Annotated in this window: 117 protein-coding genes, 11 tRNA genes and 1 other RNA gene (1 of these 129 only partly in view); 93 read left to right on the top strand and 36 right to left on the bottom strand. The window is 42.4% G+C overall.

Features of this window, described 5'->3' with window-relative positions; all coding sequences use genetic code 11:
• From PHG22_03760 to clpP, 3 genes are all read left to right on the top strand, one after another.
• Positions 1–70, top strand: partial view of a ribosome-binding factor A gene (locus PHG22_03760; protein MDD5490879.1) — the final stretch only. The gene continues 272 nt to the left of window position 1, outside the view; 70 of the gene's 342 nt are visible here — the last part of the coding sequence; the start codon falls outside the window, past its left edge; the stop codon is at positions 68–70.
• Positions 71–90: 20 nt separating this feature from the next.
• Entirely contained in the window at positions 91–1056 is a 966-nt protein-coding gene (locus PHG22_03755) for a bifunctional oligoribonuclease/PAP phosphatase NrnA (protein ID MDD5490878.1), read from the top strand.
• Positions 1057–1160: 104 nt separating this feature from the next.
• Positions 1161–1763 (top strand): ATP-dependent Clp endopeptidase proteolytic subunit ClpP, encoded by a 603-nt coding sequence (gene clpP / locus PHG22_03750; GenBank protein ID MDD5490877.1) that lies wholly within the window; start codon positions 1161–1163, stop codon positions 1761–1763.
• Between the two features lie 291 nt (positions 1764–2054).
• On the opposite strand, the gene PHG22_03745 is transcribed toward clpP, so the two are convergent.
• The 4 genes from PHG22_03745 to PHG22_03730 form a co-directional block, all read right to left on the bottom strand.
• Positions 2055–3929: a VanW family protein gene (locus tag PHG22_03745; protein ID MDD5490876.1), complete on the bottom strand. Its 1875-nt coding sequence runs from the start codon at positions 3927–3929 to the stop codon at positions 2055–2057.
• Positions 3904–4131: a hypothetical protein gene (locus PHG22_03740; protein ID MDD5490875.1), complete on the bottom strand. Its 228-nt coding sequence runs from the start codon at positions 4129–4131 to the stop codon at positions 3904–3906. Before PHG22_03740 ends, PHG22_03745 begins: the two co-directional genes overlap by 26 nt.
• Before the next feature lie 7 nt (positions 4132–4138).
• Positions 4139–4615, bottom strand: a complete 477-nt coding sequence (locus PHG22_03735; protein ID MDD5490874.1) for an Hsp20/alpha crystallin family protein — start codon at positions 4613–4615, stop codon at positions 4139–4141.
• A 133-nt stretch (positions 4616–4748) separates the two neighbouring features.
• Positions 4749–4820 (bottom strand) — tRNA-Glu (locus PHG22_03730).
• A gap of 149 nt (positions 4821–4969) precedes the next feature.
• On the opposite strand from PHG22_03730, the gene tsaD reads away from it, so the two are divergent.
• From tsaD to PHG22_03715, 3 genes are read left to right on the top strand one after another with little or no spacing between them, the layout of a single operon-like run.
• Positions 4970–5995, top strand: coding sequence for a tRNA (adenosine(37)-N6)-threonylcarbamoyltransferase complex transferase subunit TsaD (gene tsaD, locus PHG22_03725; protein ID MDD5490873.1), 1026 nt, complete (start codon positions 4970–4972; stop codon positions 5993–5995).
• Between the two features lie 3 nt (positions 5996–5998).
• Positions 5999–6475 carry a tRNA (adenosine(37)-N6)-threonylcarbamoyltransferase complex ATPase subunit type 1 TsaE gene (tsaE, locus tag PHG22_03720; protein MDD5490872.1) on the top strand — a complete coding sequence of 159 codons (477 nt, stop codon included), beginning with the start codon at positions 5999–6001 and terminating at the stop codon, positions 6473–6475.
• Complete coding sequence (locus PHG22_03715; protein ID MDD5490871.1) at positions 6457–7086, top strand: hypothetical protein; 630 nt, start codon at positions 6457–6459, stop codon at positions 7084–7086. Before tsaE ends, PHG22_03715 begins: the two co-directional genes overlap by 19 nt.
• A 25-nt stretch (positions 7087–7111) precedes the next feature.
• Here PHG22_03715 and PHG22_03710 read toward each other — a convergent pair whose 3' ends face one another.
• The 7 genes from PHG22_03710 to PHG22_03680 form a co-directional block, all read right to left on the bottom strand.
• Complete coding sequence (locus PHG22_03710) at positions 7112–7429, bottom strand: hypothetical protein (protein MDD5490870.1); 318 nt, start codon at positions 7427–7429, stop codon at positions 7112–7114.
• A 428-nt stretch (positions 7430–7857) separates the two neighbouring features.
• The gene (locus PHG22_03705) at positions 7858–8040 is read right to left on the bottom strand and encodes a hypothetical protein (protein ID MDD5490869.1); all 183 of its coding nucleotides are present in this window, start codon (positions 8038–8040) and stop codon (positions 7858–7860) included.
• Between the two features lie 411 nt (positions 8041–8451).
• Positions 8452–10164, bottom strand: a complete 1713-nt coding sequence (locus PHG22_03700) for a TROVE domain-containing protein (protein MDD5490868.1) — start codon at positions 10162–10164, stop codon at positions 8452–8454.
• A gap of 1318 nt (positions 10165–11482) precedes the next feature.
• Positions 11483–12241, bottom strand: a complete 759-nt coding sequence (locus PHG22_03695) for a helix-turn-helix domain-containing protein (GenBank protein ID MDD5490867.1) — start codon at positions 12239–12241, stop codon at positions 11483–11485.
• Positions 12242–12256: 15 nt separating this feature from the next.
• Positions 12257–13972 carry a GspE/PulE family protein gene (locus PHG22_03690; GenBank protein MDD5490866.1) on the bottom strand — a complete coding sequence of 572 codons (1716 nt, stop codon included), beginning with the start codon at positions 13970–13972 and terminating at the stop codon, positions 12257–12259.
• A gap of 3 nt (positions 13973–13975) precedes the next feature.
• A complete protein-coding gene (locus tag PHG22_03685) occupies positions 13976–14968 on the bottom strand; it encodes a hypothetical protein (GenBank protein MDD5490865.1) in 993 nt (330 codons plus the stop codon).
• 239 nt (positions 14969–15207) lie between these two features.
• Positions 15208–15732: a hypothetical protein gene (locus PHG22_03680; GenBank protein ID MDD5490864.1), complete on the bottom strand. Its 525-nt coding sequence runs from the start codon at positions 15730–15732 to the stop codon at positions 15208–15210.
• Positions 15733–15959: 227 nt separating this feature from the next.
• Between PHG22_03680 and PHG22_03675 the strand changes: the two genes are divergently transcribed.
• Positions 15960–17504, top strand: a complete 1545-nt coding sequence (locus tag PHG22_03675) for a helix-turn-helix domain-containing protein (GenBank protein ID MDD5490863.1) — start codon at positions 15960–15962, stop codon at positions 17502–17504.
• A gap of 85 nt (positions 17505–17589) precedes the next feature.
• Here PHG22_03675 and ftsH read toward each other — a convergent pair whose 3' ends face one another.
• Both ftsH and PHG22_03665 read right to left on the bottom strand, forming a co-directional pair.
• The gene (ftsH, locus tag PHG22_03670; GenBank protein ID MDD5490862.1) at positions 17590–19416 is read right to left on the bottom strand and encodes an ATP-dependent zinc metalloprotease FtsH; all 1827 of its coding nucleotides are present in this window, start codon (positions 19414–19416) and stop codon (positions 17590–17592) included.
• Between the two features lie 129 nt (positions 19417–19545).
• The gene (locus PHG22_03665) at positions 19546–20781 is read right to left on the bottom strand and encodes a S1 RNA-binding domain-containing protein (GenBank protein ID MDD5490861.1); all 1236 of its coding nucleotides are present in this window, start codon (positions 20779–20781) and stop codon (positions 19546–19548) included.
• Positions 20782–21052: 271 nt separating this feature from the next.
• Between PHG22_03665 and PHG22_03660 the strand changes: the two genes are divergently transcribed.
• The 14 genes from PHG22_03660 to PHG22_03595 all read left to right on the top strand — a co-directional run bounded on the left by PHG22_03660 (position 21053) and on the right by PHG22_03595 (position 31515).
• A complete protein-coding gene (locus PHG22_03660) occupies positions 21053–21736 on the top strand; it encodes a hypothetical protein (GenBank protein ID MDD5490860.1) in 684 nt (227 codons plus the stop codon).
• 333 nt (positions 21737–22069) lie between these two features.
• Entirely contained in the window at positions 22070–22699 is a 630-nt protein-coding gene (locus PHG22_03655; GenBank protein ID MDD5490859.1) for an MBL fold metallo-hydrolase, read from the top strand.
• Positions 22700–22705: 6 nt separating this feature from the next.
• Positions 22706–23038, top strand: a complete 333-nt coding sequence (locus PHG22_03650) for a hypothetical protein (protein ID MDD5490858.1) — start codon at positions 22706–22708, stop codon at positions 23036–23038.
• 7 nt (positions 23039–23045) lie between these two features.
• Complete coding sequence (gene gyrA, locus PHG22_03645) at positions 23046–25598, top strand: DNA gyrase subunit A (GenBank protein ID MDD5490857.1); 2553 nt, start codon at positions 23046–23048, stop codon at positions 25596–25598.
• Between the two features lie 134 nt (positions 25599–25732).
• Positions 25733–25942, top strand: a complete 210-nt coding sequence (gene rpmF, locus PHG22_03640; protein MDD5490856.1) for a 50S ribosomal protein L32 — start codon at positions 25733–25735, stop codon at positions 25940–25942.
• 124 nt (positions 25943–26066) lie between these two features.
• The gene (gene nusB / locus PHG22_03635; GenBank protein MDD5490855.1) at positions 26067–26576 is read left to right on the top strand and encodes a transcription antitermination factor NusB; all 510 of its coding nucleotides are present in this window, start codon (positions 26067–26069) and stop codon (positions 26574–26576) included.
• A 3-nt stretch (positions 26577–26579) separates the two neighbouring features.
• Complete coding sequence (gene rnc / locus PHG22_03630) at positions 26580–27269, top strand: ribonuclease III (protein ID MDD5490854.1); 690 nt, start codon at positions 26580–26582, stop codon at positions 27267–27269.
• A 146-nt stretch (positions 27270–27415) separates the two neighbouring features.
• Positions 27416–27490: transfer RNA gene (locus tag PHG22_03625), tRNA-Arg, on the top strand.
• A gap of 424 nt (positions 27491–27914) precedes the next feature.
• A complete protein-coding gene (locus PHG22_03620; protein ID MDD5490853.1) occupies positions 27915–29030 on the top strand; it encodes an AIR synthase-related protein in 1116 nt (371 codons plus the stop codon).
• Positions 29027–29188, top strand: a complete 162-nt coding sequence (locus tag PHG22_03615; protein ID MDD5490852.1) for a hypothetical protein — start codon at positions 29027–29029, stop codon at positions 29186–29188. Before PHG22_03620 ends, PHG22_03615 begins: the two co-directional genes overlap by 4 nt.
• A gap of 229 nt (positions 29189–29417) precedes the next feature.
• Positions 29418–29582, top strand: a complete 165-nt coding sequence (locus tag PHG22_03610; GenBank protein MDD5490851.1) for a hypothetical protein — start codon at positions 29418–29420, stop codon at positions 29580–29582.
• A 75-nt stretch (positions 29583–29657) separates the two neighbouring features.
• Positions 29658–30683, top strand: coding sequence for a Holliday junction branch migration DNA helicase RuvB (gene ruvB, locus PHG22_03605; protein ID MDD5490850.1), 1026 nt, complete (start codon positions 29658–29660; stop codon positions 30681–30683).
• 37 nt (positions 30684–30720) lie between these two features.
• On the top strand, positions 30721–30975 hold the full coding sequence (locus PHG22_03600; GenBank protein ID MDD5490849.1) for a hypothetical protein: 255 nt from the start codon (positions 30721–30723) through the stop codon (positions 30973–30975).
• Between the two features lie 6 nt (positions 30976–30981).
• Positions 30982–31515: a PH domain-containing protein gene (locus PHG22_03595; GenBank protein MDD5490848.1), complete on the top strand. Its 534-nt coding sequence runs from the start codon at positions 30982–30984 to the stop codon at positions 31513–31515.
• A 135-nt stretch (positions 31516–31650) separates the two neighbouring features.
• Here the strand turns inward: PHG22_03595 and PHG22_03590 are convergent, their stop codons facing one another.
• A complete protein-coding gene (locus tag PHG22_03590; protein ID MDD5490847.1) occupies positions 31651–33624 on the bottom strand; it encodes a SpoIID/LytB domain-containing protein in 1974 nt (657 codons plus the stop codon).
• A gap of 166 nt (positions 33625–33790) precedes the next feature.
• Between PHG22_03590 and PHG22_03585 the strand changes: the two genes are divergently transcribed.
• The 22 genes from PHG22_03585 (at position 33791) to PHG22_03480 (ending at position 52111) form a co-directional block, all read left to right on the top strand.
• Positions 33791–35212 carry a flippase gene (locus tag PHG22_03585; protein ID MDD5490846.1) on the top strand — a complete coding sequence of 474 codons (1422 nt, stop codon included), beginning with the start codon at positions 33791–33793 and terminating at the stop codon, positions 35210–35212.
• Positions 35213–35485: 273 nt separating this feature from the next.
• Entirely contained in the window at positions 35486–36619 is a 1134-nt protein-coding gene (locus PHG22_03580; protein ID MDD5490845.1) for a glycosyltransferase, read from the top strand.
• Between the two features lie 187 nt (positions 36620–36806).
• Positions 36807–38150: an O-antigen ligase family protein gene (locus PHG22_03575; GenBank protein MDD5490844.1), complete on the top strand. Its 1344-nt coding sequence runs from the start codon at positions 36807–36809 to the stop codon at positions 38148–38150.
• Positions 38151–38441: 291 nt separating this feature from the next.
• Positions 38442–38867: a CRISPR-associated protein gene (locus tag PHG22_03570; protein MDD5490843.1), complete on the top strand. Its 426-nt coding sequence runs from the start codon at positions 38442–38444 to the stop codon at positions 38865–38867.
• An 84-nt stretch (positions 38868–38951) separates the two neighbouring features.
• On the top strand, positions 38952–40307 hold the full coding sequence (locus PHG22_03565; GenBank protein MDD5490842.1) for an O-antigen ligase family protein: 1356 nt from the start codon (positions 38952–38954) through the stop codon (positions 40305–40307).
• A gap of 6 nt (positions 40308–40313) precedes the next feature.
• Entirely contained in the window at positions 40314–40823 is a 510-nt protein-coding gene (locus tag PHG22_03560) for a GNAT family protein (protein MDD5490841.1), read from the top strand.
• 10 nt (positions 40824–40833) lie between these two features.
• Positions 40834–40924, top strand: a tRNA-Ser gene (locus tag PHG22_03555).
• Between the two features lie 49 nt (positions 40925–40973).
• Positions 40974–42116 carry a hypothetical protein gene (locus PHG22_03550; protein ID MDD5490840.1) on the top strand — a complete coding sequence of 381 codons (1143 nt, stop codon included), beginning with the start codon at positions 40974–40976 and terminating at the stop codon, positions 42114–42116.
• A gap of 93 nt (positions 42117–42209) precedes the next feature.
• Complete coding sequence (locus PHG22_03545; GenBank protein MDD5490839.1) at positions 42210–42665, top strand: hypothetical protein; 456 nt, start codon at positions 42210–42212, stop codon at positions 42663–42665.
• Positions 42666–42738: 73 nt separating this feature from the next.
• The gene (locus PHG22_03540; protein ID MDD5490838.1) at positions 42739–43407 is read left to right on the top strand and encodes an HD domain-containing protein; all 669 of its coding nucleotides are present in this window, start codon (positions 42739–42741) and stop codon (positions 43405–43407) included.
• Between the two features lie 187 nt (positions 43408–43594).
• Entirely contained in the window at positions 43595–43882 is a 288-nt protein-coding gene (locus tag PHG22_03535) for an RNA-binding protein (protein ID MDD5490837.1), read from the top strand.
• A gap of 157 nt (positions 43883–44039) precedes the next feature.
• On the top strand, positions 44040–44906 hold the full coding sequence (gene galU / locus PHG22_03530; protein ID MDD5490836.1) for a UTP--glucose-1-phosphate uridylyltransferase GalU: 867 nt from the start codon (positions 44040–44042) through the stop codon (positions 44904–44906).
• 4 nt (positions 44907–44910) lie between these two features.
• On the top strand, positions 44911–46314 hold the full coding sequence (locus PHG22_03525) for an extracellular solute-binding protein (GenBank protein MDD5490835.1): 1404 nt from the start codon (positions 44911–44913) through the stop codon (positions 46312–46314).
• Positions 46315–46316: 2 nt separating this feature from the next.
• The gene (locus PHG22_03520) at positions 46317–46958 is read left to right on the top strand and encodes a pilin (GenBank protein MDD5490834.1); all 642 of its coding nucleotides are present in this window, start codon (positions 46317–46319) and stop codon (positions 46956–46958) included.
• Between the two features lie 10 nt (positions 46959–46968).
• A complete protein-coding gene (locus PHG22_03515; protein MDD5490833.1) occupies positions 46969–47307 on the top strand; it encodes a pilin in 339 nt (112 codons plus the stop codon).
• A gap of 40 nt (positions 47308–47347) precedes the next feature.
• Positions 47348–47725 (top strand): pilin, encoded by a 378-nt coding sequence (locus PHG22_03510; GenBank protein MDD5490832.1) that lies wholly within the window; start codon positions 47348–47350, stop codon positions 47723–47725.
• Positions 47726–47780: 55 nt separating this feature from the next.
• Complete coding sequence (locus PHG22_03505) at positions 47781–48212, top strand: hypothetical protein (GenBank protein ID MDD5490831.1); 432 nt, start codon at positions 47781–47783, stop codon at positions 48210–48212.
• A 58-nt stretch (positions 48213–48270) separates the two neighbouring features.
• Complete coding sequence (locus PHG22_03500) at positions 48271–48642, top strand: hypothetical protein (protein ID MDD5490830.1); 372 nt, start codon at positions 48271–48273, stop codon at positions 48640–48642.
• 3 nt (positions 48643–48645) lie between these two features.
• Entirely contained in the window at positions 48646–49044 is a 399-nt protein-coding gene (locus PHG22_03495) for a hypothetical protein (GenBank protein ID MDD5490829.1), read from the top strand.
• Between the two features lie 9 nt (positions 49045–49053).
• The gene (locus PHG22_03490) at positions 49054–49512 is read left to right on the top strand and encodes a hypothetical protein (GenBank protein ID MDD5490828.1); all 459 of its coding nucleotides are present in this window, start codon (positions 49054–49056) and stop codon (positions 49510–49512) included.
• Between the two features lie 8 nt (positions 49513–49520).
• Positions 49521–50066: a pilin gene (locus PHG22_03485; protein MDD5490827.1), complete on the top strand. Its 546-nt coding sequence runs from the start codon at positions 49521–49523 to the stop codon at positions 50064–50066.
• Positions 50067–50122: 56 nt separating this feature from the next.
• Positions 50123–52111 (top strand): DUF2079 domain-containing protein, encoded by a 1989-nt coding sequence (locus PHG22_03480; GenBank protein MDD5490826.1) that lies wholly within the window; start codon positions 50123–50125, stop codon positions 52109–52111.
• A gap of 142 nt (positions 52112–52253) precedes the next feature.
• Here the strand turns inward: PHG22_03480 and PHG22_03475 are convergent, their stop codons facing one another.
• A complete protein-coding gene (locus tag PHG22_03475; protein ID MDD5490825.1) occupies positions 52254–53324 on the bottom strand; it encodes an SIS domain-containing protein in 1071 nt (356 codons plus the stop codon).
• Positions 53325–53587: 263 nt separating this feature from the next.
• On the opposite strand from PHG22_03475, the gene PHG22_03470 reads away from it, so the two are divergent.
• Together PHG22_03470 and PHG22_03465 are read left to right on the top strand one after the other, a co-directional pair.
• Positions 53588–53905 (top strand): hypothetical protein, encoded by a 318-nt coding sequence (locus tag PHG22_03470; GenBank protein MDD5490824.1) that lies wholly within the window; start codon positions 53588–53590, stop codon positions 53903–53905.
• Positions 53906–54033: 128 nt separating this feature from the next.
• Complete coding sequence (locus PHG22_03465) at positions 54034–55029, top strand: NAD(P)H-dependent glycerol-3-phosphate dehydrogenase (GenBank protein MDD5490823.1); 996 nt, start codon at positions 54034–54036, stop codon at positions 55027–55029.
• 70 nt (positions 55030–55099) lie between these two features.
• Here PHG22_03465 and PHG22_03460 read toward each other — a convergent pair whose 3' ends face one another.
• From PHG22_03460 to PHG22_03430, 7 genes are all read right to left on the bottom strand, one after another.
• Positions 55100–56722: a hypothetical protein gene (locus PHG22_03460; protein ID MDD5490822.1), complete on the bottom strand. Its 1623-nt coding sequence runs from the start codon at positions 56720–56722 to the stop codon at positions 55100–55102.
• Positions 56723–56822: 100 nt separating this feature from the next.
• Positions 56823–58019 carry a hypothetical protein gene (locus tag PHG22_03455; protein MDD5490821.1) on the bottom strand — a complete coding sequence of 399 codons (1197 nt, stop codon included), beginning with the start codon at positions 58017–58019 and terminating at the stop codon, positions 56823–56825.
• A 36-nt stretch (positions 58020–58055) separates the two neighbouring features.
• Complete coding sequence (locus tag PHG22_03450; GenBank protein MDD5490820.1) at positions 58056–59051, bottom strand: C45 family autoproteolytic acyltransferase/hydrolase; 996 nt, start codon at positions 59049–59051, stop codon at positions 58056–58058.
• A gap of 43 nt (positions 59052–59094) precedes the next feature.
• Positions 59095–59168, bottom strand: a tRNA-His gene (locus PHG22_03445).
• Positions 59169–59186: 18 nt separating this feature from the next.
• Positions 59187–59261 (bottom strand) — tRNA-Arg (locus PHG22_03440).
• 69 nt (positions 59262–59330) lie between these two features.
• The gene (locus PHG22_03435) at positions 59331–59786 is read right to left on the bottom strand and encodes an MgtC/SapB family protein (protein MDD5490819.1); all 456 of its coding nucleotides are present in this window, start codon (positions 59784–59786) and stop codon (positions 59331–59333) included.
• Positions 59787–59800: 14 nt separating this feature from the next.
• A complete protein-coding gene (locus PHG22_03430) occupies positions 59801–60784 on the bottom strand; it encodes a tyrosine-type recombinase/integrase (GenBank protein ID MDD5490818.1) in 984 nt (327 codons plus the stop codon).
• Between the two features lie 71 nt (positions 60785–60855).
• Here PHG22_03430 and PHG22_03425 point away from each other — a divergent pair, with 71 nt between their 5' ends.
• The 10 genes from PHG22_03425 to PHG22_03380 all read left to right on the top strand — a co-directional run bounded on the left by PHG22_03425 (position 60856) and on the right by PHG22_03380 (position 71145).
• Positions 60856–61683 (top strand): phosphoglycerate mutase family protein, encoded by an 828-nt coding sequence (locus PHG22_03425; protein ID MDD5490817.1) that lies wholly within the window; start codon positions 60856–60858, stop codon positions 61681–61683.
• 159 nt (positions 61684–61842) lie between these two features.
• Positions 61843–62115, top strand: a complete 273-nt coding sequence (rpsO, locus tag PHG22_03420) for a 30S ribosomal protein S15 (GenBank protein MDD5490816.1) — start codon at positions 61843–61845, stop codon at positions 62113–62115.
• An 84-nt stretch (positions 62116–62199) separates the two neighbouring features.
• A complete protein-coding gene (locus PHG22_03415) occupies positions 62200–62715 on the top strand; it encodes an NYN domain-containing protein (GenBank protein MDD5490815.1) in 516 nt (171 codons plus the stop codon).
• A 109-nt stretch (positions 62716–62824) separates the two neighbouring features.
• Positions 62825–65023: a polyribonucleotide nucleotidyltransferase gene (gene pnp, locus PHG22_03410; protein MDD5490814.1), complete on the top strand. Its 2199-nt coding sequence runs from the start codon at positions 62825–62827 to the stop codon at positions 65021–65023.
• Entirely contained in the window at positions 65023–66405 is a 1383-nt protein-coding gene (locus PHG22_03405; GenBank protein MDD5490813.1) for a hypothetical protein, read from the top strand. Before pnp ends, PHG22_03405 begins: the two co-directional genes overlap by 1 nt.
• Before the next feature lie 575 nt (positions 66406–66980).
• Entirely contained in the window at positions 66981–67349 is a 369-nt protein-coding gene (locus tag PHG22_03400; protein ID MDD5490812.1) for a TraR/DksA C4-type zinc finger protein, read from the top strand.
• Position 67350: 1 nt separating this feature from the next.
• Positions 67351–67845: a signal peptidase II gene (locus tag PHG22_03395; GenBank protein ID MDD5490811.1), complete on the top strand. Its 495-nt coding sequence runs from the start codon at positions 67351–67353 to the stop codon at positions 67843–67845.
• Positions 67824–68960 (top strand): ABC transporter substrate-binding protein, encoded by a 1137-nt coding sequence (locus tag PHG22_03390; GenBank protein ID MDD5490810.1) that lies wholly within the window; start codon positions 67824–67826, stop codon positions 68958–68960. The genes PHG22_03395 and PHG22_03390 overlap by 22 nt, the downstream gene beginning before the upstream one ends.
• Before the next feature lie 54 nt (positions 68961–69014).
• On the top strand, positions 69015–70541 hold the full coding sequence (locus PHG22_03385; protein ID MDD5490809.1) for a YifB family Mg chelatase-like AAA ATPase: 1527 nt from the start codon (positions 69015–69017) through the stop codon (positions 70539–70541).
• 82 nt (positions 70542–70623) lie between these two features.
• Positions 70624–71145 carry a hypothetical protein gene (locus PHG22_03380; protein ID MDD5490808.1) on the top strand — a complete coding sequence of 174 codons (522 nt, stop codon included), beginning with the start codon at positions 70624–70626 and terminating at the stop codon, positions 71143–71145.
• Positions 71146–71233: 88 nt separating this feature from the next.
• Here the strand turns inward: PHG22_03380 and PHG22_03375 are convergent, their stop codons facing one another.
• Positions 71234–72094 carry a hypothetical protein gene (locus PHG22_03375; GenBank protein MDD5490807.1) on the bottom strand — a complete coding sequence of 287 codons (861 nt, stop codon included), beginning with the start codon at positions 72092–72094 and terminating at the stop codon, positions 71234–71236.
• A 157-nt stretch (positions 72095–72251) separates the two neighbouring features.
• The gene (locus tag PHG22_03370) at positions 72252–73055 is read right to left on the bottom strand and encodes a hypothetical protein (protein MDD5490806.1); all 804 of its coding nucleotides are present in this window, start codon (positions 73053–73055) and stop codon (positions 72252–72254) included.
• Positions 73056–73173: 118 nt separating this feature from the next.
• Here PHG22_03370 and PHG22_03365 point away from each other — a divergent pair, with 118 nt between their 5' ends.
• From PHG22_03365 to PHG22_03355, 3 genes are all read left to right on the top strand, one after another.
• Positions 73174–75186 (top strand): ATP-dependent helicase, encoded by a 2013-nt coding sequence (locus PHG22_03365; GenBank protein MDD5490805.1) that lies wholly within the window; start codon positions 73174–73176, stop codon positions 75184–75186.
• A gap of 138 nt (positions 75187–75324) precedes the next feature.
• Positions 75325–76077, top strand: coding sequence for a hypothetical protein (locus PHG22_03360; protein ID MDD5490804.1), 753 nt, complete (start codon positions 75325–75327; stop codon positions 76075–76077).
• Between the two features lie 144 nt (positions 76078–76221).
• Positions 76222–76298, top strand: a tRNA-Ile gene (locus PHG22_03355).
• Between the two features lie 38 nt (positions 76299–76336).
• Here the strand turns inward: PHG22_03355 and PHG22_03350 are convergent.
• The gene (locus PHG22_03350; GenBank protein MDD5490803.1) at positions 76337–76522 is read right to left on the bottom strand and encodes a hypothetical protein; all 186 of its coding nucleotides are present in this window, start codon (positions 76520–76522) and stop codon (positions 76337–76339) included.
• A 103-nt stretch (positions 76523–76625) separates the two neighbouring features.
• Here PHG22_03350 and PHG22_03345 point away from each other — a divergent pair, with 103 nt between their 5' ends.
• A complete protein-coding gene (locus PHG22_03345) occupies positions 76626–77153 on the top strand; it encodes a DJ-1/PfpI family protein (protein ID MDD5490802.1) in 528 nt (175 codons plus the stop codon).
• Positions 77154–77163: 10 nt separating this feature from the next.
• Positions 77164–78441 (top strand): TRAM domain-containing protein, encoded by a 1278-nt coding sequence (locus tag PHG22_03340; protein ID MDD5490801.1) that lies wholly within the window; start codon positions 77164–77166, stop codon positions 78439–78441.
• A 50-nt stretch (positions 78442–78491) separates the two neighbouring features.
• Here PHG22_03340 and PHG22_03335 read toward each other — a convergent pair whose 3' ends face one another.
• Together PHG22_03335 and PHG22_03330 are read right to left on the bottom strand one after the other, a co-directional pair.
• Complete coding sequence (locus tag PHG22_03335; GenBank protein MDD5490800.1) at positions 78492–79214, bottom strand: glycosyltransferase; 723 nt, start codon at positions 79212–79214, stop codon at positions 78492–78494.
• Between the two features lie 90 nt (positions 79215–79304).
• A complete protein-coding gene (locus PHG22_03330) occupies positions 79305–80435 on the bottom strand; it encodes a hypothetical protein (protein ID MDD5490799.1) in 1131 nt (376 codons plus the stop codon).
• A gap of 155 nt (positions 80436–80590) precedes the next feature.
• Between PHG22_03330 and PHG22_03325 the strand changes: the two genes are divergently transcribed.
• The 17 genes from PHG22_03325 to PHG22_03245 all read left to right on the top strand — a co-directional run bounded on the left by PHG22_03325 (position 80591) and on the right by PHG22_03245 (position 94007).
• Positions 80591–83323 carry a valine--tRNA ligase gene (locus PHG22_03325; protein MDD5490798.1) on the top strand — a complete coding sequence of 911 codons (2733 nt, stop codon included), beginning with the start codon at positions 80591–80593 and terminating at the stop codon, positions 83321–83323.
• A gap of 4 nt (positions 83324–83327) precedes the next feature.
• On the top strand, positions 83328–84674 hold the full coding sequence (gene tyrS / locus PHG22_03320) for a tyrosine--tRNA ligase (GenBank protein MDD5490797.1): 1347 nt from the start codon (positions 83328–83330) through the stop codon (positions 84672–84674).
• Positions 84675–84678: 4 nt separating this feature from the next.
• Positions 84679–86439 (top strand): arginine--tRNA ligase, encoded by a 1761-nt coding sequence (argS, locus tag PHG22_03315; protein ID MDD5490796.1) that lies wholly within the window; start codon positions 84679–84681, stop codon positions 86437–86439.
• Positions 86440–86588: 149 nt separating this feature from the next.
• Positions 86589–86675, top strand: a tRNA-Leu gene (locus tag PHG22_03310).
• Between the two features lie 582 nt (positions 86676–87257).
• Positions 87258–87866, top strand: coding sequence for a superoxide dismutase (locus PHG22_03305; GenBank protein MDD5490795.1), 609 nt, complete (start codon positions 87258–87260; stop codon positions 87864–87866).
• A 159-nt stretch (positions 87867–88025) separates the two neighbouring features.
• On the top strand, positions 88026–88802 hold the full coding sequence (locus PHG22_03300; GenBank protein MDD5490794.1) for a hypothetical protein: 777 nt from the start codon (positions 88026–88028) through the stop codon (positions 88800–88802).
• 125 nt (positions 88803–88927) lie between these two features.
• Positions 88928–89521, top strand: coding sequence for an alpha/beta fold hydrolase (locus PHG22_03295; protein ID MDD5490793.1), 594 nt, complete (start codon positions 88928–88930; stop codon positions 89519–89521).
• A gap of 106 nt (positions 89522–89627) precedes the next feature.
• On the top strand, positions 89628–90068 hold the full coding sequence (locus PHG22_03290; GenBank protein ID MDD5490792.1) for a hypothetical protein: 441 nt from the start codon (positions 89628–89630) through the stop codon (positions 90066–90068).
• A gap of 134 nt (positions 90069–90202) precedes the next feature.
• Positions 90203–90277, top strand: a tRNA-Arg gene (locus PHG22_03285).
• Between the two features lie 217 nt (positions 90278–90494).
• Positions 90495–90568: transfer RNA gene (locus PHG22_03280), tRNA-Val, on the top strand.
• A 24-nt stretch (positions 90569–90592) separates the two neighbouring features.
• A tRNA-Val gene (locus tag PHG22_03275) sits at positions 90593–90658 on the top strand.
• A gap of 19 nt (positions 90659–90677) precedes the next feature.
• Entirely contained in the window at positions 90678–91532 is an 855-nt protein-coding gene (locus tag PHG22_03270; protein ID MDD5490791.1) for a hypothetical protein, read from the top strand.
• A gap of 71 nt (positions 91533–91603) precedes the next feature.
• On the top strand, positions 91604–92428 hold the full coding sequence (locus PHG22_03265; GenBank protein ID MDD5490790.1) for an undecaprenyl-diphosphate phosphatase: 825 nt from the start codon (positions 91604–91606) through the stop codon (positions 92426–92428).
• The gene (locus tag PHG22_03260) at positions 92413–92643 is read left to right on the top strand and encodes a hypothetical protein (protein ID MDD5490789.1); all 231 of its coding nucleotides are present in this window, start codon (positions 92413–92415) and stop codon (positions 92641–92643) included. The genes PHG22_03265 and PHG22_03260 overlap by 16 nt, the downstream gene beginning before the upstream one ends.
• Before the next feature lie 20 nt (positions 92644–92663).
• Entirely contained in the window at positions 92664–93230 is a 567-nt protein-coding gene (locus PHG22_03255; protein MDD5490788.1) for a methyltransferase domain-containing protein, read from the top strand.
• A 1-nt stretch (position 93231) separates the two neighbouring features.
• Complete coding sequence (locus PHG22_03250) at positions 93232–93645, top strand: hypothetical protein (GenBank protein MDD5490787.1); 414 nt, start codon at positions 93232–93234, stop codon at positions 93643–93645.
• Positions 93645–94007 (top strand): YraN family protein, encoded by a 363-nt coding sequence (locus tag PHG22_03245; GenBank protein ID MDD5490786.1) that lies wholly within the window; start codon positions 93645–93647, stop codon positions 94005–94007. The genes PHG22_03250 and PHG22_03245 overlap by 1 nt, the downstream gene beginning before the upstream one ends.
• Positions 94008–94024: 17 nt before the next feature.
• On the opposite strand, the gene PHG22_03240 is transcribed toward PHG22_03245, so the two are convergent.
• Entirely contained in the window at positions 94025–94537 is a 513-nt protein-coding gene (locus PHG22_03240; GenBank protein ID MDD5490785.1) for a hypothetical protein, read from the bottom strand.
• Between the two features lie 206 nt (positions 94538–94743).
• Here PHG22_03240 and nusA point away from each other — a divergent pair, with 206 nt between their 5' ends.
• From nusA to groL, 8 genes are all read left to right on the top strand, one after another.
• A complete protein-coding gene (gene nusA, locus PHG22_03235) occupies positions 94744–96057 on the top strand; it encodes a transcription termination factor NusA (GenBank protein MDD5490784.1) in 1314 nt (437 codons plus the stop codon).
• A 12-nt stretch (positions 96058–96069) separates the two neighbouring features.
• Complete coding sequence (locus tag PHG22_03230) at positions 96070–96810, top strand: YidC/Oxa1 family membrane protein insertase (GenBank protein MDD5490783.1); 741 nt, start codon at positions 96070–96072, stop codon at positions 96808–96810.
• 25 nt (positions 96811–96835) lie between these two features.
• Complete coding sequence (locus PHG22_03225; protein ID MDD5490782.1) at positions 96836–97141, top strand: hypothetical protein; 306 nt, start codon at positions 96836–96838, stop codon at positions 97139–97141.
• Between the two features lie 117 nt (positions 97142–97258).
• The gene (locus tag PHG22_03220; GenBank protein MDD5490781.1) at positions 97259–98209 is read left to right on the top strand and encodes a hypothetical protein; all 951 of its coding nucleotides are present in this window, start codon (positions 97259–97261) and stop codon (positions 98207–98209) included.
• Complete coding sequence (locus PHG22_03215) at positions 98202–99599, top strand: O-antigen ligase family protein (protein MDD5490780.1); 1398 nt, start codon at positions 98202–98204, stop codon at positions 99597–99599. Before PHG22_03220 ends, PHG22_03215 begins: the two co-directional genes overlap by 8 nt.
• 67 nt (positions 99600–99666) lie before the next feature.
• Positions 99667–100041: a hypothetical protein gene (locus PHG22_03210; protein MDD5490779.1), complete on the top strand. Its 375-nt coding sequence runs from the start codon at positions 99667–99669 to the stop codon at positions 100039–100041.
• A 240-nt stretch (positions 100042–100281) separates the two neighbouring features.
• Positions 100282–100572, top strand: coding sequence for a co-chaperone GroES (locus PHG22_03205; protein MDD5490778.1), 291 nt, complete (start codon positions 100282–100284; stop codon positions 100570–100572).
• Positions 100573–100678: 106 nt separating this feature from the next.
• The gene (groL, locus tag PHG22_03200) at positions 100679–102343 is read left to right on the top strand and encodes a chaperonin GroEL (GenBank protein ID MDD5490777.1); all 1665 of its coding nucleotides are present in this window, start codon (positions 100679–100681) and stop codon (positions 102341–102343) included.
• 80 nt (positions 102344–102423) lie between these two features.
• On the opposite strand, the gene PHG22_03195 is transcribed toward groL, so the two are convergent.
• A complete protein-coding gene (locus PHG22_03195; protein ID MDD5490776.1) occupies positions 102424–103077 on the bottom strand; it encodes a slipin family protein in 654 nt (217 codons plus the stop codon).
• An 18-nt stretch (positions 103078–103095) separates the two neighbouring features.
• On the opposite strand from PHG22_03195, the gene PHG22_03190 reads away from it, so the two are divergent.
• The 7 genes from PHG22_03190 to PHG22_03160 all read left to right on the top strand — a co-directional run bounded on the left by PHG22_03190 (position 103096) and on the right by PHG22_03160 (position 108720).
• A complete protein-coding gene (locus PHG22_03190) occupies positions 103096–103551 on the top strand; it encodes a hypothetical protein (protein ID MDD5490775.1) in 456 nt (151 codons plus the stop codon).
• Between the two features lie 119 nt (positions 103552–103670).
• Positions 103671–103997 (top strand): DUF4870 domain-containing protein, encoded by a 327-nt coding sequence (locus tag PHG22_03185; protein ID MDD5490774.1) that lies wholly within the window; start codon positions 103671–103673, stop codon positions 103995–103997.
• Positions 103998–104006: 9 nt separating this feature from the next.
• On the top strand, positions 104007–105449 hold the full coding sequence (pyk, locus tag PHG22_03180; protein MDD5490773.1) for a pyruvate kinase: 1443 nt from the start codon (positions 104007–104009) through the stop codon (positions 105447–105449).
• Between the two features lie 120 nt (positions 105450–105569).
• Positions 105570–105851: a hypothetical protein gene (locus tag PHG22_03175; protein ID MDD5490772.1), complete on the top strand. Its 282-nt coding sequence runs from the start codon at positions 105570–105572 to the stop codon at positions 105849–105851.
• A gap of 90 nt (positions 105852–105941) precedes the next feature.
• Positions 105942–106175, top strand: coding sequence for a hypothetical protein (locus tag PHG22_03170; GenBank protein ID MDD5490771.1), 234 nt, complete (start codon positions 105942–105944; stop codon positions 106173–106175).
• 18 nt (positions 106176–106193) lie between these two features.
• Positions 106194–107768, top strand: coding sequence for a 2,3-bisphosphoglycerate-independent phosphoglycerate mutase (gpmI, locus tag PHG22_03165; GenBank protein ID MDD5490770.1), 1575 nt, complete (start codon positions 106194–106196; stop codon positions 107766–107768).
• 187 nt (positions 107769–107955) lie between these two features.
• On the top strand, positions 107956–108720 hold the full coding sequence (locus PHG22_03160; protein MDD5490769.1) for a hypothetical protein: 765 nt from the start codon (positions 107956–107958) through the stop codon (positions 108718–108720).
• Between the two features lie 79 nt (positions 108721–108799).
• On the opposite strand, the gene PHG22_03155 is transcribed toward PHG22_03160, so the two are convergent.
• Positions 108800–109681 carry a DUF2090 domain-containing protein gene (locus PHG22_03155; protein ID MDD5490768.1) on the bottom strand — a complete coding sequence of 294 codons (882 nt, stop codon included), beginning with the start codon at positions 109679–109681 and terminating at the stop codon, positions 108800–108802.
• Positions 109682–109877: 196 nt separating this feature from the next.
• Positions 109878–109953, bottom strand: a tRNA-Asp gene (locus tag PHG22_03150).
• Between the two features lie 274 nt (positions 109954–110227).
• Between PHG22_03150 and PHG22_03145 the strand changes: the two genes are divergently transcribed.
• Positions 110228–110956 carry a hypothetical protein gene (locus tag PHG22_03145; protein MDD5490767.1) on the top strand — a complete coding sequence of 243 codons (729 nt, stop codon included), beginning with the start codon at positions 110228–110230 and terminating at the stop codon, positions 110954–110956.
• A 52-nt stretch (positions 110957–111008) separates the two neighbouring features.
• Here PHG22_03145 and rplT read toward each other — a convergent pair whose 3' ends face one another.
• The 5 genes from rplT to ssrA all read right to left on the bottom strand — a co-directional run bounded on the left by rplT (position 111009) and on the right by ssrA (position 113215).
• Positions 111009–111353, bottom strand: coding sequence for a 50S ribosomal protein L20 (gene rplT / locus PHG22_03140; protein ID MDD5490766.1), 345 nt, complete (start codon positions 111351–111353; stop codon positions 111009–111011).
• A 23-nt stretch (positions 111354–111376) separates the two neighbouring features.
• Entirely contained in the window at positions 111377–111571 is a 195-nt protein-coding gene (locus PHG22_03135; GenBank protein ID MDD5490765.1) for a 50S ribosomal protein L35, read from the bottom strand.
• 53 nt (positions 111572–111624) lie between these two features.
• Complete coding sequence (gene infC, locus PHG22_03130) at positions 111625–112182, bottom strand: translation initiation factor IF-3 (protein ID MDD5490764.1); 558 nt, start codon at positions 112180–112182, stop codon at positions 111625–111627.
• Between the two features lie 44 nt (positions 112183–112226).
• Entirely contained in the window at positions 112227–112814 is a 588-nt protein-coding gene (locus tag PHG22_03125; GenBank protein MDD5490763.1) for a PsbP-related protein, read from the bottom strand.
• A gap of 17 nt (positions 112815–112831) precedes the next feature.
• Positions 112832–113215, bottom strand: a transfer-messenger RNA (tmRNA) gene (ssrA, locus tag PHG22_03120).
• Positions 113216–113240: the final 25 nt, after the last annotated feature.

Here is a 113240-nt window from a genome sequence, read left to right as displayed (position 1 = left end):
AGTTGATGTTACCGAGGAAAAGGCCATGGCCATAGAGGCCTTGCTTGACAAGATTAAGAAGGAGCTGTAAGCTGGTCTGATTGCCTTATTATGAATTACGAGACATTACAGGGAAAATTTTTTAATTTAATAAACGCCGCCTCGCGGATTTTGGTGGTTTCTCATCAGAGACCCGATGGCGATACTTTGGGGGCTAATTTTGCCCTCTGTTTATTTTTAGAATCCCTCAATAAAGTTTTTTCCTCTTTTTGTTTGCACCCTCTGCCGGCTCAATTTAATTTTTTGCCATTTTCTCACAAACTTAAAAATGATATCGAGATATTCGCCGGCGGCGCGGATTTGATTATTATTTTAGACAGCGGTGATTTGCGTTATGCCGGCATTGAGGAGCAGATTAAAAATTTAAAGACCAAGGCGGTGATTGTCAACATAGACCACCATCCGACCAATGAAAATTTTGGCGATTTGAACATTGTTAATCCCGGCGCTTCCTCTACCACCGAAATCTTGTTTTATTTATTTGAAGTCGGGAGAATTCCCATCAGTCGACCTATGGCCACTTGCTTGCTAACCGGTATTTTGACCGATACCAGCAATTTTTCCAATCCAGCCACAACTGCCGACTCCCTGAATGTGGCGGCGAAGCTCCTTTCCTCCGGAGTCATTTTGGGTGAAATTTTGCCCCACATTTTAAAAAATAAATCAGTCGCCGGTCTGAAAGTTTGGGGGGAAGTTTTATCCCGTCTTAAAATTACCGCTAACGGGCTAGCCGTCACTTTTGTCACCAGAAGGGATATTGAGGAAAATAGCATTGACGAAGAAGCGGTTTCCGGAATTTCCAATTTTTTAAATAATTTAAGCGGAGTTAAGGCCGCCATGTTTATTAAAGAGGAATTAGGCGGACAGTTAAGGATAAATTTAAGAACTTCCCATGACGACGTGGATGTTTCGCGTTTGGCGAAATTTTTTGGCGGAGGGGGGCACAAGAAGGCCGCCGGCTTTGCCATTAAAGGCAGTTTAAAAGAGAAAGATGATGGAGAATGGGAAATAGTTTAAGAGTGTGAGTCAGGAATTAAGAAGCGAGAATTAAAAAAAGACGTTTTGACTTTATATAAATAAAATGATAAGCTAGAAGCAGTTTATAAGTAAAAAATAATTTTATGGATAAAAAATACGAGCCAAAATCAACTTTCCTTATTCCCACGGTGATAGAAAAATCCAATATCGGCGAGCGGGCCTATGATATTTATTCCCGCCTGCTTAAAGAAAGAATTATTTTTTTGGGCGATCCGATTGACGACCATATCGCCAATATAATCATCGCTCAAATGCTTTTTTTGGCCAGCGAAGACAAAAGCAAGGATATTAAACTCTATATTAACAGCCCGGGCGGGTCGGTAACTTCCGGTATGGCGATTTACGATACCATGCAATTTATTGAGCCGGATGTCAGCACTATTTGTATCGGCATGGCCGCTTCCATGGGCGCGGTGCTTTTAGCCGCCGGTACTAAGGGCAAAAGATTTTGCCTGCCGAATGCCGAGGTAATGATTCATCAGGTGATGGGCGGCGCCGAAGGGCAAGCTACGGATATTAAGATTCGCGCCGAGCATATTTTAAAAATCCGTGACCGATTGAATCAGATTTTAGCCAAACACACTAATCAACCGATCGGGAAAATTGAAAAGGATACTGACCGTGACTATTTTATGTCCGCGGACGAGGCCAAGAGTTACGGGATAGTGGATAAAATAATAAAATAAACTCCTGATTTTAAATAAAAACCGTCCGGCGGTGGGTAAAGGGCGGTTTTTTTATCTAATTTTAGCAAAAAAAGGTAAAATGTGAGAAAAGTGTGAACAAGGGGTGTATAAGGGTCTTGACAGTATTTTGGGGATATGGTATATTAAACTGTCAGTCAGTAAATACAAAATTCCTATTGAGAATCTGCATCCACGACAAGCATGGGGATAATTAGAAGGAACAATCTGGCTTCGTGCTCGATTTTTCCTATTAACTATCTTCTTGGATGCAGTTTCTTGGCAGGAATTTTTTTATTGCGCAGGAGTTGTTTCCGTAGTTGTCGGAGTTGTCTCGGTATTAGTTTCGGCAGTGTCAGTTTCCACGGCCGATTCTTTTCCTATGAGGCAAACTTTGGGCCAGGCAACATAATGACTAGCAAATCTTTCTTTAACTGTCCGGCCGTCAGGGTAGATAACAGTATAATCAAAATAAGTGTCAGCGCCATTATGGGCCCGTTCCACGCATTTTTCTTCGCCCGGTTTTAATTCTTCGGTTTCTATATATTTAGTCGGCCCGGGAGAAGTTATTTTAGAGATTACCGGAGTAGTATAATTATGAGTGCGCCCATCTGGTTGACCCCAAAGTTCAAATCTCACTTTGGTGTCCTCTATAAGAGTATTAAAAATTAAATAGTTGCCGGTATCGTTAATAAATTTCATATCTGGTTTAGGATTATAAATAGTGGCATCCAAGCCGGCTGGTTCATAATAAGAGACGCGATAGGAATGGTTTTTTCTTTCGGTAATCGGTAGGCCGGCGCCGAGGGCGACGCGAAAAGTGGTTGTGCCGATTTGGCACAAACCCCCGCCGTATTCCGGAATAGTGCGGTCACCTTTAATAACTAATTCCGGCAGATAACCGGTGCTGGCTTCAACTTCCCCCAAAGTTTTAACCAAAGAAAATTCTTCGTTCGGAGCAATAAGCACCCCTTGCAGTTTAGCGGCACCATTATAAATGTTATGCACGCGGTTTTTAGGACTGCCCTTAAAATCCGACTCCCCATAACCCACAAGTTCTTTGATGCCGAAGGGATTTATTTCTTCAAGGGTGATTTTTGGCGGCGTCGTTTTTATGACCGCGGTTATCTCAGTATTTTTATTTTTAATGAATTCCCCCTCAATTTTTGAAAGAGTGTTTTGATAATCTAGCTCCGCGCCGTCCACCCCTGGGACAAATTTTTTTACTTGATTGTCTTCGTAAATAAAAATGGCATCAGCCGACGGTCTGTTAATCTCTTCGGCAATAGTTTTCAGAAATGCCGTCGCCTTCGGGAAATTTAGCCCGATAATCATTTCTCCGTTTAATCCGGTTTTTAGCATTAACCAATCTGCCAAAGTGATTTTGTCAACCGGCCATTGTTTGTTTTCCAGGGAGATTTTAAGAGGAGCTAAAGCCAAAAGTTCGTTGGCGCTTGTTAGATATTTTTCAGCTTCAGTGGGTATAATTTGCGGCAGGGCTTCAACACAGACCATTTCTATAGCCGGTATGGTTGAAAAATTTTCTACATTTTCTTTGATTATTTCTATAATTCCGTCGTAATTTAAAATTTTTCCCGCTTGCGCTTCAGTGACGCCAATGACGACCCCCTTTTCCGCGATAAAATTAGAATTTTGAGTTGGTTTTTCCAGGGGAGATAATTTTTCTTTTATTTTTTCCAGAAGCAATTTTTCTTCCAGAACAAAATCAACCTTGAAATTTTGCCCGATAATTAGAGCGTTGAGTTGTTCCGGAATATCCGTCAGTAAATCTTTATTATGTCCGATATTATAGGCCCGTTCAATGGTTTCGGAGATATTAAATTTAATAAGAGGAGTTTCCGGCGACAATTCTTTTAGAGAAACGGAGAAGGTTTGCCCCTCAATCTTAAAAATTAACTGCTGATTGCTTATTAACTCCGCCCGGGATTTGAGTATTTCCTCAGCCTCTTCTTTGGTCTTCCCGCTTAAGTCGTAGTTCCCCACGCAGATTCTGGGAAAAAATTCTTCAGCATAGGCGTGGTTGTAAACAAATACTGTCCCGCCGATAAAAACAATAATTAAAAAAAAGGCGGCTAAAAAACCCAGCCACCTTTTTAGTAATTTATTTGATAAAAATTCTGATTTAATCATGGCTTTGCAGCAGTTCATTTAATAGTCCTTTGGCCGAATCAGCTTTTTCTCTTTCCAGGGTTTTATTGTTATACAACTCAAGTATGACTTTTGCTCCTTCGGTGGTTTCTGGCGGAAGTTTATTTTTTGGCCAAATCAGTCGTTGATTATCTAAAGCGATAATGGCGTTAGCACCCTCATAGTGGTCAAGGATGCCTTCCAAATAGAAGGGGGTATCCATAATTTTTTTATTCCTCAATTTCTTTAACGGTGATTTTGGTTTCGGCCGTTTTTATTTTAGGCAAAATGATTGTCAGCACCCCATTTTTGAATTGAGCGGTTATCTTATTTATGTCTATGGGTTTAGGAAGAATTATGGAGCGGGAGAAATTTCCCCAGTAGCATTCTTGGTAAAAATAATTTTCTTTTTCCACCCGTTCTTCCGCTTCTCGTTTTCCGCGGATGGTGAGCATGTCATTATTTACGGAAATCTCAATATCTTCCGGCTTAGCGCCGGCAATAGTGGATTTAACTGTTAGGGCCTCCTCGGTTTCATAAACATCAACGGCCAATTGCCCTTCCCCCTCCACAAATTCCCCCCAATCCGATTCAGCTGTTTCTTGAGTTTTAGGATTCTCGTTTTCCAAATTTAAAAAAGGATTAGCAAACTCTTCGCCGCCATCTAAGCTGATTATTTTATTTAAAAAACTTTTTTTATTTTGCATACTCCTCCTTCTTACTTAAAATTTAATTTTGGTACCGCCACGGGGAATCGCCCCGAGATAAACTCGGGGCGCCCCGTCGGATGACGGGGCGAACCCCTCTGACGTATTTTGTTTAGTAAAAATTTCTAGCTAGTACCGCCACGGGGAATCGAACCCCGGTTACCAGGATGAAAACCTGGTGTCCTAACCCCTAGACGATGGCGGCAGAAAAAGTAAAATTAGATTTAATTTAACAGATGGGAGAAGTTTCGTCAAGGAGATTTAGCCCCCGGAGATTCTTAATTGCATTATAACAGTTTTTTGCTTCTTTTCCAAGGTTGCTTTATGATATAGATGATGTTAATTTAGACAGTTATGAGGATTTTAGGAATTGAAACTTCTTGTGATGAAACAGCCGTTGCTCTTCTGGATTTCAGGGGCAGTGGTTTTAAAATTGTTAAAAATTTAGTTTCTTCGCAGGTCAAAATACATGCCCGATATGGGGGAATCGTGCCGGAAATTGCCGCGCGGGAACACGTAAAAACTATAATTTACCTCTTAAAAGAGGCTAAAATTTCTAGCGAAATAATTGACGTTATTGCGGTAACGCGCGGGCCTGGGCTTATTACTTCACTTTTAGTCGGAGTAGAAACGGCCAAGACCTTAAGTTATGCGTGGGGCAAGCCGCTGGTGGGCGTTAATCATTTGGAAGCGCATATTTTCTCCGCTTGGCTTCGTAAAAACAAACTTCTGAAGATTAAATTTCCGGCCTTAGTGCTCGTGGTTTCCGGCGGACATACGCTCCTCGCGCTGATGACTGATTATGGGCGCTACAAAGTTATCGGAGAAACCTTAGACGATGCCGTCGGCGAGGCCTTTGATAAAGTTGCCAAGATGTTGGATATCGGTTACCCCGGCGGACCCATAATTTCTAAATTGGCTGGCAAGGGTGACCCGACGGCGATTAAGTTACCGCGGGCCATGATGAAGAGTAATAATTTTGATTTTTCTTTTTCAGGATTGAAAACCGCGGTTTTATACAAAGTCCAGGGATTAAAATTAAAAGAAAGATTGTTATTTGACATGTGCGCTTCTTTTGAACAGGCTGTCGTTGACGTTTTAGTTTATAAAACCCTTGCCGCCGCTAAAAAATTTGGAGTTAAGACGGTAATTTTGGGCGGCGGGGTTTCAGCCAATAAAAAATTAAGGGAAGAATTAACTCGCGGAGTTAAGAAAGAACTCTTCGCCACGGAATTTTTATTGCCCCCGATTGAATATGCGGGAGACAACGCGGCAATGGCGGCAGTGGCCGGATATTTTAATCTCCAAAAAATTAGAAACAAAAAAAATCTTTTGGGAAATTGGAGAGATTTGGAAGTTGACCCTAATTTGGAATTATAGTGTATGGTGAAAAAATATATTACTAAAAGCGAGAGAGAAACAATCGTCTTGGGGAAGAAAATCGCCGCCGGCCTTAGGGGCGGGGAAGTTTTAGGTTTGACAGGAGATTTGGGCAGCGGGAAGACGGTTTTTACCAAAGGATTGGCCAAGGGTCTTGGCATTAAAAAAAATATCACCAGCCCGACTTTTGTTTTAATGAAGGTCTATAAAATTCAAAATTCAACCTTCGTCCCGAGCTCAGGTCGAGGGAAATTCAAAATTCAAAATTTCGTACACGTTGACGCTTATCGCCTAAATAACGAGCGGGATTTACTGGACATCGGCCTCGGCGAATATCTGGGAGATAAGAATTCGGTGGTGGTAATTGAATGGGCGGATAAAGTAAAAAAGATATTTAAGGGCGGGCGACACTTGCAAATTAAGATAAAATCGGGTAAGACTAATAAAAGAGAAATAATTATATGGAAAAAGAAAAAATAACTAGTGGGGAAGTTAAGGGTGAATTAGTCAGTCGAAATTTAAGAGATATTATTGATAGGTTGAGAAAGCCGGTGGGCGAACAGGAAAAAAAAGAAATTATCGCCAATTTTTTTAGGGCGATAGAAAATGCTTTGGAAGCTAAGGGAATTTTTATAGAAGAAGATATCGGAGAGATTTATAAAGACATATTTCAACACGCCGGCGGTTTGTTAGTTAGGAGAGAGGCGATAGATAGAGTGGTAGATTTATTATTTTTAGGTAAGGGTATAAAAATTTCCGGCCAAGAACACGGGGGAGGTAATTCGGCTGTAGTAAGTGATGAGGGGATAAAGATAGCTATGGCAGAGGGGCAAACCGACCCCGGAATTATCTCTTTGATGTTTTTAAGTAAGAATAATTTACAAATTGAAGATTGCCCCGCTGACCCATTGCGGCCCAACCGTCAGTTTTGTCGCCGGACTACCGGAGAAATCAGTAAGGATAATTTGAAATACTTGATTTTTAGAATACCAAAACAGTATTTTCCTCAAGACGAAGTTTTACCAGAGGAAGAGGAAGACCGCTTTATATTTAGGGGGATTGATTTTAGAGAATTTAAAAAAAGCGCCTAATCATTGAGCGCTTTTTTGTTGTCTCTTAATTTAGGGGGGCTTTTGATATTTGAGCCATTAGAGAATGGCTCTTTATTTGTTTTATAAATTCCCTGAAACTTCGGTCGGAATTATCAAATTCCTTCTCTTTTTCTTCCGGTGATTTTTCTCTCCACATTTTTAAAATTTTTTCCATTTGCTCGGGGGCATTGTTTTTTCCTTCTTCTCGAATCATTTTTTCAATGGTTTCCCCCCAAACTGGTCGGGCTACGGCCTCAAGACCAAGCGTTCGGTTTTCAGGCTTTAAAATTTTTTTTGCGGCTTCAACCAGCCCTTCATACCATATTTCGTTTACTAGATTCATTATTCACTTATACCTCCGTTGTTTAAAGAACATTTAAGCATCTTCAGATATTATAACAGAGTCAAAATTTTGTCAAGTATTTGTATTAAAAAACCCGCCGTATTATGGTGGGTTTTAAAATTTGTGCAGCCCCAGAACGCTTGCCGTGAATTTTATCCCGAAGCGTATCTGGGTGTGGCGTATGCCCGGCGTTGGATTCACGGTCCTCCGGCAACCGGTACAGCGACTTTGTTGACGTACATTAGTACGCCGCAAATTCTAGCTGATTACATTGCCACTCTATGGTGTTACCCCATAGGACCCCCTGCCGTCATTTCAAGTAAGGTAACGATTACTGTCCCCTAAGAACGGGGCAATGATTACTACCTTAGCCCATGCGGCAAGTTTGAGTAGATAGATGGCTGCGCATAACCACCCACCTTATCCTTTTACAGTTGTCCTTCTTGAGTTGTTTTGTGTGCTCTTACCACTTCGGTAATGAATTCCTCGTTTTCAGCAAGCATTCTGGCTAAGAGCGGCGCATCTTCGCGATCTGCGGCTTCACGACGTTTGCGCTTTCGCTCTCCTGCTGCAATAGCTTCTTCCTTTGTGATATCCCAAGGCTTAGACATGACACCTCCTTAGATTAATTGTTTTTAACAAAGCAAAAAATTTGTGCAGTCCGGAGGTCATCGCGAAACGCCTTCGGGGTGATTGCGGCCCAACAAAGAGTTCGCGCTCTTTGCTGAGATATATAACTTCCGCTCTCACTCCGCCCCTCGCTCTTTGGCGATAAATTTCACAAAAAAGGGCGGGCGTCTTCCCGGGCGATGCCCACTATTAGAGCGCTCCAATAGTGGTTTTTGGCCGCGCCCCGGGCAGACAAGTTGATAGCTACACGTCTATCAACCGCGTTTAAAGGTTAGGGTTGTTTATAATTGACACAACAATAACTCTTTCTTCTGTCTCGCAAAACTAAGTTGCGGGGCAGGAGAAAAGAAGGGAGAGACAATTTTGAATTGAATCTCCCTTTTAAAACATTGTTAGGCCGTTTCCCTGCTAGCTCTGTTTTTGGCAGAAGGCATCCATTTGGCAATTTGTTCAACTGCCTGGACTTTGTCCTGCTCAAAAAGCGGAATGAACTCCAAGAGCCGTTCAGACCAGCCAGCAAGGAGCGCTACGCGCCGGTCGCTTTGCGGGAATTGCGCTGTGCCGTAGCCAGCAAGGTCCACCGAGTAAAGATGTACTTGGGGATTCACTGTACTGCGGTACTTATGCAGTTCTTCGGTAAGCGATTGGCCTGATTCGCACCAGTAACCATTGTTGCGAGCCTCGAGGTCGTAGCATTGCATGTCCGAGAAAAGGATAATCCGGTCAACCCGGGTCCTTGTCTCGCGCAAATGCTTAACCGCCAGGTAGGCATTTGTCGAGTGGTCTACGTCTGTGTTAGCGAGCCGGTCCATGTTCGTGAGGATGGAGTCCTCCCGAACAACCGGCACCACCTTGTGGTGTGTTCCAAACACAGAGCAGATTGCCTCGTCGCACATGGTGTGGGCAATGGCAGCAAGTAGGTTCGCGATGTCGCGACGGCATACCGTGGACTTGGCGGAGATGGGCGTCTGCATTGAGCCAGAGTTGTCGGCGGTGATGAATGTGCGGCCCGAAAGCCGCGGCAAATTCACTACTGACGACGCCAACGCCTGCAAAATCGCCTCACGCGCCGCATTGACCATGGGATGATTGGCGACCTTGTCGCTTTCTTCAGTTTGCTGTTCGTAGCACATACAACGCCCGCTTTCGTACGGAGTGATGGCTCGGTATGCTGAGTAGAAGCGGGAAGGCAATTGCCTCGACCGTTTCACGTGTTCAGCGTCGCGGAGCATAGCAATCACTTGAGCAAGCGCTTGGTCAGCGTTTTTTTCAAGGAGATTGCGAAGATTCCGCAGGCCAGCCATGAAGGACAAGTTGATTTCATTCCAAACTTCAGCTCGTGAGCCAAATTTGGAAATTACCACTTCCCAGGTGGCGTGAGCTTTGGTTATAAGCTCACGCGCCTCGGCGTTAAACTCCTGCTTGCGCATAAGTTCTGCTTTGGCGGCAAGTTTGGGAAGAAGTTGCGAGTCAACCTGACCCGACACCAGATACCGGTAGAGAGCGGAGCATTCGGCGGTTTTCGGAGTAGGGCGCACAATGCGAAGGACGTCGCGCAATGAAATTGCGCAGTTATTCCTGTCGTATTTAGCGAATTGGTACTCGTCAAAACGCTCAAGCACGTCCCCAATCCCCCGAGAAAGAGAATTTGGGAAAGCATGTTCACCACCAGCTGTACCGTGCGAACCAATGGGACCGTGCCGTTTTACCCAGTAGGCAATGACTTCGGCGGGTTCATCCGCTCGGCGGATGATTTCCGGAGCCCAACGGCGCACAAATGGTTTACAGGCAGGCAGAGCTGCAGCTTCAGCGAGAAGAACGATGGGAGTTGACCGGATGTTCATTTTCTGACGGGCGTAGGCGGCAAGCCGGAGTATGAATTCTGGATTCACTTTCGCGGCTTCCTGAATGTCAGTAAGAAGTTCCGAGTCCACAGTTTTCCCATTGGTGTAAAATTTGTCCTCACCCGCGAGCGAGGAGCAAACGCGCGTATAGAGTTTTGAACACGGTTCAAGCGTAAACGCAAGTCCGCCTTCATAATTTTCTACGGCGTCAGAACGGTTAGCAAACTGTTCAGCTACTGTGGCTTTTACGTTTTGCTTCATTTAAATTCCCTCCTTACACCAGTCCGATATTTATCAGACGGCAGTTTTGTGTTATCAAATTACAAGGTTCCTGGAGAAAAAGTGACAAGGGCAATGCTTAAATAGAAACCGATATCCGAAGTATCCCTTATCTACACTACCAAGCCCCTTTCTCAAGCCGGATAAGTTTCTGACTTGAGAAAGGAGCCCGACGAAATAATTATCGTCGGGCATGTAAAATTGCTCAATTTGGGGAGAAGAGGCGGGGTCGGTGCTTGCCGCGGCGCCGTATCGCTTTGGCCCCTGCTTTACACTTTCGCGCAGAGCAGAGGTGGAACTTTCATTCCGCCACAATTTACTTCAGCATATTGCAAAGCAAATTGCGTTTAGCCATTTTCTTCCTTAAACGGAGGATGGCTAAGCAACAAATTGGTTATCTCTTTTTAGTCGAAGTAACCGGCTCCTACACTACCCCAAACTGTGCAAAAATTTTAGATTCTGACAAACACCGGGGGTGGTAGCCCCTAGTAACAAGCATGGGCACTCTCCATAAAAGGAAGAGTAATATCCCAAGGCCGTAGGGGGCCGTTGGAATACAATATTTTGGGAAGTTTTTACCCTTATCCCGGTGCTTGTCAGAATTTTTTAAATTTAGTTTTAAGGAACTTCGACAACTGATAGCACCACTATAACACACCCTAAAAAATTTGTCAAGCCCCCCTGACTTAATTTATAAATATTATTTAATTTTTTGGCTAATTTAAGCTAAAAATAAAGCTCATAATATTGTTATTTTTTTATGACATTTATAGAAAATAATAATTTTTTACGGGGTATTTTTAAAAAGTTATCCACAGGCCTTTGTCAACCACTATTGACAATATATAAGACATATGATAATATAGGAGCCAGCAGTAATTTTGTTATTTTAAAAGAATAGCGGTGTATTTAGTCAACCAGTAACAAAGGAGGGTGTTATGCCTGACTAAATTTTAAGGGAATAAGTAGGTCCTTCTCTATGGAGGTTGGGGAAGGACCTATAAAAATCCCAATAATTACCCTCAAAATTGAAAGGAGGTATGTAAGGTGAACGACTAGTAAGTAGCACAGATAGAGTATCTGCCAATTGTCAATCAGACCAAAAAACAGACAAGAGAAAGAAAAAAAGATGAAGGAAGAACCTCCCTTCGGCAACGGGGCGATATCAAGAGTGTCTTAAAATCTACCGATTCCACGATTTTTTGTACATTCGGACATTTCTAAGCCTTGCCCCAAAAACAAAAAAGCCCAGGATTACCAATGCGTATCCTGGGCTTTTACTTTTTAGGGTTTATAGTTGTTATGTTTTTGATTGGTTATACTTTTCCGCACCTTCCCAAGCCAGTTTAAAAATAGATTTAAGAGTTTCAGCAATGGCTTTATCCTGGATAATAATGCCGGATAGTCGGTCGCCCAAAGAAGCGATACGGACTTTATCGGCGAAAATAGTTATATCGCAGAACAGGGGAAACTTATTTTCGGGGATTCTTTTTCTCTCGCTGAATTTTGAAGGCAGACGCTCTGCCGCAGCGGAGGTATAAATACTTTGGACGCGTATTTGTTTATGAGCTCTTCGTTCTCTGGCATCAGCGCGTTCTTTTTCCGTGAATACTTTTTCAACCAGATCGTTTGAATAAATCATCATAGCTTCTTTTATATCCGATTCCAAAAATTCTTCCACCATCATCAGGAGGCCTTCCTTGCCTTCATAAAATTTTACAGTAGGCTTCCCTTCGGCGGCGTTATAAATTGTTTTTAGCTCCGGCAGTAATTTTTTCAATTCTTCCTTTTTATCATCTAATTCTCTTTTTCGATTCTCCATGAAACTGTTTAATCGTTCCGGATTTTCGGCCACAAAAAATTGTTTTTTCCCCTCCTGAAAACTGCTCATCAGCCCTTTGCTAGTAAGAGATTTTATTATCACATAAGTCGTGGGGCGTTTTAGCTTTGCTTTACCGGAAATTTTTTGAACGGTGGAGGTCCCCAGCTCCAAAGCGGCCAAATAAACATTGGCCTCTTTGTCCGACAATCCAAATTTTTCCAAATCCGTTGGTTTCATAAGATTAAGTTAATTTTACTCCGCTACTTTAAATACTTCCTCTACGGAAGTGATACCGTCTAACGCTTTTAACAGCCCGTCTTGAACCATGGTCACCATTCCATCTTTAACGGCAATGTCTTGTATCTGGTATTCGGAAAGATTACCAGAGAGAATCAGTTTTTCTATTTCGGGATTCATATTCATAATTTCGTAAATGCCGACGCGCCCTTTAAAGCCGATACCGTTGCAAGCCGCGCAACCCTGGCCAGCATAAAATTTTAGCTTATCCAAATTAACATTCTTTTTTTCGGCTTCGGGAAGTTCGGCTAAAATGCCCTTTACTCTTTTTAGAATTTCCGTGTCCGGCGAGATTTCCTTTTTACATTCTTCGCAGATTTTTCTCACCAATCTCTGCCCGACGATGGCGTTAATGGCCGGAGCTAAAAGAAAGGGTTTGGCGCCCATGGAAAGAAAACGCGGCAAGGCGCCGGCGGCGCTGTTAGTATGAATAGTGGAAATTACCAAATGTCCCGTTAGGGCGGCCTGAATGGCGATTTCCGCAGTTTCCAAATCGCGAATTTCTCCCACCATCACAATGTCCGGGTCCTGGCGCAAAATTGAACGCAACCCCTTAGCAAAAGTGTAATCCTTGGAGTAATCAATCTGGCTCTGATTAATGCCTTTTAATTTATACTCAATCGGGTCTTCCAAGGTGATGATTTTTATCCCCGGTTCGTTCAATTTATTTATAATTGCGTAAAGCGTGGTGGTTTTACCGGAGCCGGTAGGGCCGGTGGTGATAATCATTCCATTGGGCCGCTCAATTTCTTTTTTTAATTTTTCCAACGCGCCGCCGCGTAGTCCCAATTCCTCAAATTGTAAACTGGTGGCCGTGGATTTAAGAAGGCGCATCACCACGCTTTCACCGTAGGCCGTCGGCAAAGTGGAAACGCGGACGTCAGTTTTACCTTCTTTAATAAAAATAGTGAAACGTCCGTCCTGCGGCGCGTCTTCCACGTTGATTTTCAGTCCGGCGACAACTTTAAGCCGCGAGATAATCCTCGGCCAAACGGATTTTTCCAAAACGGCAGTGTCTTGCAGGACGCCGTCTATGCGAAAGCGAATTTTGACGTCTTCTTCCTCGGCCTCAATATGAATATCCGAAGCTCGGCTTTCTAGAGAGGAGGCGATAATCATAGCCATCACGTCAGTGATAGAAGCTTTTTGAATTCGAGCGTTTAAATCTTTAAAAGTTTTTAACTCCGCGCGGAATTTGGAAAGTTCCTCTTCGCTGATGGTGACACCCGTCGGCACTTCTTTGATTTCCGGAATGGCATCATAAAGTTTAAAAGCTTGGTTAAAACTTTCTTCGGAAATCAGATAGATTTTGGTTTGGCCGTGGAAGCGTTCCTCTAATTGAAAAAGCAATTCTTTCATTTCCGGTTTTTCCGGTTCCAATGCTCCCAGGCGTATTTGTCCGGCATTATTGAAAAAACAGATAATCTTTAATTCTTCAGCCTGCTTTTTAGAAATACTTGAAAGCACTTCGGGACTAATGGGAATTCCCTTGAGATTTATGTAGGGCAATCCCCGAGTAGCGGCTTCTTCAGCCGTAGTTTTTTCTTTTTCCTTAATTCTGATTTCCTGCATTTTTTCAGTGAATTGTTCCCGGGCTTCCTCGGCCGACCAAGAGCGGGCGTGTTTTTTGATTTTTTTTAAATCATCAGAACGCGGGTTAAGGAAGGACATAGGTTATGTTTTATAGAGAGTTTCGGCTAAGCGCATAATTTTGGGCTGGGCCTTTTTTTGAATGCGCAACCAGAGCAGAGTCCAGACGGTAAACTGGAAAGAAGATATGAAAGCGCTGGCCAGAATGATAAAAATAAGGAGGGCGATAAGCCCGAGCGCAAGCACAATGACATAACCGACAGAGGAAGAAAGGGTCACAAAAAGGGATAAAAGCAGAACAAAGGGTATGCTGAGAGTTAAAATAACTGCGAGAGAAGCCAGGCCGAACAGAAAGTTAATCAAAAGCACGATGATTCCCGTTTCTATGCTGATAAGCCAATTCTTTTTAAATAAGGCGTAGCCGTATTTTATAGATTCCCACCAGCGATTTTTATTCAGAACTACGTAGGTGATGGCAAAAATGCTGACGAAAGAAATAATGACAGAAGCGGCAACCATGATAATGAATAAAATAAGATAAAGAAGAACGTTTAACCAGGAAGGATTAGAAGCCAGATAGAAAAGAGGGATGCTGACTATAAAGAGAAAAACGCCGACGCCGAGTTTTGCCAGAAAATTTATACCCAAAACCGGCCAAAAGTTTTTCGCGCCGTTTTCAAAGGCCTCGGCAAAACTCACCCGTTCATTTTTGTATAGCTTCCCGATGCTATAAATAAGGGCGGCCACCGAGATAACAATGACCCAAATAAGAATAATGGCAATAACCAGGGCCAAAAGTAAGGTTAAAATTATCAGTAAGCCGTCCAGCGGGTTTTGGGCTAAAAAGTGTCCGATGTTGGAAAACGTGAGTCCTTCAAAAATTTGGTTAGAGAAAAACAGTTTAAGCCCAATAAGAGAAAATCCTTCCCCGCGCATGGTTTGGAGCGCCTGGATAATTATTTCGTAGTTTCCGGCGCCGCTTAGGGCGGTGGCAAAAAAACCAAAAATCCATAAAAATTTAAAACGCCAGGTGATAATCGCCGCCTGTTTGATAATAGGCCTATAAAGTTGAGTCATAATTCCTCCTTTATTGATAATTAATTACTTATATATAGTATAAGTAATTTCGGGGAGATTTACAAGAAAGGAGGTGAAATTTTTTAAACAAAAAACCATCGGCGGATAAGGCGCAATGGTTTTTTGTTATCCCTGAACCACAAGGGTTCAGGGCATGCTTCTTGGATCCAACAAGAATGAGCCGAGAGACGTTCTCGGCAAACGGCACGCTAATTGCTCGGCGTGCGCGAGGTTTGTTGCTACCAAGCGGCCAGCGGGAAAGTCAGCTTAACGCTGAATACTCCGCCCCATTTTTTCGCGATGGTGTTGTATGCCGGTCCGACTGGGAAGGCGAGTACCACAGGCCCCAATGGGAAAATAGGTGTGACAGCCGCAGCGAATAACTGACCATCGGTCGGTGCGCCACCCGTGTACTTGGGCAGGTAACGATAGAGTCCGCCAGCTCCCAGAGAAAATTTGTTGGTAAATTGGTAGGATGCTGATGCCGCCAGTTGCGGGTTGGGCAGAAATGCCGCCAAGCCGGTCTGAACCCCCGGCTCTACGCCCACGGCCCAGCCGTCGGGGAAGGGGATAGTCAGGGCAAAGCTATTTGCCAGGCCAAGCCCGCCTCCTTCCCAATGGCCATCCGTGGTGGCGAAGGGCATAAGCACTTGCGTATTATAGCCGAGCTTCGCTACCGGTTGGTTGTTTCCGGCCGCCGTAACCACGGTGGCGAACAACATTGTTGCCGCGAATAATACCACGAACACCAAAAGATTCTTCATTTTCAATCTCCTTTCTTGTGTTTTCAAAGATTGTTGGTGTGGCCTCTTCCAAGTTTTTATCTTGGCCCCACCATTTTATCATATTTTAATATACTTGTCAAGGGTTTTTTGGCTAAAATAAGCTAAAATATAGTCATTTTTATTTTGACTAACCCGGTCAGATATTGACATTTTTGGCTAAAAATGGTATAATAAAATTGTCATATAAATTATGACAAACTAATAATATGCTGGAACAAAATTTACAAAAATTGGGCTTTTCTAAAAATGAAACCACGGTATATTTAGCGCTTTTTGAATTGGGCAAATCTCGGGCCGGTAAAATCATTGAACATACCGGCTTGCATCGAAATTTGGTGTACACGGCGCTGGAAGAATTGGTAAAAAAAGATTTGGTATCTAAAGTGGAGCGTCGTAAGGTGGCAGTATTTGAAGCCAACAGTCCCGAATATTTAAAAGAGAGTATTGAGCGAAAATTGGATGTTGCTGCTGGCGTGATTGAAGAATTAAAAAAGAAACAAACTACCACCCCTCGCGACATTAATGTTTATGAAGGCAATGAAGGAACTATTCTGACGCGCCAGCGGGCAGTAGAAAATATCCAGCCGGGTGATACTTATTATGTTTTGGGAATTTCAGAGCAGAATAGCAGTCCGGTGCTGGACCCATACTTTGCTAAATTAAATAAAAAGATTATGTCCCGGGGCGCGCATTTAAAGGCGCTGATAGGAAGTTCCAGCTCTGAGATGGCCGAGCGGCGCGGTTTGACTTATGGGGAAAATGCGAAAAGTTTACCCTTTGGCGCCGAAACCCCGATGTGGTTTTCTTTTTATCACGATATTTTAAATATCAGCGTGGCCGATACTGACCCGGTGACATTTTCCATCCGCAGTAAGCAGGCAGTAGAGGGATTTAAAAAATATTTTGAATATTTTTGGAAACAGCCGGTGAGAATGGAAAATGGTATGCCGGCGTTGAAAAAAGTTTTTTACGACATGCTTACCGAACTAAAACCCGGAGAGGAGTATTATGTTTTCGGGACAGCTTTAGGCACTGACCCTAAGTATGGAGATTTTTTTGACCAATATCATCGCGACCGCATTAAAAAAGGGGTAATAGTAAAAATGTTGTCTTATCAGGAAAATTTAAGAGAGATAAAGGAAAGATTTTTTGTGAAGGGCGGCGATCCCGAAGGCAAAATAAGTTTTATCAAACCGTTTATTTCCGCACCGCCCATACCAATGCAGATAACTATGTACAGGGGCAAAACCCGTTTGCTTTTTAGCGGTGTTGAACCGGTGATATTTTATTTTGAGCAGCCCGAGGTGTATCAAGGTTTTAAAAAATATTTTGAAGAAATTTGGGAGCAGGACACTTATATCGCTCGCGGACCCGAGGTCTTGCGGGATTTATGGTTGGAGGCGGACAAACAAGGTGGGATTAGCTGGATCGGCGCGCGTGGTTATTTCGTGGACCGTTATCCCAAAATGTTCGCCGAGATTGTGGAACACGCCAAAAAAATTAAAGGGCTTAAGTGGAAAAATATCATTGATTTGAGTTTTAAAGGGCATGCTTTGACTAAACTGCCCTGGATGGAAACTAAATATCTTTTGTCGGCGCCGACCAAGAATCCCAACGTCATCTGGCTTTTGAAAGATAAAATAGCGATTACCAATTGGGCTGAGAACGAGCCGGTGATATTTGTGTCTCAAAATAAATATATCGTGCAAAGTTATAATGATTATTTTAATGAGTTGTGGAATTCTAAGTAAGGGTTTATCAGAAAATTTTGAATACATTAAAACGCTCCGGCGGGGTAAAAATCCGCCGGAGCGTTTTTGTTTTTGTAGAAAAAAGTTATTTTTTCGGCTTGGGTCCAACGATTTTCTCAAAGGCCTCTCTTTCAATCGTTTCCTCTTTCATTAATTTTTCCACGATATTTTTCATTTGTTTTTCATTGCCGCCGATAATTTTTTGCGCCGTTTCTTTGGCGTTTTTGATAAACATGTTTATTTCCTCGTCAATTTTTTCCGCCGTTTTTTCGCTATAATCTTTTCCTTCATGGATTTCTTTGCCCAAGAAAATTAATTCTTCTTTTTCGCCGAAAGTTCGCAAGCCAAGTTTCTCGCTCATACCATATTCGGTGACAATTTTTTTGGCGATTTTTGTGGCTTCACGCAAATCATTGGAAGCGCCGGTGGTGACATCGCCAAAGAAATGTTTCTCGGCAATTTGTCCGCCCAAAAGCACGGCCAGTTCTTCCACAAATTCTTGGCGGGATTTTAAGCTGCGGTCTTTTTCCGGGAGTTTTAAAGTATAGCCCGCCGCCCGCCCGCGCGAGATGATGGAAATTTTATGAACCGGGTCGGTGTGTGGCAGAAGATGGGCCACAAGAGCGTGTCCGGCCTCATGATAAGCGGTGATTTCTTTTTCTTTGTCGGAAAGCAGATGACTTTTTCTTTCAGGACCAAGAAGAACTTTTTCGATGCTATCCAAAAGATTGATCTCATCAATAATTTTTTTATTTTGTCGCGCCGCCGCGATAGCCGCTTCATTAACCAAGTTGGCCAAGTCCGCTCCGGAAAATCCCGGAGTGCGTTCAGCCAGCTTTCTTAGAGTAACTCCCGCCGCCAGAGGTTTATTTTTAGCATGAATTTTTAAAATAGCTTCCCGGTCATTGATGTCCGGCAAATCAAGAACTATGCGCCGGTCAAATCTGCCCGGGCGCAGCAGAGCCGGGTCCAGAATGTCCGGCCGGTTGGTGGCCGCCAGCACAATAATCCCCAAATTAGGGTCAAAACCGTCCATTTCCACCAGGATTTGATTGAGCGTCTGTTCTCTTTCATCGTGCGAACCGCCCAGCCCCGCGCCCCTCTGCCTGCCGACGGCGTCTATTTCATCTATAAAAACAATACAGGGCGCGTTTTTTTTCGCCTTGGTGAATAAATCGCGCACGCGGCTGGCGCCGACACCCACGAACATTTCCACGAATTCCGAACCGGAAATATGGAAGAAAGGAACATTGGCTTCACCGGCCACCGCGCGAGCGAGCAGGGTTTTGCCCGTGCCGGGAGCTCCCATCAGGAGCGCTCCTTTGGGAATCTTGGCGCCCAGCGCGACGAATTTTTTTGGGGTCTTTAAAAATTCCACGATTTCATCCAAGTCCTCCTTGGCTTCTTTTACTCCAGCCACATCTTTAAAAGTGATTTTATCTTTTTGATTTTTAGGCGTTTCCCTGACTCCGCTTTGGCCGAACATCATGGCACGGTTATTCGCCCCCTGCACTTGGCGCATCATAAACCAGATAAAAACCCCGATAAAAATAAAAGGAATCAAAAATGGCAGAAGAGCTTCGCTCCAATAAGCCCAGCCGCTTTTGGATTTAACGGCGATATTTAAACTGGAAATTTTTTCCGGAGCGACGTTGTAATTTTTAATAATTTCGCCAAATGATTCACCCTGCTCTTTCTGCAATTTTTCCTGTTCCCCGTTCTTTAAGGTTATCAGAAGGGAATTTTCTTCAATGACCACGCCTTGCACCTCCTCATTATTCAATTGGGCGATGAGCTGGCCGATGTCAGCGTCTTTAATTTTTGGCCGGGTGAAATTATAAGAACTAAAAATAGCGGCAATCACCAGAAAGACAAGAAGAAAGATAAGAATGTTTTTTATCAGGCTTTTCATAAAAATAAAAGGAATTATTTATTGGTATATATATTATAAGGTAGAGTGTGTTTGTTTGCAACTGCCAAGGGTTAACGCCGGCAACAAAAAACACCCTTCGACAAACTCAGGATGTTTTTTGGGAGTATTTTATTTTTTTTCTTCTTTAGCTTCGTTTTTTTCTGCCTCTTTCTCTTTTCCCTCTTCTGCCGCTGCCGGAGTTTCCTTTTCTTCTTTGGCATCTTTTTTTTCATCTTCTTTATCTTCCTTCTTGGCCTTGGGTTTTTCTTTGAGCGCTTTAATGCTCAAGCCCAGGCGGTGGTCCTTGGGTTCAAGAGAAACGATTTTGAATTCCAGAACGTCTCCCGGTTTGGCAACTTCTTCCGGAGAAGAAATTGTTTTAGTGGAGAGCTCGGAAATATGCGCCAAGCCGTGAATGTCCCTATCCAGCTCTACAAAAAGTCCGAAGGGATTTATTTTCAGCACTTTGCCTTTGACTTTTTCTCCGACTTTATATTTTTCAGCGACATTTTTCCAGGGGTCGTCTTTCAGTTTTTTCATGGACAGGAAAATTTTAGAATTTTCAATATTGATAATTTCGGCTTTGACTTTTTCTCCGACCCTGACTAATTCTCTCGGGTCGTCAATCCTTTGCCACGCCAGTTCGGAAATATGGATTAATCCTTCCAAATTTTCAAACTTGATAAAGACGCCGAAATCGGTGACCGCCGTCACTTCACCTTCCACCATATCACCAACTTTATACTGGGAGATGATGGCTTTTTGTTCTTCTTCCCAGGCGGCCTTTTCCGAGACAATCAATTTTTCTTCTTTTTCATTGGCATCCAAGATTTTAACCTTAAGGTCCTGACCGATAAGTTCTTTTAATTTTTCCAAGATTTTATTCTTGTCGCCGCCCTGAACTCTCGGATAATGTTCGGCGATGAGTTGGGAAACCGGTAAAAATCCCGGGAGGCTGTCAAAGGTAATCATCAGTCCGCCTTTATTGGCGTTGACTACTTTGACGGTAGTCGCTTCCTGGCTGGTTGTGAATTTAACGGCGTTATCCCAGGCCTTGCGATGGCCGGCATAACGGAAAGAAAGTTCCACTTCGCCATTTTCATTTTCTTTTTCCAAAACCGTGGCTTCCACTTCGTCTCCGGGTTTAAGATTGCCGTATTCTTTGGAATTATTAAGAAGTTCGCGTCCGCGGATGATACCCGTGGCTAATCCTCCGAGGTCAACGTGGACTGCTCGGCCGGAAGCGCTGATAACCGTGCCTTTGACAATTTCCCCGACAGTTGATTGTTTTAAATAATCACCGCTCTCGTCGAGCATTTTCTCCATTTCTCCGGTAGCCTTTTTGTTTTTAACAGAAGCTTTCATAAAAATTATTTATTAGATGTTAACCTTCGGTCTCGCCCAAGGCGGGACAAAAAGTTCCCCCAGTGGGGGATTATTAAAATAAGTAATCTAATTATAATACAGGCGAGTTTTTTTGGCAAGACCCGTCAGTCGCGACTGACTGGTCAAGACCAGCCGGTCGCGACCGATGGGTCGGGGGCTTGACGAAATCATCAAAATAGGTCATACTATAATGATGTCTAGAGATGGTCTCTATGCGTCAAAAAGAACTTTAAAATAGGAGAAAAAAACCATGGAAAATGGCAAATCTACTATTAGAACCGACCAGTTTGCAGCTTTAGCGTCTGCAGTAATCCGTTCTCTGCCAAGAGATATGGATACTAAAACAGCTCAAGAGTGGATTCAGAATCCCAACGCTCTTAACAAGGTGTTACGCAAGGCGCTTATACTGCCAGTAGAAATTACCCTTGAGATGGTCAAGAAAATTTATACCGACCTGGGCATTGACTGTGAGTTTCCCGCTGACGTCAAAATCCCCACCGGCGATGTCTGGCCCGTGGTGGTACCCAAAGGTATGACTCCGGGTGAAGCGTTCGCCATTGCCAGTAAACTCTTCCCGACCTGGAAATATGTCGATGACTTGGACAAAACAGTTTCCGAAAAGGCCAAAAAAACCACAGTCAGATTCTTCAAGGCCAATATTGAGGCCGACGAAGAACATCGGAACAAGTCAGCCAAGGATGTTAAAAAAGAAGGCATCCAAGGCATAACGCTGACGGAACGCATTCTTTTGGAGATTGTCTACTTTAAAGTTATGGGTGGCCATTTAGACAAGGGCAACGTTACCCTTTGCGCCGGTTCTCGCGGCTCGGACGGCGGCGTCCCGTACGCCTACTGGAGCGACGACGGGTTCGGCGTCTACTGGTACGACCCTGACAATGCCCTCCCGCGCTTGCGGGTTCGCTCAGTAGTTTAAGTTTGTTTCCTTGTATCTTTGTTTTTTTTAACCCTTGCCCACATTCGTCTTGCGAATGTGGGCTTTTTAAATTCCTTACAAAAAACCCCGAACGACTCTTGTCATTGCGAGGACCCCGACGTTACGTCGGGGGACGAAGCAATCTCAGATTATCAGCTTAAATACTGGATTGTTTCGCTCCCTCCGGTCGCTCGGAATGACAATTTGGGCATATTTTATAATTCAAAATAATTAAGAATTTTATCTATATTTTGTGGTTAAATCCCTCTTTACATCTCACGGATAAAATGTTAAAATTACCTCACTGGTTAACCATTAATTTTTTTATTTTTTATGCATATCAGCTGGTTGGGACAAGGGTGTTTTAAAATCCAAAGCGGCGAAACCGTTTTGGTTATTGACCCTTACAACAAGGATATCGGGCTCAAACCGCCGCGCGCCAAAGCGGATATTGTGGTGATGAGCGACCCGGATTCCAATGGTTTGGAATCTATTTCCGGAGAATATTTTTTAATAAACGGCCCGGGCGAGTACGAGATTAAGGGCATTTTTGTTTATGGCATTGCGCTGGATGCCGTAGAGGGTCAGAAAGAAGCCAGACGGACTACAATTTACCGAATAGAATCAGAAGGAATTACTATTGCTCATTTGGACAGTCTAAACAAAAGTTTAAATGACAAAGAATTGGAACGACTGGAAAATATAGATGTTTTGATTGTGCCCGTGGGCGGAGGAAAGGTTTTGGATGCCAAAAAAGCGGTGGAAATAATCAACCAGATTGAACCGAGCGTGGTGATACCCATGCAGTATAAGATTCCGCAATTGAAATTAAACTTGGATTCAGTGGAAAAATTCTTAAAAGAAATGAACGCGCTTAAAGTTCAGCCGCTTGGAAAATATACGTTAAAGAAAAAAGATTTGCCGCCAGACCGCACGGAAGTGGTGGTTTTGGAACAAAGCTAAAAAACAATGAAGAGCTTTAAAGATAAACATAGCCTCATTTGGATTCTTTCCTTTGTTGTTATCGCCGTTATTTTTATTTTTTGGCTTATTTTTTTACCTAATTTTTTGACCGGACGGCAGCCGGGAGAATCGGCTTCGGGCGAGGCCTGGCAGAAATTGCGCCACGAAGCGGCGGGTTTGTTCAATAATTTTACGGAGCAGAAAGATGTTCTGCAGGAGAAAATATTGCCGCAGCTTATTGAAAGAGGAGAAGAGAAAGTTTCCCTAAGCGAGGAGGAAGTGGAATCGTTAAAGAATAAAATTTTGGAATTAAAAAATAATAATCAAGATAAGAAATAGATTTTATATGTTTAAAAAGAAATCCTTGCCGCGGGGCAAAGACAAACCAAAATCAAAGCCAACGGAAAAAGTAAACGAAAAAATTGCGGAACCGGCCGGCGAGGAGAAGGAAATGATTTCAAATATCGGGAAAGTGGAACAGCGTCCGATTATTGAAGAAATGCAGGAATCATATCTGGATTACGCCATGTCTGTCATTATCGCCCGCGCCTTGCCTGATGTGCGCGACGGCTTGAAACCCGTGCACCGCCGCATTTTATACGCCATGTGGGACATTGGCCTGAAACCGAGCGCGAAATTCAGAAAATCGGCGACCATCGTCGGTGAAGTGCTGGGCAAATATCATCCGCACGGCGACACCGCGGTTTATGATTCCATGGTTCGTATGGCACAGGATTTTTCCCTGCGTTATCCTCTCGTTTGGGGTCAGGGGAACTTCGGCTCTTTGGACGGAGACAGCGCCGCCGCTTATCGTTATACCGAAGCCAAGCTCGCTCCTATTTCCGAAGAAATGCTTTTGGATATAGAAAAAGAAACCGTGAATTTTCGCCCGAATTTTGACGGTTCACACGCCGAACCGGCAGTCATGCCCTCAAAACTGCCCAATCTGCTTTTGAACGGCACCATGGGTATCGCAGTTGGCATGGCGACTAATATCCCCCCGCATAATTTAACCGAACTTGGCAACGGCCTTATCCATTTAATTGATAACCCCAATTGTTCCACGGAAGATTTAATGGAGCATATCAAAGGTCCGGATTTTCCGACCCGCGGAATTATTTATGATATTAACGCCATCAAAGAGGCCTATGCTACCGGCCGGGGCAGTATTGTGATGCGCGCCAAAACGGAAATAGTGGAAGCCAAATCCGGCAATTATAATATTATCGTCACGGAGATTCCTTATCAGGTGAACAAGTCAAGTTTGATTGAAAAGATTGCCGCCTTGGTGCAGGATAAAAAAATAGAAGGCATTAAAGATTTGCGCGATGAATCCTCTAAAGGGGAAGTGCGCATTGTCATTGAGCTTAAGAAAGACGTTTTCGCCAAAAAGATTTTAAATCGTTTATTTAATCTGACCCAGCTTCAGGAAACTTTTCACGTCAATATGCTGGCGCTGGTGGACGGCATCCAGCCTAAAGTGCTGACTTTAAAAATGGTTTTGGAGGAGTATGTCAAACATCGGCAGGAAGTGGTGAGACGCCGCGTGTCTTTTGATTTGGAAAGAGCCAAAGAGCGCGCGCATATTTTAGAGGGCTTGGTTTTGGCCCTGAAATCCATAGATAAAATAATCGCCACCATCAAAAAATCCAGAGACAAAGACGATGCTAAAAAGAATTTAGTGCAACAATTCAGGTTGAGCGACCGGCAGGCCGTGGCTATCTTGGAAATGAAACTTCAGCAACTCGCCAATTTGGAGAGAATCAAGGTGGAGCAGGAATTAAAAGAAAAAAAGAAAATAATTCAGGAGTTATCCGAGATTTTAAAATCGCCTAAAAGAATTTTGGGAATTATTAAAGATGAAATTAAAGCACTGGTGGCTAAATTCGGGGACGAGAGAAGAACGGAAATTGTGCCGCATCCGGTGGGCGAATTCCGCGCCGAGGATTTAATACCCGACGAATCAACTATCATTCTTATCACCCGCGACGGTTATATTAAGCGTCTGCCGCCGACCACTTTTAAAACACAGAGCCGCGGCGGCAAGGGCGTTATCGGCCTGACTACCAAAGAAGAAGATGTGGTGGAGCAAGTTTTGACCACGACCACTCATAAAGATTTGCTTTTCTTCACGACCCGCGGGCGGGTCTTCCAGCTCAAAGCCTATGACGTGCCTCTGACTTCGCGCACGGCCAAGGGCCAGGCGATTGTCAATTTCCTTCAATTGGCTTCCAATGAAAAAGTTTCCGCTATTATTTCCACGGCCGAGATTAGTGATTATAAATATCTGGTAATGGTGACCAAAGGCGGGTTGATTAAAAAGGCGGATGTTAAAGATTTTGAAAAAGTGAGGCGTTCCGGATTAATCGCCATCAAGCTTAAGGGCGATGACCTTTTGGAATGGGTCAAACCCTCGGGCGGCAATGACGAGATAATTTTGGTTACCTCCAACGGGCAGTCCATCAGATTCAAAGAATCCAAAGTGCGGCCGATGGGCCGTGCGGCCGCCGGTGTGCGCGGTATCAGATTAAAAGGCAAGGATATGGTAGTGGGTATGGACGTGGTGGTGTCTTCAATGGTGAGCAAAGGAATGCTGGAACTTTTTGTGGTGATGGGCAAGGGCTATGGGAAAAAGACCAACCTTAAATTTTATAAAGTGCAGGGACGCGGCGGGTCGGGAATAAAAACCGCGGCCATCACCGACAAGAATGGCAAGATTATTTTCTCCGAAGTGGTGAATTCCAAAGACGAAAGGGACATTCTGGTGATTTCCGCCAACGGGCAGGTAATCCGCATTCCGAGCAAGAGCGTGTCTTCTCTGGGCCGAGCCACCCAAGGCGTGAGGATTATGAAATTTAAAGAAGCGAGTGATTACGTGGCCAGCGTGGCGTTTATCTAAAATTATTTAGAATAATTAAAACGGGGACTAAAATCCCCGTTTTAATTTTAAAATATTATAATAATAAAAGGGCCCTTGCCAATTTCAACGGGCTGAGGTATTATTATCTAATTATTAAATTAAGAGTAACAAATATGGGATTACCCGGACATCGCAGAACCAGCTCTGATAAGCGGCGCCGAGCGTCGCATTTTGCTTTGAAAAAGAGAAATTTAGTGGCCTGCCAGCAGTGTAAAAAAGAAATTATACCGCATCGTGTCTGCCCCTACTGCGGCACTTACGCCGGTCGGCAGGTGGTAAAAGTTGCTGCTAAGAAAAAGACCTCTAAAAAAGAAAAAAAGTAAATAACAAAAACTCCCCGCTGTAGCACCGGGGAGTTTTTGTTTATTGCCACCGCTTGTTGCCAAATGGTAAAAATTATTATAAGCTTTAAATAGTTATTTAAGATTAAGGCAATTAAATAAATTTATGTCCAACCGTCATCTGTCCCGCACTTTGGCTATGCAGACGCTTTATCAGTGGGATTTCATGAAAGAAAATGCTAAAAAGTTGCCGGATATTTTTATCTATAACAAAAAGGAATTCGCTCCGGATTTTGATGACGCGGGCTTTTCCGAGGAGTTGATTGCCGGAGTGGTGAAAAACCAGAAAGAAATTGATTCCCTGATTTCCAAATACGCTCCGGAGTGGCCGTTGGAACAAATAACCGCGATTGACCGCAATGTTTTGAGAATCGGCGTTTATGAGTTGAAATATGACCAGACCATTCCCTCCAAAGTAGCCATTAACGAAGCCATTGAACTGGCTAAAACTTTTGGCGGTGAATCCTCGGGGAGGTTTGTTAACGGCGTTTTGGGCTCCATCTATAAAAATATGCTGGAAAATGGAGAAGTAAAAGAAATTGATAAAGAGCCGCCCAAAGCCAAAGAGATAAAAGAGGATAAAAAAGAAGAACCCCAGACAGAAAATAACAATTAAGCCATGAAAGATTTATCAAAATTTGAAAAAAAAATCGGGCTGGCTTTCAAAAATCAGGATTATTTAAAGCAGTCCCTTGTACATCGTTCTTATATCAACGAGCACCCCAGTTTTGATTTGGGCCACAATGAGCGGCTGGAATTTTTGGGAGACGCGGTGCTGGAATTAATCGTCACCGAGTATCTTTATAACAATTATGCCAATCCGGAAGGCGACCTTACTAACTGGCGGGCCAGTTTGGTAAACGCTAAAATGCTTTCGGAAATCGCGCGGGAACTGGATTTGGAAGATTATCTTTATTTGTCTCGCGGCGAGGCCAAAGACAGAAGCAGTAAGGCGCGGCAGTTTATTTTAGCCGATGCTTTGGAGGCGCTGGTGGGGGCGATTTATTTGGACCAAGGGATGAAAAAAGCCAAAGAGTTTTTAAAAAAACATTTACTGGGTAAGTTGTCTTATATTTTAGAACACAAGTTATATTTAGACCCCAAGAGTAAATTTCAGGAATTGTCGCAAGAAAAATTTGGTATCACTCCCGTTTATAAGGTTTTGGAGGAAAGCGGGCCGGACCATGACAAACGTTTTGTTGTCGGGGTTTATTTGGGCAAAGAAAAAATCGCCGCGGGAGAGGGGTCAAGCAAACAAGAAGCGCAGATTGAGGCGGCCGCCAGAGCATTAGAGAAAAAGAATTGGTAAAATTATTCCGCCCCGAGATGAACTCGGGGCGGTTTTAGATTGACGTCCGTGTCAATTTCAGCTATAATGTGTTTTAATAATTTGCGCCCTTAGCCTGCCTACCGCCAGGCAGGCTCAAAGGACAGGGTGTGGCCGTTAAAATTTTAGCCCTCGTAGTGTAATGGATAACACAGCAGTCTTCGGAACTGTTGTTCCAGGTTCGAATCCTGGCGGGGGCACCAGGGGATATTAAATTAATAAAATAGATTTGACGTTTAGCTAAGCTTTTGGGTTCGCCCTGTCATTCGACGGGGCGCCCCGAGATAAACTCGGGGCGATTCCGGCAGGACGCACCAGTGGAGTATTTTAAAAATAATCCGAACCGATTTTAGCTCGCCCAAGGCGGACTGGTACTCCCGATTTCGTCCGTTGGTGTCGTGTTTAAGAAACTTCCAAAGGACATGATAAAATATCGGTTCGAACCATATTTTAGTAAAAGAAAATTTTTTCATACTATCTGTTGCAGAAATTCTAGGGAATTTCTGTTTTTTGTTTTTAACCTTGCTTTTTCTCTTGTTTTGTTGTAGTCTCTGTCATAGAAGGTAAAGCTAATGCTTGGCTTAATTTGTACCCTGAAAACTCAAAAACGGAAAAGGAGGAAAGAACATGACAGAAAAGATGACCTATGCTGGGGTTGGCGTGAATTACGACGCAATGGACCCATTCAAGCGCATGGCACAACTCGCAGGCCGCGAAACTGCAGACAATATCAGGCGGCTCAACAACGGAGAGTTTCAGGAAGTCGAGATGAGCCGTGGCGAGAGCGCGTATCTTATCGAAGCGGCCAAGAGCTACTTCGCGCACGTCGAGGAGGGACTTGGCACGAAAAATCTCGTTGCCGATGCAATGTATCGTCTTACCGGCAAGTCGTACTACGGCTATATTGCGCAGGACACCGTGGCGATGATCGTGAACGACATGATTACGCTCGGTGCGCTTCCGCTTTCGGTAGCGATGCATCTCGCTGTCGGCGACTCAAGCTGGTTCGACGACGAGAAGCGGTGCTGCGATCTTGTCGAGGGCTGGAAGAACGCCTGCAATCTCGCGCGATGCGTTTGGGGCGGCGGTGAAACGCCGACGCTCAAAGGCGTTGTTGTGCCGGAGGCGATCGTTCTTTCAGGTTCGGCGATGGGCCTCGTGAAGCCGAAAGAACGACTTATCGCTGCGAACAATATCCAACACGGCGACGTAATCGTTCTCGTCGAGAGTTCCGGTATCCATGCGAACGGCCTCACAATGGCGCGGAAGATCGCCGATAAGTTGCCTGACGGCTATCTGACTCGGCTCGACAATGGTCGAACCTACGGAGAGACACTGCTCGATTCTACGCACATCTACGTTGCTCTTGTCGAGGATTGCCTTAATCGCGGCGTGAACATCCACTACACGGTGAACATCACGGGACACGGCTGGCGCAAGCTTATGCGAGCAACGCAATCGTTCGCCTACATCGTCGAGCGTTTACCGAAACAACTTCCGATCTTCGACTTCCTACAGAAGCACGGACCGGTGGACGACACGGAAGCGTACGGCAACTTCAATATGGGCGCGGGCTTCGCGCTTTATGTTTCGGAAGCCGACGCAGACGCGGTTCTCGAAGTCGCCGCTTCGCACAAACTCGGTGCGCTCCGTGCCGGATACATTGAACGAAGCGACGAGAAGAAAGTCATCATCAAGCCGAAGGGTCTCGAATACTCCGGCGCAACACTCGGAGTCCGATGACTCACAAGCTCCAAAATTCATGGGTTCGCTATCGCAAGGTGGCGAACCCTTTTTCTTTTTGTAAAAGAATGAAAGAATTTGCCGCCAAAGAAAAACTTGAAATTGTCAGCGGTGCGGCTCTGCCGCCTTTCCGTCCGCCAGCTGGCGGATTCGTGTAAGGACTTCCTCGCCCCGCCGTGGCGGGGAGAAATGCGTTCGGACTAATTCAAATATCCTGCACCTATGAGAAAAGGATGCCGTTGGAATGATGTTTATCACCCTTGACAATTTCCCTGCGTTTTGCTATTATTCAACGTAATATAAAGAGGTTCACATATATTAAAAATATTTAGTTAAGGAGAGACAGAGATGTGCAGCAGAAAAGATTTAAGTTGTTGCGGGTTCCCTATGGGAAACGTATACAAAAATGGTGACAGGTGGTACTGGCGGCCACCAACCGGCAAAGAAATAGAAATTCAAAGTGGCCACACCCTCCGTTGCGGTCATTGCAACAGTAAATACACAATAATAATCAACAATGACGGAGTAAGTGTAGAAAGAGACAAAAAATAAGCAGGTCTAAAGCACCTGCTTTTTTACGCCTTGATTTTTGTCGTCCGAAATGATAAAATAAGCTAATAAATAAATATGGGCGAAGAAGAATTAAAAAATAATAGGTTTGTTGACGCCAAAGAACAGACGGCTGATAGAATGTTTGATTTGACTTTGCGTCCGCATAATTTTAAGGAATACATCGGGCAAGAAAAAATCAAGGAGAACCTTGCCATTTTTATTGAAGCGGCCAGAAAAAGAGGGGATTCGTTGGAGCACGTGCTTTTGCATGGTTCGCCGGGTTTGGGTAAAACCACTTTGGCCTATATTATCGCCAAAGAAATGGGAAGCAATATCCGCGTCACTACCGGCCCGGCCTTGGAGCGCGCCGGCGATTTAGCCGCCATTCTTACCAATCTCGCCGACGGCGATGTTTTATTTATTGATGAAATTCATCGCTTGAATAAAAATATTGAAGAAATACTTTATCCGGCCATGGAAGAATACGCCTTGGATATTGTCGTGGGCAAAGGGCCGAGCGCCCGCACTTTGCGCCTGGAACTGCCGCGCTTCACGATTATCGGCGCGACTACCAAAATGAGTTTGCTGTCCTCCCCGCTTCGCGACCGCTTTGGTGTTGTTTATCGCCTGAATTTTTACGAACCGGAAGACGTTAAAAAAATCATTGAGCGCAGCGGGAAAATTTTAAAAATAGATTTGGAAGGGGGAGCGGCGGAAACCATCGCTTCGCGCGCCCGCCGCACGCCGCGGATTGCCAACCGCCTTCTGAAAAGAGTCCGCGATTATGTGCAGGTCAAAGACGGCGGGGCAATCACCAGGGAACTGGCTTTGCGCGCTTTAGATAATTTGGAAGTTGATAAATACGGCTTGGACGAAGTGGACCGCAAAATATTACAAGTGATTATTGAAAAATTTAAAGGCGGCCCGGTGGGACTTAATACCATTGCCGCCGCCATTTCCGAGGAAATGGCCACCATTGAAGATGTCTATGAGCCCTTTTTGATGCAGGCCGGATTTTTAGAACGCACGCCGCGCGGGCGGCAAGCCACAGACCTCGCTTTTGAACATCTGGGGCTTGAGGGGAAAAGCAAATTGTTTTAATCTTTTCCAGAAGCTATAATGAAGATATAAATTTTTTATGTCCATTCCGCTTCATATTTTTCTCATTCTTTATTTACTTTTTCTCATCGCCTATTTTATTTTCGCGGCAATTATTTTGTATTATTTAGCAAGGTATGGCGGAATGACATTTGTGAGTTTTAGTATGTTTTTTCTTTTTGCGGGTGTTTCCGTGGTTATTCTTTTTATCTCTTACAGCGAATTAATAGTGATTGATTGGCAGAGGTCCGTAGAAATTTTTGATTTTATCAGCCGTCCTTCTAATTATTTTTAATTTTCTATGCTGGGCAGCGCTTTTTTAAAACCGCAAGCCGGTGAAAAATTAATCTTTTTTTTGCGGCGCCATTGGCTCACCTTTGTGAAACTGTTGGTTTTTCATATTTTTTTGATAGTTATCCCGCCGTTGCTTTATTTTATTTTCAAAGCCGACGCCACCAACCTTCTGAGGGGTGAAATCTGGGGTCCGCTCCTTAAATTGGGCATTAGTATTTACTATCTTTCTGTTTGGTTATTCCTTTTTGCCGCGTTTATTGATTATTATTTGGACATCTGGATAGTCACCAACGAAAGAATTATTAACATTGAGCAAAAAGGACTTTTCGCGCGGACGGTTTCGGAAGTAAAATTATATAATATCCAGGACGTCACTTCGGAAGTAAAAGGAATTTTGTCGACGATGTTTGATTTTGGCAATGTTTATGTGCAGACCGCCGCCGAAAAAGAAAGATTTATTTTTAGAAATATCGCCGCTCCGGCCAGGATTGCCCAGTCCATCATTGAACTTTCCGAAAAAGCTAAAGGAGTTAAAAAGTAGGCAGTGGCAAAATCAGTGGAATTTTTTAGAGCAATAAAAAATCCCCCATTTTCGGGAGATTTTTTTGTTTTTGTTTTTAGTTTTGAAAAGAACTTGGTCGGCGCGGCATCTTTTGCCGGAAAGGGACATTTTTATTTAATAGTTTTTAACTAATTCTGTCCCTTGGTAATAGTATTTCAATATTTGGTCATAAGTTGAACCTTCTTTGGCGCGATATAAGGCGTCCCAAGCCGATAACCCCACTCCATGCCCCCACAGCGTTTTGCCCGCGTCATAAGGAGCGGGTACGGATTGGAGCCAGGATTTTTCCGAGCCGGACCAGATTTCGGTCCAAGAGCGGGTGCGGCCGTCGCTGCGGGCAAAATAAGGGGTGACCACCACTTCGCTATTAAGAGCAACCACCTGTCCGTTGGTTTCTTCCACTGCTCTGACGAGATTAGGCATTCTTTTTTCCACGCCATAACCGCGATACACCTGGTCATAAACGGCGTCAACCGTAAAATAATCTTTGGCATGTTTAGTCGGGTTTTGGTAGTGCCATAAAGCGTAACTGCGCGCCGCCGTCGTCATGGTTTTCAAATATTCATAGGGAGAAACATTGGAAGTTTCCGCCAAGCCCTTTAGATAATCCTCCATTGCTAATTCATTAATGACCCAAAGCTTCCGGCCATAACGGATTTCCAAAGCGCCGCGGAATTGATTATCGTTCAGGGTTTTATTCCAGTCCGGACGATTTTCAAAATTGACGATAGTAAAAATATTTTCCGGATTCTCGGAAACAAACTTAAGATAGGAGTTGGTGGTGTAGCCCTCCACGTAGTATTGTAAAGTGCCGGAGTTAAAAGTCGCGGTGGCCGTTTCTCCGGCTTGAAATTTTTTAATGGTCTGGCCGTTTTGGTCGCGGGCTTCAAAAGCGGCGCTGCCAGTAATAACTACCTGATTCTCGGTATTATAAAGCCCCACCCTGATAAGCGGTCCTTGGCTGACGGCTAAAACGACAGTTTGTTCCGGGCTGGCCGTGCCGATGACTTCCACGTAGAAATTCAGATTACTTCCAGTGATAAAATTATCTTGGCCGTCGCGGAGTTCGTAGTTAAAATTTTGGCTGCCGGCCGGGGAAAGTTCAAATTCAAAATAACCTATTTGCCCGGGCCTGATTTCTTCTTTAAGATAAGTTTTGGGCAGGGTATTAAGGTAGATGTTGCTGGTCGTCCAACTGGCCGTGCCGATATTTTTGAAGCCGACGCGGAAAGCAAGTTTGGTTCCGGCGGGAAGCGAAATCGGCGAACGATGGCTTTGAATTAATTTGAATGCCGAAAAAGCCGTAGTAGTTTCTTCGTTTTCCGACTGGTCAGTTCCGATTGTTGGCGTCACCTCCGTTGCGGCCGCGGCCACATTGTTCTGATTGGCCGCCGGAATAACCGTGGCGGTATTATTAGAAGCGGCGGTGGTATCCTTTTTCTTTCCTTTAATTACCGAAAAAGGAAGATTTAATTCTCCGCCAGAGATCCAGATTAAATTTTCCGCCGCTAGTTGGAATTTCGCGGTATAGTTTCCGGGGATGTCGGGTGCCTGCAGGGTAAAATTAAAATAGCCGACTTCTCCGGGTTTGACGTCAGCCGTCAATTTTGCCGGTTGTTCTAATTTGAACCAGGAAGAATGTCGGAAAGAATCTTTGTAACGGTTGCGATTGTAAATGGAAACGTAATTTTTTGTCGCCGTTCTCCAGGTAGATTTGCCGTTATTTTTAAATCCCACCTGGAAGCTGATGATTTCGCCCGGAGCAAGTTCAATGCTTTTATGGCTTTGGACCATCTTTTGGGCGGAGTAGCCGTATTTAGTCGCCGTAGCGGCGTGAGCGGTTTTGATGCCTAAAATTTTGTTAATCACAAGGAGCGGATTGACACCTACTCCATTGTCAGTTATTTCTTCGAGGGAATTTTCTATTGAAGATTCCCCGGCGGCCGCGTGGGGAGCGTTTACGATGGAATTTTCCACAAACCGCAAGAGCGTGGCGGTGGCGATTAAAATAAAAAAAGCTAAGGCAACGGTAAAGATCACTCCTCGGAGCGAGGCGTCTTCGTAAACCAAAGCTTCAGAGTTTTTCATTATATTATTCAGCCGGAAAAACCTCCAGCCAAACTGATTGTACATATTTGTTTGTGTTTTTGTTTTCTGTTTATATTATAGCATAATACTCTTATTTTGTCCAGTTTTTATCGACAAAAAATGAATTTTAGGATAAAATAAAAATAATCATTCTTTTTCTTTTTTTATGTCTTCTTTTGTCAGACAAATCGCCCACAATACCATTATTCAAGTTATCGGCAAAGGGATAAGCACTCTTTTGGGTTTGGGAGCGGTCGTAATTATGACTCGTTATCTTGGGCAAGAGGGATACGGGCAATACACCACTATCACTTCTTTTTTACAATTTTTTGGGATTATTGTTGATTTTGGTTTAACGCTTATTACCGCGCAAATGATTTCCCGGCCGGGGGTTGACCAGAAGAAAATTTTAAGCAACATCTTTACTCTGCGTTTTTGGTCGGCTTTGATATTTTTAGGTCTGGCACCGCTCGCGGCTTTGTTTTTTCCCTATCCGGCAGTGGTAAAAATTGGCATTGCTTTTACCGCCCTCTCTTTCTTTTTTATCGCCCTCCAGCAAGTGCAAGTGGGAATTTTCCAAAAAAATTTACGAATGGACAAAGTGATGCTGGCGGAAATTTCTGGCCGGGTAGTTTTAGTGGCCGGCACGGCGCTGGCGGCCTATTGGGGGCAAGGAGTGCTTTGCGTGATGTGGGCCATTGTGGCCGGAAGTTTTGTCAATTGGCTGATAAATTTTATCTTCGCGCGGGGCTACGCCAGATATTCCTGGGCGTATGATTTCGATGTTTGGAAAGAAGTTATTAAATTAAGCTGGCCGTTGGGAGTTTCCATTATTTTTAATTTGATTTATCTCAAAGCTGACATTATTATTTTGTCTTTAGTGCGCCCGCAGGCAGAAGTCGGTTTATATGGCGCTCCCTACAAAGTGATTGATGTGCTGACTATGATACCAATGATGTTTTCCGGTTTGCTTCTGCCGGTGTTCACTTCCGATTGGGCGCAGCAAAATCTGGAAAGATTAAAAAGAATTTATTTAGCGGCTTTTGATGTCATGGCTATGTCCGCCATACCGCTGATTGTGGGCGCGCAGTTTTTGGGCGAGCGCCTGATGGTTCTGATTGCCGGTCCGGAATTTTTAATTTCCGGTTCCTTGCTTAGAATTTTAATTTTAGCGCAGGGCTTTATTTTCTTCGGCACCCTCTTCGGTCATTTAGTAATCGCTTTAAATAAACAGCGGGTGATGATGTGGGGTTATGTCATTACCGCCATCGCTTCGCTGGCGGCGTATATTATTTTTATTCCTATTTATTCTTATTACGGCGCCGCTTGGGGCACGGTTTTTTCCGAAGCGCTGATTTGCGTTCTGACTTTTATCGTTGTTACCCGCGCCACCAAAATCAGGGTGTCTTTCGGGGTTTTGGGTAAATCGGTCGTGGCCAGTTTGCTGATGGGAGCCGTCCTCTATTATTTTAAAGACTTGAACGTTTTTATTTTAGCGCTGATTTCGTTTGTTGTTTATTTCCCGGCGCTTTACCTTTTGGGGGGCATTGATAAAAAACTTTTCAGGGAGATAATTAGTTTAAAATAAAATATAACAGTCCTTTTCTTTAGGTGAAGAAAAGGGCAAAAACCCGCCTGCGGTTCGACTGAGCTCACCGAAGTCCGGCAGGCAGGGAAACCGGCTCGCAGGTTTCCCTTCGGGTTCGCTTCGCTAAAATTGCTATCCGCAAAAGGTGAAAGCACGCAATTTTTTTACGCTCCACTCGCCTGATTTTAAATGGCGGCTCCACCAATGCTCGCATTTTTATTCTACTTTCGATCGCGAGTTTCAAGTTATAGAGTATAAGTTATAAGATTTCCCATGAATATTTTAATTTTTAAATTTCCTTACTCCTCCCAATTTGGCGGAGGAGAAAAACATACTATCGCCTTGACGGAAAAACTGAAAGACCGGGGGATAAATTTTTATTTGGTTTCTTCTTGTTCGGTGTTGGTTCCGGAATTTAAACATCGCGACTGGCCGGTTTTAAAATTATGGGCCGGGGTGGAGCCGGTGGCCGTTTGGTCGCTTTTGCTTTTTCCCTTTTTTGCCCCCTTTATTTTTTTGGAATTATTTCTTGTTTTATTGTATTATCGGTTTTTTAAAAAAATAAAAATTTTATATTGTCTCTCGCTGACGGAAAAAGTTTTAATGACTCCCTGGGCCCGGCTGTTGGGAATAAGGGTCGTGTGGGTAGAGCATACTTCCATCGGCCGTTGGTTGCGGTTTAATCCTTTACGTCTGTTATTCATTCTTTGGGCTCCGCTTGCCAAAATCATCACCGTTTCCTATGCCGTAGAAAAACAAATCAGAAAATTAGGTGTCAGAGCCAAACAGGTGCGGGTTATTTATAACGGTATTGACCTTGACGTTTGTCCGTTTTCTCCGGCAGTCAGAAATTATCGCGACCATTTTACGGTCGGCACGATTTGCCGGTTAAGCCGCGAGAAAGGCGTGGAATATCTGTTGCAGGCCATGGCTATTGCCAAAGAATTTATTCCCACCCTGCGCCTAGTGGTGGTGGGCGACGGCCCGGAAAGGCAGCGCTTGATGTGGCTGACGCGGCAGTTGAGCATAGAAAATAGCGTGCTTTTTGTGGGCTTCCAGCAAGAATTTGAAAAATGGATTTCGGGTTTTGATATTTTTGTTTTGCCCTCCGTTAAAAAAGAATCTTTTGGCATGGTTTCACTTTATGCCATGGCTTGCGGTAAACCGGTGGTGGCCACGCGCGTGGGCGGCATTCCGGAGGTGGTAGACGCGGGCAAAAGCGGCATTTTAGTTGAGCCGAAAAACGCCGAAGTTATGGCACAGGCGATTATCAATTTACATCGCCATCCGGAGTGGCGTCGGGAGATGGGATTTTACGGCCGCAAGGCAGTGGAAGAGCGTTTCAGTGAAGAAAAAATGTTGGGAGAGTACCAGAGATTATTTCATCAATTAGCGGAGAGAATATAAAAATTGCAAAAAAGATTTTGCGAAAAAAATGTAAAATATTATTCCCCTCCTTAGACAAGGAGGGGAAAGGGGTGGTTGGATAATACAGCCCCCCAACCCTTCAGACCACCCCCCTGCCTGCCGGACTTCGGTGAACTCAGTCGAACCGTAGGCAGGCTTGTCTAAGGAGGGGAAAATATAAAAATCCATGGACATCGTTTTATTAACTATTATAGTAATTCTTTTAGCGGCAGTATTTTTGTATATTTTGAAAAATCCCGTTCGCGGGATTTATTTAATTACTTTCTTTCTGCCGTTTGAATATATCGGCTCGTATGACTGGCGGGGCATTACTATCCGCCCGAGCCAAGTTTTGGCGGTGTTAACTATCGTAGCTTGGATTCTAGATGGTCTGGGGAAAAAAAGTTTAAAATTTGTCCGCAATCCGATTTTTTTGCCAGTTGCTTTATATTTGTTAGTCAATATAATCGCTTTAGTTAACGCGCCGAATTTGGCACACTCAATTTTGGTTTTGTTTTTTATTATTTTCACAGTCGGTTTTGGTTTTACTCTGCCTAATTTGGTCGGGCAAAAAGACGAACTGATTAAAGTCATAAAAATTTTATTTGTTTCCACTTTTTTGGTTTCGCTTTTCGGGCTTTACCAATTTATCGGCGATATGGCGGGTTTGCCCGAATGGCTGACCGGTTTGCGCCATCAATACACTAAGGAGATTTTGGGCTTTACTCGCGTTCAGTCCACCTTTTTGGAGCCGCTTTATTTTGCTAATTTTTTAATCATTCCGATTTGTCTTTTGTTCGCGAATTTAAGCGAATACAGAACGGAGAAAAGCAAATGGAAAGTATTTGAAATTATTGTTTTGGTTTTGGCGTTGGTGAATTTTATTTTAACGGTTTCGCGCGGGGCTTATTTGGGATTATTTTTTGCCTTACTGACGCTGGCCATAATTTACAGAAAGAAATTTTTGAAACCCAGGTTTTTGTTTTTCCGCCAATGGCGGACCAGCCTTTGGCTGGCTTGTTTCTTGCTTTTAGTGATTATCTCCTCCCAATTTTTAGGCGGACAATTCGGAAATTTTGTTTTGCATCTGAAAGATTCCTTTTCCGGCGCCGCTTTTTTTGAGCGGGCCGAGACATTTGGCTTGGCGATTCAGGCATGGCAGGAACATCCAATCGTCGGCATTGGTCCGGGCAGTTTTGGTCCATGGGTTTATGTGAGTCCGTTTATTATTCCGGAAGTTGGGTGGAAAATAGTGAACAATCTATATTTGGAAATTTTGGCCGAGAGCGGAATTTTGGGGCTAGGATTTTTCTTGTGGGCGTTGGTTATTTTATTTATAAAGCAGATTAAAGTTATTGGGCAATCACGCAGGATTGCCCCTACAGTATTTCCAATAGCCGTCGGACTTCTGGCGGCCTTTGTCGGTGTTTTTATCCAATACAATACCTTTTCCATTATTTATATAATGCAGGTTTGGTTTTTGGTGGGGCTCATTATTGCGACTTTAAATATAACCCCCGATTCGTCGTAGAGACAATTCATGAATTGTCTCTACGAGTATGGTAAAATGGCTTATTTAAGCCATTTTTTACGTTAAACTATTGACAAAATCATCAAAACATGCTATAGTAATATATTACAATTAATCCCGAGTACTCGGGAGGAGAGAGTAAAAACAGGCATTTTGTTGTCTTGGAATATACTCTCCAAACCAGCAGAATGCCTATTTTAGTAGGTTTTATATAGATCTTTAAAATGTGGTGATTTTTTCTCCTCTCCCTGATTAAAAAGGGATTAATAAAAACAGAAAGGAGAAATAGCAATGGAAACTATTTTTATTAATGTGTCTAATCACAAATCTTCTCGATGGTCCGAAGAACAGCGAAAGGCCGCTGGGGAAATGGCCGATAGAATCTTAGATATCGCCTTTCCGTCGGTGCCGCCCGAAGCTACTTCGCAAGAAGTGGAAGCCATAGCTGACGAAATTCTTCATCGGATATGGGAGATTAGTTGGGCGAATCAAATTGCCCCCCTTGCCGAAGAAAGCGATTCGGAATATGGACCGAACAGATTGATTGTTCATATTATGGGAGAGATGGTGTTGACTTTTAAGGTCCTTGAGGCCCTTAAAGGAGTAGCCACCTGTGTAGCTTCCACTACCAAAAGAGAGGCAGTAGAGGTGGTCAAAGATGGATCAACAGAAAAAAATACCATCTTCAAGTTCGTGCAGTTTCGAAAATATTACTAAAATATCATCACATTTTCACATTAGCCCGCGGTAGTATCCGTGGGCTTTTTCTTTTGTCGCAGATTTAGGTTATACTATATTAATATGGTTAATGTTTTAGTTTTAATTATTTTTTGTCTTTCTTTTGCGATTTTGGCTTGGCGGAAAACCCTTTGGGGTCTGGCCATAATTTTATTTTTGTTGCCAATTTATTTGATTCGTTTTCATTTAGGGTTTATACCCATGACTTTGTTGGAAGCGATTATTTTGATTTTATTTGCTATTTGGTTGATAAAAAGTAAGTTTCAAGTTATAAGTTATGAGTTTAGAGAAAAATTCAGGGGCTGGATTTTACCAATCGCCATCTTTTTTCTGGCCGCTACGATTGCCGTTTTTGTCTCGCCCGATAAAGTCGCAGCGCTGGGAATTTGGAAGGCGTATTTTGTGGAGCCAATTTTATTTCTAATCGTTTTAGTTGGCACGGTCAAAAAAGAAGAAGATTTAAAAATTTTATTATGGGCGCTTGGCGGCTCGGCGATTTATCTCGGGGCGCTGGCGATTTATCAAAAATTTACCGGTTATCTCATTCCCAATGCCGATTGGTTTGCGCCGGAAACTCGGCGGGTGACCGGCGTTTACGGTTACCCCAACGCCGTGGGTCTATATTTGGCGCCCCTCGCGGTTTTATATTTTGGGTTGTTGATTCAGAAATTAAAAAATCCCCTGCCCTTCGGGCACCCCCTTTTTCAGAGGGGGAAAGGGAGGGATTTAAATTCCACCCCCGACAGGAAAGAATTAAGGGGGGGTTTAATAGAAATAATTTTTTATTTAGCAGTAATAATTTTATCTTTGCTGGGAATTATTTTTGCCGTTTCCGAGGGAGCGATGGTGGGGGTGATGGCGGGGATTATTTTTTTGGCATTAGTTTTTAAAAAAACACGCTATTCAACAGTTGTCCTTATAATTTTGGCGGTTGTTGTTTTACAATTTCAGCCGGTAGTTAAAAATTTAATCCGAGAGAAAGCCACCTTAAGCGACGTTTCCGGAAAAATTCGGCTGGAGATGTGGGGTGAAACCTGGCAGATGCTTAAAGACCATCCACTTACCGGCGCCGGATTGGCCGGTTATCAAACCGTGGTCGCCCCATACCATAAAGCCAAGCATATTGAGATTTATTTATATCCGCACAATGTTATTTTAAATTTTTGGAGCGAACTTGGGATTTTGGGGTTAATCGGATTTTTGTGGATTATAATTAAATTTTTCTGGCAAGGATTAATTAAGATTTATAAAAATGTAGAGACACGATTAGTCGCAGCTCTATTACTCGCGATGATGGTCACAATTTTAATCCATGGTCTTGTTGATGTCCCATATTTTAAGAATGACCTGGCCATTTTATTTTGGTTTATTGTTGGGGGGTTGATTTGTTTGAATAATTTTGATAGGATTAGAAATTAATTATTTATGATTATAAAATTCAAACCACATTGTAAAAGAGAAATTCCCTATCGCGTTAGATGGTTTAATAATCCGAATGTTAATGTTTTTATTGGGGATAGTCATTGCAGTAAAAAGACAACCATTAAGAAAGAAGCAGAGTGGTTTAAAAGATATCAAAACGACAAAAGTAAAAAATTATTTACTATTTTTGCGGCTAGTCGTCCCATTGGTCTGGTGGGTTTAACTAAGATAGATAAAATTAATAAAAGGGCCGATGCCTTTATTATAATCGGGGAGGATGATTATCGCGGGCAAGGGATTGGTCAAAAAGCCATGAGATTTATAATCAGGTATGGTTTTGATAAATTAAAATTACATAGAATAGGGTTGGGCGTTTTTTCCGAAAATAAAATAGCAATTAATTGTTATAAAGCCGTGGGTTTTAAAACAGAAGGAAGGCAGAAAGAACATTCTTTTTTTGGTGGGAAGTATCATGATTTAGTGATGATGGCAATTTTAAATAAACATTTCTAAAATTAATTTTGGAAGGGTGTCTGAGAGGTTGAAAGTACCGCTCTCGAAAAGCGGTATCCCGCTTAGCGGGATCGTGGGTTCGAATCCCACCCCTTCCGCCAATTTTCCAAGTTTGGAATTAGGGAAATTTTTTTAGAAAGTATAAAACATATGCCCGAAGAAAAGGTAAGGGAAATAAAAGAAAAAAAGAAATGGCAGCCGATTAATATAATATTGGGGTTGTTGATAATCGGTTCGGTTTTTTATTTCTATCAGTCGCAGCCGCCTTTTATTGCTCTCCCAAGGTTAATTCCTACGCTGGTCCTTATTTTTACGAGAAAGAACAATGTTTTTTCCTTTTTAATTTTGTTTCTTATCGGGTTGACGGTATTTTTTATTACCACCTTTGACGGCTTTTTAATTTTGGGTTCGGCCGTGTATATGTTTATTTCCACAATTTTACGGATGTTTAGGGTTAAAAAGCACGCCGTAATAGGGTTGGCAATTGTCCTAATTCTCGGGCTGGGTCTTTTTTGGGAATATACGACCACTTTCGTTTCCGAAAGTAAATTAATCATCATCAGAAAAATAAATAATGAGAATAGTATAGAATTGGTGGACGATGCGGGTAAAATATCAACAACTTTTTATTTCAACCGGGGAATTTCTCCCAGAGGGGAAGGATTGCAAAAGGGCACTTATGTTTATCAAGTTGTGAGCCAATCCAAAGGTGTAGTTGTCCCGATGAGCTTCTGGCCAATTTTTAAAGTAAAAGCAAATGGGGAAGTTGTCCAGCGTGGAATAGTTATAAATTGGCTTGATTTAAAGAATGTTGCCTTGCACGGCGGGTTTAATCAAGTCGGTTGGTTTCCTTTAGCTCTTGGCGATTATACTATCCAGCTTGTTAAAATAGAAAAACCTAAAGGAATAATTGTCGCGGAGAGTAATTTTTCAATTGCGCCTTACGATAAACAAATATTATCAAAGTTAACGGCCTATCTGGCGGTGGACGGCGACCCAAATAAATATTATGATAGCTACACTAAAAAAGGGAAGGACTCTGTGACGGTCTGGGTACAATCTCCACCGGGAGAAGTGCTAAGCGGAACAGTAAAATCCTTTATAGCAAATTCAGAGGGCGAGATTGATAAAACATCTTGGATCGGGGTGAGCGAAGATGCATTTAGAACGGATATCAATGGCGAGCCGGTTCCTTTGAGAAATTTAAGCGGTAATCCGCCGCCGGGCATCTATCATTATCAAATTCTTATAGACGGCCAGATGCTTTTTGATCTAAAATATAATTGTTTTTAGCTACCACTTTTAAAAAGCAGGGGAGATATTGATTTAAAAAATAATATAATAAAGGTCGATTTTTAAATTATTAATAATTAGAAAGTAAAAAATATGACAAACAGCAAAGTTTTATACATTATTATCGTCATTTTAGTTTTAATCGTTATCGGCGGCGGGATATTCCTCTTGTGTAATAAAGGTGCGGAAGAAGAGGGCGAGCCAACAACTGCCTCGCCATCAACCGAGGCGCAGACGCCTGCTACCGATAAAGAGATGGTTGATTGCGGTAAAGCAGAGGATCCTTTTTGTTTCGTGAATAGAATGAATCAATGTTTGCCGGTAACCGCTAAGATGATGGGGTCGGACGGTGTAACATCTATTGAGATAACAATTTTGGGCGTAGAAAATGAAAAATGCCATTTTCAGAGAAAAATAAATGATGTCGCTAACCTTGATTGTTATTTCCCCAAAGGAACTTTGAATATGGATACCCTTGACCAAACTTTCGGGAATGATAAAGGACTGCAAAAAGTAGTTGACGATGCCTGTAGTCCAGCAGGGTGGTAAACAAGTTTTTTAAGAGGGTGATTATTAGAGAACAAAAAAATTTGCCGCCAAAGTCCACGGCAAACAATTATTTATGTTAGTAAATAAGATTGACAAAATTAAGCTAATTGATAAATACGTTCGTGGTGTTATGAGCGCGGAAGTTGCCCATGATGTTAAACATGTTCATCGCGTTAGAAATTGGGCGTTGCAGATAGCGAGAGAGGAGCATTATAATAATTTAGAAATTGTGGAAGCGGCGGCGCTTTTGCATGACGTCGGTTTGTTGAATTGTCATAAAAGGAGCCTGCACGGAGAAGCCGGAGCGGAGATGGCCAACAAATTTTTAAAAGAAAACAACTTATTTTTCGAAGATGAAATCGGGTTAATTTGTGAAGCCATAAAATATCATAATTCCAACAGAGAAGGCGAGGGCGATTTACTTTTTATATTAAGAGACGCGGATATGATGGATATGTTTGGCGCAGTTGGTATTATGCGTGCCCTTACTTCAAAAGCAACCAGGCCGGAATACAATACCGAAAATATTAAAGGCGAAACGTGGGGGCTGGAAGCCAAGGACTTTGATAAAAGGTTTGATAATGGCGAGGGGATTGGGGATTACATCGTTGATCAAATTAATTTTCAGATAAGTTGTTTTGATAATTTAAAAACAAAAACAGCCAGACGATTAGCTCGGCCGATGATAGAATTCATGAAAAATTTTCTTACGGCCCTAGAAAAAGAGATAATGGTTGAGTAAAAGTAAGCCAAACCCGTTTTTTGAGTGGTCCTTGACAGTATTTTGTTTGTGTGCTATACTTACTTTCGTAAGCGTTTCTCCATAAGTTTTACTTTTCTTATACAAGTTTATTATGAGTATAAGCTAACTAGTAAGCGAAAGGAGTAAAGGTCGACTTACAATATAATAAATTTTTACAAGAAAAGTTATGGCAAAAAAGTTATACGTCGGAGGTCTGCCTTACTCTACCACTGAGGATGAGCTTAAAGAAGCTTTTTCCGCTGCTGGTACCGTTGAGACAGCCAGAGTAATCACCGACAAAATGACCAATCGTTCTAAGGGTTTCGGCTTTGTGGAAATGTCTTCCGATGAGGAAGCCCAGAAAGCTATTGAAATGTTCAACGGTAAGGATTTCGGCGGCCGCAATATCGTGGTCAATGAAGCCCGCCCGATGGAAGAACGCCCGCGCCGGGATAATTTCCGCGGCGGTAGATAAATCGTGATTTATAAAGAAATCATATAAAAACGCCCCCGAGCAATCGGGAGCGTTTTTAGTTAAATAAATTTTCCTTTTTTGGAAATGACCAATTGGCTATTTTTCTCTTTATGAGAAATGTGTTAAAATATCTAAATATAAGTAGCTATTTTGTTATATGACAAAAATTCGCAAGGTGGTTATCCCCGTGGCCGGATTTGGCACTCGTTTTTTGCCGGCGACTAAAGCCCAGCCAAAGGAAATGTTGCCGGTGGTGGACAAGCCGGTTATCCAATATGTGGTGGAAGAAGCGGTGCGCGCCGGAATCACTGACGTAATTTTGGTCACCGGCGCCAGCAAGCGGGCCGTGGAAGACCACTTTGATTATAATTATGAATTGCAAAATTGGCTGAAGAAACAGGGTAAAGAAGAAGTGCGAGAAGAAATTAAGCGCATTGCCGACATGGCCAATTTTATTTATATCCGCCAAAAAGGTCCTTATGGCAATGGCACGCCGGTACTTTGCGCCAAGGAAGTTGTGGGCGATGAACCCTTTGCGGTGGTGTGGGGCGATGAGTTTTGGAAATGTCCGGGGAAGCCGCACGTCAGGCAGTTAATTGATGTTTATGAAAAATATACTGACCCGGTTATCACCGCCTATCAGGTGACAAAAGAAGATACAAAAAGATACGGTATTTTAGACGCAAAAAAAATCGGGGCGGGGATATATGAAGTTAATCGTATTGTTGAAAAACCCGGACCCGAAAAAGCGCCGTCAACGCTGGCTTCACTCGGCGGGTATGTGTTTACACCGGAAATTTTTGAAGAATTGGAAAAAACCAAAGTCGGCAAGGGCGGCGAACTATGGCTCGTTGATGCTGTTGTGCGTTTAATGAAAAAGAGGCCGATTTATGCTAAAATTATAGAGGGGACGTATTACGATATTGGTTCTAAATTTGACTGGCTGAAAGCCAACATTGATTTCGCTTTAAAAAGAAAAGATCTGGGTTTGAAGTTAAAAAAATATCTTCGCACAATAAAATAATTTTATGAAATATAGCAAAATCGCCATTCTCTTGTTAATCCTTTCTTTTTTGGTCACTTCCGGTTTGGGGTGCAAAACGGTTTCTAAGGAAGTTCAAGAGGCGATGCAACCGGTTAAATTAACTTATTGGAGAGTCTTTGATGACCGAGACGCCATGGCGGAAATCGTCGCCGATTATCAGGCGCTTCATCCCAATGTCACCATTGAATACAAAAAATTGCGTTTTGAAGAGTATGAAGAGACGCTTTTGAACGCCATGGCTGAAGACAGGGGGCCGGATATTTTTTCCATTCATAACACCTGGGTGAAAAAGTACCAGAGCAAAATCGCCCCGATGCCGTCAACTGTCACTTTGCCGTATCAGTATGTGAGCGGAACGATTAAGAAAGAAACTAAGGCGGAATTAAAAACTACGCCGACTCTTTCGTTGCTAAAATTAAAACAGCAATTTTTAGATGTTGTTTATAATGACGCGGTGGTGGCTACTACCATCAGCGGGCAGAAACAGGATTTGGTTTATGGTCTGCCTTTGAGTGTGGACACTTTGGCGCTTTTTTATAACAAAGATTTACTGAATAATGCCGGCATACCGGAGCCGCCGGTAACTTGGTCTGAATTTCAGGACCACGTTAAAATTTTGACTCGCACTAATGAAAGAGGCGATATTTTACAAGCTGGGGCGGCGTTGGGCACGGCCAATAACGTGGAGCGCGGGGCTGATATTTTATCCCTCTTGATGATGCAGAACGGAGCCAAAATGACCGATGCCAATGGCTTGGCGTTTTTTCATCAAATGCCCGCAGAGTTGAAGGGTTTGGACATTCCTCCGGGCGCCGGAGCCTTGAATTTTTATACTAATTTTGCCAATCCCGTGAGCAGTGTCTATTCTTGGAATGAACAGATGTCTAATTCTCTTGAGGCGTTCGCGCAAGGCAAAGTCGCTTATTTTTTCGGTTATGCCTATCATCTGCCGGTTATCCGTTCACTCGCCCCCAAACTTAATTTTGATATTTCCCGTTTTCCCCAGATTGGCGAAGCTGGCTCTAATACTCCGGAGGTGAATTTTGCCAATTATTGGATGGAGACGGTTTCCCGCAAGAGTAAAAATCAGCACTGGGCTTGGGATTTTATCCAATTTGCGACCAAAGAGCAGGAAGTCAAAAAATATCTGACCCAAGCCAAAAAACCCACGGCGCTTAAGGCGCTCATCAACACCCAGCTCGAGGATTTGGATTTGGGATTTTTTGCCGCGCAATTGCTCACTGCCAGAAGCTGGTATCGCGGAGCGAATCCCGGAGCGGTGGATGGCATTTTTGCCGAAATGATAAATTCGGTCAATTCCGGAGCGGTGGAGGCGCAGGAGGCGGTTAATCTGGCGGCGAGTAAAATTAATCAGACAATAAGATAATTATGAATTTTAAGTTATCAATAAAAATTTTATTATTCACCGGAGCTTTTTTATTTTTTTTATTGCCCGTTCATTTTGTAAAAGCAGATGTTTGTTGTTGCGATACTGCCGGCAATGTGATAAACGACCCGGAGAGTTGTGAGAAAGCCAGTGAGCGATGGAATACGGAGACGATTTTATTACACGACGGATCATGTAAACCATCCGAGGATACAAAAGCTTGTCAGCAGAAGAAGGGAGAAATTGTCGAAGCTTCGTCCGCTGACCAGTCAGCCAAAGGTAGCGGAGGAATGATTTGTGATGCTAATTCTTGCGAGCACGGAGGATTATTTAAAGAAGCTTCCGGCGATTGCCTTTGTTGCGGCAATTGCTCCTTAGACGATTTTCTTTTAATCGGTAAGGCGGTTTACAACCTGATTTTAGGGGTGGTGGGCAGTTTGATGCTTTTGATGTTTATAATCGGCGGGTTTTATTTGTTAACTTCAGCCGGCTCTTCCGAAAAGATAGAAAAGGGCAAAAAGTATTTGGTAAACGCCGTAATTGGTGGTATAATAGTATTTGGAGCTTTTAGTTTAGTTAATTTTTTAATAGAAAGGGCCGTGAAGGAAGAAGGGGCTAAAAATTATCAAGTGGAAGAAGAATAATTTCTTAATTATGTTTAGGAAAGTTTTAAGAAACGTTTTTATCAGCCTAACCGTATTTTTTTTGTCGTTTATGCCGGTTTATGCCGCGATTCAACTTAAAAATCCGTTAAAATTTAGTGACCCGCAAACAGCCATCGGCGGTGTTATTAAAGCGATTATGGGGATTGTTGGCTCTATCGCCCTGGCAATGTTCATTTACGGAGGATTAATTTGGTTGACATCAGCCGGAAATGCTGATAAAATAAAGAAAGGCAGGGATATTTTGCTTTGGTCGGCCATCGGGCTGGTTATCATTTTCGCCAGTTATATCTTAGTCGGTTTTGTTATAGCAACTTTGACGCAAAAATAAGACGATTTTAAATAATTTTTAAATAAGGAAATTAACAATTATGAAGTTAAAAACGCTTTTTTCTTGGGCAATGGGATTTTTTGTCCTTTTTGCCTTAGTGATTTTGCCGGGAGCGGTCTTGGCGCAAACGGATATTGACCCCGGTCTGGAGTATTTGACTCAAACCGGATTGACCAGCACCGATATTCGCGAGACCATCGCCAATATTATCAAGGTGATAATGGGCTTTCTCGGAACTCTGGCAGTAGTGATTATTTTAGTCGGCGGATTTAAATGGATGACTGCCGCGGGCAATGAAGATAAAGTCAGCGAAGCGAAGAAGCTTTTGATGCAGGGTGTCATTGGTTTAGCCATTGTTTTAGCCGCTTATTCCATCGCCACCTTTGTTATCAGGGGATTGATTGAAGCCACCAGCTAATATCTAATACGGGCCCCTTGTTTTTATAAGACAAGGGGCCTAATGAATATTTCCAATGAAAAGCAAGGATAAGAAAATTTATTCAATTTTTTCTTTAGCCATTATTTTTTTAGTGGCTTTTTTGATTTTTGGGTGGTTTGGCGTTTTGCCTTCCGCCGCGCAGGAGAAGAATGATGATTATGGATTGGGTACGACAGCCAAAGAGGCCGGTATTCCCGGAGCCGAGGAAGGAGAGTTAGCAACTTCAACAAATTTAGCGGCATTAATAGGAAGTTTACTTGGTTCAGCTTTGACCTTTGTCGGAGTGATATTTTTAATATTGATGATTTATGGCGGTATCAATTGGATGATTGCTAGGGGGAATGAACAAAAAGTGGAAAAATCCAAGGATACAATCGTCAATGCGATTATTGGCGTTGTGGTCGTGGCCCTTTCTTATTTTATAGTGGAGTTTGTGCTTAATAGATTAATTTTTGGAGGCGGTTAAATTTATGACAACGAGAAGTATTTTTACAATTATTCTATTGGGATTTTTTTTCTGCTTAATGTTTTGTTCTTCACCGGCAGTTTTTGCCGATGATAATGTTGGGCAATCCGAACCTAACCCTGACATGCAGACAAATTTTAAAGATGCCACTGATATTTTGGGTTCAGCAGCTGAAAAGGCCGGGTTAAGAACGGGTGATAGTTTAGAATCAAAGATTGCCGGAGCGATTGTCGGTTTATTATCAGTGATAGGCGTAGTTTTTCTTGTCTTGATGGTTTACGGAGGAGTAAAGTGGATGACGGCCAGAGGCGAATCCGAAATTATAGACAAGTCCAAGGGAATCATTAGAAACGCCGTTACCGGTCTTATTGTCATATTTTTGGCTTACGCCATCGTTTGGACAGTTTCCACGTTTTTATTTTCTACCTAAATTATGGCGAAATTTAATTTTTTCAAAGAAATAAGATATTTTTTATTAGCCGCTGTTTATTTTTTTCCGGCTGTTTTATTGGCCGCAGAACCGAAAAGTTTTAAAGAAAGTTATTTTGAAAGATTAAAAACCGCCGCCGGGGTGGGCGCGGGCGGATTTGGAGAGGTGGGAGAAACGACGCTCGCGGCCAGAGTAGGTGGGGGCATCGGCGCGCTTTTAGTGCTAGTAGGCACGATTTTTTTGGTTTTAGTGGTTTACGGAGGTGTCAATTGGATGCTCGCCCGGGGCAATGAAGAAAAGATTACCAAATCAAAAACCATCATTATTGACGCCAGTATTGGTTTGGGTATTACGATGGCTGCCTATATTATTACCAGAACGATTGTCGCCATTTTTGTTTAGCCAGCGATTATGAAACATTTTTTAATTCTAACAATCACAGCCGCTGTTTTATCCGGGGCTTTTTTTATTTTTTGTCAGCCGCAGATTTCCCTGGCTCAGGAGCCGACGTTCGGCGAAGGAGGAACTTCTGTTCTAAGCCCCCTCAACCAATTAGGTGAAGCCGGCAAAGAAGCCAAATATGCCACGGGCGAAAGCCAAGACATTCGCTTAGTAATCGTTTCCCTCATCCAATACGTTTTGCTCTTTGTGGGCTTTATTTTTGTTATTTTGATGATTTACGGCGGATATTTATGGCTGACGGCCGGCGGCAACGAAGACCAGCTTGGCAAAGCTAAAAAAATGATAGTCAACGCGGTGATAGCGGTTTTGATTATTTTTCTCTCGGTTAGTATTACTTACACCATCAACCGCATTTTATACGAGGCGATTTCGCAAAAAACCATAGGCGCGGGCGTGAAAGTCAAATAATTTGTATTATGAGTAAGAAGCAATTAGGTATAATTTTTATTTCCGCAGTGATTCTATTTTTCGGTTTGATTTTTGTAAGCAACACCGTGCAGGCCTTGCAAACCACGCCGGATATCAATCGGCCGTTGTTTTTAGATAAAAGCGGTGAGCAAGATATAGAAAAGCAATTGGGCGCTACGGCCGGCGAGACATTGTATTTTTCTTCCAGCAGAGTTAACAACATTTTTCTTTTTATGGCTACGCTTATCAGATATGCCGGCGGGTTTTTAGGCCTGGTGTTTTTGGGAGTGATTGTATACGCCGGTTTTGTCTGGATGACGGCCGGCGGGAATGAGCAAAATATAGAAAAAGCTAAAAAGTTATTGTTTAACGGCGTCATCGGCATAGCCATAGTTTTACTGTCAGTCTCCATTTGGATTTTTATCGTGGAGAATGTCATTAAAAATATTGCTCTGGAAAATCCATCAGAAAGCGAAATCAAAGAATGGGAAACTCAATGTGAACCGTGGGATTATAAATGCAAATGCGAACATGGCGACCAATCCTCTTGTTAAAATTTCCAATAAGTTAGGTAAAAAGCAGATGTTTTCTAACATCTGCTTTTAAAATTATGCAAAAAATTTTAAAGTGGATAATTAAAAATAATTTCAAGCTGCTGGGGCTGCTTATCATTGTTTATATCGTCGCTTTTTCTTTTATCTCTTTTTGGAAGTACGATAATTTTTTATACAACGGATTGGATTTGGCGATTTTTAACAATACTTTTTACAATACGGTCCACGGCGATTGGTTCGGGCTTTCTATCCACCCACCGACTTATCTGGGCGACCATTTTGAGCCGATTATCTTATTGTTAGCGCCGTTGTATTATTTTTGGCAGTCGCCGCTTTTTTTACTGGTTTTGCAGACGATTTTTTTGGCGCTCGGCGCTTGGCCGGTTTACAAAATTACCCAAAAGATATTCGTTGATGAAAAATATAAAAAATGGCTGCCCCTCGCCCTCGCCGCCATTTATCTTTTAAATCCGGTCTTACATAATATTAATTTATACGAAGTCCATCTTTATCCCTTGGCCCTTTTCTTTTTGCTCTGGGCTTTTTATTTTTATTACAGCAATAGATTTTGGCCTTATTTTGTTTTTATTCTTCTGGCGTTATTCGTGCGCGAGGATACGGCTTTAATAGTTTTGATGTTTGGATTTTTGTCTTTATGGGAAAGAAAAAGTTGGCGTTTTGTTTTAACATCATTTCTTTTGGGCGCGGGTTGGTTCATTTTTTCCCTGCAAGTAATCAATCATTTTTCTCCGGCCGGCAGTTATAAATTTGTCGCTTTTTACGGCTGGCTGGGCAGTTCTTTCCCGGAAATGATATTGAATTTTTTTCCTCATTTTGGCGCTGTGGCGGCGCATTTGGTTCGCCCGGGAAATTGGTTGATGATTTTTGGGCTGCTAGCGCCATTTTTTTACATCCCATTTTTAAAACCAAAATATCTTTTGTTGGCTTTACCCCCGTTTTTACAAATTGCTTTAGCGGAAGCCGGAGGCAGTGATACGATTTTGCGTACGCAATATGGATTGTTTTTTCTTTTGGGAATTGTTGTGGCTTTCATTTTTGGCCTGAATAAAATTTCTTCTGGCAATTTTTATAAAAAAAGAGCAGATGTTTTTTGGGTTTCTCTGGCGGCGGGTATTTTATATTTAAATTTAGCTCTTGGTCCGTTGCCGGAATTTTTTGCTAAATTTGGCAATGAGCAAATAGCTTTAGATAGGATTAACTCAAGAGAAGTTATAAAAGAAATACCGTCGGAAGAGCCGGTAGCCGCTTCTTGGAGTTTGCGTTCCAACCTTTCTTTAAGAAAAGACCTTTATGCCCTAAATTACGTTTTTTACGGCAAGCAACAGTTCGGGTTTACCCCATATCGTTTGCCGGAGAATACCGAGTATTTGATTTTAGATTCCAGAGAAATAGTGTCATTTTATTTTAATTTTTTTTTGCACAAACATCTTTGGAATATCTATGAGTCGGGAGATAATCGTTTAAGAGAAGAGATTTTGAAAAATAATTTAGGCGCGGTAAAAGTTATTGATAATTTAGTTCTTTTTCAAAAAAATACCGCGGAAAAAGTTGAACTTTATGAACTGCCGGATAGTTTGCCAGTGGAAAATTTTAAAAACAACAAAATCGTTTCCGAAAGCGGAATTAACTTTTTGGGCTATCAAACATCCGAGATAGCCGCGAGCGATTTGATTCCCATTTCTTTATTTTGGGAGAATTCTCGCGAGTCCAAAGACGAGTATTTTATCAGCCGTCGCGTTGTTGACGAAGGAGGACAAATTATGGAGCGCGAGTTATTACCTTTTAACTACGGACTTTATCCGCCGAATGAATGGCCGGCGAATATGATTATCAAAACTAACTATTGGTGGAATTTCTCGGAAGAAATAAAAAATCGCTTGTTGGCCGGGGAGTATAAATTGGAAATAAATTTAGTCCAAATTAAAGGTGGCAACGAGCTTGATAGAATGGGTTCAATAAAGCAGGTGATTGACGAAGAAAAAGTTTTAGCCAGCCCGGTTAGTTTGGATATTTTTAACCATTAGTCAGTAATATCTTTTGCTAATTATTTTATTACAGCGCAAAAGACCGTTTTTAAACGGTCTTTTTTCTTTTTTGCTTAGGTCAAATTGCCATCAAGCATGGGAATGGCAATTTGGTTAAGACCCGTCAGTCGCGACTGACGGATTAAGCCTCCCTCAATTTATTTTTTAAATAATTCACCCACGGGATTTTGCTCGGGTCTTCTCCATTAAGAATTGCCAGATAGAAACTGATAAAACTTCCTAAGCTTAAAATTTCAAAAGATTGAAGCAGTTTGGTTCTGCTGGTCGGCACGAATTCACTGTAAGAGATATTATTTTTTTTGACTACTTCTTCAGTGAGATGGTAGCGCGAGCCAGTTCGTTCATGATACAGGCGGGAGTTGATGAACAAAAAGTGGAGCTGGCGGCAAGCCTCGGGATGGCCGAGCCCTTCCAACAGGTGATGATTCAGTTCGGGCAGAAGAAAATAGGCGGCAAAATTTTTAGAATTTTCATTTATTTGATTGGCCAGCACATGGAGGTTGCCGGCTAAAAATTCCGAACCTACCGCCACGGCTATTTTGCCATGGATTTCCCCGGCCAGTTCTTTAGCTGGATTATTTTTAGTGTCTATTTCCGGAACGCAGTTTTGACCGATTTTCTTGACCACCCCGATTATTTCATTAATATCCTTTTCCTCAATATCTAAAAAACCAGCACGGCACAAAATGCCGAGCTGGCCCATTATGGAATAACCGAGCCCCAAGCGGGGCTGGCCCGAAACATTGAATTTCGGTTCAAAGATGTAAGCGGGGAAATTATGGGATTTCAGAAATTCGGCCAGTTCCCCGCCGGCGCAAATACCCACTATTTTTAATTGCTTTTCCACGGCCTCCTCGGCAACTTTCATTACTTCCTCCGTATTGCCGGAATAGCTGGAAAGAATGCAGAGCGTGTCATCATCGGCAAAATTCGGCAATTTATAATCATTAACAATTTCCAGTGGCACATCTAATTCCTCGGCGAACAAGGTTTTAATAATATGAGTGCCCAAAGTTGAGCCGCCCATTCCGCAGACGACAACGTTGTTGCATCCTTTATATTCTTCCGGCAGTATCAATTTTTGCGTTTCTTCCCAGGCCTGCCTAATTTGTTTGTCTAACGAAGCAATCGATTCTAAAACTCCGCCCCCGTCAAGTTTTTGTATTTGTTTTAAATCATCAAGCTTAGACATTGCCTAGCTTTATAATAATTTTTATATCTTAGCACAAGGCCGAATAGTGTCAATGTTAATAACTTAAAGTTTAAAATTTATAGTTTAATTTTACCCCTCGCCTCCGAACCGGCAGCATTTTTGTTTTTAGGGCGGCAAAATCCCCTCTCTAAGAAAAAGATAAAAATTTTGACCCGTCAGTCGCGACGGACGGGTCTTGACGAAATTTAATTTTTAGGTTATTATTCAATGATTGCCATTTGAAATTTTATCAGGAGGATAAGATGAACCCGCTTACTATTTTAAAGATTCATCGTTTTTATTCTGAACAAAAAGCCAAGGGGCATACTTCTGAATCGGTAGCTAAGCACTTTCTCGCCGTACTTTCTTTTTTGGTTTTGAAATGGGACATTCTTTATAAGGAGTTTTTGGGTTTTTTACCGAAGGAGCAGCGAGAAGAAGTAATTAATGCTATAAGAGTGATGCTTCTTTATGGCGAGGGAGTGACGGCCATTATCGCAGAAGACAAATCGTCGTTTATCGGTCTTCATCGTAAATTTTTAGAATTGCAAGAGGCCTTTAGGGAATTAGAACGGACTTAATTAAGTCCGTTTTTTATTGGCACGCCACGCTTAACCGTTGGACGAATAGCCGCCATTTTAAGCAGCAGAGTATGGGTTTCAAGTTTCGAATTTTTATGTTATACTAAAATAAGTTTAACTTTAATATTATGCACAAGAGACATATCGCTATCATTGGTTCCGGCAATATGGGCACGGCTTTGGCGCAGGTGATTGCCGAAAACGGTTGGGGGGTAAAAATTTGGGGCATAGAGGAAAGGATTTTAGCCGAGATAAATTCTCGCCATACCAACAAAAAATATCTGTCCAAGATTAAACTATCTAAAAATATCAGAGCGGTTTTTAATATTCCGGATTGTGTTAACGGAGCCGAGGCGGTCTTCCTCGCCGTTCCTTCACGGGCCATAAAAGGCGTGGTAAAAGAAATAAAGCCGTATTTGAAGACTGGCCAGCTGCTGGTAAATACCTCAAAGGGGTTGGAAGAAAAAACCGGCCGAGTAATGCACGAAGTGATTTTAAATGAACTCGGCTATAATTGGGCAAAAAATGTGGTGGTGATTTCCGGCCCTTCGGTAGCCACGGAATTTGTGCGAAAAAAATTTGCCGTGGTAATAGCCGCCGCCGGCGCTAAAAATAATTTTAAAAAATTAAGGAAAATTTTAGCCACGGACTATTTTAAGGTGATTTGGAGTAATGACCTTATCGGCACGGAGCTCGGCGGAGCGTTAAAAAATATCTATGCCATCGCCATGGGCATGTGCGACGGAATGGATTACACTAATAATACGCAGATAGTTTTGGCCGTTGAGGCCCTGGAAGAAATGAAATCTATTTATCGTTCTTTCGGCGCCAATACGGAGACGGTTTATAGTTTGGCCGGACTTGGCGATTTTTTAGCCACCAGCTTATCGGAATTCAGCCGCAACCGGACGCTCGGCGAGCTGATTTGTGTTAAAGGTTCTTACGCGCGCGCCAGAAAATCCATGGAGCAGGTGACTGAAGGAGTGGTAGCCGTTAAAATAGTTTATGATATAGCCAAAAAGAGAAAATTAAAATTGCCCCTTTTGGAACTCGTTTATCGCATTATTTACAAAAGAGCTGACCCTTGCCGGTTGTTAGAAAAATTTTTGAGGGAAACCATTTAAATTTTTTCATATAAAAACTCCCCCGTCCCGAGTTCTCGGGACGGGGGAGTTTTTATATTTTAACGCTATTTCACGGTTCCAGCTCCTCTTTTTTTTCTCTCACAAAAGCGAACCATTGTTCGGAGATATCTATAAAAATTTTAAACGGCGCTTCAATAATAACATCCATAATAAAGATAAAAACATTGATTTTGGAGAAATTTACTGAAAGCCACCGCCCGGCGTGGATAATCGGAGTAAAGAAGAAGTCCGAAAAAGCCGTGAAGATGCTCTCGGTTTTTTTGATGACTAAAAGTTCTTTGGCGGTTTTGCGGATGCGAGTGGCAAAAAAGCTAACCACGCTTAAGAAGAGAATAAAGAGGAGCATGCTTAAAATACTGAAATGCAGTTTATTTAAAATAGTTACTAAAATGCCGAAAGAAATGACAAAAGTCAGGGCGTAGATAAAAGTAAAAATACCTTGTAGAAATCCCCCGCGTTTTGCCGGCATTTTGACGATATATTTTAATTTTTCCTCGCCATGCTGATAAAAAAGAAGCTTTAAGCTGGTGATGATTATTTTAGTATTTTTTTCCGTGGGAATTCTTACAGAAAGGGCAATAAAAAGAAGAAGGAGGGGGTGGAAAAGGATATTGATGCCCAAGGATAAATAATGTAGTTGGTGGGTGATAAACAGGTCAAACGGGACTTCAATGGCCAGCGCTAAAGCCATTTTAGTGATAAAAATATAGATAATTGAACGGAGCACGCTGCGGCGCAGTTTGGTTCTTATCCCCTGATATTTTTTATTACAAACTTTGGTCACTTTTTCTTCCAGCATCGCCGGATTAGCTAAAATATCTTCAATGTTGTCCGGATTTTCTTCAATAATGTCTTTGAAGATGATAAATAGTACCGAGTATTTTTTGCAAATTTTATTGAGCTTCTCGCGCAGAGGATGATTTTTTTGGATTTCTATAGCCCGCCTTATTGACTCTATATTATCCGCTGCCTTAGTTATTGCTTCTTCGCTACCCTGACGCCATTCCGGCCAGTAAAGATTCCACAGCAAATAATCCAGCATACCATGGTCGTATTTCAGAAGGTTGCGATAAATCGCCAAATAAATTTGAGTATTTTTTTCATTCTCTTCCGGCGCCGGCCGGCCTTCCACGGTAATTAGCGGGTTCATTAATTTATACATTGTTTCGGCCAAAGCATGGTCGCGGGTCGGCGGAATCAGTTCTTCTTCTATTTCGCAGGCCATGAGGCCGATGAGCCAATTGTTTATTTTTTTCGTCTCCCGGTGGGGCGTGGCGGCAATTTTTTTCTTCAGCGCGTCATACTTTACTAAAATTTTAGCCACCGTCCCAATTTTTGTTTCCGGCAATGATTCATTGGGTATATAAGAAGCCCGAATCAATTCGCAGATTAACGACTTGGCGATGTCGGCCTCTTTTTGCGGTTCAATGGTGAGCCGTCCTTCAATCAAAAGTTTACGTCGGATGATTCTTTCCACGGCGCCTTTGCGCAAAAGATGTTCCTCGCGATAATCAATGACGTTGCGGATTTTTTCGTAAAAAAAAGCGATTTTACTGATCATTTCACTGACTTTGATTTTGGCAATTTCCTGATTATCTTCTGGTTTTTTCGCGAACACTTCCAGCAGTTCTTTTATCGGTTTTTTTAGTTTAATTTCGCCATTTTCCGGCATAGAGATTCATTAAAATAATTTATTTCATCTTAGCACAAGCAGCTGTTTTTTGCCAGATATAAAATCCCCCGCTTTTTGGGCGGGGGATTTATGATAGATTTTAGCCGAACATTAAGAGCGACGGTTTTAGGATAAGCAGGATGCCGATAATCAAGATTATAATTCCGCCGACGAGGTTGGAGTACTTGGTGTACTTACCCGTAAGGCCGGCGATTTTCAGGGTGAGCATCGCCACCACAAAAACGATAATATCATCCAGCATGAAGAAGAAAATATAAAGGAGCAGATAAAAATAATATTCCCAGGTTGGCAGGTGATTTAAACTCAATATCTGCGTGTAAATAGCCGGCAGTCCGATAGAGCAGACCAACTCCACCATATTAACCGCGAAAGCCAAAACAATAATGCCCGCGAGGGAGAAAAGGAGGTATTTAGATTTAATAATTTCGCGGATGCGTTCAAAAATTTTCCGGCGGCTTTCCCCCTTAGTCACCTTGCAGACGCCCTCTTGATAAGAGAAGTAATCTTTAAGATTGATAATGCCCGCGATGATGGCCAGCAGGCCAATGGCGATTCTCACCAGCTGAATATAACCCATGAAAATAAAGAGATTTAGCCAAGCGGCGAGGAAAAGAAAATAGGTGGCGGCCGAAGCGGCGATAAAGGCGATGCCGATAAGCCACATTCTTTTTTTGTCTTCCATTCCCAAAAGCAGAGAGATAAGAAAGAGGAGAACCCACATCGCGCAAGGATTAAAACCGTCCAGCGCTCCCAAAGCGATAGTAAGGACAGGCAGGGATAAGGAAAAGAGATTAATGTTTCTGATAAGGGGGTAATCCAATTTTAATTCTTCCTTTTGTTCTTTTTCTTCGGCTGGCGGTTTTGACTGTTCCGGCGGAGCTATTTTATACATCGGGTCAAGACATTGGCCGGAATCTAAACAATTTTGAATAGTCCGTTCAATTTTAACGTCAGTATATCCTTTTCCAAAACCCGAGAAAGCCTCTTCGCCGATAAAAGTCATTGGCACGCCCGCGCTGCGGACTTTATAGGCCTTGGCTAAGTCCACGAGCAGGTTGGCGTTTTTAATGTTATACCAAACCTCAAATTCGTGAACCCGGATTTTATCTTTATACTTATTTTGAATAGCAAAATTCAAAAATTCTTTTTCCGAGGCGCAGTGCGGGCAGCCGTCGCCGTAAAAAAAATAAATATCCACCGGCGGCTCGGCGGCCGAAGCCCCCGGCCAGTTAAAAAATAAAAATATGAAGGAGCAGACGATTATTTTTTTTAGCATATTTTAGCAGGTTTGGTAATTATTGATTTTATTCTATCACGAACGATTTTTTAAATTCAAATTGATTTTTAACCAACGTTCGCCTCTGCCCTTGACCTCCAAAGTTTTTGTCTGGGGGTTAATAATAACTGAGGCCAAGGTCCGGGGGTTGTAAATCAAGCTTTTCGCGTATTTATCCTGGCCGGAAAGAATCTTTTTAAACTCCCGTTCGGCGCCAATTTTTTTGATAAATCGGCAAGCGGAGGCGTATCTTTTGTAAGTGGTTGAGCCGGATTTCCCCAGTCCCCGGGTTTCAAATTTTTTCAGCCGTCCGGTAAAATTATTTGTATGGCAATATTGATTTTGCGTTTCCAAAATAGCGAAGCGTTTAGCGGTTGATTCTATATTCAGGAGTTTGGCGTTTTCGGTAAAAGTGTGGCTGTATCCCGAGGCCCGCCGAATTTTGCCGAATTCTTTTTTAACTTCTTTAATGTTCGGGAATTCCGAAAGCCAACGCGCGACGATGTTCTTCGGTACGCCGACCTGCGAATCAAGATGATGAAGAGTATTGATGCTTTGGGTTAAACCAAAAGAGTTGATGGAACAGGCATTGCCGCCGATAGAATAGAGATAAGCCAGTTCCCAGATGGTTAGACCGCCGATGGTTTTTTGCAGGAGAAAAGTTAAATGAGGGACAGCTGGCCGTTCCCAATCTTCATTGTGCCCGACAAGGTAAGAATTTTTTTGGGGGATAAAAATGCTGGTGCATTTTTCTTTTTGTTTTTGTAAAATTTCTTCCACGCAATTAAGCGCCCAAATTTTAAGAAAAGGGACGCCGGAACCTTTGGCTAAACCCTTCATTTCTTTTATAAATTGGGGAAATGTTTTTTGCGTCACGGCTAAATAGGGCTTGGATAATTTGATTAATTTCTCCCAGCTGATATCTTGGGGCTTTTGGATTTCTAAATAGCCGGAGGTTAATTTCCCGAGTTTTTTACCCAACAAAAAACCCGCTTCGTAATTATTTTTTGCTTTGATTTTTATAAAACGCATATTTTTATTCAAATACTTGAGCGATAAAAACGTTTAATTCTACTGGGGCGGCCACTGGGAGTTGAACCCAGGCCAGCGGAGCCACAATCCGCTGTTCTACCGTTAAACTATGGCCGCCATGATTATTAAATTTTTTGGTGACCCCGCTAGGAATCGAACCTAGATCTAAAGCTTAGAAGGCTTCTATTCTATCCTTTGAACTACGGGGCCGATAAACACGCTGAATTTTCAAAAACAGTAATATCAATTTTACTAGTTATCGTAGAAAAAGTCAATCCTTTATTGGCGAGCTTTTTTTACCGCGCATTTATTATCCCGCCACTTTTGCACCACCTCGCTGATTATCAGAACTAGATAGGTGATTAACACGGAAAATATCGCCAGGAAATAATAGCCAAAACCGATGGCTAGTCCGGTGGCGCCCATAATCCAGATGGAAGCCGCGGCCGAAAGCCCGCTAACTCCCTGTTCGGAACGGATAACACTGCCGGCGCCGATAAAGCCGATACCGGTGGCCACGGCCGTGATGATGTAAAGAGGATTGATGCCGGCGTAGGTCTGATAATATTCGTAGAAAAAATTAAGTCCGGCAATGGCGAAAACTGCCGACCCGATGCTGGTTAAAATGTGGGTTTTCAAGCCGGCGGCGCGTTTACATCTTTCTCTTTCAAAGCCGATCAGGAGGCCGGTGAGAAGGGCCAAAAATATTCTTAGGGCAATGTCTTGGTAGCTCATAATTTTTAATTATTTTATTTATTTTTTTGACGTTGTCGGCCGTGAAAGGCTTTGTGCACTTCACGCAGTTGCTGGTTGGTGATGTGAGTGTAAATCTGGGTAGTGGTAATGCTGGCATGGCCGAGCATGGCTTGTACCGAACGGATGTCAGCGCCATTCATCAGCAGGTCGGTGGCGTAGCTGTGGCGCAAGGTGTGGGGAGTTATTTTTTTGGTGAGACCGGCGACTTTGGCGTATTTTTCCACGAGCCGCTGGATACTGCGCGGGGTCAGTTTGGGAATTTTTTTCATTTCCCTTTTGGCGCTGGCGCGGTCGTGTCCCATAAACAAAAAGGGGTTGGGGTCAGTGCGGGCGTCCAGGTATTCTTTAATCCAGTATTTGGCTTGATTGGATAAAAAAACCACGCGCGGTTTGTCGCCCTTGCCGCGGACCGTGAATTCGTCCTTTTTTAGATTGATTTGGTCAATTTTTAAATTACTTAATTCCGAAACGCGCAGACCGGTGGCAAAAAGCGTTTCCAGAATCGCCTTGTCTCTTTTTTTAATAATGTCCGGATTTTTGATGAGCAGGGGCGCTTCCAAAAATTTTTCCAAGTCCGACCCTTCTAAAAATTCCACCGTGCGCTCGCCGATTTTAGCCAGCTCAATTTTTTCCGGCGCCAGAGTTTTAATGTCGCGCTTGGCGAGATATTTTAAAAATGAGCGCAGGGCGATGAGATGATAATTCTGCGTGCTTTTTTTAAGCGGCTGTCCGCTATCTTCGGCCAAGCGATTGAGCCAGAGGCGGTATTGGCGCACATTTTCAGCGGTGATATCTTCGGGAGCCAGTCGGCTCTTTTTTAATTCTAACCAGCGTAAAAATCTCCCCAGATAAAATTCATAATTGCGCCGTGTCATCCGGCTGCGGTTTTTTTCTATCTCTAAATAGTCCAAGAATTCCCCGAGGAGTTTGGCGAGAGGAGAAGAAGGATTAATTTTTGTTGGCGTTTCTCTTTTCATACGATTAGATACTGTTTTTATTTTACGACACTTTTGATTTTTAGGCAAACAGTTGAAAGTTTTTAAGCAAAATGATAAGGTATAAACGTTTTAAACGGTCTTTAAAATCACAAGAAAGGAGGCAGGCGATGAAATGGCCGGAATATCTACTGTTGATCAGACACGATGTTTCCAAATTCAATATCCTTAAAGAAGAGAAAAACGCTGACCCGGAATACAAAGAGTTTTGCCGGGAGTATAAAAATAATCCCGAAAGCGCAAATACCGTGGCTTGGGCAAAAATTATTGCGGAGCGCTATGCTTTGGGAATGAGCGATTCGCAAACCTCTTTGGTGGATATCGAGAGTTCCCGGGCGAAAATTGTCGGGAAAAAACTCAAACAAGAATTTGGAAAGCCAGATGTTATTTTTTACTCCCCGTATCTTCGAGCGCGGCAGACACTAGACGGTATTATAAGCGGTTGGCCAGAGTTGGCACGAGTTAAAACTTATGAAGAAGAAAGAATCAGGGAACAGGAGCGTGGGTTGGCCTTGTTTTACAGCGATTGGCGGGTTTTTCATGTTTTACATCCAGAACAGCGCCAACTGTATGATTTACTCGGCCCTTATTGGTATCAGTATCCCCAAGGAGAGAACATTCCTATGGTGCGCGACCGCAATCGTTCCTGGGTTAGCGCTCTGATTCGCGATTTTCACGACAGAAAAGTTTTGGCAATCACTCATCATTTGAATATTCTTGCCCTTCGCGCCAATCTAGAGCGACTTTCTGAAAAAAAGTTTATCCGTTTGGATGAAAAGGGAAAACCGATTAATTGCGGAGTCACTTGCTATGAGGGAGTACCCAAAGAAGGTGAGAATGGACGGCTAAAGCTCAAATTTTACAATCGCCAGTATTATTAAAGCAATCAACGGCTTATTCATAAATAAGCCGTTTTTTTTGTTGACATTTTTTAGAGGGTTTGTTATATTATATCCGTTAATAAATAATCGGTTCTCTGGCTTTGGCTGGGCAAATGAATTATCAATTCGGGCCGGGCTTGGGAACACGAAGGGGAAACTATGTTAGACAAAAAGAAAAAGGATGCGATTATCAAAAAATTTCGCACCCACGAGAACGATACCGGTTCGCCGCAGGTGCAAATTGCCATCCTGACGGAAGAAATCAAGGAACTTACTGAGCACCTCAAGGGTCACAAAAAAGATTTTTCCTCCCGCCGGGGTTTATTAAAAAAAGTCGGAGAGAGACGAAGATTGGTAAAATATTTAGCGAAGGAGAACAGGAAAGCTTACGAAGAATTGGCTGACAAGCTTAAACTTAAAACTTTAACCTAAGCGCGATAAATGGCCGATCTGCCGATTGGTCATTTATTATTTTTAGTTATATAATTAGGATAAGATTAAATGTAAAAATTTTTTATGATAAAACACAAAGCGCAAAGGGTGGGAGTGTTCGTGGATGTGGGCAATATGTACCACTCGGCGAAAAATTTACACCAAGCCAATGTCAATTTTAAAGAAGTGCTGAAAGACGCGGTAGCCGGGCGCCAGTTAGTGCGCGCCATTGCCTACGTGGTGAGTTCCAAATCCGGCGAAGAGGAAGATTTTTTTGAAGCCCTGTCCAATCAAGGGTTTGAAGTCCAGATTAAGGATTTACAGATTTTTTTCGGCGGCGCCAAAAAAGGCGACTGGGACGTGGGTATGAGCATGGACGCGATTAAGCTCGCTGACAAGCTGGACAGCGTGATTTTGGTCACTGGTGACGGCGACTTTATTCCGCTCGTGAAATATCTGCAGGAAAATAAAGGATGTTTGGTGGAAATTATGGGATTCCGCGAAACCACTTCTTCCAATCTGATTGAAATCGCCGATGATTTTATTGATTTAAGCCAAAGCAAGTATTTAATCAGAAAAGCGAGATTTAGCAGAAAATAATTTTTTTAAATATTTAATTAAGCCAATTGGTCCGCGGACAAACTGAGCTTTGAGGTTTTTGCCTCGGGAAGTTCAGGAGCTCGCCGATCAGTTGGGCAGAAAGTAATTTATGATTCAACAAAAACATTTTGAAAAGGAGTGGGCCGGCAGAAAACTTATCATTGAGACCGGGCGTTTCGCTCCACAAGCGAATGGCAGTTGTACCGTGCAGTATGGCGATACCTTAGTGCAGGCCACGGCCGTGATGAGCCCGACGGTCAAAGAAGGAATGAATTTTTTCCCCTTGACGGTGGAGTACGAAGAAAAAATGTACGCCGCCGGCAAAATCAAGGGTTCGCGTTTTATCAAGCGCGAGGGGCGACCTACGGACGAAGCCATTTTAACCGCCCGTCTTGTTGACCGCGCCATCCGTCCGCTGTTTGACGACCGCATCAGAAACGATATTCAGGTCGTTTTAACCGTGCTTTCCCTGGACACGGATAATGACCCCGACATTATCGCTTTAATTGCCGCTTCCACCGCTTTATCCATTTCTAATATCCCCTGGAACGGCCCGATTGCCGGAGTCAATGTGAGTAAGATTGAGGACAAATTGATTTTAAATCCCACTTATGAAGAAAGAGCCAAAGCGTCGCTTTACACCACCGTGGCCGGCACCAAGGAAAAAGTGATTATGCTTGAAGCCGAAGCTAAGGAAGCGGCGGAAGAAGAAATGTCAGCCGCGATACTTTTCGGGCAGGAAAATTTGGAGCCAGTGATTAAATTGATTCAAGAAATTAAAAAAGAACTTGGCGAAGAAAAAATTTCCACGGACGATTTATACGCCCAGCAGATTAAGGGTGACCTGGCCGAATTAAAATCACTGATGGAAGAAGCGCAGAAATTTTTAGACGAGAGAATTGAGAAGTATATGTTTGGTGAAATTAAAAACACTAAACAGTCGCGCAAGGAAGCGTTAAGAGAATTAAAAGAATTGTTAAAAACTACCCTGGAAGAGCGGGAGGTTGCCGCCGATATGATAAATGTGATTATGGCCAAAGCCGACAAGCTCGCGGAGCTGCGTATTTCCGAAGCTATCGTGGATAGGGCCAAGCGCGTGGACGGTCGCCAGCTAGATGAGATTCGTCCGCTTTTTTCCGAAGCAGGCATTTTGCCGCGTGTTCACGGTTCGGGATATTTCCGCCGCGGGGAAACTCACGTGCTCTCGGTCGTTACTCTGGGAGCGCCGGGGGACGAACAGGTTTTAGACGGCATGGAAATGAGCGGCAAAAAACGTTACATGCATCATTATAATTTTCCTCCGTATTCCGTCGGTGAGACCGGCCGAATGTCCGGCCCCGGACGCCGCGAAATCGGTCATGGCGCCTTGGCGGAAAAAGCCATTTTTCCGGTTCTGCCGGAGCAGGACAAATTTCCCTATACCATTCGCGTCGTTTCCGAAGTAATGAGCTCCAATGGTTCCAGTTCCATGGCTTCGGTTTGCGGCTCAACTTTAAGTTTGATGGACGCTGGTGTGCCGATTAAATCTCCGGTAGCCGGTATTGCTATGGGTTTGGCGGTTAATTCCAAGGGCGACTGGAAAGTCATTACCGATTTGCAGGATTTAGAAGACGGTTACGGCGGCATGGATTTTAAAATCGCCGGCACGGCCAAGGGTATTACCGCCATTCAGATGGATACCAAGAGCGATGGTTTGCTTAAAGACATAGTTTTACAAACTCTCAAACAAGCGCGCGTTGCGCGTCTCAAGGTTTTAGATTCCATCACGAACGTCCTGCCGGCCCCCCGCGCCGAACTTTCTCCTTATGCTCCGCGCATTGAGTCGTTCTATATCAACCCCGATAAGATTCGCGATGTTATCGGTCCGGGCGGCAAGATGATAAATAAAATTATCGCCGAGACCGGCGTGGATATTGATATTGAAGACAGCGGCTTGGTAAGCGTCACTTCCGCCGATAAAGACGGATTAGAAAAAGCGGTTAAATGGATTAGAGATTTGACCGCCGAAGCGGAAATGGGCAAACTTTATACCGGCAAAGTCACCCGGATTATGGATTTCGGCGCTCTCGTGGAGATCCTCCCCGGGCAGGAAGGGATGGTCCATATTTCCGAATTGGCTCCGTATCGCGTGGCGCGAGTTGAGGACGTGATTAAGCTCGGCCAGGAAATAACCGTTAAAGTGATAAATATTGATAAGGAAGCCGGCAAAATCGGGCTTTCTCTAAAAAGAGCCCAGCCGGATAGCGGTCCCGACGAGCCGGAAGAAAAAAAATTCGGAATCTTCAAAAAAAGAAGCGAGCGCCGATAATGAAAAATAAAGCCATGCCCGATTACTATTCTTTTAGCCAAAGAAGAGAGGCGTATTTGGGTTATTCCAAAAGGCGCCGGCCATCCTATAAATTTATATTTTTATTTTTAATAATAGCCGCAGCCTTACTGGCTGTGGCTATTATATTGATATTTTTTCCCGGAGACCGTTTAATTGATTACGCGCCCGTTGATAAGGTTGTTTATATTCACCTAAACTATTCAGACGATAAGGTTAGCGCGGAATTGGTTCGCGAGCTTAATCGCTTTTGGGGTTTTCCCGAGGAATTTTCCGGTGAAGAAATGGCTTGGGTGGTTTTACCCGATGGCCAAAGATTTTTTTTAGCGAGATTTTTTTCTCGTCCGAATACCTGGCCGGCAAATTTAACGATTAAAGATTTTAGCAACGACACGGTGGCCGTTGGCGCCTCTTCTGCGAATACGGAGCTTCTTTACCGCGATATATTTTGGAAAATTTTCAGCAACCCCCGGGCATATTTTTATTTTAAAATTCCCGGCAGTGATGTTGGCCGAGGTCATATTGATACCTCTAAGCACGCGGCGCCATTACCTTGGGAAAGATATTTGTTTTCAAACATTAAATTGCCTGAAAATATTTATATTTCCCTGGCCAGAAATAATAATCAGCTGATTGTTGATTTTAATTTCCCCCATTCTAAATTGACCGCCGCTTCGTTTATCAATTCTTTCGCCGAAAAACCTTTGCTCTATCTGCGCGGTTTTAATTTTTTTGATTTGTATGGAGAAAGTAAAAAATATATTCCCAAAAATATTTTAGCCAGCGGTGAAAAAGATTTTGATGAGTTGGGGGATATCTTACGGGGAGAGGGAGAACTCTTGGTTGAATTTGAGGATGAAAATAATCCGGTAGATATTAAAAATTTTTTGCGGAACAATTTTTTGCTAATCGTCAATATCTCGTCTAAAGAATTTGACCCGGCCAAATTGGCCAATGTTTTGAAGCGAGTAGTTGGTTATTTATATCCGGAAGAAAAGGAAGTAGTTTTACCGGACGGCAGGGCCATTGAATTTTTACCCAAAGAAATTATTGCTGATTTTACAGAAACAACCCCCGGGGGGCCGCGTATTTTGGAGTCAGAGGGCATTCCTTTAAAAATCAGTTACCAAATCATCAGCCAAGGTAAAAAAAACTTCTTATTTTTGAGCAATTCCGAGGATTTAGTAAAAGAATATACTAAAACTGCTGGCCAGTTATCCGAAGAAAAATTGTTGGGAGTTTTAGATATCAGAGATAAAGGGGGGTATATTAATTTAGAAAAGATTACTAAAAATAATGATTTTTTGGCTAATTTTAGCGAGATATTATTTACATCTGATAAAATTACTGGATTTTTAAAATAATTTGTGGATAAGTTGTTGATATTAAATATTTTTACGAAAAAGCAGGAAAAATATTATCCCCAGAAGTATTTGTTTAAGATAAAAAATGGCTAATATAAGCCAAAAAAATGCGTTGACAATTGCAGGAAAATGTGTTATAATTAACCTATAAGGCAAATTGTGTCGTAGTTCTTTAAATTTAAAGAGATTTTCCTGATTTTATCTAATATTGGGCAAATTTCTTTCTTCTTTACTATTCGTTAAGGTCTAAAATTGGCCGTTAGACCTGGTTATTCCAAACAAAAATAAAAGTGGAAAGGACTAACCCTGGGGATAAGAATTCCCGAGGATAGGCCATAAGAATGGTAAAGGAGCACGCTTATTAAAAAATAGGCCAAAAAGCGTTATCGGAGCTTTTAAAAAGAACCAAATCTTTGTTTCCGCTCTTCCGGAGCGGCGACAGAGTTTGTTAAGAGCTCGGAGGCGCAAGCCCGTATCAAATAATTTTTCCAATTTATATGGAAAACAGCGCGGAACTTGCGCCTTTTTTATTTTCTTGTTAAAATGACCTTATATAAATAAGTAAAGAGAAGTTTATGCCCAGTCAGGAATTTATTGCTAAAATGAAAGAGAAGCTTTTGGAGGAAAAGAAAAACTTGAATGAACGTCTTTCGGGTTTCGCCAAAAAGAAAGCCAAGGATGATTATGATACGGAAATGCCGGAGTATGGCGACAAAGAAGATGAAAATGCCGGCGAGGTGGCCACTTACAGCGACAATCTGTCCTTGGAGCATAATTTAGAAAAATCGCTTCGCGATGTGAGCAAGGCCTTAGACAGTATTGCCAAAGGCACTTATGGAATTTGCAAATATTGCGGTAAGGAAATAGGAGAAAAGCGCCTTGAGGCCCGTCCAGTTTCTACCGCCTGCGTGGAATGCAAGGAAAAATTGACCAAGGGCAAGTAAGATGCGCGGCGGAAAGTTTTTTGGAACGAATTTTTTTTGGGGCTACGGTGCGATTTTATTTTTTTTCGTTGTTGACCGTTATTTCAAATATTTTGTCCAAAATAAACTCCCGGATGAGGGAGTTTATTTTATTTTTCCCCCGTTTAAATTCGGTTTGGAATTTTTTCGCAATAAATTTATTGCTTTCAGTATTCCGCTGCCAGCGGGGATAGCGGTAATTTTTAGCGCGGTTATTTTGGCCGGACTTTTTTTATTTTTATACTGGTTATTCCGAAACGGCCGACGTGCGGCGGCGTTTGGTTTGGTTATTTTAATTGCCGGCGCTCTAAGTAATTTTGGGGATAGAATAATTTACGGGTATGTCATAGATTATGTCGGCTTTGCGTCTTTGTCGTTTTTTAATTTGGCTGATATAATGATAGCAGTAGGAGCGTTTTTATTTATAATTAAATATAAAGGTAATAATATTAAGATATGTCCAAAAGAAAAATTTTAATTATAATTGTTAGCATCATTGTTCTCGCCGCTGCGGTTTATCTATTATCCAATAATTTTATCGGTGGTGAAAAAAAGTTGTTGAAAATCGGCGTAATTTTGCCATTGGAGGACTCTTTTTTGAAGCAGGGGCCAGCGATGAAGGCGGCGGCTGATTTGGCAATGAGAGAAATTAATGGCCAAAACGGCAAGGTGCGAGTGGAGCTTTTGTATCGCGATGGCGGATGCGAATCCAATAAAGCGGCCAGAGGAGCAGAGGATTTAATCAATAAAGAGGAAGTTAATTTTGTCATCGGCGGATTTTGCGAAAGCGAAATTATGTCCATGGCCAAGGCGGTGAAAGGGCGGGAGGCGATTGTTATTGCTTCGGCTGGCGGCGGTGTCAGCGGAAGCGGCGCAGATAATTTTTTTAGTTTAGCGGTTAATAATGATAAGGAAGGTTTCATGCTGGCGGAATATCTCGCCACTAAAGCCAAGGTTGGCACGGCGGCGGTGGTTTATGAAAAAAAAGATTATGCCCTGACTTTAGTTGAAGATTTTAAAAGATATTTTTCAGCCAAGGGAGGAAAGATAGCGGCAGATATTTATTTTTATCCGAAGAGTTTTGAGGCGTCTGAAATTATCAACGAGCTTAAGGGTAAAGATTTCGGCGCTTTAGTTTTAATATCAGAAATGCCGGCTGTTGCTGAAAAAATTGCGTTAGAATTAAAAACCGCCGGCCTGGAAAAAACAATATTTCTCCCCGGTCAAATGTTTAGTAATGATATTTGGAAAGATTATTCGTCTTTAGACGGCTTTTATACCGTGAAAGCAGTGAGCGAAGAAAATAAAAAATTTGAAAAATTTGCAGAAGCGTTTAAAAAGAGATATGGTGAAGAGGTTTCTTTCGCTGCCGAGCAAGCTAATATCTATTCCACGATTTATTTGTTGGCCGAAGCGGCCGGAAAATATGGAGATGATTTTGGTAAGATAAAGAATTATTTAGTTAATCTCAAAAAATGGGAGCAGGCTTTGGGGAGCTTGAGTTTTGACGAGGCGGGCAATCGCCTTTCTTCATACGCCGTTTACGTGATTAAAGACGGGAAACTGGAAAGCGTTAAAGTATTCAAACCGTGAAATAAAATTTATTTTTTTAAATAGAATGCCCAGCGAGTTCTGGGCATTTAAAATATGTCGGCAAAAGTTTTTTCTTCGGCCGCTATCGGCCTTTTTTGCGCGCCCATTGAAGTGGAGGCGGACGTTTCTTCCGGTTTGGCCAATTTTATTGTTGTCGGTTTGCCGGATACGGCGGTGCAGGAGTCGCGCGAGCGCGTGCGGTCAGCCATAAAAAACAGCGGTTTTCAGTTTCCGCGGGGAAGGGTGGCGGCCAATTTGGCGCCGGCGGACATCAGGAAAGAAGGGCCGGCTTACGATTTGCCGATGGCTTTGAGTTTACTGTTGGCCTCGGAACAGATTTTGCTTAAGGAGGATCTATCTAAGTCAATTTTAGTAGGCGAACTGGCGCTGGACGGTGAGGTGCGGGGAGTGAATGGAGTTATCTCGCTGATGCTGATGGCGCGGGAAAAAGGATTTGAGAAAGTTTATTTGCCGGAGCCGAACGCGCGCGAGGCGAGTTTAATCAGCGGAGTAAAAATTATTCCGGTGAAAAATTTAAGCGAGCTCATTCAGTTTTTACAAAAAGAAAAAATACCGCCGGAGGTGGAGCCGTTGGATTTTCAAAGTGAACTTCAAAATGTTGATTATGGTTCAGCGGACATGGCTTACATTAAAGGGCAGGAACAGGCCAAGCGGGCGCTGGAAATTGTCGCCGCCGGAGCGCATAACATTTTAATGAGCGGACCGCCGGGTTCAGGAAAAACTTTTTTAGCGCGGACAATCCCCACTATTCTGCCTAATTTGACCGTGGAGGAGTCGCTGGAGATAACCCGCGTTTATTCCGCCGCCGGGTTGTTACCACCCAATCAGCCAGTGGCGAGAAAGCGTCCTTTCCGCAGTCCGCATCACACCGCTTCGGGCGTGGCGTTGGTCGGCGGCGGGACCTGGCCCAAGCCGGGAGAAATTTCTTTGGCGCACCGCGGAATTTTATTTCTGGACGAGTTTCCGGAGTTTGACCGGCGGGTGCTGGAAAATTTGCGCCAGCCGCTGGAGGATGGCGTGGTGGCGGTTTCGCGCGTTTCCGGCACGGTGGAATTCCCCGCCAAGTTTATTTTGGTGGCGGCGCAAAATCCCTGTCCTTGCGGTTACGCTTCTGACCCCAAAAGAATTTGCACCTGTTCGCCCATGCAGATTTTAAAATATCAGAAAAAGGTTTCCGGTCCGCTTTTGGACCGCATTGATATTCATATTGAAGTGCCGCAGATTGATTTTGAAAAAATGGTCAGTGACAACCACGGAGAAAGTTCGGCGGATATCCGCGGGCGAGTGGAAGCGGCGCGGGGGAGGCAAAGAGAGCGTTTTGGCAAATCGGGCATTTTTGCCAATAGCGAGATGTCATCGGAAGAAGTTAAAAAGTTTTGTCCGCTTAGAGAAGACACGCGCGAGCTTTTGCGCAATGCCGTGGCCCAGATGCGGCTCTCGGCGCGTTCTTACCACCGCGTTTTGAAATTGGCGCGCACCATTGCCGACTTGGCGGGGAGCGAGGAGATTACTACTGAATATGTGGCCGAGGCCTTGCAATATCGACCAAAAGCGGACTAGTATTTCGTTGGTATTGATTTTTTAAAGACAGTATGTAAGAATGTTTAATAATTTAGAATAATTGTTCTTTCAAATAAATTTAATGAAAGGTAAAAAAATAATGGAAACCGGTAGCACGATTTTGTTTGTTGTATTGGTTGCGGTCGCGACTTTCTATGCTTACATAGGGAAGAGGTACGATGAGTCCTTAGAAAACGGCGATTATGATTCGGCTCTGCGATTCGGCTATTTTCTGGGCGACAAGGCGGTGGCCAGGGTAAATTATTTTCGTTATAGAAATTTTGCGAATCCTCTCGCCGCTTGTCTGTTTTTGAAAAATTTATTAGAGCAGACCCGGGATGAAGCTCTGAAAAAAGAAATTTCCTGCTCAATCGAGGAGATACAAAAAGACAAACAGAAGCTTTACGATTATCTATGTGCGGAGAAAAACTGGGCAACCGCGTATTTAATAGCGGTTGATTCTGACTTAGGCGAGGGGTTGATTCAGAATGCCTTGAATAATTTATCCGCCGAACAGGTGACGATTTTAAAAAAAAGTACGGCTTGGGGGAATTTACGAAAAGAGGCCTCGCCTGACGAGCAACGCGCTTTGGAGGTTATATAAAAATATCAAGACCCTTTAACAGACCTAAATCAATGGGTCTGTTTTTAATTAAAAAAGCCCAAGCGTTGCTTGGGCTCAAGAACAGATTTTATGAGGCCGCGATTATCCTTTTGATGTTGTCATATAGTTTTGGCGGGCAAGCGAGACGTTCCGCAGTATAGGCGCTGAAAAGGCGGTGCAACCAGGTTCTTTTTTTCTGACATCTGATTTTTAGATGATTCGCTACTTTCCGATTTTTTATCCGCCAAACGATATCCTCAATTATCGGGGCAACAACGATTTCACCATAGGCTTTTACCATCGCGCCGCAAGTGGAACAAATAAAGTCCAGCCAATCGGAGGATTTTTGTTCGATTATGTTTCCTCGATAATACTGGGTTTCCGTATCGCAGATTATGATTTCTCCGTGAGATGTGTATATCATATTAGGAGCAATAAGTTCTCCCCACATAATATTTCTGCCGTGCATTTCGTTTATAACGAGACAGGCCTTTTTTATCATCCCCCTTTTTTCTTCAAAATGATACTTTGGGATGCGGTCAGACAGGACGTCAAAAAGGTTCTCATTATCAACATAAGGCATGGCTATCACATTCGGCATTTGGATATTTATTATCGGGATGAATGAGTTTTTGATAAAGGCTTGCTGCCATTTTTTAGGAGTAAGAGATTTGATACAGTATTTTTCAGTGGCCCACTTCGCCAGTCCGTCAAGTAAACGGTGGATGATAGACAGGGGATAAGCGTAAACAAGAAATATCCATTTGCCGCTGCTTAAAGGAAAACAGTCGGTTATAGTGGAATAATTTTCTACTTGTGATTCTGGATTGCGGCTCGCCACTTTATTACCACGTAGAATACAGGGCAATCTGAAGAAATTTCCCTTTTTAAATTTAATCGCTGACTTCTCTATTTCCTCAATTTCTTCAAGCGTATAATTTTCGTCCATTTTTTATTCTCCAAGGGTTTAATTTTTGTCAAATTTTGTCAAACAACAGTAGTCATTTATTGTAGTAAATTTTGAATATTTTGTCAAACCTTACCCCGCTTACCTTAAAGAAAAAACCGCGAATTTTTATCGCGGTTTTTAAGATAAAAGTTTTAAATCATTCCCCGTATATTCCCCTATTTTGAGGTGGCAGCATTTCGGATATAATTCTTGCGATATAATCAGCTTGTGTTTTTAGCTTTTCCACCACTCTTAAAGATTCTTGCTCTTCTTCTTCGGTTATTTTTTCGCCATTCATTTTTTTGTTATAGAGTTTTTCTATAATTTCCACATTTTCTATTTTAGGCAGTTTAACCGGTTCTCCTATGCGATAAGTAGCAATGCCGTTTCCTTTTAGGCGTCCGATCAGAGCTTTAATTCTATTTATTCTTCCGGCTAAGCTTAGGGAGGCGTTTTCATATTCAAGTGCCGTGGGGATAATGGACGCTCCCGTTTTTTGGGCTAAATAAATCGGGCCTATTTTCGCTTTTTGCATTTTTTCTTCGTGAGTGAATGGATGTATAACTATCCACGGAGTTTTCCCTTCCGCCATTTTTTGCGATATCTTTTCGAAATCTTTGGGATTAAATTTACCTTCTTTCCTTTTTGCTAATTTTTCGTATTGCAGAGGGCTAAAATTTTCTTTTCCTGTCAATTGAAATATATACCACTGGGGCTCAGTTGGTTTGAATAATGTTGATTCAATCGTAATCTGTAAATCCAAGATATCTCCCAACGCCACGATAGCCGCTAGCGCGTCTAGATTGGAAATATGGGAGGAGACAATAATATAATTTTGATTTTGGCATTTTTCTTTAATATTTTCTTTGCCAATAATGCAGAATCTTTTGCAAAATATTGATACCACAAGACGGGAAAACAGGAATAATCTCTTAGGTGTTTTATGTTGTTTTATTTTCATCCTTTTATCCTCCAAAATTTAAATTTTCAAAAAACATTAATTGGGTCATTTTAGCATTTTTATTTATCGGTGTCAATTCCTTGCCTATTTTGTTACCGTGTTATAATGTTATTATATTATGACGAGGTATTTTCTCCATCCCAATAATCAATCATTCCCCACGAAGATAAATTATCAGGAAGAGTTAAATGAGGAGCAGTATCGGGTGGTGACCGAGGGCGAGGGCCCTTGTTTGGTTTTGGCCGGAGCGGGGAGCGGCAAAACGCGCACCCTTATTTATCGCGTGGCTTATCTCTTAGAAAAAGGCGTGCGGCCCAACAACATTATGCTTGTCACTTTCACCAATAAGGCGGCCAAAGAAATGCTTAATCGCGTGGAGTCGCTTTTAACCGATTCTCCTCGCGGACTGTGGGGCGGCACCTTTCATCATTTGGGCAACCGCATTTTGCGCCGGCACGCCGGCAAATTGGGTTATAACAAAAACTTTAACATCTTGGACGAAGAGGACGCCAAGGATTTTCTTAAATCCTGCGTGCGGGAACTGGGCATTAACGTCAAAGATAAGTATTTTCCCAAGGTTGATGTCCTGCACGCACTTTTTAGTTTTAAAGAAAACAGCCGGCTGTCAATCGCCGAGATTGTGGAAAGTAAATATAAGCAAATAGGCGAGCCGCTCCTCCCGACGATTGAAGAAATTTATCGTTTCTACAATAATAAAAAATTAGCTTCCAACGTAATGGATTTTGACGATTTGCTCGTTAATTGGCATCGTTTGCTAGTGGAGCATCCGGAGGTGAAAAATAAAATAGCTGACGAACTCCAATATATTTTGGTTGATGAGTATCAGGATACCAACAAAATTCAGGCGATGATTATGGAATCGCTCGCCGCGCGGCATCGCAATATCTTGGTGGTCGGCGATGACGCGCAAAGCATTTATTCTTTCCGCGCCGCCAACGTGGACAATATCTTGGATTTCCCCAAACATTTTCCGGAAGCTAAAACTTTCAAACTGGAGACCAATTATCGCAGCGCCGAAACCATTTTAGATTTGGCCAACGCCAGCATCAGCAATAATGCGCGGCAGTTTAAGAAAAATTTAAAAGCGATAAAAGAGGGAGGTTCGCGGCCCACCGTCGTTCCTTGCAAGGACAATTACGAGCAGGCGGAGTTTATCGCGCAGAGAGTTCTGGAATTAAGAGACCAGGGCAAGGATTTAAAAAATATGGCGGTGCTTTTTCGCGCCGCTTATCAGGCGCTGGAATTGGAGCTGGAATTGAATAAGCGCGGCATTCCTTATATTGTCCGCGGGGGCATCAGGTTTTTTGAACAAGCGCACGTTAAGGATATCGTCGCTTATCTCCGCGTTTTTGCCAATAATAAAGACGAACTCTCGTGGACGAGAATTTTAAGGTTATATCCGGGCATCGGCGAAGCCACGGCGCGGAAGGTCTGGCAAAGAATCTCCGATTATAGCTCGGTAGCGGATATTGTTTTAGAAAATGTTTTAGAAAATATCGGCTTTAGCGAAAGGTGCGGCGCGGGTTTGCGGCAATTGAATAATTTACTGCGTTCTCTTCTTAATATCAAAGACAATTTCATCGCTTCGGCCATTACTTTGATTTTAAAGGATTACGAAAAATATCTGGAAGCAACTTTTGAAAATTGGCGGGAGCGGTGGGAAGACATCTCTCAACTTTCCAATTTTTCCGTTTCTTATAAAGATTTAGACGATTTTTTGGCCGACGTGAGTTTGTCCGAAGGTTGGCGTGGGGACCCTTCGACTTCGCTCGGGGCGGGGAGTGCCGATGACTATTTGGTTTTGTCCACCATTCATCAGGCCAAGGGGCTGGAGTGGGACGTGGTTTTTATCATTCACTTGGCCGAAGGGCAATTTCCGCATTATAAAGTTTTTGCCGACCCGCGCGAGATGGAGGAGGAGCGGCGGCTGTTTTACGTGGCGGTGACGCGCGCCAAAAGCGAGCTTTATTTATCTTTCCCGATTATCAGTTTTAGCTATACGACCGGCGAAAACATCAATCGTCCATCCACTTTTTTGTCCGAAGTGCCGGAGGATTTGTTTGATAAGTGGGAGATAGCTGGGGAAGATAAGGTTATTGAATATGATTAGGGGTTGACAGAATATATAAAATATACTACAATATTTTGTTAGTTCTTTTTACCGCTTATATTTGCGATAGTCGCGAATAGAGGCAAAAAACTCCAGCCCGGAGAGTAGGGCAAATTTAATGGTAAGGAGGAAAGGCTCATGGGAAAAGATGAGAAGGTCCGACAAACCGATGATGGACAAACGTTGGAGTTCGTGTCAGCGGTGGTTAACAGTTTACCGCGAAATCTGACGCCAGAGCAAAAGAAATTTTGGATTAGCAGGCAGGGCCGTAAAGGCCTGTTGACCAAGCGCCTGCGCGAAGCGCTGGGTGACACCGAGTCAAAGTTGGATATCCAACTTGAGGAAATAGTCCGCTTTTATCAAGAGGTCTTTGGTCTTACGGTGGATGCGACCCAAGTTGTGTTGCCTCCCGAACGCCAAAGATTTGGTTGGCTCCTTTTGGTACCGGCCGAGATGACTCTGAATCGCGCCTGGGCCAAGTGCCAAGAGCGGTTCAAGGAATACTGGTCGTATTATGGCGATGACTTGGACCAAGCCGTGCCAATCAACGAGCGCGACCCGGCCAAAATCGGCGCTTACGCTGTCCGTTTCCGGGACCGCGTGGAGGCCGATGAGGAATGGAAAAACACTTCGGCCAATCAAATCGCCTCCAAGGAAATAACCACTATCACATTACTTGAACGGTTATCGCTTGGGCTGTGGTATCACTGGAAAACCGGCGGTAAGCACCTTGACATCCATAATTGGACGCTCTGCGCCGGTTCGCGCGATTCCTATGGCAACGTTCCGCACGTCAGCTTAGATGCCGGTGGCGAGTTCAGGGTCGGTTGCTTCCATCCCGGCTTTGGCTGCGGCGGCGGTCTCCGTCCCCGCGAGGCCGCAGCTTCCTAACCCTTTTCGCTCTTTTTTAACCCTTGCCCACATTCGTCTTGCGAATGTGGGCCTTTTTTGTAAATTATTGAAATTTAGATATTATTTTGTTATACTAATTTTACAATTCGCACCAGTAGCCCGCTCATCGGGAAAACGCTTTAGGGGCATGTAGCTCAGTTGGTTAGAGCACCACTCTTATAAAGTGGGGGTCGATGGTTCAAATCCATCCATGCCCACCAAAGTTTACATTTTTGGTCGGTAGGTTAATAATTTATTTTTACGCCGGCGGGCGGGTAAAGCGGGGGTCAATGGCCTGCCTGCTCGCCTCGCTACCGCTATGGCGAAGCGGACCGGCAGGCAGGTTCCTGACTCCACTTACTTCTGGCGGGACGGCCAAATCTCGGAGCGTAGCGGAGACCCCGTCGAATGACGGGGCATCCTGGCGCACTATAATAATAACCAAAAACCAATAATCAAAGGGTTATGGAATTTGGTTATTTTTTATTTGCCAGTAGCTATATTTTTTACTATAATTGATTTGGATTTTAGAAATAAAAAAGCCAAGTATGTCTAATTTTCAAAAAGTTTTATTGGTCATAGCGCATAAAGATTTCCAACTCGTGGAATACAGTGAAGCCAAGCAAGTTTTGGCAGCCGGCGGTATTGAAGTCGTGACAGCGAGCGATGAGGCAGGGATAGCCACGTCCGGAGGTGGCGGGGGACAGACAAATGTTGATTTGACGCTGGATGAAATAAATCCGCCGGAGTATGACGGTTTATTTATAATCGGCGGTCCCGGAGCTTTGGAACATTTGGATAACGAAAAATCGCATAAACTCCTGCGCGATTTTGTCGCCGATAACAAGGCGGTGGGAGCGATTTGTATTTCCACGCGTATTTTGGCCCACGCCGGAGTTTTGAAAAATAAAAAAGCCACCGGCTGGAATGGCGACAATGAACTGGGCGGAATTTTGTCAGCCGCCGGAGCCGAATATATGCGCGCGCCGGTGGTAGCAGATGGGAATTTAATTACTGCGACTGGCCCGCGGGTAGCGGCGGAATGGGGTATGAAGATTTTAGAATTATTCAAATAAATCTAAAATCGTGGACACCATAAGGGTTAAAATAGAAAAATTGGTTTTCGGCGGACAGGGGCTGGGGCATTTTGATGGCCGAGTGGTTTTAGCTTGGAATGCTTTGCCGGGAGAAGAAGTGGAGGTGGAAATTATCAGAAAAAAGAAAAATTATCTGGAAGGCGTGGCGCGGAATATCATCAGCCCTTCGCCGGACAGAGTTTTAACTCAAGAGAGTCATTTTATTTCCTGCAGTCCGTGGCAAATTTTGTCTTTTAACAAAGAGAATTTTTGGAAAAAAGCCATCGCTAAAGAAACTTATAAAAAAATCGGGAAATTTTCTTGGGAGGGGGAGCTGGAAATAGTGTCAGATGAGCGGGCACAGTATGGTTATCGCAATAAGATGGAGTATAGTTTTTGCGCTGATGATAATAAGGAAATTTCCCTGGCTTTTTTTGAAAGAGCTACCAATAAATTACGGCCCATTGAGGGCTGTGTTTTAGCGGATAAAACTTTGGCTCGGGCGGCGGAGGAAACAACGGCTTGGTTAAAGGAAAATTCTTTTTTATCAGGGGGTTTAAAAACTTTAATTTTGAGAAGCAATTTACAGGGAGAACGCCTGGGTGCTCTTTTTGTTAAGGACGATTTAGCGCGCTTGCCCGAATCAGCGCCTCAAGGGTTGCGCGGTTTTCAAATTTATTTTTCCCGGGGCAACAATCCTTCTTCTTTGCCGGAAAAGTTATTATACGAGTCGGGTGAGAAATTTTTAGAAGAACAACTGCTTGTTTCTAAATTGAGATACGGCGCTTTAAGCTTTTTTCAGATAAATATCCCGCTTTTTGAAAAAGCTCTTGGTGATATCTCGCTATTTTTGGATTCTAAGAATTCGGTCGTGGATTATTATTCCGGCGTTGGTTCCATCAGTTTGCCCTTAGCCGATAAATTTTTCGAAGCGGTCTTGGTTGACAATAATGAAGAGGCCATTGGTTACGCCGAAGAGAATATCAAGCTTAACGGTCGCGGCCATTGCCGCGCGGTTTTATCACCGGCGGAAAAGATGGCGGGATTTATCACCCCGGAAAAAGTAATTATTTTTGACCCGCCCCGCGCCGGCCTGCATCCCAAGATTGCCAAAAAGGTATTGGAAGAAAAGCCTAGGAGAATAATTTATTTGTCCTGCAATTTAGCCACGCAAGCGCGGGATGTCGGAGAATTTTTGCGCGGCGGGTATGAATTGAAATTCTTGCGGTTATATAATTTTTTCCCCCGCACGCCGCACATCGAAGGGCTGTGCGTTTTAGAAACATAAAAAAGAGGCGCCGTAGAAAAGCGGCCGCCTCTTTTTAAAATAGCCGGTGTTTATTTAACCTTTTCCTTGTCTTTATAATGAGCAAAGCGGTAATGGAAAATATCGGAAACAATCGGCCCTTTAAATACCAGATAGGCCTCGCAAAGAATATATTTTAGGGCGATTTTTGCTCTGCCGTCGCGATCTAATCTTCTGACGGAAACCGGAATTTTTTCCGATTGGAGAAAGCGGAATTTTCCGACCTTGGCGGCGCGTTTAACGTAATCATGGTCTTCGGCCAACAGGATTTGTTCATTAAACCCGCCGATATTTTTATGGATGTCGTTTTTAATCAGAATGCAGAATCCCGGAGCGTGTGGGGAGAAGAATTGCACGGTTTTAAAAAAAGAATTGACGGCCAAGTGCAGGAATTTATCTATTTTTTTATCGCTTAACGGATAAACGCCGCAGGTGGCGATATCCAGTTTCCTTTTTCTGAATTCGTTTATAGTGTTGGCGAGAAAATTTTTCGGGAGCATCACGTCAGAATCCAAAAAGAGAAAAAGTTCGCCCCCACTCGCTTCCGCCCCCCGGTTTCTCCCTGTCGCCGGCAAGCCGCCGGAGGTTATTTTGCAGCCAAACTGTTTGGCTATTTCTACCGTTCCGTCAGTGGAACCGGCATCGGCCACAATCACTTCGTAATTTTTGTAGGTCTGTTTTTGGATTGAAGACAAGAGAAGGGGCAAAAAATCCTCTTCGTTCAAAGTTGGGATGATAATGCTTAATTCCGGCATAAGATATATTTTTTCTAATAGCGCTCTTATTATAACACTTTTAAAAAAATAAAAGAACTCCCGCGAGGAGTCCTTTTTTGTCAGAATTTTTTAAATGAATTGTTTTATATTTTGTATCACTTCGCGCTCCGCTTCCGCTAAATTTTTCCCGATGAGCACAAATTGAGCGAGGTCTTGCGTGCCCTGCGGATTAAAGACGCGGCTTATCTGAAGCGAGTTAATAGTTTTTTCGCAATAAACATGAACGCAAATTTGTCCGTTGCTTTTTTCGTGAAACATAATAATTACGTCTGCTTCGGGCGAGTTGGCGATAAGTTCATAAACAACGTCCATAAGTTCGCTATCCGCGGCGCCGGAGGCGATAAAATCCTGGCGGGAAAGCATGGTCCAGACCAATCTTTTTTCGTAGTCGTGCTTTAACCGCGCCAGAGCCCGTCCCCATAACTTTAGAGTATTAATGCTTTTGTTGTGGTATAAGTTTTTAATAATCTCTTCGCGTCTTCCGCCGGCCACCAGCAATTGCCCGGCGATATTCAAAGTTTTAGGAGTGACGTTCGGGATACGGAAACTTTTTGTCTTGGTAATGAGTCCGGTCAAAAGCTCCGTGGCGATTTCTTCATCTAAATATTCTTTGCCGATGTGTTCCAGGAGGCCAAAAATAATTTCCGCGGCCGAAGAAGAAACAATATCAATAACATTGATTTGTCCGTAGGATTCGTTTTGCGCCAGGTGGTCGATGTTAATGATGGGGGTGTAATAAAAAAAGTCGGCATTATCTTCATAGACCTTGCCGATGGAGTTTAAATCCGGAGTGTTGATGGTAAAAATTAAATCGTATTTATAGCCCGCGGATTGGGTTTTAATGTTTTGGATGTCAAAATTTTCTTTTTGCGGTGTGAGGTGAATCAATAATTGGTTTTCTTTCATCTCATAATCAAGGGCATTGAGAGGCGCGCCTTTAATATCCAGGGCCAGGGTGATTTTTTTAATCTGCGATAATGACGGCTGGATTTGTTCTACGCTGGGAAGGAATTTATATTGCGACGGATAGTTAAAGCCGTCGCAGACGATATCCGCGTTTTTTCCCATTTTTTTCAAAATTTTTGCCAATCCCAAACTGGAGGCCAAAGCATCGCCATTATAATCGCGGCGGAAGGCAATCAAACTGCGATTGCTTTTATCTATGTTTTTAGACACTTGTTCCAGGGTATTTAGGGGCATAAAAATTTTTTCTCTCAAAGTAAACTATTATAACCCCGGCCAAAGAAAGCGTCAAGTAGGCGGATTGTTGATAATAGTAAAGCCATATTTTTTGAGATAAACCCTTGTATTGGAGCGTTTTTAATGTTAAGATAGGTTTAATCAAGTATTTTTATATGGAATTGCCCAAAGCCTACGAACCGCAAAATTACGAGGATAAAATTTATGAAAAATGGGAGAAATCGGGACTTTTTAATCCCGATGTTTGTGTTGAGAAGGGTTTTATAAAAAAGAATGCCAACTATTTTAGCATTGTTTTGCCTCCGCCTAATAGGACTGGCACGCTGCATATGGGTCATGCGGCGATGTTAGCCATTGAGGATATTATGGTCCGTTACCATAGGATGAAGGGCGAGCGAACTTGGTGGATTCCGGGGACTGACCACGCGGCCATCGCCACCCAGACCAAAGTGGAGAAAATTTTAAAAGAAAAAAAAGGCCAGACCCGTCATGATTTGGGCCGGGAAAAATTTTTGGAAGAAGTAAAAAAATTCGCGGAAGAATCGCACGGCACCATCGTCAGGCAAACTAAAAAAATGGGTTCGTCTCTGGATTGGGACAGCGAGGCCTATACCCTAGACGAAGTCCGTTCGCGCGCCGTGCGGCTGGTGTTTAAAAAAATGTATGACGACGGTTTGATTTATCGCGGTAACCGCATTGTTAATTGGTGCCCGCGGTGCCATTCCACGCTGGCCGATGATGAAGTGGAATACAAAACGCAGAAGGCCAAGCTCTACACCTTCAAATATGACAAAGATTTTCCGATAAGAATTGCCACCACTCGTCCGGAAACCAAGTTGGGCGATACGGCCGTGGCGGTTAATCCCAAAGACAAACGCTATAAAAAATTTATTGGTAAAATTTTCAAGGCGAATTTTTGCGGGCGGGAATTAAATATCAAAATCATCAGTGACGAAAGTGTGGATATGAATTATGGCACGGGCGCGCTCGGCGTCACGCCGGCGCACAGCCAGATTGATTTTGCCATGGCTGAAAAAAATGGCCTGGAAGTCAAAAAAATAATTGATGAAGACGGCAAGATGGTTAATGCCGGAGAATTTTCCGGCCTGGATGTTATCGCGGCCCGAGAGAAAGTAGTGGAGAAGTTGGAGGCCGCTGGCCTTTTGGAAAAAGTTGAAGAAGTGGAGCAAAACATTTCTTTGTGTTATCGCTGTGAGGCCGTGGTTGAGCCGTTGACTTCCTTGCAATGGTTTATCAAAGTAAATTCAAAATTCAAAATTCAAAATTCAAAATTGAAGGGAATTAAATCTGGGCAAGAGGTAACCCTAAAACAGTTAATGAAGCATGTAGTTGAGACGGACCAAATTAAGATTATCCCGGAAAGATTTGAAAAAATATATTTTCATTGGATTGATAATTTGCGCGACTGGTGCGTTTCCCGCCAGATTTGGTTCGGACACCGGATTCCTGTTTGGCAGAAAGGCGAAGAGATTTACGTCGGAGCAGAAAAGCCCAAAGGCGAGGGGTGGATTCAAGATTCCGACACCCTAGACACTTGGTTTTCTTCCGGGCTGTGGACTTTTACGACGATGTTAGAGAAGGAAAATTTTGAACAGCATAAAACGCTTGAAGATTGGATAAAAAATTCGCCAAAGATAAAAGAATATCACCCCACGAGCGTATTGGAAACGGGTTATGACATTTTGTTTTTTTGGGTGGCGAGGATGATTTTAATGACGACTTACGTGATGGGCGAAATTCCTTTTAAAGAAGTATATTTACACGGATTGATTCGCGATGAAAAGGGGCAGAAAATGAGCAAATCCTTGGGCAATGTTATTGACCCCTTGGATATGATTAAAAAATACGGCGCCGACGCTACGCGATTGAGTTTGGTTATCGGGACTGGTCCGGGGAATGATATGAAATTGAGTGAAGAAAAAGTCGCCGGTTTTAGGAATTTTACCAATAAGCTGTGGAATATCAGCCGCTATATTTTAATGCCGGTTGATGGCAGAAAAAAGAATGTCATTCTGATCCCGAGTTCTCGGGGTGAAGAATCTAATTTAGAGACCCTTCTCCCACTAAGCGGGATCAGGATGACAAAGCTGACTCTGGCCGATAAGTGGATATTATCCAGATTTAATAAATTAAAAGAGGAATATACCAAGGATTTGGAAAATTATAATTTTTCTCAGGCAGGCGAGAAGTTACGCGATTTTACTTGGAATGAATTTGCCGATTGGTATGTTGAAATTTCTAAAATTGAAAAAGGCAAAGATGATGTTTTAGTAAGTATTTTGATTGACTTACTTAAAATGTGGCATCCGTTTATGGCCTTTGTGACCGAGCAAATTTGGCAAGAGATGGGCATGAAAGAAATGCTACTTGTAGAAAAATGGCCGGAGCAGGATAAAGAATTGATTGATGAGAAAGCAGAAAAAGATTTTGATTTGATAAGTAACATTATTATCAGTGTTCGCAATGCCCGAGCAGAGTTTAAGATTATTCCCGCGGAAAAATTAAAGATTGTATTTAAAAAAGAAAACAAACTAATAAAGGAAAATGAGGAAATAATAAAAGGTTTGGCAAGATTGGAAGCAATTGAATTTGGCGCTAAACCGGAAAAAGCAATTGCGTTGGTCGTGGGCGAGATGGAATTCTATTTGGAGCTTGGCGATGCGGTTGATTTCCGAAAAGAGGGAGAAAGAATCAAGGACGAACTTGGCAATTTAGAAAAATACGTAAAAGGCCTGAACGCTAAATTATCCAATAAAGAATTCGTCAAAAAAGCGCCGGAACAAATTGTTAATCAAGAAAAGGAAAAATTAGAAGAAGCCGAGGGCAAGTTGGAAAAATTAAATAAGCAATTAGAAAGTTTAAAATAACCATATGAGAATAGATACATCACCCGACAAAATTAAAGAAGTTTTGGAAAGGGGCGTGGAAAATATTTATCCGTCCAAGGATAATTTTGACAAAGTATTAAAATCGGGCAAGCAATTAAAAATTTATACCGGCATTGACCCGACCGGTCCCGCTTTGCACATGGGCCACGGCGTGGTTTTAATGAAATTGCGCGAATTGCAGGACTTGGGGCATAAAATAATCCTGCTTATCGGCGACTTTACCGGCATGATTGGCGACCCGACTGATAAAACCGCTGCTCGTCAGAAATTGACCCGAAAGCAGGTTTTAGAAAACGCCAAGAATTACAAAAAACAAGCTGGCTTGATTTTAGATATGGGGAAAACTGAGATTAAATATAATAGCAAGTGGCTGGGGAAATTGAAATTTGCCGATATTTTGGAATTAGCAACGCATTTTACCGTGCAACAGATGCTCGAGAGGGATATGTTTAAGAAGCGGATAAGAAAAGTTAAATGCGTGCAGTGCGGGGGGATATTCAAATCTCCCATACAATTTGAAAGTGAAGAATCTTTTAATTCTGCTAAATTAACTGGGAATGTAACAACGTGTCCATTGTGCGGTTTAGGTACGCCGTGTAATAAAGAGAATATGGTTAGTGATGTTGAATTTAGATCGATTTACCTCCACGAATTTTTATATCCCGTGATGCAGTCCTATGATTCGGTGGCCATGGACGTTGATTTGGAAGTTGGCGGCAATGACCAAACATTTAATATGCTTGCCGGCCGTGATTTAATGAAAGACCTAAAAAATAAGGAAAAATTTGTTTTAACCACCAAACTTTTGACTGACCCAACCGGCAAAAAGATGGGCAAGACCGAAGGCAATATGATTACCCTTGAAGACACCGCCGAGGAAATGTATGGCAAAGTGATGAGTTGGCCGGATACTTTGATGGAATTGGCTTTTGAAATTTGTACTCGCATGCCATCGGAGGAGATTAAAAACATTCTTGCCGGAGACCCGCGCGATGCCAAAATGAAATTGGCGTTGGAAATTGTTAAGATATATCACTCGGCCAAAGACGCCGCAAAAGCCGAAGAGCATTTTGTTAACCTTTTTCAAAAAAAGGAAAAACCGGAAAACATTCCGACTGTGGCCGCGCATCAAGACCGATGTAATATCACGGACCTGCTGGTGCATTCCGGCTTAGCTTCCTCCAAGAGCGAAGCGCGGCGGTTGGTGGAGCAGGGCGGCGTAAAAGTTAATAATCAAACCGTGGAAAATCCGGAAACGGAATTTGACATTATCAAGGAAGGGCTTATTATTCAAAAAGGCAAAAGGCATTTTATAAAAATCGTGAAATAAATTGATGGACAATTTAGAAAAAATAAAAAACGAATTAGTTGGGTTGCTGAATCAGGCCGTCAGCCACGGCCAATTCACCGCTAAAGATTTAACTATCCCTCCGCAGCCGGAAATGGGAGATTGGGGGGTGGCTTGTTTTGGTTTAGCCAAAGAGTTGAAAAAAAATCCAGCGGAGATAGCGGCCAATGTTGCCATTTATCTTAATGAAAAAGCGCCGAAATCTGTAATCGCCAAAGCGGAGAGTAAGGGGCCGTATGTTAACATTTTTTTGAATAAAGGCAAAATCACGGAGTCAATTTTATCAGAAATAGTGAGGGCAAAGGGGAAATACGGTTCATTAAATTTGGGCAAGGGTAAACAGGTGATGGTAGAATATTCCCAGGCCAACACCCACAAGGAATTTCATGTCGGCCACTTGCGAAATACTTTATTGGGCGATGAGTTAATAAATCTGTATCGCAACGCCGGCTACAAAGTTGTCGCCGTCAATTATCCCGGAGACATCGGCGCGCATGTGGCTAAGTGCCTGTGGGGATACCAAAAAATTAAAAAGGAAAAATTTCCGCTAAAGGCGGATCCGCCCCCGGCGGAAAAAATCAAAATTAAAAGAATAAAAAATAAGGGCGAATATTTAGGGACTATTTATGCTTGGGCGAGTAGAGAAATTGAAGAACATCCGGAATATAAAGACGAAGTTGCTCAAATTCAGCAAAAACTGGAAGCGGGAGATAAAAAATTAAACACCTTATGGAAAAAGACCCGCCAGTGGAGTTTAAAAGAATTTAAAGATATTTATAAAGAATTAGGCGTGAAATTTGACAGATATTATTTTGAAAGCGAAGTGGAGAAGCCGGGCAAAAAATTGGTTCAAGATTTATACAAAAAAGGGATTGTCCGTGAAAGCGAGGGCGCGATTATTATGGATTTAATCCCTTATGACCTCGGAGTTTTTCTGTTGTTAAAATCCGATGGCACGTCGCTTTACGCCACTAAGGATTTAGCTTTAGCGCAAAAGAAATTTAAGGATTATAAAAAATTGGGGGAAAGTATTCACGTGGTGGATGCCCGCCAGACACAATATTTTAAACAATTATTTAAAACCCTGGAACTCATCGGTTTTAAAAAGCCGATGAAGCATTTGGCTTATGAATTTGTCACTTTGCCCGAGGGAGCCATGTCTTCCCGCAAGGGGAACATTGTCACCTTCCGAGAATTGTATGAAGAGGTGTTGGAACAAACAATAAAAGAAACGGCTAAGCGACACAAAGATTGGAATCAGAAAAAGATTAAAGCTACTGCCAAAAAAATCTCTCTCGCGGCGATTAAATTTGACCTTTTAAAGCATGACGCGGGCAAAGTCGTGGTTTTCAATATAAAGGAAGCGCTGTCTTTTGACGGTTTTACCGGACCGTATATTGAATATACGGTGGCGAGAATTAACAGTATTTTAAGAAAAGCCCCCCGTCCGGCCAGAGGCAAAATTGATTATTCCTTATTAAATTCAGAAAGAGAGAAAAGTTTAGTTTTAGCGTTGGGGGAATTTCCGGCAATTGCAGAAAAGGCGATGACCAATTTTGATATGTCTTTATTGCCGCGCTATCTTTACGATTTAGCCAAAGAGTTCGCCAATTTTTACCACGACATTCCGGTGCTCAAAGCGGACGCGGCCACTAGGCAAGCGCGTTTGGCTTTGATTAGCTCGGTAAAAATTGTTTTAGAGAAAGGACTTGAGATTTTGGGCATTGAACCGCTTGAGGAAATGTAAACTTGATTTTTTTTGTTATTAAGGCTAAGATATTTTTTTATTTTGCCTAAGTGGCGAAATCCTTCGACTCACTTCGTTCGCTCAGGATTATTTAGAAAAGCATGTGTTTAACACTTAATAGGTCTTGAGTGAGCGTAGCGAATCGAAAGGCCCAGGTGGCGAAATTGGTAGACGCACTACCTTGAGGTGGTAGCGCCCGCAAGGGCTTGGAGGTTCAAATCCTCTCCTGGGCACCAAATTGGACCTCGCAATTTTAATTGCGGGGTTTTTTGTTTTTTTAACATCGGCTACCTTATTTTGTAAAAAATAACCCCTTAATATTAATTTTACCTAATCTTGACAAATTTCAAGTTTTGTGTTACACTATTTTGTTATTGTAGCTAATCATGAACATAGAAAAAAGGTCGAAAGACCCAAAAGGAGGAATATATGGGAAAAGTACTTATTATCGGAGTTATCGGAATCGTTGTACTCCTAATAATTTTACTTTGTCTTTATCAAAGGCGAGCGTTCGGCTACTGGTGCTCAACGTGTCGAAAGTACCGGTGGTTTCGGGGAGCGCAGGGCGAAACGATAGTAGGATGTGAGAAGTGCGGGCAAATCACGCCCGCTCCGGAGAGATGTCCATCGTGTGGCCATATGTCGCTTTACACCACTCCTAGCAACCCGGGTCGAGCGGAATGCAATCGCTGGACATGCCGGCACGTAGTCAATTATGGCCTGTAATAAACCCGCCCCTAGTAGCAAAATGCGAACGGGGCTTTTTATTTTCCATTATTTAATGTTAAAATATCAGAAAGATAAATAAACAGATATTTATGAATAACAAATTTTATTCTCTTCCCGATTTGCCATACGGCTATAAAGATTTGGAGCCGTACATTTCCGAAGAGCAGTTAACCGTCCATTATCAAAAGCATCATGCCGCCTATGTTAAGGGCGCCAACGCGGCTTTGGAAAAATTGGATAAAGCAAGAGGGTCCGGAGCAGAGCTAGATATGAAAGCGACATCCAAAGATTTATCTTGGAATATCGGCGGGCACATTTTGCATTCTCTTTTCTGGCAAAATTTGTCTCCGGTTGAAAAAACCACCAAAGAGCCGGAAGGAAAATTAGCGGAAGTTATTAAGGAAGAGTTTGGCAGTTTTGAAAGATTTAAAGACGAGTTTACCAAAGCGGCCATGAGTGTGGAGGGGTCGGGCTGGGCGGCGTTAACTTTTTGCCGCCAAACCAATCGTCCGTTGATTATGCAGATAGAAAAGCATAACACGAATGTTTATCCGGGATTTAAAATTTTATTAGTTTTAGATATGTTTGAGCACGCTTTCTATATTGACCAAAAAAACGAGAAGGGGAAGTATGTGGAGGCTTTTTGGAGCATAATTAATTGGCGGGCAGTCGCGCAAAGGATTGAAAATTTGGGGTAAAAAAAATTTAGAGTTATAGCAGAAATTTTTCGGAATTTTTGCTTTTTTATTTCCCCTTGCTTTTTTATTTGATTTAGTGTAATTTACGCCAAAGGAAGGTCAAACTGGTGTTTGACTTAATTTGTACCCTGAAAACACACTGTAAGGAGGTGTAGAAATATGGAAAAAAAACTAACTTTGTCTCCGGGCGTGGACACTTTTACTCTGTCCGATCTTCTCACTAAAACCGCTGCATATAAGGGCTTAAAGCTTGAAGACGAGAACGTTCCGGAAGCCGGCTTCAAGTCAATCAAAGAGTATGTGCTGAGCGACAATTTGCTGGCCGTTTTAGCAAAACAAGGAATCACGCCGCAAGCGCGTTTGGACTGTCGCAATAAAATTTTTACTTTGGTGGATGAAAATCCCCAGAAAGAGATTCCAGGAGAGATAGTCAGCAACTACTGGAATTTTCTACTACTTGAGGACGATGGAGATAAATTTGATCTTCGCGTTTCTCTAAACATCGAATTTGAGGTCAGCGGTCCAAGACGCGGCATCGTCTTCTGGCCGCAAGCTCACGGACCATATGTTTCACCCTCGGACTCACTCCCACACTTCCGGATGTTTAAAATACTGGTTGAGAGCGACAAAGATGCTCCGGCTATTGCCAGAGAACTGGCCGCAAGTAATGGAGACATTGTGGTCACTTGGGCCAATCTTGGTCTTAGTGGCATCCGTAGTCTCGCCGATATTTTTACTAAACTCGTGGGCAATAATGAAATAGTTGAGCAACTCGGCAGTACTGAGGAAGTTTTTGATCCCGTGCCCAATCCTCAACATCAACAAGCCGGCGAGGAGTTATTTGTTACTAAGCTGGCCCAGCCAAAAATTATTCAAATATGGCGCCGCCAACTCGAAAAATACCGTAATCAGCTCGTCAATCAGCTCGTCATTTGAGCCGTAGGTACTTTTTCGCTCTACTCAATAAGAGCCATTCGCATTGCGAATCGGCTCTTTTTTATTTGTCAGCCGCGTTAAAATTTGTTAAAATTTATTAGTGAATATTATTAAGAAGTAATTTTATGAATAAAAGAATTTTTATAATCCACGGCTGGGACGGCTATCCCGAGGAAGGGTGGTTCCCGTGGCTGGAGAAAGAATTAGAAGAAAAAGGATTCAAAGTTTTTGTCCCGCAGCTTCCTGACGCAGAAAGCCCAAGAATTCAAAAATGGGTTCAGAAAATCGCGGAAACCGTTGGTCCCGTTGACGAGAATACCTATCTCGTGGGCCATAGTATGGGTTGTCAGGCAATCGCCCGCTATTTAGAATCCCTTCCCGCTGGAGTAAAAGTTGGCGGGGCGGTTTTTGTGGCAGGATTTTTTAAACGACTCACGAATCTTGAAGACGAAGAAGATGTGCGTGAAACTGCCAAACATTGGCTTGAAGCCCCGCTGGATTTGGCAAAAGCAAAAACTCACTTACCCAAAAGTGTGGCTATTTTTTCTGATAATGACCAGTATGTGTCCGCTGATAATCAGGACGATTTTCGTGACAAGCTCGGTTCAGAAATAGTAATTGAAAAACATAAGGGACATTTCACGGGTCCGGGAGAGGGAGGCGACGGCATAACCGAGTTGCCGGTTGTTTTGGAGTCAATTTTAAACATGACCAGCTAAGGGTTAAATAATTTGACCGAGGGTTGACATTTTATTATGAATAATGTAAAATAAGACAATCAACTCAAACAGGTTTATTTTTAAATTTAAAACAAGAGAGGTAGACATGTCCTTTGAAACAAAAGAGATAGAAAAAATTTTTGACGGCATAGTATCTTCTTGGGTGGTCACTATCATTTCTCTTCCACTTATCTTACCGCTTTTAGCCCTGTGTTATTTAACGGAGGGGGTAATTATGTGCATCAGAAACGCTGGGCCCATAATGCGGAGAATAGTGGGCGTAGACCATATAGATAGGGCCGAGGCTTGTAAAAAAGTGTGGCAGTATCATTCTCGAGCATATGTTTTTTTGATTGCGGGTTTTTTTGGGGGTCCTCTTTTATCGGGATGTGCTATCCTATTTTTCGGGGCGAGGGTAGACATAATTACCTTCATAGCCTCTTCTATCATAGGATTTTTGGGTTCCATCTTTTTTACTATAAAAAGGGATTTACTTTGCAGCCGCTTCCCCGGTTTAGAGAATCCGTCAAGGTGGGGGTTCAGGTAATACCACTTTTTTCTATTAATTTTTTATCACAAACACACAAGATTTGACCTCGTAATTTTAATTGCGAGGTTTTTTATTTCCCTTGAAAAAAAATCAATAATTGTTTACTATTAACCCATATCTCTATAGTTTTCGCCCTCATAGTTCAACGGATAGAACACGAGCTTCCGGAGCTTGTGATGTGGGTTCGATTCCTACTGGGGGCACCAGACAGGAAAAATTAGAATTTAAAAATTAAAGTGATTTTTTATAATAATTATTAAATCCCCTTTCCCTTTGTAAAAGGGAGAATAAAAGAGGGATTTAAGGTTAAATCCCTTGCCCCGAGAGTCCTAGGGAGAGGAAGAGGACGACTAGCTCAGTTGGTTACTTGCCCGCCGCCATACTTAATTATTTAAGTTTGTTATTAAGGTTAAACAAATTTCAGGGTTCATAGCTCAGTTGGTTAGAGCGCTTCGTTTACACCGAAGAGGTCAGAGGTTCGACTCCTCTTGAACCCACCGGCAATGAAAGGGCAAGGTAGGCGATGGCAGGCGGGGAGCGTCTCGTTTACACCGAGAAGGTCATAGGTTCGAATCCTATGTCGTCCACTAGAATTAAATTTTTAATATGAATCAAACTATCGCGATTAAAAATCCAATGGCGTTAAATGAAATAAGAAAGGCAATAGTCGCCGGCGGACATAAAAATTTACATGTTTTATCAGATTTTGACAGAACTTTGCTCAAGGCCTTTGTGGGCGGCAAGAAAGTTCCGTCATTAGTGTCTATTTTGCGTAATGGCGGATATTTAACTCCGGATTACGCGGAGAAAGCCCACGCTCTTTTTAATAAATATCACGCCATTGAGATTGACCCCGCTATTCCTCACGAAGTCAAAAAACAAGCCATGGAAGAATGGTGGCGAACGCATTTTAAGTTAATTGTAGAATCGAGGTTAAATAAACGCGATATAGAGAGAGCCATGGAATCTCCGGAATTAGAACTCCGCGGCCAGGCCTTGGCATTTTTTGATTTTTTACATCACTATAATATTCCTCTGGTTATTATGTCCGCCAGCGGCCTTGGCGGTGACGGCATTGAAATTTATTTAAAAAAATACGGCAAGCTCTACGACAATATCTATATCATTTCCAATTCATTTATTTGGGATGAAAAAGGCCAAGTCGTGAGTGTGAAAGAACCCATTATTCATACGCTTAATAAAGATAAGACAGCTATTCAGGATTTTCCGGAAGCTTATGCGGCCGTTAAAAACAGAAAAAACGTTATCTTGCTGGGAGATAGCGCCGATGACATCGGCATGATAGAAGGTTTTGATTATAAAAATTTATTTAGAATAGGATTTTTAAATGAGAACATAGGGGAGAATTTGGAATTATACAAAAACGTCTTTGACGCGGTGCTTTTAAACGACGCGCCGATGGATTATGTAAATGAATTTTTAGAGGAAATAGTCGCATGATAAATTTCGGCATTTGGGAGCGGGTGCTGAACCCGCTTTTTTGTTTGAGTAATTTTTGATATCATTAAAGTATGACAATTTTAGCATATTTTTTAATCAGGGGTGTTATTTTTGGGGTCATTCAGGGGATTACGGAGTTTTTGCCGATTTCCTCCTCCGGCCATTTGGTGATTTTAGAAAATATTTTTGGTTTCCCCGCCGCGACTCTCGGGGCTTTTGATATTTTTTTACATTTAGGCACGTTGGTCGCCTTGGTTTTTTATTTTAGAAAAGAAATTGTCCAAATGTTTAAAGAATTGGTAAACTGGCGGGAATGGAAAAATTCCTTACTTTTAAAATTATTTTTAGCTTCCGTCCCCGCGGGCGTGGTCGGTATTTTATTTAAAGATTGGATAGAAAACAATATCCGCGAGACATTTGTCGTGGGAGTATTATTTGTCGCTACGGGATTTTTATTCCTGGCGGCGGAAAGATGGCCGAAGCAGAAAAATATCAAGACAATCCGTTTTAAAGATATTTTAGCGATGGGGTTGTTCCAAGTCGCGGGAATTTTGCCCGGAATTTCCCGCAGCGGTTCGGTTATCTGCGGCGGCTTATTTTCCGGCGTGGAGCGTTCCGTTGCTGCGCGCTTTTCTTTTTTGATGGCCCTGCCGGCGATTTTCGGCGCCGCCGTTTTTCAATTAACTGACTTGCTAAATGACCAGAGTTTAAGATATGATATTTTTAGTATTTGGCCTTTTTATGCGGCCGGATTTTTAGCTTCACTTATCAGCTCACTTTGGGCCGTCCGCGCGGTGTTGCGATTTTTTGCCCGGTGTAGGTTAAATATCTTTGCCTATTATTTGCTGGTTATCGGAGCTTTAATGATTATTTGGAAATTATGGTTTATCTCATAACTTTAATCGGTGTGATTATCGGCGCTTTGCTGGTTTTGAAAAGCGAATGGCTGCTTCAGAATTTTGGCCGGATTGACTGGGCGGAAATAAAACTCGGCGCCGAAGGCGGCACAAGATTGTTTTGGAAACTTATCGGCTTGGCGATTATCCTCCTCTCGCTTCTTTATATGACCGGCACGGTGCAGGATATTTTGGTTTGGATTTTTGTCAGGTAGTTTATTATTAATTCAAACATATGATAGACATAAAAACAGTTACTGGCGGCAGCGCTTTGCTTGATTCCCGCCAGGTATTAAACAAAGCTGGCATCGCGCAGGGTAAGAAGGTGGCGGATTTCGGTTGCGGCACGGCCGGACATTTTGTCATTCCGGCGGCGCATTTAGTCGGCAAAGAAGGAGTGGCCTATGCCGTGGATATTCTTAAATCCGCTTTGGAAGGGGTATCCAGCCGCGCCAAATTAGAGGGCCTCACAAACGTGGAAACGGTTTGGTCCGACCTGGAAGTTTACGGCGCGACCAAAATTCCCGATAAAAGTTTGGATATCGGGCTGATTATCAATAATTTATTTCAATCGCAAAAAAAAGAAGAATTTCTAAGAGAGGCCGCCAGAATGATTAAGCCCGAGGGCAATCTTCTGATTGTTGATTGGAAAATGACGCAAATACCTTCTTTCGGACCGCCGGTGGAATTTAGAGTACCCGCCGAAGAAGTGAAAAAACTGGCTGTTAAGTTGGGGCTTCAGTTGACAGAAGAGTTCGCCGCCGGTAAATTTCATTTTGCTTTAGTATTTAAGAAAAAATAGTATGAATTTATCGAATTTACTTAATTATGAGATTTGGTTTAACACTCACCCCGGGCCGCTTTTAAAAAGTTCTTTAATCGCCCTAGTGGTGATATTTTTAGTTTTTATGGCCGGCTCGGTAATAATTAAAAAGTTTTCCGATTTCCGGTGGGCCGGCCGTATTAAAAAAATTATCTGGAGAAAGATTTCTAACATGCTCGGCTGGCTGGGCATTTTAGGGCTCGTTTATTTATTTTTCGCTTATGAAGGCGTGCCGGTTTTAGGAATGCGCTTGTGGTTTTTACTCTGGCTTATCGGACTTATCGTTTGGCTTATTTTTATTATCCGCTACGCGGTGGTAAAAATTCCGCTTAAAGAAAAAGAACAGGCGGAGCGGGAACATTTTGAAAAATATCTGCCGAAGAAGAAAAAATAATGTCCAACAAAGATTTAGGAAATTGGGGAGAGGATTTGGCGGTTAAATTTCTGGAAGAAAAGAAATATAAAATTTTGGCGCGTAATTACCGCAACCGCTGGGGGGAGATAGATATTATCGCTTCCAAGAGAGACGGCTTCTTTGGCAAAGAAAAAATTTTCTTTGTAGAAGTTAAAACTCGCGCCAGCAATAATTATGGCTGGCCGGAAGAAGCGGTGAACGAGGAGAAAAGAAAAAAGATTGAGTATTTGGCTGATTGTTATTTAAAAGAAAATAATTTGGAAGGCGAATTCCGATTTGACGTCATTAGCATCTTGCGGATAGGAAACAACACGGAGATAAAACATTTGGAAGATATTTAAATAAAAAAGGACAGTTTTTAGCTGTCCTTTTTGCTGGCTATTTTTTCTGCTTTTACATCGCCCCTCCATTTACGCAATCGCTTTGAAGCTTCTCGCCCGAAAAAGATGGTTCCTACCCATCCAAGGATGGTTAGAATTTCTTCCGGCATAATCAGCATCTCATTGGTCGCAAATTGCCCGATGAGCATTATGAAGGCAGTTAAGATCCAAATTCCTATAAAGAATTCTCCCGGTTTGAGTTTTGCTTCGCCAGTTGACGAAGTCCAGCCGACGAGTTCTTTATTGCTTGTGTATAGTATAAGTAGGGAGTAGTAGATTACAAGCATGTTTGGTGGTATCTTACTGAAATCGGGGGCAAAGTAAACAATGTAACACATTGTCAGCAGAGCGAAAGCCCAGAGGGTATTTAGCCAAAATAACCAGTTATCCGCGTTCCAGAAGCTTTGTTTTATTGCTTCCCACAGTTCTTTTATTTTGGAACGCTTTCCTTCTGTGTGGCAACATTTTTTGTTTTTTTCTTCTTCTTCCATTTTGCCACCTCCCTTTCTTTCTAAAAGAAGCCGGTTTTGTTATTGTTTTCAACGTTCTTTTTAACCCTATATTATAGTACAAACGGGATATTTTGTCAAGTTTTTGGCACTGGCGGGTTTGCCAATTTTTTACTCCTGTGCTATACTCTTTTTAGAGACTAGTTCCTGTGCGTGGACTAGTTTTTTAAAAAATTAAGGCAAAATTTATGAGTTCGCCAATATACAGCGCTATCAAACAAATTTCCGACGAAAAAGGCATCCCCATGGAAGCGGTGATTGAAACCATTGAATCGGCTCTGGCCGCCGCTTATCGCAAGGACTTCGGAAACAGGTTGCAGAATATAAAAGTGGAATTTGACGCCAAAACCGGCGGCATCAAGGTTTTTGATGTTAAAGAGGTGGTGGAAAATCCGCCGGAGGAAGAATTAATTGAAGAGATAAGCGAGGAAGAAGTGAAAGAAACAACTAAGGAAATCGCCGCTCCGGCAGAAGGAGAAGAGAAGGAAGAGATTAAAAGATTTAATCCCAAAACACAGATAGGCATTGATGAGGCCAAAAAAATTAAAAAAGGAATAAAAATCGGCGAGGAGTTGGTAATGGATTTAGAAGTTCCGGGCGAGTTTGGCCGTATGGCCGCGCAGACCGCCAAGCAGGTTATCACTCAAAAATTAAGAGAAGTGGAGCGTCAGACGGTTTTTGACGAATTCAAGTCCAAAGAGAATACCATTATCACCGGCACTGTTCAAAGAAGAGAGGGTAAAATCGTGCTAGTTGATTTAGGGAGAACAACTGCCGTGATGTTGCCGGATGGTCAGATTCAGAGCGAACGCTATTTCCCCGGTTCCCGTTTTAAATTCTATGTCAGTTCCGTGGCTATGACTACCAAGGGTCCGGAGATTTTAATTTCGCGCGCTCATCCGGAAATCGTCAAAAAAATGTTTGAGATAGAGATTCCGGAAGTTGACAATGGTTCCATAGAAATTAAAGCCATTGCCCGCGAAGCCGGTTCTCGCACCAAGATAGCGGTGGCGTCCAAAGATGAAAATATTGACCCCATTGGTTCCTGTGTCGGCCAGCGCGGGACAAGAATTCAGACTATTATTTCCGAACTCGGCGGGGAGAAAATTGATATTATTGAATGGGACGAGGATATTAAAAAATTCATTTCCAACGCGCTTTCCCCGGCGAAAATTATCTCCGTGGAAATTAACGAAGCCAATAAAACCGCGGTAGTGATGGTAAAGTCCGACCAATTATCCTTGGCTATCGGCCGGGGCGGGCAGAATGTGCGGTTAGCCGCCAAATTGACCGGCTTTAAACTTGATATTGCCGAAGCCAAAGAAGACGGAACAGTGGAAAAAATAGAATCCGAAGGAGGACTAAAGCCGGAGGAAAATAAAACCCCAGCTGAAGTTTTAGAAAAAGAGAGCGTAGAACAACCCGCCAAAGCCGAGGATAAAAAAGAAAAAAAGGAAGTGAAGAAGAAAAAGAAAACCACTAAGTCCAAGAGTAAAAAATAAAAAAGGGAAATTATGATGGCGTTATACAATACCATATTATATCAACCGTTATTTAATCTGCTGGTATTTTTTTACAATATTATCCCCGGCCACGATGTGGGCTTGGCGATTATCGCTCTGACCATCGTCATTAAATTAATTTTATTTCCCTTTTCTTTGCAGTCCATTAAATCGCAGAAATCCCTGCAGTCCTTACAGCCGAAGATTGAAGAGTTAAAGAAAAAATATAAAGACCAAAAGGACAAAATGGCGCAGGCCATGATGGAACTTTATAAACAAGAAAAAGTTAATCCTTTTTCCTCTTGTTTGCCGTTGCTTATCCAATTGCCGTTTTTATTGGCGGTTTATCAGGTTTTTAGAAGCGGACTTGCTTCCAATAATTTTAATTTGCTTTATTCGTTCGTGGCTAATCCGGAACATATTAACACTATTTCTTTTGGTTTTATCAATTTAGCCCAGTCCAACATTTATTTGGCCGTACTGGCTGGGTTGGCGCAGTTTTGGCAAACCAAAATGATGATGGCTAAGCGTCCGCCCGCCGCGGTCCGCAAGGAAGCCGGGGCGAAAGACGAGGATATGTCAGCCATCATGAATAAACAGATGACTTATTTTATGCCGATTTTTACGGTTTTTATCGGCGCCAGTTTGCCGGCGGGCCTCACTCTCTATTGGTTTATAACCACCCTGCTCACGGCTCTGCAGCAGTTATATTTTTTGAAAAATGACGACAAAAACACAGCAGAAACCGTTTAATATTTTTTGATATTTTATGCGTCCGATGAATCACAAAGATTTATTTAAACTCGCGGTAGAGACCAAATCCGGAATTTTTTTGGGCAAGATAGCGGGTTTAGAGGTTGATACGGATTCGCAGAGCGTCATTAATTATTTCGTGAAAGACATTTCTATTTTACGGGGACGGATTAAACGCCGTTTGGTTATTAGCCGTAATCAGGTTATTTCTTTTTCTCAAAACAAAATGATTGTTGATGATGCGGCGTTGAAAGAAGCGGATGAGAAATATCCCACCAAGGCGCCAGAAGCGGTTATTGAAAGACCGAATATTATCCAAAGTAAAAATTAGTATGCCCAGTAGTACAACCTTGAACAATATTTTAAAACTACGGGCGAAAGACAGTCTTTATCTAAAAGATTTAGAGATTATTTATTTACTAATTAATTTAAAGTTGTACTACTAGGTATGCAGAATAAGATAGACGATGCAACAAAGTCTATTTTAATTCCTCTTGTTTATTTTGATATTTTTGATTACCCCTTAACTTTAATGGAAGTTTGGGAGTTTTCTTTTGGACAGGGGATTTCTTTAAACCAAACCGAGGAGGCATTGTCCCGATTAAAAGAAAAAGGAATTTTGGAATCCCGTGAGGGATTTTTTTATTTAGCCAATCGGGCGGGGAATGTTTCCCGGCGGCGGGAGCGCTATCTTATAGCCGAGCGTAAATTTAAAAAAGCCAAAAAATTTTCCCGCTGGCTGCGGTTCGCGCCGGGCGTGCGCGGCGTGGCTGTCTGCAACACTTTGGCTTACAGCAATTCACCGGAGGAGAGTGATATTGATTTTTTTATCATCGCGGCGGCGGGTAAGATTTGGTCAGCGCGATTTTGGTCAGTTATTCTTTCCAAGTTTTTTGGCGGACGCCCGCGGGCGGGCAAAACTCGCGACACGCTTTGTTTGAGTTTTTTCGCCACGGCCGATAACCTTAATTTGGAGACGATTACCTCGCCGCTTTTGAAGAATAAATGGTTCGGAGACATCTATTTGATTTATTGGCTTAATAAAATCTCGCCGCTTTATCAAGAAGATAAAGTTTTTGAAAAGTTTTTTCAGGATAACGGCTGGTTGCGCGAGTATTTACCCAATGGTATTTTTTTAGAGAATAATCCGCGCCGCGCTTTACCGCCGACCGGGCGATGGCTCAAAAATATAGTTGAGTTTTTTGGAGGCAATAAGATTTTAGAGCCGATTTTTAGAAAGTATCAATTCAAAATAATGCCCAATCGGCTTAAGGAAATTTCCGGCGCCCAAGATACGCGGGTAATCATCAGCAATAAGATGTTAAAATTTCACAGCGATGACCGGCGCGCGGAATTTGCCTTGAAATTTGAGAAAATTTTTTCTCGGTTTTATGAATAAAGTTTTAGAAAAAATAATAGAATGGGGACTTTACCTTTTTGCCTTTTTATTGCCTTGGCAGACGCGTTGGATTTGGCGCGTCGGCGAACTCAATGGCAATTTTTGGGAATACGGCTCAATGAGCTTGTACGCCACGGATATACTCCTCGGTTTTTTGCTGTTGGCGGGGCTGATTCTTTGGTTTCAAAAGTTCCACCGGCCGGAGTATAAATTTAATTTAAATGTTTTTTGGTGGCTGGTGGCTTTTTTCGCGCTGGCCATTTTTATTTCTATTTTTTGGGCCAAAGACCGCAATTTAGCGATTTATGGCTGGGCAAAAGTGTCGGAGGGTATTGGCCTTTTATGGTTAGTGGCGCGATTTCCCATAAAAATGAGATTCATCAGTCTGGCTCTCGTGGGCGCGGCCGTTATTCAGAGCTTGCTTGGCATTCATCAGTTTTTATTGCAGGGAGTTTTCGGCAACAAGTGGCTGGGCATGGCCGTGCATTATCCTTGGCAGCTTGGGGATTTTGTGGTGGAAAGCGTCACGGGCAGATTTTTGCGGGCTTACGGCAGTTTGCCGCATCCTAACATTCTAGCCGGATTTTTAGTGGTATCCCTCGTGATTTTGACCGGGCTCTTACTTTACAAAAGAGACCAGATTTTAAAAAGCGGCCAAGGCAACACCTATTTTCGCCTCATAGCGTTTTGCGTGATACTTTTTGGATTATTTTTTAGTTTTTCCCGCGGCGGTTGGACGGTGCTGGCCAGTTCTTTTTTGTTTTTACTCATCGCCGAAGCCATTTCCGTTAAATTAACCAAACACCATTGGCGCATTTTTAAATTAGTATTATTATCCGGGCTGGTCTTTGCCTTGCTTTCCGGAATTTATTCGGATTTAGTGAAAACAAGAATTTTTGGTGGCACGCGGCTGGAAATTTTATCCAACGAGGAAAGGATTGAGTATGTTGATGAAGCGGGTAAGCTTATTCAGAATCATTTTTTGACTGGCGTAGGAATTAATAATTATACTTTGGCGATTTACAGAGAAATAGATTCGGCGCGGCAATCCTGGGATTATCAGCCGGTACACAATTTGTATATTTTGATAATGGCGGAACTCGGAATTTTAGGAGCGGTATCTTTCGGGCTGTTGCTTCTTTATATTTTTTGGACGGTATTTTTAAATTGGCGGTTGATTTGTCAAAGCTATTGGGCGATTGTTTATTCCATTGCTTTATGGACATTGCTTAAAGTCAGTTTTTTTGACCACTATGTTTGGACGCTCCATTTTGGCATAATGCTTTGGTGGTTGATTTTAGGTCTTTGGTACCGGAGCGCCAAAAAAATCATCAATGAAAAGAGAAAAATTTTAAAACCCGCCGGCCGAGATATTTCCGATTTAGTTTAGGTATTGACAACTTTATTTTAATTTGTTATCCTTAAAATAATCCACAAACAATTTAAAGGAGGTTTAGATGAACCAGCGGATCGACCGGGAGATTGCGGAAGTCAGCAGTTTTTTTAAGGATTCTCAAGCAGCCGAGAAGACCTTGCAAAAACACTTGGTCAATGACAAGGTGGTCTTGGCCAGCGGGGAAACGGTTCCGTTTCAAAAATTCTATGAAGAGCAAAAAAAGCTCTTTGAAAGGAGGAAGAGGGCAAGGGTTTCTAATGCTGTTCTCGAGGCCGCCCTGGATGATACTTCCACGCCCTTATTTATCGGCGGATTAAATTTAAGGAAGCCGATGCTTTCCGAAATGGATGGTGATCCGGAAAATTTTTCCGGCACCGTGGAGCAAGCAGAAAGTTCTTTATTTGGGAAGGAAGCTGATTGGCGAAATTATTGCTAATCAATTTTTATCTACAACCGTTCCGATATTATTTCGGAGCGGTTTTTTTTATTGAACAAACCGTCGGGGATTTAAAGGGGTAATATGGGTATTGACAAGCCCGCCGATATCTTATAGAATGTATGAACCGGTTATAAATTAGCACTCCTATTGGCAGAGTGCCAAAAGATACACCATAATAGTTTAAAATAAATAATTTGCCTATCTCGCCGTGGTGAGGGGGCAAGGGAGTTAAAAAATATGAAGTTAAAACCATTAAATGACCACTTAATCGTTAAACCTCTAAACGAGGAGGAGACCACCAAGAGCGGGATTGTTTTGCCAGACACCGTGGAAAAGGAAAAACCGGAAAAGGGCGAGATTATCGCTGTCGGCCCCGGTAAATTATTGGATAACGGCAACCGCGCGCCGCTACAGGTTAAAGTTGGTGATAAGGTAATGTTTAAGAAGTATTCTCCGGACGAAGTGAAAATTGAGAAAGAAACTTTTTTAATTCTCGCTGAAAGCGATATTTTAGCGGTAATAGAATAATGATTGCGAATGTTAAATGAATTAAAAGCGAACAAGAAGCGAATTTAAAATTAATAAAAAATATATCTTTACTAAATTTAGTAGTTAAAAATAATTTAAAATATCTATGGCTAAGCAAATTTTATTTAATGAGAAAGCAAGAATGGCCCTCAAGAGAGGCGTGGACAAACTTGCTGATACCGTAAAAGTGACCTTGGGTCCTAAGGGACGTAACGTTGTTATTGATAGAGGTTTTGGTACCCCAACTATTACAAAGGACGGCGTGACTGTGGCTAAAGAAATAGAACTAGAGGATAAATTTGAGAATTTAGGGGCAGAACTTATTAGAGAGGTTGCTTCCAAAACTAATGATGTTGCCGGCGATGGCACTACTACAGCTACAATTTTAGCGCAGGCCATGATTGCTGAAGGTTTAAAGTTTGTTGCAGCTGGTGTCGGACCGGTAGAAATCAGGAATGGTATTGAAAGCAAAGTTAAAGCTATTATTGAAGAGCTTAAAAAACACAAAAGTGACATTTCCTCTAAAGAAGAAAAAGCTCAGGTCGCTGCCATTTCGGCCAACGATAAACAAATCGGCGAACTTATTGCCGAAGCCATGGAAGAAGTCGGTGAAAACGGCGTTATTACCGTTGAAGAGGGCCAGTCCTTTGGCGTGGAGAAAGAAATTACCAAAGGCATGCAATTTGATAAAGGGTATGTTTCTCCTTATATGATTACCAATACCGAGAAAATGACCGCTGAATTTGAAGACCCGTATATTTTAATTACCGACAAAAAAATTTCTTCTTTGCAAGAGATTCTGCCCTTGCTGGAAAAGTTGGCTCATATGGGCAAAAAGAATTTAGTAATTATCGCCGATGATATTGAGGGCGAGGCCTTGGCTACTTTTGTAGTCAACAAATTGCGTGGCACTTTTAACGTTTTAGCTGTTAAAGCCCCGGGATTTGGCGATAGGCGCAAGGCCACGCTAGAAGATATTGCCGTGGTGACCGGCGGAAAAGTAATTGCTGAAGAAGTTGGTTTGAAACTTGATAAAGCAGAAGTTGCCGATTTGGGGCAAGCGAGGAAAGTTATTTCTTCCAAAGAAGACACGATTATTATTGAAGGCATTGGTGAAAAATCGGCTATTGACGGACGCGTTGAACTTATCAAAAAAGAATTAGCTAATACTGACAGCGATTTTGATAAAGGAAAATTACAAGAGCGTTTAGCAAAACTTGCCGGCGGTGTTGCTGTCCTTAAAGTTGGCGCTGCTACCGAGACCGAAATGAAAGAAAAAAAGGCCCGCATAGAAGATGCTTTGAATGCAACTAGGGCGGCGATTGAAGAGGGCGTTGTTCCCGGAGGAGGGATAGCTTTAGCAGTAGCAGCCAATGTTCTTGCTCAATTAGCTGGAGCAAAAGGTCCTAAAAGTGATGTTCAAGGTATTATGGCAGCAGAACAGATTGTAAATAAAGCTGTTTTGGAACCCATAAAACAAATTGCTCATAACGCAGGTAAAGACGGTTCCCTAATATTATTTAATATTATAAATGAACAGATAAAAAACAAAAATAATAATATTGGATATGACGCCAGAAATGATAGTTTTCCAGATATGGTAAGCGCGGGGATTATTGATCCGACAAAGGTAGTTCGTTCAGCTTTAGAAAATGCCGCGTCAGCCGCTATGATGTTCCTCACCACCGAAGCCGTGGTCACTGATTTGCCGAAGAAAGAAGGCGAGCATGACCATATGGGCGGCATGGGCGGAGGAATGGGGATGATGTAAAATTAGGAATCTAGAATTTAGAATAAAAAAAATAGGCGAGGTCGTGCGACCTCGCCTATTTTTATTTTAATCGGAGAAAACTATTCTTTTTTACCCATTTTTTCAAAAGCCCTTAAAATTTCCAGCGGCACGGCAAAGACCACGGTATTGGATTGGTCAGAGCTGATGTCGTTAATGGATTGGAGCGTGCGCAAATGCAGGGCGCCATTGGCGGAAGAAAGTATATTGGCGGCCTTGGACATATTTTCAGCGGCAAGAACTTCTCCTTCGGCCTTGATGATGACCGCGCGTTTTTCGCGCTCGGCCTCGGCCTGTTTGGCGATGGTGCGTTTCATGTCTTCCGGCAGCAAAATATCTTTTAGCTCCACGTTATCAACTTTGATTCCCCAAGGGTCGGAGGCCATATCAACAATTTCCTTGATTCGCTGGGAGATTTTTTCTCTTTGCGACAATAGTTCGTCAAGGTCAACTTCACCCACCACATTTCTCATGGTGGTTTGCGCCAATTGCGATACGGCGTAGTAAAAATTTTCCACTTCAATAATGGCTTTGGCGGCATCGGAGACCTTGTAATAAATAACGGCGTTGATTTGGCAGGAAACATTGTCTTTAGTAATAGCTTCCTGATTGGGCACATCCACGGCTTTAACGCGCATATCAACTTTCTTCATCTGCTGAAAAATCGGAATCACGATGCGCCAGCCGGGATTTTCCGTCCGCTGGTATCTGCCCATAAGGAATTTAACTCCCCGTTGGTATTGGTTGATTTGGCGCAGGGAAACGAGGATGATAAAGACGATAATGGCAATAATCCACAAAAATACATCCATAAAATTGATTTATTAATTAGCCACTTTATTATAAGGGAATTGGCGAGCGCTGGCAAGCCGCAGGATGTTGACGTTGATTTATCAAAGGGATATACTAAAAATAGAAAAATAGTTCATTTTAACCCAAATATAGGAGGAACTAAGATGGCGGGAAAATTAACCGATGCGGAGGTAGAAGAAAGGTTTAAAAAAATTAAAGGCTGTGCTTGCAATACTAATTCCGAAGATATTCTTAAACCCCTTTCTATCGAAACAAAAAGAGAGATGGTGGAATCGTATGGAAAATGGCAAAAAAACCTGCAAGAGGGAAATTCTTCTGATGACACCAATTCTCCAGAATTCCAAAAGTGGCTAAATAGCTATGAAGAAGAGGGGTAAAGTCGTTTCTTTCGTTAACTAAAATTACCTTACCCTTAACCACGGGTTATTTCTAATCCGTGGTTTTTTATTTTTAAATATGATATAATTTAAAAAATAGATAAATAATAACAAAATTTATGGATAATCAGCCAATTAACAAAGACATTGAAGACAATAAGGTATTAGCCGCCATCGGCTATATTTGGATTTTATTTTTGATTCCGCTTTTAGCCAAAAAAGACAGCCCGTTTTGCCAATTTCACGGCAAGCAAGGTATGGTGCTTTTTGTGGCTTGGGTTTTTTTAGTGATGGTGGGCTGGATTCCTTTTTTGGGCTGGCTTATCGCGATTTTCGGCAGTTTTATTTTAGTTATCTTCTCTCTTGTTGGCCTGATTAAAGCTTTAACCGGCGAATCTTGGGAATTGCCGTTTCTTGGCCAATACGCCAAAAAAATCAATTTATAATTAATAAATATGAAGCGCACCAAGATTGTCTGCACCATCGGTCCGGCCTCGGAAAAAATACAAATTCTGGAAAAAATGGTCAAAGCGGGGATGAACGTCGCGCGTTTGAATTTTTCCCACGGCACTTATAAAAATCACGCCCAGCTTATTAAAAATATCCGGACAGTGGCCAAAAAATTAAATCAGCCGATTGCCACACTCCAGGATTTACAGGGCCCGAAAATCCGCGTGGGCGGATTGCCTAAAAAGGGCGTAATCTTGAGAAGGGGCTCAAAAGTGGTTTTGACGACCAATCTAAATTCAGCTAATTTAAAAAATAAAATTCCGGTTGATTACAAATTACTTCATCGGGACGTCCGTCCCGGAACGACATTACTTTTAGATGACGGCCTCTTAGAATTGAAAGTGTTAAAAGTCAGCGGGCAGGACATCTTTTGCGAAGTCATTGTCGGCGGCACTTTAATTTCTCACAAAGGAATTAATTTGCCCAACGCCAGTTTATCAATTCCGGCGATTACTAAAAAAGACGCCGCCGACGCTCGGTTCGGCGTGAAGACGGGCGTGGATTTTATTGCCTTGTCTTTTGTCAAAACTGCCAAGGATATTTTCGCCCTGCGCCGTTTGATAGAAAAATATGAAAAGGAATTAAAAATAAAAAATCAGCCGCCGCTTAAAATAGTGGTAAAAATAGAAAAACACGAGGCGATTAGAAATATAAATGAAATAATCGCCGCGGCTGACGCGGTAATGATAGCGCGCGGCGATTTAGGAATTGAAACGCCGGCCGAGGACGTGCCCTTGCTCCAAAAAATGATTATCAAAAAATGTTTGCAGGCCGCCAAGCCCGTGATTGTCGCCACCCAGATGCTGGATTCCATGATGCGCAATCCGCGGCCGACTCGCGCCGAAGTGTCGGACGTGGCTAACGCCGTTATCGACCACACTGATGCCATTATGCTTTCCGGCGAATCGGCGATGGGCAAATATCCGGTGGAAGCGGTACGGATGATGTCTAAAATAGCCGGTGAAACCGAGGACTCGCAGTATGATGATTTGTTGGAATATGAATCAAAAGGAAAAGAAGATAATACGGTAAGTGAAGCTCTAAGCAACGTTGCCGCGATTTTATCGCACACCTTGGATATTAAATTAATTTTAGCCGCGTCGCTGACCGGCAATACCGCGCGGCTTTTGGCGCGCCATCGTTCTGAACTTCCGATTTTTGTCGCCACAAATTCCGAGAGGGTAATGAGGCAACTGAATTTATCTTATAGCGTAATTCCTTTTGTCTTACCAAAATGCCGCAGTTTAGAAGAATTCACGGTTAAAGCCATTGGATATTTGAAAAAGAATCGCCAGATGAAAAAGGGAGATAAGATTATGATTTTAAGCGGCGAGCACATGGGCATTTCGGGAAACGTTAATTTAATAGGCATTAAAACTATTCAATAGCCGATTTTGAAGGGATTTTAATGGTTTTCAGTAATAATAATTGACATATTTTAGGGTTTGTAGTAGGATGTTTTTTGTGTCTCTTGAAAAATGTTTTAACCAAAAACGGAGGTAAAACGAATGACAGTAGAACTTGAGCGCTCGCCGGAGAGTAAGGGCAAGAAGAAAAAAGCGGGAAAGAAAGAAATTTCCGAGGCAACAAAAATTCGCCAAATGAAGGAAGAGATTCAGGAAAAAATCAAGGGGCCTTGTATGTTAGCTCCCGATGGAGCCGGCCAGTGGTGGCTTATTATCTCGCCACCTCGGGCAAAAGGGCTAGGACTTAAAAGAAATAAGTTTAAGCTCGAAAAACCCCTTGACGCTCTCCAAACGCTCATCAATGACTGGCCGAAAACTAATTAATTCGGCTTTAAAGCCCCAAGCAACTGCTTGGGGCTTTTTCTTTTGGTCAAAATTCAGGTATAATTAAAGAAAGACAAATAAATATCACTTATGCCAAAATTAGAGCAAAAATCAATTGAGCAATATTTTAAAGAACATAACATCAAAGACCCTGATTTAAAAATGAAGATTTTGCCGGCGGTGACCAATATTATCTATGACCGCAATATGTTGGTGGTAAATTATGAAAAAGAAGCGGATGATTATAAGAAGAAACAAATTGTAACTGATTTGGAAGAGACCGACAAAAAGATAGGGGATATTTTTTCCAAGTTTAAAAAATAATTTTATATATATATGGGTTTGAAGTTTAAGCCGGCGGTTCTCATGATTTTGGACGGATTTGGCATTGCTCCGCCTGATAAAACCAACGCCGTTTGGTCGGCCCAGACGCCCTTTTTAGATAAGTTGATTAAAAATTATCCCACCATGCTGCTTGAGGCTGCGGGCCTTAATGTGGGCTTGCCTTGGGGAGAAGTGGGCAATTCTGAAGTGGGCCATGTTAATATCGGTTCCGGGGCATTGCTTTACCAAAGTTTGCCGCGCATTGACAAATCCATTGAATCCGGAGATTTTTTCAAAGAGCCCAATTTAATGAAAGCGGTGGAGAAAGTTAAAAAGCACGATTCCAAACTCCATCTTTTGGGGTTAATCGGCAACGGCGGCGTCCACGCTCACCAAAGGCATCTTTACGCACTTCTGGATTTTTGTAAAAAAAATAAATTGAAAGGCAAAGTGTTTATCCATGCTTTTTTGGATGGCCGCGACAGCGCCAAAGATTCTGGCAAAGGATTTATGAAGGAAATTTTAGGCCAGGCCAAAAAAGTCAAAGCCGAAGTGGCTTCTGTTTCCGGCCGCTTTTACGCTATGGATAGAAACAGCAATTGGGATAGAATTGAAAAGGCCTACCGGGCCATTGCTTTGGGCGAAGCCGAGAAAAAAATCAACGACCCCCTTAAAGCCATTGAAGAGTCCTATAAAAATGAAGTTTTTGATGAGGAATTTGTTCCGGTTGTTATCACCGACCGTAAAGATAATCCTTTGGCGACCATTGATAAAAATGACGCGGTAATATTTTTTAACTACCGCGCCGACCGCGCCCGCCAATTAACCGAAACGTTTGTGGAGCCGGAATTTAAAGAATTTGAAAAAGAATTTTTGAAAGGCCTGACCTTTGTTACCTTTGTGGAATATAAAAAGGGTTTGCCCGTGGAAGTCGTTTTTCTGCCGCAAATTATCAAAAATCCTTTGGCTAAGATTTTCAGCGACCATAAGTTAAAGCAGCTGCACATTGCCGAAACCGAAAAGTATGCCCACGTTACTTTTTTCCTCAATGGCCTGCAAGAAGAGAAATTTGCCGGCGAAGAAAGAATTTTGATTCCTTCTCCGGCAGTAACGAATTATGACACCCAGCCAGAGATGTCCGCCGTGGAAGTGACCGATAATCTCGTTAAAGCCATCAAAGCAGATAAATATGATTTTATCGCGATTAATTATGCTAATCCGGATATGGTCGGCCATACCGGCAATTTAGCGGCAACGATTAAAGCCATAGAAACGGTGGACAAATGCGTTGAACGGGTGGTGAGTGAAGCGGTGGGTAGGGGAGGAATAGTGTTTATTGTCGGCGACCATGGTAATGCCGAGGAATTGGTTAATTTACAAACCCAAAAGCCGGATAAGGAACATAGCGTCTATCCTGTGCCGTTTATCACCGTCAGCAGTAAACACGAAGGGAAAATAATTTTACCGGCGGAAAGCAAAGACCTTTCGGTCAATTCTCCGATTGGTGTTCTTTCCGATGTGGCGCCGACTCTGCTTTCCCAAATCGGCTTGCCCTTGGCCAAAGAAATGACAGGCACAAATTTGTTGGAGTAGATTATATTGAAAATTATATTTTATCGCAGTAGAGACGGGGCATTGCCGCGTCTCTACTTTTATATTAATAAATATACCATTGGGCTTGACATATTTTAGAGTTTGTGTTATAGTTGCTAACTAACTAGTTTGAATAGTTATAGCACTTTTTAATAATAATAATCAATTAAACATAGGAGGAAACAAAATGAAACGGTTTGATGTGAAAAAGGCAGAGAGATTGAGCCAAAAGACCGGGATACCTCTCGCTGAAATTAAGAAAGTGCTTGGTATTGAAGAAATTACTACCGTTGAAGAAGCCCGAGAAGCTTACTACAGAGTTTCCAACGACAGCGAAGCACAAAAAGCCTTGGCCAAGTGGAACGAGCTTTCGTTAAAAAAGGTTGAAGAAATTACTACCGTTGAAGAAGCCCGAAAAGCTTATTACGACAGAGCTCCCAACGACAGCGAAGCAGGAAAGAAAGCCCTGGTTAAGTGGAATAAGCTTTCGTTAAAAGAGGTTAAAGATGCTGCTACTGTTGAAGAAGCCCGAGAAGCTTACTGCAGAGCTCTCGCCAACAGCGAAGCACAAAAGAAAGCCCGGGTCAAGTGGAACGAGCTTTCGTTAAAAGAGGTTAAAGATGCTGCTACTGTTGAAGAAGCCCGAGAAGCTTACTGCAGAGCTCTCGCCAACAGCGAAGCACAAAAGAAAGCCCGGGTCAAGTGGAACAAGTTTTCGTTAAAAAAGGTTGAAGAAATTACTACCGTTGAAGAAGCCCGAGAAGCTTACTGCAGAGCTCCCAACGACAGCGAAGCAGGAAAGAAAGCCCTGGTTAAGTGGAATAAGCTTTCGTTAAAAGAGGTTAAAGATGCTGCTACCGCTGAAGGAGCCCAAACAGCTTATGACCGCGCTCCCGAAGGCAGCGGAGCCCAGAAGAAAGCGATTAAAAAAATGTACGAATTATTTGAATAGTCATTTTCGTAAAAACAAAAATCCCCGAAATAGTCGGGGATTTTTTAATAGAGTTGATTTAGAAAAAATTAGAATAAATTTATGAGTATTTTTCCCATAACTTAATTAATTCTCCAAAGTTATGGGCGATTAAAGAAATAGCTCTAACTTTTTTAATCTTACCGTCGCGATATTCTTTCAGTGGTTTAAAAAATACCGTGCGACCAACCGCAAAGCCGAGGTTTGTTTTAAACGGAGCGGCGATTTTTAACCAGCGATTAACTTTCGCCGAACTTTCCCCGCGGCCGAGAACGATTATTTTAGAATTTGGTTTGATAGTTTGGATTATTTTCGGCCAGTCGGATTTTTTTTCCATCGCTTCCAATTTCCAGATTTCCGGCGAGATTCCGTTTTGATAAAATTCCCCGATGGTTTTGACGATTAATCGCGGGCGGATTTTAGCGTCAAAAGATTTTTTATATTTAGTTTGTTCATTTTTTGTCGGGACAATAAGGAGCTCTATGATAAGCGGCAGTTTTATTTTTTTACAGAACGAATGTAGGGCTTTAAGTTTTTTTCTTTGCTCCGCGTTGATTTTTTTATTAGCCGGATTATAGCGCACCAGCGCCTTGGCAAAAGTCGGTTTGATTTTTTTGAGGTGTTTTTTGAAATTTGAGCCGTATTCAAAATCAAAAATTTCCTGTCCGCTTTTTTCCGTGGCTAGGGCGAAATTGATTTTTTTCTTCCGGCATTCGGCGATGATTTTTCCGCCGAATTCTTCATCAATAAGTATGCCCAAATTTTTTTTATTTGGATATTCTTGGTAAATTTTTTTAAAACCGTCAAAGACGATTTCTTTGTAATCCGCCACCAATTTTTTTTCTTTTTTGTTGAGCGGTTTTTTTAGGCCAAGCAGAGAACTATAAAAAGAGGAACGATGGTCAAACGGCAGAATATATAGCGGTTGATTTAAGTTAATCATAGAAAAATTGTTGTTGACTTTATTATAACAAGATTGGGATAAATAAAAAACCCCCGAAAATATCGGGGAATTTTTTATCTGTATCTTCGGCTATTCTTTTTTAATTTCGGCAGTTTAGCCCCAATGCTAGGATTTTTCTTCTTTCGGCTTTTGCCCATAAGTTGTTAGTTATCAGTTGTTAGTTGTTGGTTGTTTTTGGCGGACCCGAAGGGATTCGAACCCTCGATCTTCTCCGTGACAGGGAGACATGTTAACCGCTACACCACGGGTCCAAGAATGGGCTATTAATTCTCAACTTTTCATTTCTTGAACCCTCTATCTTCTCGGTGTTCCCGAGCACTCGGGATTAACCGCGACCCCGTCACGGCGGGGCAGGCACCACGGGTCCAAGATTAATCTTAAGATTGCCAGTATAATTTTGACGATTTCTCTTATTATATAATATAAAGGAAATCTTGACAAGGGTAAAATTTTGTGCTAAAATAAAACGATAGAGTTTTTTGACAATTAAATTAACAAAAACAAGCTAAAAGGAGGGCTTCTAAGATGGCAAAGAAAGAAGAAGTCAGCATTGAAGCCGTCCTAGCGGCTTTAGAAAAAGAGTTCGGGGAGAAAATGGAAAAACTGCTTATCTATTTTTGTAAATGGGAGGAGCGGTTAAAAAAATTGGAGCAGAATCTAGAAGATAAAGAGAAAAAATTGTATGATGAACAGCTGAAGTTTGAGGAAGAAAAGGAAGAATTTGAAAAAGAGAAAGCGACAGCTAATTTTTTTTCGGAAAACGTAAGACCAGTCTCTTCTCTAAACCAAATACCCGATGAGTTGTTGTTGTCTGGCAGTCAACTCCCTCCTTCTAATCCTGACTCAATTCCAAAGACAACCGTTTGTGAGAATCTTAAAGAAGTAAAGCCGAGCACGTCAAAGCAATATATGATTGCGGTAAAAGCCAGTGAGCCCGAATATTTTTTTAAAGTTTATCAGTGGGTCTGGAACAAAAAAGAAGAGATGGAAAAGGAAAACAAAAGATTTTACCCCATAATGATAGACGATGCCATTAGTGAACTCCAAAGCAAGATAGATAAGACCCAGGGGGACATTGAAACTCTCGGCATATGGACAGTTGAAGAAAAGACCGAGGAAGTTTTTAAAGCTACTTTTAAAATGCGCGCCATGCAAGTGGCATTGGCTGACATAAGGTCGGCCTTCAAGAATGGCACTCTGCCGCTGGATAAAAAACTATCTCTAAAAGAAGTTTCTGCCGTAGTTAAAAAATAAAACTGCTCACCGATAACATCGGAGAGCAGTTTTTTATTTTCTAACTGATTTTTTATTTTACTCCAGCCACTATTTTTTTGAATACTTCGGGATCGTTGTTTGCCAAATCGGCTAAAATCTTGCGGTCCAGCCCTACCCCCCTTTTCTTCAACGCTCCCATTAATTTGGAGTAAGACAATCCTGATTCGCGAGCCGTGGCGTTGAGTTGAACCTGCCATAAAGAGCGAGCCGCTCTTTTTTTGTTGCGGCGGTCGCGGTAAGCGTAAGCGCCGGCTTTTAAAACGGCGGTCGTCGCCAGCTTAATTTTGCTTTTTCGCCCCCATTTATAACCCTTAGCTTTTTTCAGCAAATTTTTTCTTCTTTTAAGATGAGCTTTTCCTCTTTTTACTCTGGACATATTTTTAGAATATCAAAAAATAATTATGAATAAGGCAGTAATTTTCTTACGGTTTTGGTCAGGGGAGCGGAAGCCGACACGTCACTTCTTTTATTGCGCGTGGTTTTGCCGGTTTCCCGCGCGTTAAAATGGTCTTGGCCGCAGGCGCGCTTGATGACTTTTTTATTCTTGGTTACGCGGAATCTCTTAGAAATTGCTTTCGGGGTTTTTTGTTTCATATTTTTAATAAATAAAAAAATAACGGTAGGTTATTGATAGTGCTTATTATAGCTTATTTGTTTTTTTTGTCAACTATGGCCGTCACTTGGTTGCCTAAACGTTTCGGTGGTTGTTCAAGTTTGATTTCTATCTGTTTGGAAAGTTCGTTTAGAAATTTTTGTATTGTTTCTATGGCCACATCGGCATGCTGTCTTTCTCGGCCGCGAAGAATTATTTCTATTTTTAATTTATCTCCTCTTTCTAAAAAATTTTTACCCTGAATCATACGGATTTCCAGATCGTGGCTGCCGATACGGGAAGAAAGACGGATACCCTTTATCTCCGTGGGTTTGGACGCCTGTTTTTGTTTTTTAAATTCTTTCTCTTTCTGGTATTTAAATTTGCCGAAGTCCGTTATTTTTACCGTCGGCGGCACGCTGGACGGATTGATATTAATGAGGTCCGATTCTTTTTCTTTAGCCAAAGCCAAGGCCTTGGCAAGCGGCATTACTCCCAAGTGCCTCGCCGTGTCATCTATAACCCTAACTTCCGGCGCGTGTATTTGCTCGTTAAGTTCGTAATTTAATTCTGCTTTTTGAATAACTTTTGGTTTTCGTCTGATTCTGCGCATGTTATTTTTAGCGATTATTTTTTAGTAATTAGTTGGCTAAACGCTTAAGATAGGGATAGAGTAGAAATAATTTGTTGAATTATATCTTTTTCTTTTTGATTTAGGTCTTCATTTACATTCATGTGTATAATTTCCACAATATAACCATCCAGGGGGATTAAGTAATAATCAGATGATAACATCCCCGGCACATCGGGAACATAAATTACGTTTCTTCCGTCAACATCGATATTTATATAACCGCTTTGTGGAGATAGGAGATACGATTTATAGCCCTCGATTTTTCCCATGGGAGTATTATCTGGGTTATCAGAAAATCTTATTTGAATGGGGTCAAATCTGTTTGCTGAAAAATCTTTGACGGGGTCTCCGGTTAAGGGGGGACATATTTCCACGAAGAATGAATGAAAATTCGGATTATATTCCTCTTCTTTTATTTCCCAGTTATTAGGGTAGTAAAATTTAAATTTTTCGTTTTTAGTAATGTATAAATTTGAAACTTGGCCAATCTCAGTCGCTGCCTGATTTTCAGTTTTAGACCACAAAACACTCTCCAAAATTATTAATATTGAAATAATAATTAAAGCAGATAGTATCAATATAACTAGCAGTGTGATTTTTTTACAATTCATATTTAATATTTAAGTCGAAGTGGAGATGGCGGGAATTGAACCCGCGTCTAGAAAGTGTTTTTAAAACGATGCTACAAGCTTAGTGCGAGTTTGTGTTTAAAGGATAGAGTAAAAACCCGACAAAATCCCCATCCTCGAGCTTAATCAGATTGTCGGCCGTTCTCCATAAGCAAGAGAAGAGCTTATCTTCTAATTATGACACCGGTATCCGCCCCAGAAGAGTCAGGCGGACCGATGGGTGGTTGACTTAAGCAACCGCCATAGCGAGTCGCGGCGCTAAAGCGCTTTTGACCCTAGCCAAAAAGTTGGCATTTATGTTTTTTGTTTCGTTGATTAACGAGGGCAAAACTCCCTCGGCTTGCACGTTTTAAAAAGAACTTCTATCGATGCCGATCATCCCCGTGTTTTTAGTAAAGACAGAGGCTT

Source organism: Patescibacteria group bacterium (assembly GCA_028716045.1).
Lineage (GTDB): Bacteria > Patescibacteriota > Patescibacteriia > JAQUQO01 > JAQUQO01 > JAQUQO01.
The sequence above is the reverse complement of the archived record's forward strand: the minus strand, read 5'-3'. Positions and strand labels throughout refer to the sequence as shown.

Excerpts from the sequence above, each read along its gene's own strand:
- PHG22_03390 (MDD5490810.1), top strand. The coding sequence starts at position 67,824 with ATGTCCAAAAGAAAAATTTTAATTATAATTGTTAGCATCATTGTTCTC.
- PHG22_03345 (MDD5490802.1), top strand. The coding sequence starts at position 76,626 with ATGTCTAATTTTCAAAAAGTTTTATTGGTCATAGCGCATAAAGATTTC.
- PHG22_03295 (MDD5490793.1), top strand. The coding sequence starts at position 88,928 with ATGAATAAAAGAATTTTTATAATCCACGGCTGGGACGGCTATCCCGAG.
- PHG22_03145 (MDD5490767.1), top strand. The coding sequence starts at position 110,228 with ATGGCAAAGAAAGAAGAAGTCAGCATTGAAGCCGTCCTAGCGGCTTTA.
- PHG22_03365 (MDD5490805.1), top strand. The coding sequence starts at position 73,174 with ATGACGAGGTATTTTCTCCATCCCAATAATCAATCATTCCCCACGAAG.
- PHG22_03695 (MDD5490867.1), bottom strand. The coding sequence starts at position 12,241 with ATGAAACCAACGGATTTGGAAAAATTTGGATTGTCGGACAAAGAGGCC.
- PHG22_03125 (MDD5490763.1), bottom strand. The coding sequence starts at position 112,814 with ATGAATTGTAAAAAAATCACACTGCTAGTTATATTGATACTATCTGCT.
- rpmF (MDD5490856.1), top strand. The coding sequence starts at position 25,733 with ATGGGATTACCCGGACATCGCAGAACCAGCTCTGATAAGCGGCGCCGA.
- gyrA (MDD5490857.1), top strand. The coding sequence starts at position 23,046 with ATGTTTAAAAAGAAATCCTTGCCGCGGGGCAAAGACAAACCAAAATCA.
- PHG22_03520 (MDD5490834.1), top strand. The coding sequence starts at position 46,317 with ATGAATTTTAAGTTATCAATAAAAATTTTATTATTCACCGGAGCTTTT.
- PHG22_03370 (MDD5490806.1), bottom strand. The coding sequence starts at position 73,055 with ATGAAAATAAAACAACATAAAACACCTAAGAGATTATTCCTGTTTTCC.
- PHG22_03290 (MDD5490792.1), top strand. The coding sequence starts at position 89,628 with ATGTCCTTTGAAACAAAAGAGATAGAAAAAATTTTTGACGGCATAGTA.
- nusA (MDD5490784.1), top strand. The coding sequence starts at position 94,744 with ATGAGTTCGCCAATATACAGCGCTATCAAACAAATTTCCGACGAAAAA.
- PHG22_03465 (MDD5490823.1), top strand. The coding sequence starts at position 54,034 with ATGCACAAGAGACATATCGCTATCATTGGTTCCGGCAATATGGGCACG.
- PHG22_03135 (MDD5490765.1), bottom strand. The coding sequence starts at position 111,571 with ATGAAACAAAAAACCCCGAAAGCAATTTCTAAGAGATTCCGCGTAACC.
- rnc (MDD5490854.1), top strand. The coding sequence starts at position 26,580 with ATGAAAGATTTATCAAAATTTGAAAAAAAAATCGGGCTGGCTTTCAAA.
- PHG22_03735 (MDD5490874.1), bottom strand. The coding sequence starts at position 4,615 with ATGCAAAATAAAAAAAGTTTTTTAAATAAAATAATCAGCTTAGATGGC.
- pnp (MDD5490814.1), top strand. The coding sequence starts at position 62,825 with ATGATTCAACAAAAACATTTTGAAAAGGAGTGGGCCGGCAGAAAACTT.
- PHG22_03755 (MDD5490878.1), top strand. The coding sequence starts at position 91 with ATGAATTACGAGACATTACAGGGAAAATTTTTTAATTTAATAAACGCC.
- infC (MDD5490764.1), bottom strand. The coding sequence starts at position 112,182 with ATGCGCAGAATCAGACGAAAACCAAAAGTTATTCAAAAAGCAGAATTA.
- tsaE (MDD5490872.1), top strand. The coding sequence starts at position 5,999 with ATGGTGAAAAAATATATTACTAAAAGCGAGAGAGAAACAATCGTCTTG.
- PHG22_03450 (MDD5490820.1), bottom strand. The coding sequence starts at position 59,051 with ATGCGTTTTATAAAAATCAAAGCAAAAAATAATTACGAAGCGGGTTTT.
- argS (MDD5490796.1), top strand. The coding sequence starts at position 84,679 with ATGGACAATTTAGAAAAAATAAAAAACGAATTAGTTGGGTTGCTGAAT.
- PHG22_03505 (MDD5490831.1), top strand. The coding sequence starts at position 47,781 with ATGAAAAGCAAGGATAAGAAAATTTATTCAATTTTTTCTTTAGCCATT.
- PHG22_03225 (MDD5490782.1), top strand. The coding sequence starts at position 96,836 with ATGAATCACAAAGATTTATTTAAACTCGCGGTAGAGACCAAATCCGGA.
- rplT (MDD5490766.1), bottom strand. The coding sequence starts at position 111,353 with ATGTCCAGAGTAAAAAGAGGAAAAGCTCATCTTAAAAGAAGAAAAAAT.
- clpP (MDD5490877.1), top strand. The coding sequence starts at position 1,161 with ATGGATAAAAAATACGAGCCAAAATCAACTTTCCTTATTCCCACGGTG.
- PHG22_03515 (MDD5490833.1), top strand. The coding sequence starts at position 46,969 with ATGTTTAGGAAAGTTTTAAGAAACGTTTTTATCAGCCTAACCGTATTT.
- PHG22_03650 (MDD5490858.1), top strand. The coding sequence starts at position 22,706 with ATGAAGAGCTTTAAAGATAAACATAGCCTCATTTGGATTCTTTCCTTT.
- tsaD (MDD5490873.1), top strand. The coding sequence starts at position 4,970 with ATGAGGATTTTAGGAATTGAAACTTCTTGTGATGAAACAGCCGTTGCT.
- PHG22_03260 (MDD5490789.1), top strand. The coding sequence starts at position 92,413 with ATGGTTTATCTCATAACTTTAATCGGTGTGATTATCGGCGCTTTGCTG.
- PHG22_03705 (MDD5490869.1), bottom strand. The coding sequence starts at position 8,040 with ATGTCTAAGCCTTGGGATATCACAAAGGAAGAAGCTATTGCAGCAGGA.
- PHG22_03590 (MDD5490847.1), bottom strand. The coding sequence starts at position 33,624 with ATGAAAAACTCTGAAGCTTTGGTTTACGAAGACGCCTCGCTCCGAGGA.
- PHG22_03715 (MDD5490871.1), top strand. The coding sequence starts at position 6,457 with ATGGAAAAAGAAAAAATAACTAGTGGGGAAGTTAAGGGTGAATTAGTC.
- PHG22_03655 (MDD5490859.1), top strand. The coding sequence starts at position 22,070 with ATGCATATCAGCTGGTTGGGACAAGGGTGTTTTAAAATCCAAAGCGGC.
- PHG22_03700 (MDD5490868.1), bottom strand. The coding sequence starts at position 10,164 with ATGAAGCAAAACGTAAAAGCCACAGTAGCTGAACAGTTTGCTAACCGT.
- PHG22_03550 (MDD5490840.1), top strand. The coding sequence starts at position 40,974 with ATGCCCGAAGAAAAGGTAAGGGAAATAAAAGAAAAAAAGAAATGGCAG.
- PHG22_03215 (MDD5490780.1), top strand. The coding sequence starts at position 98,202 with ATGAATAAAGTTTTAGAAAAAATAATAGAATGGGGACTTTACCTTTTT.
- PHG22_03415 (MDD5490815.1), top strand. The coding sequence starts at position 62,200 with ATGATAAAACACAAAGCGCAAAGGGTGGGAGTGTTCGTGGATGTGGGC.
- PHG22_03540 (MDD5490838.1), top strand. The coding sequence starts at position 42,739 with ATGTTAGTAAATAAGATTGACAAAATTAAGCTAATTGATAAATACGTT.
- PHG22_03660 (MDD5490860.1), top strand. The coding sequence starts at position 21,053 with ATGGAAAATGGCAAATCTACTATTAGAACCGACCAGTTTGCAGCTTTA.
- PHG22_03185 (MDD5490774.1), top strand. The coding sequence starts at position 103,671 with ATGGATAATCAGCCAATTAACAAAGACATTGAAGACAATAAGGTATTA.
- rpsO (MDD5490816.1), top strand. The coding sequence starts at position 61,843 with ATGTTAGACAAAAAGAAAAAGGATGCGATTATCAAAAAATTTCGCACC.
- PHG22_03375 (MDD5490807.1), bottom strand. The coding sequence starts at position 72,094 with ATGGACGAAAATTATACGCTTGAAGAAATTGAGGAAATAGAGAAGTCA.
- PHG22_03330 (MDD5490799.1), bottom strand. The coding sequence starts at position 80,435 with ATGCCCCTAAATACCCTGGAACAAGTGTCTAAAAACATAGATAAAAGC.
- PHG22_03360 (MDD5490804.1), top strand. The coding sequence starts at position 75,325 with ATGGGAAAAGATGAGAAGGTCCGACAAACCGATGATGGACAAACGTTG.
- ftsH (MDD5490862.1), bottom strand. The coding sequence starts at position 19,416 with ATGAAAAGCCTGATAAAAAACATTCTTATCTTTCTTCTTGTCTTTCTG.
- PHG22_03680 (MDD5490864.1), bottom strand. The coding sequence starts at position 15,732 with ATGAAGAATCTTTTGGTGTTCGTGGTATTATTCGCGGCAACAATGTTG.
- PHG22_03430 (MDD5490818.1), bottom strand. The coding sequence starts at position 60,784 with ATGAAAAGAGAAACGCCAACAAAAATTAATCCTTCTTCTCCTCTCGCC.
- tyrS (MDD5490797.1), top strand. The coding sequence starts at position 83,328 with ATGAGAATAGATACATCACCCGACAAAATTAAAGAAGTTTTGGAAAGG.
- PHG22_03380 (MDD5490808.1), top strand. The coding sequence starts at position 70,624 with ATGAAAGGTAAAAAAATAATGGAAACCGGTAGCACGATTTTGTTTGTT.
- PHG22_03395 (MDD5490811.1), top strand. The coding sequence starts at position 67,351 with ATGCGCGGCGGAAAGTTTTTTGGAACGAATTTTTTTTGGGGCTACGGT.
- PHG22_03400 (MDD5490812.1), top strand. The coding sequence starts at position 66,981 with ATGCCCAGTCAGGAATTTATTGCTAAAATGAAAGAGAAGCTTTTGGAG.
- PHG22_03250 (MDD5490787.1), top strand. The coding sequence starts at position 93,232 with ATGAATTTATCGAATTTACTTAATTATGAGATTTGGTTTAACACTCAC.
- PHG22_03455 (MDD5490821.1), bottom strand. The coding sequence starts at position 58,019 with ATGCTAAAAAAAATAATCGTCTGCTCCTTCATATTTTTATTTTTTAAC.
- PHG22_03740 (MDD5490875.1), bottom strand. The coding sequence starts at position 4,131 with ATGGATACCCCCTTCTATTTGGAAGGCATCCTTGACCACTATGAGGGT.
- galU (MDD5490836.1), top strand. The coding sequence starts at position 44,040 with ATGACAAAAATTCGCAAGGTGGTTATCCCCGTGGCCGGATTTGGCACT.
- PHG22_03170 (MDD5490771.1), top strand. The coding sequence starts at position 105,942 with ATGCCAAAATTAGAGCAAAAATCAATTGAGCAATATTTTAAAGAACAT.
- PHG22_03300 (MDD5490794.1), top strand. The coding sequence starts at position 88,026 with ATGGAAAAAAAACTAACTTTGTCTCCGGGCGTGGACACTTTTACTCTG.
- PHG22_03675 (MDD5490863.1), top strand. The coding sequence starts at position 15,960 with ATGCTGGAACAAAATTTACAAAAATTGGGCTTTTCTAAAAATGAAACC.
- PHG22_03255 (MDD5490788.1), top strand. The coding sequence starts at position 92,664 with ATGATAGACATAAAAACAGTTACTGGCGGCAGCGCTTTGCTTGATTCC.
- PHG22_03620 (MDD5490853.1), top strand. The coding sequence starts at position 27,915 with ATGACAGAAAAGATGACCTATGCTGGGGTTGGCGTGAATTACGACGCA.
- PHG22_03160 (MDD5490769.1), top strand. The coding sequence starts at position 107,956 with ATGAAACGGTTTGATGTGAAAAAGGCAGAGAGATTGAGCCAAAAGACC.
- PHG22_03615 (MDD5490852.1), top strand. The coding sequence starts at position 29,027 with ATGACTCACAAGCTCCAAAATTCATGGGTTCGCTATCGCAAGGTGGCG.
- PHG22_03490 (MDD5490828.1), top strand. The coding sequence starts at position 49,054 with ATGAAACATTTTTTAATTCTAACAATCACAGCCGCTGTTTTATCCGGG.
- PHG22_03510 (MDD5490832.1), top strand. The coding sequence starts at position 47,348 with ATGAAGTTAAAAACGCTTTTTTCTTGGGCAATGGGATTTTTTGTCCTT.
- PHG22_03425 (MDD5490817.1), top strand. The coding sequence starts at position 60,856 with ATGATAAGGTATAAACGTTTTAAACGGTCTTTAAAATCACAAGAAAGG.
- PHG22_03205 (MDD5490778.1), top strand. The coding sequence starts at position 100,282 with ATGAAGTTAAAACCATTAAATGACCACTTAATCGTTAAACCTCTAAAC.
- nusB (MDD5490855.1), top strand. The coding sequence starts at position 26,067 with ATGTCCAACCGTCATCTGTCCCGCACTTTGGCTATGCAGACGCTTTAT.
- PHG22_03690 (MDD5490866.1), bottom strand. The coding sequence starts at position 13,972 with ATGTCCTTCCTTAACCCGCGTTCTGATGATTTAAAAAAAATCAAAAAA.
- PHG22_03495 (MDD5490829.1), top strand. The coding sequence starts at position 48,646 with ATGGCGAAATTTAATTTTTTCAAAGAAATAAGATATTTTTTATTAGCC.
- PHG22_03480 (MDD5490826.1), top strand. The coding sequence starts at position 50,123 with ATGCAAAAAATTTTAAAGTGGATAATTAAAAATAATTTCAAGCTGCTG.
- ruvB (MDD5490850.1), top strand. The coding sequence starts at position 29,658 with ATGGGCGAAGAAGAATTAAAAAATAATAGGTTTGTTGACGCCAAAGAA.
- PHG22_03500 (MDD5490830.1), top strand. The coding sequence starts at position 48,271 with ATGTTTTGTTCTTCACCGGCAGTTTTTGCCGATGATAATGTTGGGCAA.
- PHG22_03335 (MDD5490800.1), bottom strand. The coding sequence starts at position 79,214 with ATGCCGGAATTAAGCATTATCATCCCAACTTTGAACGAAGAGGATTTT.
- PHG22_03585 (MDD5490846.1), top strand. The coding sequence starts at position 33,791 with ATGTCTTCTTTTGTCAGACAAATCGCCCACAATACCATTATTCAAGTT.
- PHG22_03305 (MDD5490795.1), top strand. The coding sequence starts at position 87,258 with ATGAATAACAAATTTTATTCTCTTCCCGATTTGCCATACGGCTATAAA.
- PHG22_03575 (MDD5490844.1), top strand. The coding sequence starts at position 36,807 with ATGGACATCGTTTTATTAACTATTATAGTAATTCTTTTAGCGGCAGTA.
- PHG22_03240 (MDD5490785.1), bottom strand. The coding sequence starts at position 94,537 with ATGGAAGAAGAAGAAAAAAACAAAAAATGTTGCCACACAGAAGGAAAG.
- PHG22_03565 (MDD5490842.1), top strand. The coding sequence starts at position 38,952 with ATGGTTAATGTTTTAGTTTTAATTATTTTTTGTCTTTCTTTTGCGATT.
- PHG22_03230 (MDD5490783.1), top strand. The coding sequence starts at position 96,070 with ATGATGGCGTTATACAATACCATATTATATCAACCGTTATTTAATCTG.
- PHG22_03220 (MDD5490781.1), top strand. The coding sequence starts at position 97,259 with ATGCAGAATAAGATAGACGATGCAACAAAGTCTATTTTAATTCCTCTT.
- PHG22_03610 (MDD5490851.1), top strand. The coding sequence starts at position 29,418 with ATGGGAAACGTATACAAAAATGGTGACAGGTGGTACTGGCGGCCACCA.
- PHG22_03665 (MDD5490861.1), bottom strand. The coding sequence starts at position 20,781 with ATGAAAGCTTCTGTTAAAAACAAAAAGGCTACCGGAGAAATGGAGAAA.
- PHG22_03155 (MDD5490768.1), bottom strand. The coding sequence starts at position 109,681 with ATGATTAACTTAAATCAACCGCTATATATTCTGCCGTTTGACCATCGT.
- PHG22_03570 (MDD5490843.1), top strand. The coding sequence starts at position 38,442 with ATGGAAACTATTTTTATTAATGTGTCTAATCACAAATCTTCTCGATGG.
- PHG22_03710 (MDD5490870.1), bottom strand. The coding sequence starts at position 7,429 with ATGAATCTAGTAAACGAAATATGGTATGAAGGGCTGGTTGAAGCCGCA.
- PHG22_03580 (MDD5490845.1), top strand. The coding sequence starts at position 35,486 with ATGAATATTTTAATTTTTAAATTTCCTTACTCCTCCCAATTTGGCGGA.
- groL (MDD5490777.1), top strand. The coding sequence starts at position 100,679 with ATGGCTAAGCAAATTTTATTTAATGAGAAAGCAAGAATGGCCCTCAAG.
- PHG22_03560 (MDD5490841.1), top strand. The coding sequence starts at position 40,314 with ATGATTATAAAATTCAAACCACATTGTAAAAGAGAAATTCCCTATCGC.
- PHG22_03210 (MDD5490779.1), top strand. The coding sequence starts at position 99,667 with ATGAACCAGCGGATCGACCGGGAGATTGCGGAAGTCAGCAGTTTTTTT.
- PHG22_03245 (MDD5490786.1), top strand. The coding sequence starts at position 93,645 with ATGTCCAACAAAGATTTAGGAAATTGGGGAGAGGATTTGGCGGTTAAA.
- PHG22_03600 (MDD5490849.1), top strand. The coding sequence starts at position 30,721 with ATGTCCATTCCGCTTCATATTTTTCTCATTCTTTATTTACTTTTTCTC.
- PHG22_03535 (MDD5490837.1), top strand. The coding sequence starts at position 43,595 with ATGGCAAAAAAGTTATACGTCGGAGGTCTGCCTTACTCTACCACTGAG.
- PHG22_03685 (MDD5490865.1), bottom strand. The coding sequence starts at position 14,968 with ATGACTCAACTTTATAGGCCTATTATCAAACAGGCGGCGATTATCACC.
- PHG22_03265 (MDD5490790.1), top strand. The coding sequence starts at position 91,604 with ATGACAATTTTAGCATATTTTTTAATCAGGGGTGTTATTTTTGGGGTC.
- PHG22_03435 (MDD5490819.1), bottom strand. The coding sequence starts at position 59,786 with ATGAGCTACCAAGACATTGCCCTAAGAATATTTTTGGCCCTTCTCACC.
- PHG22_03175 (MDD5490772.1), top strand. The coding sequence starts at position 105,570 with ATGACAGTAGAACTTGAGCGCTCGCCGGAGAGTAAGGGCAAGAAGAAA.
- pyk (MDD5490773.1), top strand. The coding sequence starts at position 104,007 with ATGAAGCGCACCAAGATTGTCTGCACCATCGGTCCGGCCTCGGAAAAA.
- PHG22_03470 (MDD5490824.1), top strand. The coding sequence starts at position 53,588 with ATGAACCCGCTTACTATTTTAAAGATTCATCGTTTTTATTCTGAACAA.
- PHG22_03475 (MDD5490825.1), bottom strand. The coding sequence starts at position 53,324 with ATGTCTAAGCTTGATGATTTAAAACAAATACAAAAACTTGACGGGGGC.
- PHG22_03270 (MDD5490791.1), top strand. The coding sequence starts at position 90,678 with ATGAATCAAACTATCGCGATTAAAAATCCAATGGCGTTAAATGAAATA.
- PHG22_03525 (MDD5490835.1), top strand. The coding sequence starts at position 44,911 with ATGAAATATAGCAAAATCGCCATTCTCTTGTTAATCCTTTCTTTTTTG.
- PHG22_03405 (MDD5490813.1), top strand. The coding sequence starts at position 65,023 with ATGAAAAATAAAGCCATGCCCGATTACTATTCTTTTAGCCAAAGAAGA.
- PHG22_03545 (MDD5490839.1), top strand. The coding sequence starts at position 42,210 with ATGACAAACAGCAAAGTTTTATACATTATTATCGTCATTTTAGTTTTA.
- PHG22_03325 (MDD5490798.1), top strand. The coding sequence starts at position 80,591 with ATGGAATTGCCCAAAGCCTACGAACCGCAAAATTACGAGGATAAAATT.
- PHG22_03195 (MDD5490776.1), bottom strand. The coding sequence starts at position 103,077 with ATGGGCAGATACCAGCGGACGGAAAATCCCGGCTGGCGCATCGTGATT.
- PHG22_03460 (MDD5490822.1), bottom strand. The coding sequence starts at position 56,722 with ATGCCGGAAAATGGCGAAATTAAACTAAAAAAACCGATAAAAGAACTG.
- PHG22_03385 (MDD5490809.1), top strand. The coding sequence starts at position 69,015 with ATGTCGGCAAAAGTTTTTTCTTCGGCCGCTATCGGCCTTTTTTGCGCG.
- PHG22_03595 (MDD5490848.1), top strand. The coding sequence starts at position 30,982 with ATGCTGGGCAGCGCTTTTTTAAAACCGCAAGCCGGTGAAAAATTAATC.
- PHG22_03485 (MDD5490827.1), top strand. The coding sequence starts at position 49,521 with ATGAGTAAGAAGCAATTAGGTATAATTTTTATTTCCGCAGTGATTCTA.
- PHG22_03745 (MDD5490876.1), bottom strand. The coding sequence starts at position 3,929 with ATGAACTGCTGCAAAGCCATGATTAAATCAGAATTTTTATCAAATAAA.